Origin of the sequence: Clostridium estertheticum, assembly GCF_011065935.2 — a bacterium.
Classification (GTDB): Bacteria; Bacillota; Clostridia; order Clostridiales; family Clostridiaceae; genus Clostridium_AD; species Clostridium_AD estertheticum_A.
In genome coordinates, this window is sequence record NZ_JAAMNH020000001.1 from 4816382 (window position 1) to 4931724 (window position 115343).

Below are 115343 nucleotides of genomic sequence, written 5' to 3' on the forward strand. Positions count from 1 at the left end.
AAGGACAAAATAGCTCCTCCCAAAACGCTCTTACTTTTATCTGGAATAATTAAATCCTCATCAATTTCCATAAGAGTACCAAGTCCATCGCAAGTGTCACACTTACCAAAAGGAGAGTTAAAAGAAAACATCCTAGGTGCGAGTTCCCCAAGACTTATACCACAATCTGGGCATGCAAAATGCTCACTAAAAAGCACGTCTTCTCCATCTACAACGCTTGCTATAGCAGTTCCCTCTGCTAATTTCAAAGCACTTTCTAGGGATTCAGAAAGCCTACCACGGATTTCTTCTTTTACAGAAATTCTATCAATGACTATTTCTATACTATGCTTTTTAGTCTTTGAAAGATTTATCTCTTCTTCCATAAGCTCTACTATATTGCCATCTATTCTAGCACGAACAAAACCATTCTTTTTAATATTTTCTATTATCTTAACATGCTCACCCTTTTTCCCCCTTATTATAGGTGAAAGAATTAAAAGCTTAGTTTTCGGTGGCATCTCCATTATTCTGTCCACCATCTGATCCACCGTCTGTTGAGAAATCACCTTGCCACATTTAGGACAATGAGGCGTTCCAACTTTGGCATAAAGCAATCTCAAATAATCATAAATTTCAGTTACTGTACCTACTGTAGAACGTGGATTTCTATTAGTAGTTTTCTGATCTATTGAAATAGCAGGAGATAGCCCCTCTATGTATTCAACATCTGGCTTATCCATATTACCTAAGAACTGCCTTGCGTAAGCTGACAGTGATTCTACATACCTTCTTTGACCTTCCGCATATAATGTATCAAAGGCCAGTGAGGATTTACCAGACCCTGAAAGTCCAGTAAATACTACAAATTTATCTCTTGGTATCTCTAAATCTACATTTTTCAAATTATTAACCTTAGCACCCTTTATAAAAATCTTATCCCTCATAACTTCACTCCTCATATACTTCCCTTAAATAATTAACAGCTCGCTACGCTTTTAACTCTCAAATATTTTTAATCTGTTTCTTAAGCTTATAAATTATATCTCTAAGCTGCGCAGCTCTTTCAAATTGTAAATCCTTAGCCGCCTGCTTCATTTCACCTTCATACCTGTCCATTAGCTTTTTAGTTTCATCATAATTTGCTTCCATAGCAGCTTCAAGGGTTTCATATACCCCTTCTTCCTCTTCCACTGTAACAGCTCCCAGCACTTCTCTAATATCTTTAATAATAGTAGTTGGTGTGATACCATTCTCTTCATTATAATCCATCTGAAGTTTTCTACGTCTATTAGTTTCATCCATAGCATTTTTCATAGACTTTGTGATTCTGTCAGCGTACATTATTACTTTACTCTCTGAATTTCTTGCAGCTCTTCCTATGGTCTGAATTAAAGAGGTTTCGGACCGCAAAAATCCTTCCTTATCTGCATCGAGTATTGCCACAAGAGCTACTTCGGGAATATCTAAGCCTTCTCTTAAAAGATTAATACCTACTAGTACATCAAATGTACCAAGCCTAAGATCTTGAATAATCTTCATTCTTTCTATAGTGTCAATATCCGAATGTAAGTAGGTAATTTTCATATCCATTTCTCTGAAATACTTAGTCAAATCCTCTGACATTTTTTTTGTAAGAGTTGTAACCAAAACTCTAAATCCTTTTCTTATTGTGTCCTGAATATTAGCATATAAATCATCTATTTGCCCTTTAACAGGTCTAATAGATATTTCAGGGTCTAATAGTCCTGTAGGTCTTATCACTTGCTCTGCAGTATTCTCACTATGCTCTGCTTCATAGACATTTGGGGTTGCACTTACGAAAACTGTCTGATTCATAGTACCCTCAAACTCTTGAAAGGTTAGAGGCCTATTGTCAAAGGCTGAGGGAAGTCTAAATCCATACTCAATTAAATTAGTCTTTCTCGATTTATCTCCCCCAAACATAGCTCTAACCTGTGGCAGCGTTACATGACTTTCATCTATAAACATTAAGAAATCCTCTGGAAAATAGTGCATCAGTGTTTGAGGCGCTGTTCCTGCAGGCCTACCATCTAAAATTCTAGAATAGTTCTCTATACCACTACAATAGCCAACCTCTCTTATCATTTCAATATCAAAGTTTGTTCTTTGCTTAAGTCTTTGTGCCTCTAATAATTTATCCTGTGATATAAGTTCCTTTAATCTATGCTCTAATTCTTCTTCTATTTGTTCTATAGCAGGCTCTAATTTCTCCTTTGAAGTCGCAAAATGGGAAGCTGGAAAAATAGATACATGCTTCCGTGCTCCAATAATTTCTCCTGTTAGCGAATCAAAGGATCGAATTTTATCTATTTCATCTCCGAAAAACTCTACCCTAATTCCTTCGCTTGATGATGAAGCAGGAAATATGTCAACAGTGTCCCCTCTTACTCTAAAGGTTCCACGAATAAAATTAATGTCATTTCTCTCATACTGTATATCTACTAATTGTCTTAATACTTCATTTCTATCCTTTTCCATGCCTTCCCGAAGGGAAACTGTAAGTTTTTTATATTCTTCAGGGTTTCCAAGTCCATAAATACATGAAACTGAAGCCACCACAATAACATCATTACGCTCGAGTAGCGCTGAGGTAGCAGAATGTCTTAATTTATCAATATCATCATTTATAGATGAATCTTTTTCTATGAATGTATCCGTTTGTGCAATATAAGCCTCAGGCTGGTAATAATCATAGTAGGACACAAAATACTCCACACAGTTGTCAGGGAAAAATTCCCTAAACTCCGAGCATAGTTGTGCCGCTAAAACCTTATTATGAGCAAGCACCAATGTGGGCTTTTGAACTCTTTCAATAATATTAGCCATAGTAAAAGTCTTACCTGATCCAGTTACTCCTTTAAGGGTTTGAAATTTCTTCCCCTCTTCAATCCCTCTCGCAAGACTATCAATAGCCTGTGGTTGATCTCCAGTAGGTTTAAACTTTGAATGTAATTTAAATTCATTCATAAAAATCACCGCCTTTTTCCTATAGGTGCGATAACAACTATTAATTGCTATCATGTATCTGAACATTTGTTCGTCTATTACATTTTAACTAAAAGCTTTTGATATGTCAATATCTCCTACTACTAATTCGCTAGTAATTAATGTAAATTATAAGTATTCTTCTTTATTAATACGAATAAAGTATGAGCCATTAATCTAAGAAGAATAATTTGACATAAGAACATTCGTTTGGTAACGTTACTTATATAATTATTCAAATATTTAGGGGGCAATATTAATGAACATAGATACAAAGCATAAAAGAATCATAGAAATTGTTCAAGATAAATTAACTTGCTCAGCTCATAATTTAGACCATGTATTTAGAGTATATAATCTTTGCTTGTTACTTTCGAAACATGAGAAAGATGTTGATTTAGAAGTTCTTATTCCATCAGCATTGTTGCATGATATTGCAAGAGTCGAAGAGAGTGAAGATAAAACAGGGGAAATTGACCATGCCATTTTAGGTTGTAAAATTGCAGAGGATATTTTAAGAAAGTTGGAGTATGAAGAAGAACAAATAAAAAAGATAAAACATTGCATTATGACTCATAGATTTAGAACTGGAAATGAGCCTAATACCATAGAAGCAAAAATACTTTTCGATTCAGATAAACTTGATGTTATTGGTGCATGTGGGATTGCTCGTACTTTTATGCTATCAGGACAATTTGGACAAAGATTAACAGTAAATGAATCACTTGATAACTATTTAAATGCAAATACTGTTGAAAACGGAAGGATAAAAGACGTTTCAAAGCATACGCCTTTTATTGAATATGAAGTAAAGTTTAAAAAAATTCCTGATAAATTATATACAAAAAAAGCAAGAGAAATCGGAAAAATAAGGCTTGAATTTATGAAAGAATATTTTAATAGATTAAAGTTAGAAATACAAGGCATTGAATAAAACATGTCAATTTTTTAGTTCAACTCTTTTTTCTTAGAGGATGCTAACAAAAGTATATATTGCGTAAAATGCGTTGAACAAGCTCTAGCAATATATACTTTTCGTTATAGCATCCTCTTAGAAAAAAGCTTGTACCTTTTATTTAGACTTTTTTAATATTAAGGACTCTTTTTTTCCATTCCATTCTATTTTTACTATCATATCTCTATCAGTGGATTTAGGAAATCCTGTGGGTAGTATCAGCTTGCCCGTATGAACCATGGTATTATCCATTGAGAATTCACCCTCTTCTCCTTCATTTCTAGTATCTATTGAGTATTTTACATCCTTTACCAATTCGCCTTCTTTCCCAGTGTACTTGAGTGTATAATAGGTGTTATGTGAGTTCTCATTACCATCAATTTTATAACCTACATGCCAATTTTGACTGGTGCCTTCATAATTAATTACAACATCTTTAACACCTAATCGCAAATTATTCGCAAGTCTAGAAAGTGCATCATAACTATTTTTATCATTAGGATTATTTCCAATATATGTTAAATATTTATATATAGCTTCTCGCTTTTCAGTAACAGCCTTCCATCTACCATTCGTTGTGCTAATTTCTGTCATACAGAAGTAAAGCTCATTTATCGCGCTAGTTAATTCGTTGTGGTTTTCACTCTTACCATATGAAGTTAAATCTACTATAGATAAAGCTGTATATAAGTTAGAGGCTGCCAATCTATAATAATAATTTTTATCATCATCCTTCATTATAGTATAGTCCTGTGCAAAACAAAATTGAGCCTGGGATAAAGTGAATTTAAATAAATCATTTGCATTTTTTTCTCGCTGCTTTAAACTAAAAAAATTATAGGCCCCAAACAGCAAACTAATTATTAGGGCTATTATTAATAATTTTTGTTTTTTCATTAGAATTCCCCCTTTTAATACCTTATCGTCTTACCTTCATGAGGTACTTAAACTGCTATAATTTTATTGATTCTTTAAATATAATTCCAATATTAATATAAATAACTGCTACAATTACTTAAATAAAAAGCGTTACATTTCCAGATATTAGCATTCTATATTATAACATTAAATCCACATTATTGTATAAAATTAATGTCACCTAATATATTTCAGATATCCCTTTTTATACAGACAAAGTACACAAAAAAAACTTGCCTCAGTATAATCTGATAAGCAAGTCCTTTTGTTTTATTTTAATTAGTTCTTTTCAATTTCTTTCACAGTTTCTATCTTTTCAGTTGGATTATCCATTTCTGTTGCTTCTATATTTTCAACATCAACAACATCTTGTTCCACAATACTCTCTTCAATAATATCGTTACAAACCTCTTCCTTAGTTAGTAACATTAAACCCTTCGAAACTTTTTTATTGACTATACCCACACCTAATATTAAAAATGCAATACCACCATATATACCAATTGGTTCAAACACTCCCGGTAGCAATTGTGATGTCAATAATGCTTTTCTTACTGTAGCAATATCATACCCCTGAGTTACGGCTTGACTAACAGTACTTTTATACAAGAGAATATTATTAACTAATAATGCAACTCCAATCAGTGCCACAACTGAAGCTACAACGAACATGACAATTGAGATAGAAGATCCCTTTGATTTTTTAGATGCGTTTTTTTCTTTAATTCCCATAATAATTTGTCCCCATTTCCGCCCTTAAAGGCTATGTTATAATTTCTAATTAATACATCGCTGATATTATTTTTCAATAACATCTTCTCCCATTAGTTCATATTACTAGATAATTGTTACAGTCCGGTGTCAATATTGTTAACAAATTATAACCATTTAATCTAATCACACATAATTCTGTTCCTTATTATATGAACAGAATAAATAAAAAAATAGGAACCTAAGTCCCTATTCCTTAAACATTATTTACTTTTCAACTTAAATTTTAAACAATTAATAATTGGCACACGCTGATTAAAATATTAACATAATTACAGGTATGAAATTTCTCTGGAGTGACTTGCAATACGAAACGCAGAAGCTGTTGAAATTTATTTAGAAATTCTTCTTTTGCTTACGCAGGAGAAATTTCATACCGTGTATTTTAGCTTAAATTCTCTTACTGTATTATTCTTTTACCTATTACAAAGTTATCCGCGTAATAGCCAGTTAATTCAGATATTTTTATAACATCACCAGGTTTAGGTGAATGCATAAATTTATTATTTCCAATATATATTCCCACATGAGATACTTCAGAAGGTGCAGCTGAATTTGTGGTAAAAAAGACTAAATCCCCATTTTCAAGATTATTTATATTAACAGATGCACCTATATCTATCTGATCCATAGTCGTTCTAGGCAGATTTATACCAAAGTTTTTATAACTATACTGCACAAACCCCGAACAATCGAATCCACCACTTAAATATTGACCAGTAGTGTTGAATTTTGCTGGTGTTGCGCCACCCCATAGATAAGGTGTTCCCAAAAATGTGTTTGAATACGACACTAAATTATTTCCCGTTGTTTTTGTATCATATTGTTTTCCATTTTCAACATATTCAGCTTTGTCTGATGTAGTAGCAACTACGCTTACATAGGATTTATAAATATATCCCCATTCACCAGCATACTTTATTTTATAGAATTCACCTTCACTCCCATATATGTCCACTTTTTCTTTAGGATACTTTTTGCCCATAACAATAACATTATTAGCCAATGAAGCTGATTTTCTTACACTTAAAAAATCAGAGGCTGTAATAGTTCCAACTCCAGTAGATTTCAATGCAGGTGTTGGTACAGGCGTTGGCGCAGGCGCAGGTGCAGTAGGACTGCTTGTACCCTTTTGCCCTGTAACTTTTACATATAATGAACTTATATAACTCGTTTTACCAGAGTAAATTATTTTATAAAAACCATTTGTATCTTCAAGCATTGTCACTTTACTTCCAAGCTTAATAGCCCCCGTCACAGGATAGGTTGGACCAGCTCCAGCCCTTACATTTAGACTACTTGCTGTTATAACTCCATATTTTTCTATGTAATAGGGTTTTATGCTTGCTACAATTTTAGTAGTAGGAGTACTTTCTTCTATGTTTACATATGATGTATGTACGTATCCAGTTTCTCCACTAAAACTTATTTTATAAAAATCCCCCTCTTTTCCAAGGGTACTTATATTTGCATTCTTTGAAAGAAAACCTGTAATAGAAGAGGTCAGTGAAGGTTTTTCCCTAACACGTAATGATGCTGTATTCACTACTCCACTATCAGCGGATGCAATTTGTGAACTTGCCATCGTCAATAACATTACTATAAAAGCTATTCTTTTTTTCATTCGATTACCTTCTCTCTATACTCTAAAATTCAGTTCAAATATATACTATACCTTAACCACTACTTATAATTTTTGTTTTACATCTATATTTCGCCATAATGTGATTTATTAGATGGTCATATGTATGCATTCACCCCCTTTATTTTGATTAGTATTAAAACTCACATTCAAAAACACTAAGGGAAATATGATTAAGTAGTATTTAGTATTATAGCACTTATATGCTAAATAATTCTTGTTTTTATTAAAAAAATGTTATTATTAAAAAGAAACATAAAATATATCAATTCTATATAAATATCATAATTTAGGGGTGGTTAAAATCAACAAATTTATTAAAAGAATAAAATCAACGTTTGGCAAATTGAAGATAATGCTTAAAAATTTAAAGAAGGAAATTGCTGCCTTATATTTGGCCTCTAAAAGAGATGATGTACCTTGGTATGCTAAAGTAGTAATCCTGTTGATAGTTGGCTATGCGTTAAGCCCTATTGATTTAATACCCGACTTTATACCTGTATTGGGATATCTTGATGATATAATTATATTGCCTATTGGAATAATGTTTGCAATTAGACTAATTCCAAAGAATATTATGAATGAGTGTAGAGAACAGTCAGAAAATATTTTCAAAAACGGTAGACCGAAAAATTGGATTGCAGCAAGTATCATTATTTTGATTTGGATGATAATAGTAACTTATATTTCAATAAATTTGTTCTCAATATTTTAGTACATATTATTCATTAATAGGAGCCACTCCTACCTTAAATTTGAAATCTAAAACTTTTGACAATTCATTAATGTCACCTTTAAATGGGAAACATAGTAGTTTATTTTCATTTTCAAAAATCATAAAAAATGGCGGTTGGTTTTCAGGAATTATTATATAAACTTCACGTACAAGCGTATTTAACCATTTCCCATGTACCTTAACAGAAGGATAAAGTGGAATTCTAATAGCATAACCATCATCTGTAAGAGGGTCATTTTTACCATAGATATTATCCACATCCTTTATCCAACTTCCAACCATATTATGGATTTTTGTATTCACTTGAACTACTTTCACTACCTTATCTTGCTTTGGATCAAAAATTTCCGCATATTTAAATCCTTCAGCATAAGTTGGTATTGAATGTATTATCATAATAAATAAGAAAAGAATTATTGCCAATTTTTTAGTCATAAATATCACCTCTATATTAATCTACCCATAATGAATTGTAGTTATGTTCCAAAGATATATTTTAAAATTACATATATTACATCTATCAAGACACATAACAAATAAAAGACTTCATAGGGAGTATAAATCTCCTTGTGAAGTCTTTAATATTTAAACTTAAGCTCCTGGGTCATGTACACATATTTCTTAAATAACCATAGTAAATATTAACAACCTTTGAAATAATTTTTAAGGTTCTCTATCCTCTCATCATATTGCTCATCAGTGAAATATCCCCTTACTTTAAGGTCATTCAAAATTTCAATATATTTTTCATATGCTTCAGGATCTTCTTTTTTATCATTATTATTCTGATATAGATTAATAACCTCTTCCAGTTCAGTATTATTCAATATACCCATATCTCGAAGTTTAATTAGTTCAGAATCCTGGTTATCTTCTATTAATTCTTCCTGGCTATGCAGCAGTGGATTTATTGCTAACCTAACAGCAAAGTAAATGATAGCAAATGAAATTATTATCGATATAAAAAGTCCTCCAAATCCCATATTAACCCTCCAATTCTAATATTTTAAAATCTAACTTATAATATAAGTGTAAAACAAACTTCATGGAATTATACCATTTTTTACATAAATTTGTATATTTCATAAATAAAATCATAAGTTATTTTTAAAAATTATACATTAATATTCCATATCCAATTTAAGGTATTAATGGTATAATTAATTAAATATTCTCTATGGAACTTGTATTTTATCGCACTTTCCCAAAAGGTAGAATATATGATGCGAATAAGTAAAAATAGTGGGTTAAAGGGGGAAGTATATGTTGCTTCTAATATTTATTATTCCTTTGCTAATATGGTTTAATATATATTTATTCAAAGTTTATTACAAATTCATTTTCAATGATAAAGATGATTTCCAAAATTCTGTAAAGTATACTTTAACACCAGATATTTTTTCGTTGTTTAAAGGAGACTACTTTAAAGATAAATTTTCTGAGGCTAAGTTGAGTGGGCTAATATTTTTCTGTATCATAACCATTGTTATTGAAATTTTAATAGTAAAATATTTAATCTGATGTAGATAAGGTACTTTCTCTGCACTGATATTTCAAAATGAGCATAAGAACATAAGTAGGATTTTTTAATAGATATGAGGTTCCTGTTCAATTAGAGGTACAAGATATATATCCTAAAAACACGATAAGTACTACCTTGTAGATAACTGCGTAATAACTATAATTAAAAATTTTTCTAAAATATCTCTTAATATATTGCCTAATAATGAAAAGAGTATTTAAAATAGGTAGAGTTAATCTTAATGAAGGAGATGAAGTTGATGCGAACACATTGCTTTGCAGAAGTTAATGGAACTCGAATCTACTATGAGATGATAGGTGAAGGAGACGTGCTTGTTTTGATTCACAGTGGTTATACTGATTTAAGACTGTGGGATGACCAATTTGAGTTATTTGGAAAACATTTTAAGGTTATAAGATATGATATAAGAGGGTTTGGTAGGTCAAACAAACCAAGTAAGCCATTCTCACAATTCGAAGACCTTAAGGAGTTGCTAAATCACTTAGGGATTGATAAGGTACATTTAGTTGGAGTATCTATGGGAGGAAGCATTGCTATTGACTTCACTCTCCAATATCCAGATTCAGTAGAATGCTTAGTATTAAGTGGCTCTTCGCTAAATGGTTATTTGTATGCAAATGATGAAGCGAGTAGTCAAAGGAATTTGGCAGGAATGTCTATAGTAAAAAGAGATGAAAATTTTAATCAGTCAGTAGAGTTCATGCTTGATAATCCTATGTGGAGACAAAGTAATCTAAAGACTCGACAACGCTTAAAGAATATGTTTATGGATACATCATTAGAATGGGTATTAGATGACTTGGTACAAATAGCCAAACCTCATGCATCAGAAAGACTTTTTGAGATAAGGAAAAGAACATTACTTATAGTAGGCACAGAAGACTCATTACCTATTATAGAAATTGCGAGTGTATTGGAATCAGGTATAACTTCGGCAAAGAAAGTTACGGTAAACGGTACTGGACATTTACCTAATTTAGATAAACCTGAAGAGTTTAATAAAATTGTATTGGACTTTTTACTCAATAAAAAATAGGAAATACAGACAATAAATGTTGAAGCGAATTGTATTAAGTTACTACGTAATATTCTTAAACTTAGTCACAAGAGTATATTACTATGCCTTGCATCAAAAAAATCTTGTAGAAGATAAGTGTAGATAATTTAGGATGGTCTAAGGTGAAATCATGTAGGCTACCGCCTAAAAGATTTTTGAACGAATTTTAAAATAAATAATATTTTATTTTAATATATAGAAAGTTCGCAGCCTATCGGCTAAAAGATTTTGAGGCCGGTCTGTTTCAAAAAAACATTCAACTCACTCACATATTATGTCCCCCCAAGGTTTTACCACTCCTTCTACATAAAAAAAAAGCATAAAATTTCTCCTGCGTGACTTGCAATAAGAAGCGCAGAAACTATTGAAATTCCATTTAGAAATTCTTCTTTTGCGAATATAAAATTCTCGTGTGCTTGCCAGGAAGCATAACAATTGATAATTGTTATATCCCCCTAAGGTTTTACCTCGCAGCCTACATAAAAAAAAGCATGAAATTTCTCCGAAGTGACTTGCAATACGAGACGAAGAAACTATTGAAATTTGATTTAGAAATTCTTGTTTTGCGAATGTAAAATTCTCGTAAGCTTGCCAGGACGGCAAGCTTACGAACCTGAGGCAGGACGCCGAATGTGAGTGTTAGAGAATTTTACATAAGCAAAACATTAGAATTTCTTAATCAAATTTCTAGTTTCAAGTTCGTTTGCAAGGCACTTCGGAGAACCTCTGACACTTTTTTTATTTCTTATCTATGTCTTTCATTTTTTCTAACACATCTTTAAAGCTTTCATCATCCACCTTTACAATAGAATTATCTTTTGGTAGCTCCCTCGGTACAATTACTATTCCTAGTCTTTTGTTTCCAGCCATATTGCTATAACTCATGTCCTTTAGTTCTCCAGATGATTTTTGGATTTTTAAAGACAGTGATTTGAAGTTCCCTTTAATTAAATTCAAAATTTCTTCTTCAGCCTCAATTTTTTTATCATCAATCTGGACTATTAAATCTCCACTTTGAATTCCCATTTCAAAAGCAGGGGATCTAGGGGCTACTTCTAGTACCATAATTCCATCATCGCTACTAACAAATTTAGGTTTTAAAGTGAGCTCCATATGCTTTTCTAAACGTATCATTGCTTCATGCAATGCTGCTGCAAATATCAAAATAAAAAATTGAAAAGCTACCCCAAATACTGCTAATTGCGATATGCCTGTTAGCAGTACGCCATACCCCATTATTAGTGCTCCTGAAAAAAGGGTCTTCTTACCCTTACTTTTAGTAAAAGTAATGCTGCTATAACCAATAACCCCATAAAGAGCAATTGAAGCTATAATTGAATTCTTCAAGATTTTAAGAGCTATAGCCCCCCTTATTGCAGGCATCCACTGCGGAGTCATTAAGCTCTGTCCAGCCACTAGATCTGATGACGCGGAACTTAAAAGTATAAGTATAGCAATTGGTAATGCCCAATATCTTTTTAAGGCAAATCCACCAATAATCTTATTATCTCTATTTGTAAACACGGGAATGGCTCCTCTTGATCCATCTATCATTACTAAACTTCCCTCTATAATATGTAAAACCCCAACCAAAGTCATTAAGGTAAGAATATCTATGTTTATAAAATCTAATTTTGGCATATGTAATATAATAGCTGCATATTTAAAGATTAGGCTGGTTATACCTAAAACTGCACCTGAGTAAGAAAAACAGATAAATCTAGGCTTAAATGCCATAAAAAACAATGACAACATAAACAATAAATAAATATTTGAATTCTCATCAAAAACTAGCCCTAAAAATGTAAACATAAGGCTCGCTACTGCCCCTGCAAGAATTCCTATTACAATTTGAGATATGGTTAACTCAAAAGGTGAATCTAAATTTTCTCCCATTATCATTTTCTGCATAACAGCAATCTTCTTATTTTTATTATAAAAAATTAATCCGATCATTATTAATATAAACGCATTTGAAGGATCTACAATTGCTGACGCAACTGCTTTTAAAGTATGTATTGCAATGTCCATTGAATAAAATTCTCCTTTCAAATTGCTATGAAAAATTATATATTCCCCATATCACCTATGTGTATGCGTTAATCATCCCCTATGATGGTGAAGTCATCTATGGTTCTGAGATGTTGTTAAAAACCAAGTATCCACCAAAATTATTGGTAGATACTTGGTATGTTATTACTTAATTTTACTCTTAGCTATCTCTAATGCTTTTTTGAATTGTGGATCCAAAGTTCTATCATATACTTTCTCTTTAAGTGCTTTTGGATACACCACCTCAATTTCAGGTTTTATTCCAATATGATGTATATTTTCTCCGTTTGGAGTATAATATTTTGATATAGTTACTTTTAATGCAGTACCATCATCAAAACCATCAACACTTCTAGAAAGCATAGTTTGAACAACGCCTTTTCCAAATGTTTTTTCGCCCACTAAAGTACCAACCTTATAGTCTCTAACTGCTCCCGCAAAAATTTCTGAAGCACTTGCACTTCCTTCATCTGTTAATACAGTTAGTGGCATACCTACGGCTAGGCCGCCTACAGACTTATAATCTTTCCTTTTCTTGTTCTTATCTATTGTATAAACTATAACTTTTCCTTCAGGTACAAAATTAGAAGTTAGCTCTACACATTGATCTAAAAGACCACCTGGATTTCCTCTTATATCTAATACTAGACTTTTCATACCTTTGCCTTTTAATTCTGCTAATTTTTTATTGAAATTCTTAGCAGTATTTTCATCAAACATTGTAAGTTGAATGTAGCCAATATTTTTGTCTAACATTTCACCTTTAACTGTTATCAAATCTATTTTAGCACGTTTGACGCTAACTTCAAAAACGCCTTTATCTTTTCTATTAAGCGTTAACTTGACAGCTTCATTTTCCTTGCCTTTCATCATTGTAACAGCTTTTTCTAGTTCTTTTCCTGTGACAGCTATGTCATTAACCTTTTCAATAACATCTCCAGGAAGTATTCCTGCACTTTTAGCTGGTGATGGATCGAAAGGTGCAATTACAACTATATTGTCTTCTTTAACTCCTACTTGTAAGCCAAGTCCAGTATAAGCGCCTACTGCTGTAGCATTAAAATCTGCATACTCTTTTTTGTTCATAAAAACTGTATATGGATCCTCTAATGAATTAGTCATGCCCTTTATAGCACCCTCTACTAAAACATCATCACTGATTTTACCATCGTAGTACTCATATAATTTGTCTCTTACTAAAAATAGTTTTTGGAACTTTAATACTTGTTCATAATCTTCTCTTCCAATTATTACTTTTCCATTGGGAGTTCCTAAGGAAATTTTGTTTGAAACTACTAGGGTTATGGCGTTAGTAACCAGTACTATAACTATAATCCAAATAATTCGTTTTATTTTTTTAGGTTTGTGTGCTCCATCGTTATATTGCACAGTTTTAAACTTATTTTCATCGCCCATTTTATACACCTCTTTGTAATTCTCTATATATTATTTATGTAAATATAATAAATTTATAACACTAACAAGAAAATAAATATATTGTATTTACACAATTAAGAATTTTCTTATGGATATAATACTTCCCATGGCCCCAATAAATATTCCACCTAACATAAACTGCCATAGAGTCGTACTTAATATAAAATGAGGGTTTATTAAATTAACTCCTAATAATACATTTGTATACTTTATGAAAACGATTCTATAAGCGTAATATAGTACTCCTGTAGAAATAAGCGCTCCCGATATACCCAGTAGCATACCTTCAATAATAAATGGCCATCTTATAAACCAATCAGTTGCTCCAACAAATTTCATAATACCTATTTCTTTTTTTCTAGAATATAATGTAAGCTTAATTGTGTTTCCTATTAAGAACAGTGATACACTTATCAAAATTACAAATAGTGCCAGGCCTACAATCTTAAGTGTATTTGTTATTTTTATAATTTTGTCAACAATTTCACGAACATCCTTAATCTTCTCTATACCTTTTAATCCTTCAGCAGCCTTAACTACATTATTTACTATTTCAGGTTTTTCCACACTTACAACATATGCGTTTGGAAAAGGATTCTTTTTTTCAAAACCTTGTACTAAGGATTTACTATCTTCTCCAAATTGTTTCTTAACTTTTTCTAGTGCATCACTTTTATCTTCAAATTTAATTTCTGAAACTCCCTGCACATTGTTAAGGGCTTTTTCAATAGCTGATTTATCGCCTATTGTTAGATCATCCTTAAGATAAATTTTTACCTGCAGCTTAGAACCTAATTCTTCAACCCCTGCATTAACATTAAAAACAATTAGTAGGAATACGCCTAAAATAAATAGAGTAGCTGCCACTGTAGCAACTGAAGCCATACTAACAGTTCTATTTCTTTTTAAACTTCTCAAAGCATCTACAAAATAATATTTAATTGTACTAATCTTCATAACCGTATCTTCCCCTTTGCTCATCTCTAGCTAGAATACCTTTTTCTATAGCTATTACTCTCTTCTTCATAGAGTCTACAATATTCTTTGCATGTGTTGCCATAACTATTGTAGTACCAGCCTTATTAATATCATTTAAAATATCCATGATACCTATTGCTGTTTCAGGATCTAGATTTCCTGTTGGCTCATCTGCTATTAGCAATGTAGGATTATTTACTATAGCTCTAGCAAGAGAAACTCTTTGTTGCTCTCCACCTGAAATCTCATGAGGAAAAGCATTATGCTTTTTAGTTAATCCCACTAAATCTAAAACCAAAGGCACTCTTTTCTTAATATCCCTTGGTGAACATTCAGTAACTCTCAGTGCAAACGCCACATTTTCGTAAATATTCAAAGTATCAATTAATCTAAAATCCTGGAAAACTACTCCAATTTTCCTTCTAAAATAAGGTATCTGGTTTCTTTTTAATTTTGTTATATCAGTTTTGTCTAAAATCACACTACCAGTAGTTGGTTCTATCTCTTTTAAAAGTGTTTTAATAAAAGTAGATTTTCCTGCTCCACTTGGACCTACAAGGAATACAAATTCCCCTTTTTCAATAGTAATATCAACATTCGACAAGGCTATTACATTATTATCATAAATCTTAGTTACTTTCTTAAATTCTATCATTTTTCATTCTCCTTACCACGTTTCTGTAATTCATTTCAGTAAAATCCATAACAACATTATAGCATAAGGACTAGCCCTATAATAAATTTTATTATAAAATTTTCGTGAATATTACTCGAAATACGCTGATTTACTTTTCTAAAAATTCATAAATAATACCCATCTTTATAGTTTCCTATAAAATAAAAATTATGAGGTATTATTGCTATTAATAAATTTGAAATAATACTAAGTCAATTATTGTTGAATAAACTAACATAAATAGGGATACAAAAAATATTACACCAACTAAATTAAATTTTTCATAATACTGCATCCATTTTTCTTCATAATTTAGTGGTTCCAACATTTCGCTTTTTACAAAGCCTATACCTGAAATAGCTAGACCAAAACAAGATATTCTAATAGTTGTTCTATTTACTGAAGCGAGAACCCCTTGAAGATTTAAGGCACCTGAGGCTAACCCACTTATTACGCCAATTAAAGCTCCCAAAATTATAGGAACTAAAAATATCTTTAATGATAATATAAAACAATGTAATAAATCCTTTAAAATTTCTTTCATACTTATTCCACTCCCCATAGTTATTCTTGATGTATTATATCATAAAGCATCACAAAAAACATTATCTCGCAGAATAGTTAGAGGCCCTTATGTATTTATACATAAGGGCCTCTAAAATTATTTTAAGCTTAGGCCTTTTTTAAGTGCTTTAACTATTTCCTCTGCGGTTAATCCATAAGCTTTTAAAAGTTCATCTGGTTTACCGCTTTCACCAAAGGTATCTTTAATTCCAACTCTCATAACTGGTACTGGATGGTTTGAACAAACAACCTCTGCTACAGCAGAACCAAGTCCGCCTATAATGCTATGCTCTTCTGCAGTAACAATTAATCCGGTTTTTCTAGCTGCAGCAATAATTGCTTCTTCATCTATAGGTTTAATAGTATGTATATTTAACACTTTAACCTTTATCCCTTCCTCAGCTAAGATGTTATAAGCTTCTAGCGCAGCATCTACCATAATACCTGTAGCTATTATAGTTGCGTCCTTGCCTTCTCGAAGTGTTACAGCTTTTCCCAGTTCGAATTTGTAATCTGGTTTGTCATTTATTGTATGAACACCTGATCTTCCTAGTCTTACATAACAGGGTCCGTTATACTTTGTTATAGCTTCTATAGCTGCTTCTGTTTCAATGTTATCACTTGGGCTTATAACTACCATATTGGGAATACTTCTCATTAGCGCTATATCTTCTACAGCTTGATGAGATGCTCCATCTTCTCCTACAGTTATGCCTGCATGTGTTGCACAAATTTTAACATTTAATTTAGGATAACAAATAGAGTTTCTTATTTGTTCAAAAGCTCTTCCTGCTGCAAATATAGCAAAAGTACTTGCAAAAGGAATTTTCCCACAAGTAGCAAGTCCTGCTGCCACAGACATCATATTTCCTTCAGCAATACCCATATTTATAAATCTATCTTCCGCAACTTTTTTAAAATCTGCAGTTTTAGTGGATTTAGATAAATCTGCATCTAAAACAACTATATTTTCATTTTCTAGACCTAATTTAGCTAAGGCCTTACCATAAGCTTCTCTTGTTGCAATTTTACCCATTATACAGCGCCCCCAATCTCGTTTATTGCCATTTGGCATTGTTCTTTACTTGGAGCGGTACCATGCCAACTAGCTTCATTTTCCATGAAGGACACGCCTTTTCCCTTTATAGTTTCGCAAATTATAACTGTTGGTTTTCCTTTTGTTTTTTTAGCTTCTTCTATAGCATTTTTAATTTGGACAAAATCATGACCATCCACAGTGATAGTATTCCATCCAAAAGCTGCAAATTTAGCATCTACTGGATCAGATCCCATAACCTCAGAAACTTTGCCATCTATTTGAAGTCCATTATGGTCTACAAAAGCCGTTAGGTTATCAAGCTTATAATGTGCAGCTGACATAGTAGCTTCCCATACTTGACCCTCTGCAAGCTCTCCATCTCCAAGTAATGAATACACCCTATATCCTTTTTTATCAAGTTTTCCAGCTAGTGCCATACCTACTGCCGCTGAGATACCTTGTCCGAGTGAACCAGTAGACATATCTACTCCGGGTACAGTGTTCATATTTGGATGTCCTTGAAGCATTGACCCTAATTTTCTTAGTCCCAGAAGTTCATCCTTTTCAAAATACCCCTTTTCAGCAAGCACACTATATAATGCTGGTGCAGCGTGTCCCTTTGATAATACAAATCTATCTCTATCCGGATCATTTTTATTTTCTACGCTTACATTCATCTCATTAAAATATAATGTAGTTATAATTTCAACGCAGGATAATGATCCACCTGGGTGGCCAGAACGTGACTCTGTAATCATAGTTATTATATTTTTCCTAACTTCTCTAGCAATTGCTTTTAATCTTTCTACTGTTATTTCCATATGTATTCCTCCTAGTATTGCTTTTGGGTAAATAACATTATTAATAGTTATTTACCTTTATTCCTATTTATCTTCCACAATTATTATAACAATATTACACACTTTAACAACATATTTCTTAGAAATACTACAAATATAATAAAATCCCTATAGGATTATTAATAAATCTATAGTTTTATTAAAAAACATCGGTCCACTAATCCATAAAGTAAAATAAGGGCAATATATGCCCTTATCCATTTTATAAACCTACACTAATTAAAAGTGCAGTATCTACTTTTTTCATATCGCTATCAGTCATATGACCAATTTTTTCTTTTAATCTTTTTTTATCTAGTGTTCTTATTTGTTCTAGCAAAACTACTGAATCCTTATTTAACCCATACTCTTCTGAAGAAATTTCAACATGAGTAGGGAGTTTCGCCTTGTTTATCTGAGACGTAATAGCTGCAATAATAATAGTGGGACTGTACTTATTTCCAATATCATTTTGAATTATAATTACTGGTCTAACCCCACCTTGTTCTGAGCCTACAACCGGACTCAAATCAGCATAAAATATATCTCCTCTTTTCACTATTGTTGTCATTAGACAAATCACTCTCCGAAAGCTTAACTTCGTAATCTTTAAAATCTTTAATATCAATTTCAAAACCCATGTCAGCTATTTCTAAATTTAATTCAGCCATTTCTAAATAACCACGTTTCATTTCATCTATATAACTAAGCCTTTTCTTTTCCTCAATATATAGTATTATAGCTTCCCTAAAAAATTCACTTCTTTTTTTAGAATCTTTCTGAAGTGCCTTATTAAATTCAATATAAAGTGTTTCTGAGAGGTTTACTACTAATTTCTTTGAAGTAGACATAGAAAATTTAATACCTCCTATTTACTTTAGAGCAATATGTATAAAGTATATTATAATTCAACCTATGTCAATCTGTCAAAGAAATTATCCGTATTTTCACTCTTTTACATTGCAATTTTTACAAATAATTGGTTTATTCTACATATAATACTACACGTAATTTCTTATTTTTACGACCTTACCATCTTTTATGTAGACCCTTGGAACTCTTTTACCAATCATACAAACTATTTCATAGTTTATAGTTCCTATTAGTTCCGCTATTGTATCCGCTGTAAATTTATTATTCTTATCTTCACCCATTAGTATAACCTCATCACCAATTTTAACTCCTTCAATATCAGTAACATCAATCATACATTGATCCATGCAAATCCTACCTATTACTGGAGCAAAGCTATCTTTTATGATAACCTTTCCCTTTTGATATAGAAGTCTTGTATATCCATCAGCATAGCCAACCGGAAGTGTAGCTATAATACTTTCTCTTTGTGTTTCAAACTTTCTTCCATAACTCACGTATTCTCCAGGTGGCAGTGTTTTTATGTGCACTACATTTGTTTTTAAGGTCATTACGGGTTTTAAGTTTATACTTTCCTTATTTACCTCTCCAGAAGGATAATAGCCATATAAGATTATTCCTGGGCGTACTGCCTCATAATGTGTTTCTGGCAAGTCTATAATAGCAGCACTATTGGCCATATGCCTTATATTTATGTTCACCTTTTTTTCTTTTAATTTTTCATAAAAATCATTGTATTTTTTCACTTGATTATAAGTATATGCCTTATCTTTTTCATCCGCTGAGGAAAAGTGACAAAACATTCCCTCTATAATTATATTAGGTAGTTTGCTAATATTGTATACTTCTTCCACGCTGTCCTGGGTTGGTAGATAGCCTATCCTACCCATACCAGTATCTACAACTATATGAATTTTAGCTATTTTATTTTTCTTTTGAGCCATTTTTGATAATTCTCTTGCAAATTCATAAGAGTATACAGCTTGTTCAATATTATATTTCAATAAATTATCTATTAAATTTGGTGGTGTAAACCCTAAAATCATAATTGGGCATTCGATCCCTGAGCGCCTAAGCTCCACCGCTTCACTTATTACGGCTACTGCTAATCTATTAGCCCCATTTTGTAGGAGCACTGGAGCTACATCTATAGCTCCATGCCCATAGGCATCTGCCTTTACAACAGCTATGATATTTGTGCTTTTCGCTACCCTTCGAATTTCTCTCATATTAAAAGCTAGTTTATCTAAATCAACCTCTGCCCATACAGGCCTTAAATGTCTAAACATGACCTTCACCTCATCCGTTATTGAAATTTAATTCATTTGCTTATGTTATTAATCGCACTAGGTCATCAAAAACTCAGATGGTTCAATTTTTACATTTGGAAGAAAATTTGAATATGTTATGTTGATTTTTTCTTTACCTTGGTTATCGTAAATAACCAATTTTTGTGGTATCATGCTTTTATAATTAACATACAGCAATGCATTATTGATATTTTTATTGCTACCAGGTATAAATAGATTAATCACCACGTATTCGATATCATTAATCTTTTCAATTGAATATTTTATTTCCTCATTAGTATATAATAACCCTATGTATTCTCCAATAAAACACAGTTTAAGAACTTCATCAAAATCCTTGCTCTGTACATACTTTATTCCATTGTTTTTGTCACTAATATAAATATTATCATCGGACTTATAGATAAACACTCTGTCCTTGTTTAGCTCTAGTTTATATCCGCCTCCTCTCAAATAGGATTGCCTTGCCTTATAGTTAATAGTCTGCTTATCATTTTTTATATCCATGTTCATTTCTGTAGAATAACTCTCCATGTTTTTTAAATAACTTATAATATCATTCGCATTCTTAGGTTTTTTATTACAGGAAGTTAATAGTGTGCAACCCAACACAAGTAAAAACATTAAAAATAGTAGTAATTTTTTTTTCATTGTTATCCTCCAAGTATTTCTCTAGAGTAGATAAAATTGCTCCTATTATCTACCATAACAAATCGTTCTACTACTATTACTATTACTCATGGTTTCATACTATTCCAAAAATAATTAATGATAAAAAAATCATTATCTTCAGCTATTCACTCACCTCTTCAATTTTTTTTTCTACTTCCAATATAGCATAAGCTATGGCACAATCTTCACCATGAGATATACTAAGATGAATATTGTATTGCCCCTCTTTTTTAGCTATTAACTTTGCTTTACCTTTTAAAATTACTATTGGTTTCCCAAGGGTTGTCCTATCAATTTCAATATCTTTAAAATCAAACCCCCTAAATCCTGTACCGAGTGCTTTGGCTACCGCTTCTTTAGCAGCAAACCTTCCCGCCACATATTCCGGCCTCAAATTTCTACTTTTAAGATACTCTAATTCTATTGTTGTAAAAATTTTTTCTAAAAACCTGCTGTTGGCGACCATAGCATTTTTTATTCGTCGTATTTCAACAATATCAGTACCTACTCCAATAATCAAAACTATCACTCCCGATCTTTAATCTATGCTCCACAATTTTAATTTTTATATTTACTTAAACACAGATTTTGACATTACTATTATTTTTACTATTACTTTTACTATAAATCTTTAACATTGCTATCACATTCAATGTTACTACAATAATATATTAAAATTATGATTATTTATAGTATTATTCATAAGATATTTTATTAGTAAATAATAATATTTTTTACTTTATGTACTTCTGTTGTCAAACCGTATTCCCTTCATATAACAAAAAGAGGATAATTCTCCTCATAAAAAGAAGAAGTTTCCTCTAAAAGAGGAGAAGACTCCTCACTATGTTAGCCTAATTAAAAATATCAGCAAGTACCAATGTTTTTTAACATCTCATCAAAATCGCTAATATACTCATCAATATACTCACCCAATACGTCAATCATGTGGATAGGTGATACTGTATTTTCATGTAGCATTTTTATAAGATTTTTAACTTTATGTCTTTGAGGACTTATGTTCTCTACACAATCCCTCTCTATAAATACCACTATATCATCAATGATGTCTTGTCTTTCAATCTCAATACCATAAGATTGTACTCCAGCAGGTTCATAATCCATTGAAACAGAAACCTGACTTTTTACTAATCTATAAAAATAATTATGCTTTACATCGTCGTCTGTTACTCTTTTAGATAAATTTTCTAAAACTATCATATTAGTCCCCCCTGTGTTATGTTATTGAAAATATAGTAACATTATTTTTCAGAAAAATCTGTCATTTTATGAAATAGGCTCAAATCTATTATCTCTTAAAACTGACAACTTCAACCTTTTGCGCCCATAATTTTATTATTAACAAACTATCCACAGGTATCTCATTGTATATACACTAGCTTATTTTGTCGAAATCATAATAAATATATCTAAAAGTTTTTTTTATTTTTAATTGAATACTTCTTGAAAAACTGCAACTATTTTTAATTTGCACCTGAATATAATGAAAAATATAATTATTATGTAAATATTTATCATATTAGTCATTTATTTTGTCAACTATTTTGTTTATTTTTTAATTATATAATGCTATTTGTAAATTATTTCCTTTATTTGTTTCAACATTTTATACCTATCAACGCCAATGTACTTACATAAATCTTCCAATATCAATAATACCGCAATAACCATGGTACAATCATCCTTATAATAATCCTCTAGTGCATAACGATTTTTATACACAATGGTATTATCTTTTTTGCAACTAATAGTTTTATATAGCTCCCTTAAAGTATTATATAATATAGAGTATGAAATTAAAATAAAATCCCCTTTTGCTTTTTCACTACCATTAACAACCTCTCTAATAATTTTATTTAAAGAAGTGCTTTTGTAATATTCTAGCATTTTTAATCTATAATTATCTTGGATAAACTTCCCAACTATTTCAGCATCTATCAAAGTTATTTCACCATCTGTATTAAAAAAAATACCAGCATCTAAAAGTCCATTTTTCTCTTCACTAATTTCTGATAACATTTTCTTCATTCTATAGTTGAAGAAACTAGTAAATTCGCCTTTTGTAATGAAATATTGGAGTTCTTTAGTAGACACAACATACACTAGCTCTGAAAAATTTTTATAAGCCTTATTTAAATATCTTTTGTTATTGTAATCCATGTCACTCATAAACTTATCGCTCCCACTATAATAAATTAATTGAGATTTCTCAATTCTACCCTATTTAGTGTGGCTAATTTGCTTTAAACTATACTAAGTCACATGAAAATAAATAACTTTATAGTTGCTTCTTTATATTACTATGCCCCTTTTTAACACTCTCCACATCTTCCTCAGTCATAGGATGCAATGAAAACTTAGCTTCATTATATATCACTGTCATCTCATCTAAGTTATCAGAATTATCCACATTAATTTTAGTTACATTCTTTAGCTGCGAGGCAGTCATGTAAGGCTTATAAATCTCTGCTTCCTGAGTTATTTTCTCAAAGCCTTTGTATGTATAAAGAATTTTATCTCTATTACTTCCACCACCTTGAAAAATTTTAGAAAACAAGTTTTTAACCCAATGTTTTTTGTTCTTTTTGTTAATAATTCTTTCCTTTTCTTCTACAAATCCATTGTAAATTTTTGTTTTATTTCTAACTCTTGATAAAAATTTATATATTACATATAAAATAACCAGTAAAATTAGAATTTTTATAAATAAAATCAGCACTGGCGGTAGCTTAATTCCTTGATATTCAGTCATATTGGGTTGCTTATTTAACTTCTTGTCCATTATGGTTCCATCTGTTATGAACTTATTTTCACTCTTCATAAGAAGTTCCCTTAGTTTTTCAGAAATAAAACTTATTGGTACTCCAAAAATTTTAGTCAGCATTTCTACTATTATAACCAGAATAAAACTTGATATCTTTATAAGCATATCTAGTAACTTCATCATAATCTTATTAGCAAAATCTAAAGATAGTGTAAGTACGGATATTCCTATAATTATATTTGTAACTATAGATGTATTGCTTTTAACAGCATATACATATCTTCTCGTTTCTCTCATTAGTATAATAATCATAATTATATATAGAATATGAAACCTATACATTGCATTTACAAAGTCAGCTCCTAAGGTAAAGGAAATGAGCCAAACAAAGCCTAATGCAACAATAGACTTTCCTATATTTTGTTTATATTGTGAATGGTCTATAGGGCTATCCTCTAATGAATAAGCTATTAAAGCCATAAATAGCAAAAATATTGTATTTATAAAAACGGTTTGATCTTTGAAAAATATGAAACAAGCCAATATACTAAATCCCAAAATAGAAAGTATAAAAAGGCTCTTTTTTAACTTCATATTATTTAGATACTGTGTAAAAAAAACAATACACAAAGCTATTAAAAATAGCTTATAATCCACTGGGTTTTTAAATAACCATTTACTTAGAGTTGACCAAATTATAAAAGTAATCGTGACAAGGCTTATACTATACATACTCTTGACTTTTCTATGCCAGCTCATCACTACACCCCCCCTTTATAATCCATCTTTTCAATACCTGAAATATATGGAACAGAAGATTTTAACGAAACGTCTATGACTTTAATTAAAATTCCATGTCTTTTCAATTTAGATAAAATACCAACACTCTCTTCATCTAAATAAGACGTAATAATTACATAGGTAGAATTAGGACTAAATTCTTTTATTTTACTTCTTAAATAATCACTAAATTTAATAGTAATGCTATAACTTATCCTAGCACTAAGTTCCATTATTTTTCTAAGAGCATTAATGTCTGGAGAAACCTCAGAACTGATCTTAGTTTGAATTCCCATCAATTGACAGTTGGTCCACATCCCTGAGGCTACACCTTCTTTGATGGCAATAGATGCTAGTGACGCTGCTACTGTAATTCCATTTTCTATAATCACTGGTTGAATACTACCCCAATAAGGCTCCCCGCATTGTCCGTTTACAATAATCGTAAGTTCTCTTTCTGAAGTAAAATCATACTCTTTTACCATAAGCTTATCCATTTTCAAGCTAGATTTCCAATGAATATCCTTCATCCTATCCTCTACGTTATATTCTCTTATACCTTTAATATATAATGGATCTTGATGAATCCATCTTTTAACGTAATTATCCCCTTGTAAATTAGTATTTGCAAACTGAATATTATTAATATTAATAAGTTTAGGATAAACCAAAAACTCTAAGAAATCTTCTATTGCTACTGTTTCTGCAGAGTGCCCAAATAAATCTCCTATAGTAACGTTAATATCTCTTAAAATGTAGGTTCCCCGTACGTTACACTTCAATTTATAAATTCTTCTTTTTCTTTCATACCAGCTAATGGCGTATTTACTTAAATGCCATAAGTCAGCCCCTTCTTTAAATCTATTGCTATCTGATACAAACTCTATAGCTGCTGGCATCTTTTCACTTAGCATTAAAAATGATATAGGTAGCCTTTTATTATTTTCAATAGTTGTAGTTAAGGTGAATTCCTCCCCCGGTAAAAGTCTATCTTTATCAATATTTCTACTTATTTTGAGATTATCAAAACCTTTTTTCCGTGTAACCTCACCTATAAAAATAATAATAGCTAGTATGGTCAGAATCAAAGCAAATTGTATAAACATAGTTCGCCCCCTATAACTTTTCGAGTGGAGCTTGAATAGTACTTATTATTTCCTCTATAATCGTTTTACTTTTATTCCCAATTCCCAGATCATTCTTAAGCATTAACCTATGGCTTAAAATAGGCACTGCCAGTTCCTTTATATCCTCTGGAATTACATAGTCTCTTCCTCTTATAGCCGCTAGCGCTTGGCTTCCCTTCATCATATTTAATGTAGCTCTTGGACTACAGCCAAGCCCCACTTCTCTATGCCTTCTTGTAGCGCTCACTATTGCTATTATGTAATCTTTTATTTCTTCGCTAACATGTACCATAGTATAATTATTTTGAACATACTCTATGTCCTCCATAGTAACTACGGCCTGAAGGTCATTAAGTGGATCCGATGTCATAAATCTATTCATCATAGCCTTCTCCTCTAATGCATCTGGATACCCCAATGAAAGCTTCATAAAAAACCTATCTAATTGTGCTTCTGGTAAAGGAAAAGTTCCAAACTGTTCCACTGGATTTTGAGTAGCAATTACAAAAAAAGGCTTTTGGAGTTTTATAGTATTACCCTCCACCGTAATTTGTCTCTCTTCCATACACTCTAAAAGTGCTGACTGTGTTCTAGGTGTAGCTCTATTAATTTCATCCGCCAAAACTATTTGACTGAGTAGCGGTCCAGACCTAAACTCAAAGTCCTGATTCTTTTGGTTATAATAATATATTCCAGTTAAATCTGAAGGCAGTAAATCCGGTGTAAACTGTATCCTCTTAAACATGCAATTCATAGAGCTGGAAAGACTCTTCGCAAGCTTAGTTTTCCCAAGTCCAGGAACATCCTCAATAAGCACATGTCCTGAGCATATAAACGCAACTATAATCTTATCTATATTATCCCCTTTACCTACTATAACCTTACCCACATTCTCCTTAATTTTGCATTTAAATTCTTCAAATTTCTTTGTTTCCATTTTAAAACCCCCCATTAACTTATATATTTACATATAGTTACCTACAAATTCTTTACTGTAAATATATCACATATAGCAGTTATTTTAAATATTATTTGTTATTAATATTTCTACTTACCCCAGTTTTTAGCAGTTATAAAATAGTAGCTAAATAGTATTTATGAAATTTTGCCGAAGTGACTTGCAATATGAAGCGTCGAAACTATTGAAATTTGATTTAGAAATTCTTCTTTTGTGAATATAAAATTCTCGTGAGCCTGACAGGAAGTCAAGCTAGCGAACCCGAGCCAGGACGCCGGATGTGAGCGTCAGAGGATTTCACATTCGCAAAAGATTAGAATTTCTTAATCAAATTTCCAGTTTCAAGCTCGTTTGCAAGGCACGCAGGATAAATTCCATACTTTTTTTGATCTGCTCCTATAAAAAAACCCCTCACCGCTAGGGAGGCCACTGAAAAAAGCACTCTTTTTTCAGTAAAGTTTTTAAGCTTGAACAGAAAAAGCATGAGATATCTATATTTATGGATATTTCATGCTTTATATTTTTATAATTAAGTTAAAAAAGCCCTATTTCATGCTTTTCAACTTAATTATTCTCTTTAGATTCACTGTGAAGATTGATAACGCACCTTGCATTTGCATGCCAATTAAGCCTGACGATATTGCTACATCATAGCCATGCTGGTGCTTAAGTTCACTGTTTTTAGCCTCTATCATATAACGTTGCCTAGCACGTGTTTTAAAATATTCACTTTTTTCGAACTCTATTTGATCTTTGTGAGTATTTGACTTTATTTTAACTGAATAAGTTTTAGATTTAGCGCCTTCTTTATAGCATCCATCTTTATGAGCACAATTTTTGCACTTTTCTACATCAAAATAGTAAGTTAGCACTTGATTTTTACCAACATTCTTCTTTCCTTGTTTTGCTTTTTTAATAGCCATATGGCCTACTGGACATACAAATAAACCAGCATCTTTATTAAACTCAAATTCATCTTCTTTTCTTCGTGTTCCTTGTGAAATTATAGGATTTAGTCTTGAAATTAATGCAATTTTATTTTCTTTCGTATATTCTAGGTTTTTCTTTTCAGAATAAGCTGCATCTCCAATAACTTCATTAACAACAACACCAGCTTCACGGCTTTTTTCTATTAAGGTTATGAGTTCCTTTCCATCACTTTTTTCGCCAGTTGTAATAACAGCTGCGGTAATTATACGTTCTTCACTCATAGCAAGGTGTGATTTATATCCAAAAAAGGAACTATCCTCAGTTTTATGTCCCACTTTTGCATCCGCATCTTTTGATAGTTTTAGATTTTCTAAGTCATCATTAAAAGCTTCAGTTAAGTAGTTTAATTTAGTTTTTACAGCTGGATTTGCTACAATTTCTGGCTTCTTGTTTATGCTATCAATTAATAGTTTACAGTACTCAAGAATATCTTCAAGTACTCCCGTTGTAACTTTATTAGGTAAATCTTCTTTTATCTCAGGATTTACCCCGTATAACGTTTTTCTTAAGTTTTTTGCGCGTTCCAATAATTCTTCTCCTGCTGATTTTTGGTTATAACGTGACTTGGTATGTGTCGCATCAACTATTATTGCTTTACTTTTTAAAACTCCCTCTTTTATAGCAAGTTCTACAGTTTTATTTATTAACAAATCCAATAAATTCATGTCTTTAATGCGAAGCTTTCTAAATTTAGTTAATGTACTTGAGTTTATTAAATTTGTTTCTTCTGGGGCTAAATTTAGAAAATATTTAAAGGACATGTCATAAAGGGCTCTTTCAACAACATCTTCATCAGACAATTCATAGATTACTTTCAAAATCAAATATTTAAATAGCATTATAGGATTAAAAGCACCTCTACCCATTGATAAACTATAGTTAACCATTAATTCATCATAAACAAATGAAAAGTCAACAAGGTCATTAATTTGCTTTAAAATATTATTTTTTGGAATAATTAACGAGTATAAGTTATGATATGTATTTATTTCTATCTCCAACTGTCCTTTTAGCATAATAGTTTAGCTCCTTTTATTTTACTCTACTATACTTATTCGACATATCTTTTGAAATTCCTTTTTGCCTTTTAGTCATTTATACAAAAAAATCGCCATCTTTAATTTGATGACGATTTTTTATATAGTTTTTCAGTGGCCTCCCGCTAGGTAAGAGATTTTTAATTAAATCATATTTAAAAATGCTGGAAAAGCTACAGCAAGCCCTGTAATAATAAGTCCACATAAAAAAGATCCTATAACTGCACACATAACAGATCTTTTAAAATCCAGCTTTAAAAAAGCAGCTATTGCAGTCCCTGTCCAAACTCCTGTAGTTGGAAGAGGTATTGCAATAAATGTTATAAGCGCTATTTCTTCAAACTTTTCAAATTTGGATTTATTCTTATTTATCTTTTTGTCAATTAAATTATAAATGCCACTAAAGGTCTTATATTTCCCTAACCATTCAAAAATCTTATTGAAACATATCAATACAAAAGGAACTGGAAGCAAACTTCCAATAAAGCTTATCAAAAATACCGCTATTGGATTAATATGATAAACATTTATTCCAAGAGGTATAGCACCTTTCTGCTCAATAAGAGGCACTGCGGATAGTAATAATATTTGTAACCACTCCATAAAAGATTCTCCTTATTTATAAATTTTTTTTCTTAATGCATTTTCAAAAAAAATGACTAGTCATTATGCTAGTCTATTTTTCGATACTTAATCTATTATTCACAATACTATTATAAGTACTATAATCCAATACTTTCAAGTGATATTCTAAATAAAAGAATATTTAACTATCTATTCACAATGCTAGATATCAATTACATGGTGTTGTCTGCTCTCACCAATAAAAAACACTGCTAGTGCCCCTGGTCCACTAAATCTTCCCACTACTGGTCCAATGTAATAAATAAGTACTTCTTTAACTGTAACCTTTTCCAAAATTTCCTCTTTAAGTTTTACAGCTTCCTCATAACAATCTGCATGACAGATAGCTATGGTTTGAGTTTCAGGCTCTGTAATCTTGTCCTTTACTATTTCTGCAAGCTTTGTTATGGATTTTTTACGTCCGCGAACCTTAAGCACTGGTATTACGCGCCCGACCTGGTTAAGAGTAAGTATAGGCTTTATATGCAGAACTAGCCCTAAGGTAGCCGCTACATTAGATATCCTTCCGCCTCTTTTTAAGAAATTTAAATCTTGAACAGTAATATAGGTGTTTAAATTTTGTATAACCTTTTCTATTTCGCAAACAATTTTTTCTGCCGTGCATCCTTCATTTTTCATTTCCACAGCTTTTCTAACCATAAGACCTTGACCAAGTGATGCAGTTAACACATCAATAATATATATTATCGTACTTGGGAATTCTTCTAATATAGCAGTCTTTCCAATATTAGCGCTATTATACGTTCCACTAAGACCTGAAGAAACTCCAACATAAATTATATCCTGTCCACGTTCTGCAGCAGGTTTAAACATATTATAGAAGCTTTCAGAATTTGCTTGAGAGGTATTGGGTAATGCTCCGGCCCGAAGGTCATCAAAAAACTGTTTTTGGCTTAAACTTTGTCCTAAATCATCTAAGTACTCTTTATCATTATAACTAAATGGTAACATAGCAAATGGTATGTTATTCCCATAAATATATTCCTTTGGCAAATCACAGCAAGAATCTGTCATAATAACAAAATCTCTCATTTGTACTCCCCCTACTTTATATAATTCCGTAAATATTTTGTTAAACAATACAGTAAAAACTATAGCATAAAAAGTGTTCACTGTACAACCAAAATGTATTTACAGGTTAATTTATTATTGCTTTATAATTATTGTGTAGCTAGCGCTGATCAATTTATTCAAGTATCACAAGCTGTAGTAAGCTTTAGCTCTGATACCCTTTAGGTGGCTGGTGCCATCCACGTGGCAAGTGGCAAGTTTTACATATCCACGTGCTAAAGAGCACATAAGATTTAAATGTCTTATGTGCTCTTTACTTATTTGCTCTAATATAATCATAAAAGTGAATAGTTACGTCCACAAAAGTAAATATAAATATGTATGAAATTTCCCCGCAGTGCCTTGCAATAAGAAACGCAGAAACTATTGTATTAACGCCTTATCAATACCCTCTGACAATGCTTTAGCTAGTTTATTTTGGTAATTCTCAGTTACAAGTAACTTGTCCTCTTCCACATTAGATTGGAAACCCATTTCCACTAGAATAACAGGTACCACAGACCAATTAAAACCTGTAAGGTCATTTCTCTCCACAACGCCTCTATTTTTCATCCCAATACTGTGGATTAAATTATTAAAAACTATTTCTCCATATTTTTTGCTTGTTTTATAAATAGCATTTGTGTTTTTACTATCTGCAGGCACTAACATAGATGCTCCTTTAACAGATGAATCATTATTTGAATCCGCATGAATTCTAATAACTAAATCTGCCTTAGCCTTATTCCCAACCTGCGCTCTTGCAATATTCCCTAACATTTGTTTATTATCTGTTTTAGTCATTATTACCTTATATCCTTTTCCCTCTAGCAAACTCTTTAGTCTAACCGCTACTGCCATATTAACCACATACTCAGGAGTTTTTGTATTAATACCCTGTGCCCCACCTGGCTCCTTAATTTTCATTATATTGGAACCTGGAGCTTGCTGCTCTTTTTCAAGGCTAGTACGGCTTGCATGACCTGGGTCTATAACAATAACCATGTCAGAAGGTTTTTTCAAAGCCTTCTTATATTCTTGGGTTTTAACCTTTGGATTTGCTATAACTGATATACCAAGCTCTTTTTTAGTTATAATCTTGACTTCAGATATTGTCTTATCTTCTGACTTAACTATTTTTCCTCCTTCCTCTTTTATTAATGCTACCTTATTAGTTTTACTTATATTTTTTTCACTAATATTCATATCTCTCACATATTCTCCATTTACTTTTTTCACATAAGATGCACCATATAATACTCCACCTATAATAGGTAGACATAGAAAAATCAAAATAATCTTCTTCATTTTCGACATTTTACCACTCCTAACACTTTTCCTTGAAAAATAATAATAATCAATGCCTATTTTACTATTCCTTTATGGGAATGTATATACTTATGCCACCTTGTTAACTAAAATTTTAAAAAAATATTATGTATTAAATTCCTAACATTTCATAGTATTTTAATATACCAAAAACCCTAAACTAAAAAGGATGAATTTTAAAATAAGAGGAGGCCTTTTCATGCCACGTAATAAGGATAAGTATGTCAATGAGGATCGTGATAAAATCGAAAAAGCTAATAGAATAGAGGAACTTGAAAACCTAGTAGAAAGTCATACTAGAACAGAGCGACATCTTGAACAGCACTCTGACATTGCTTCACCTCAAAAGGTCATTGAAGCAAGAGAAAAGCAAGCTGAGAGAGAAGATAACATTGAAATATTAAAAGATAAAATTGTAAGTGGACAACAAACACACTTTAATGAGTCAGAAGGTCTAGAAAAAAACTATACCTTTGCTAACGGATACATGGATCATAACAAAGAGCATATGGATGAAGAAGCCTTAGGAAACATGAAAGAAAAGCAGCAAAACAGACGGGACAGGATGAACGGATTAACTTAAAAAAACAGGCAAAGTCCTAAGGATTTTGCCTGTTTTTTCTTTTTAATATTTTATTTTTCTTTCCTTGTTTGCGCAGGAACTATTGAAATTTGATTTAGAAGTTCTTGCTTTTCACTTCTGAGACAGGACGTCGAATAAGTGCGTTATGGGATTTTTCATGGAATAAACTTAGAGTCTGTTAACGAATTCTCTACTATCAGAACATCCTATATGCAGAACCTCTTTGGATCGATTACTTTATTTTCCCCAACGCCTCATCTATAAGCCCTAGCACATATTCTTTATCTTTTTCATTATTTTCAAAATCTAATCCTTCTACATTTATCTTTAAAATAGGTGATATATTATATTGCTCAAAATAAGCTCTATAATTAGAATTTAGCTTTTCCCAATACTCGCGTTCCACAATTTTTTCATACTCTCTACCCCTTTTATTTATCTTATCCATTGCTGCATCTACCGAGGTTTCAAGATATACAAGTAATTTTGGTGCCTTGCAATGTTCAATCATATTTTCAAATAGTTCAGCATATAAATCAAACTCTTCTATACACATCTCTCCTGCATCTTTTAGCATCTTAGCAAAAATTACATCTCCATAAATACTTCTATCCATAACTGCATCTTTTACTTTTGAGGCTTCCTTAATATGTTTAAATCTTTTATTAAGGAAAAATATTTGGAGTGAAAAGCTATATCTCTCTCTATCATAATAAAATTTTTCTAATATAGGATTATCCACCACTGGCTCTTCAAAACGTACATACCCTTTTTCTGCCATTATGTTCATAAGTGTGGTCTTCCCTACTCCAACTACTCCATCAATAACTATCATGTCCCAGTGTCCTCCTCTGTTTATCTTACTCAATGATCTCTCATAAAACCCCATAATCATATACTCCTCTTATGTCCTTCTTAGGTATAAAAAATACCCCGTTGTTACCCTACGCTATTTTAACATTCTTCCTCTTTGAATAAGCTAAAATTATACCCAAAGCAAGTGATAAAAATGCCGCCATAAGCACCCTATACTCCCCTGGCAACAAGAAAGTTATTGTATGTGCCGGTATCCAGAAAAAAGGAATGGTTTTAAACACAACAAAACTCATAAATCCATACCAATCTATTTTATTCGTTACAGCTCTAAGCTTAACTTTTTTAATTTCACTAAATTTTCCATGACCCAAATCTATATAGGTATCAGTAAGTCTATGTAGCGTCATGAAAGTAGGTCCAAAAATCAAATTCATAAAAGCGCTTGTGAAAAAGGCAAATAGTAATTTAGCTGAAAAAGTATCAGGTACACCACTAGGCAATAGGCCCTTCTTCATTGACCCAATTACTCCATTTGCAAATAAATCAAAGGCTATAACAAACCCCATACCTAAAAATCCCCAAACTATAAATTTATATATAATTCCTACAGGTTTCTTATAATTTCCAGTGACTATTCTAAGTGCTAGCAGTTCTCCCATTGTAGCTAAAATGGAAACCTTTATAAATCCCATTATGTAAGGATGTGCTTTGTTAGCTACTGTATATATTTCATTAGTTGATGGAAAAGCCAATAGAAAAATAATTATTAGTAATGCTCCAATCCATATTAAATCCTTTTTTTTCACTATAATTCCCCCTTTATATTCCCTTGTATTATATCAGAATCCCTAAGCAGTTTACACATTTTTTTAACCACATTTTGACTATTTAAAAATAAAAAAAAGCTAGTAATTGGACTTTTACTAGCTTTTAAATATTTTTTTAAAGAGGGAATTAATTTTTAGTATCAATGTTATCTTTAATTAGGGGGTAATAAGATGATCAATACTAAATGTATTAACAGTTTCTATGTTTTTATTATATACTGATTTAAATCGCTTGTCAATAATTATTATTAATTAATATCAATTATATCCAATATTTTTTTATACCGCAAATGCTTCTTCGCCATTCAAAATGAACTTATTAATAATATACGCCACTCCATCTTCCTCATTAGTTTTAGTTATAAAGTTTGCAATTTTTTTAACTTCTGGGAAGGCATTTCCCATGGCAACTCCTAGTCCAGCATATTTAATCATATGAATATCATTGCCTGCATCACCTATACATATAACCTCTTCTTGTTTAATATTAAGTTTTTTTGCAAGTGCTGCTACTCCTGCACCTTTGTTAACTGATTTATGAAGAAACTCCAAGTAGAAAGGTGCACTTCTAACTATTGTATACTTATTACTTACTTCTTCGGGAATATTTTGCATTATTTCCTCTATTAACTCTGGCTTGTCTACAAACATAACCTTTACTATAGTTGTATCTGAAGTCACATCTTCCACAGCAATTATTTCATTAGGTATACCGTTCATTTCTGCCTCACCTCTAGTGTATATAGTATCTTTAGGTGAAATTACACTAGTCTCTGTTAATGCATGTATATTAACTTTTAGCCCTTTGCTTAGTTTATATAAATATTTATAATCTTCCAGAGTTAATGTTGTTTTAGATATTATTTCCCCACCTTGAGAGCTTTGAACAAGTGCTCCATTAAAAGCTACAGCATAATCCTCCTCTGAAACTAAGTTAAGTTGTTCTAAATATTTTTTAAAACCAACTAAAGGTCTTCCTGATGCTAGTACAACTTTTACTCCATTTTCTCTGGCTTGTTGTATTGCTTCATAATTTGCTGGTGAAATTTTCTTTTCATCATTTAATAATGTACCATCCATATCTAATGCTAATAATTTATACATTCATAACCTCCACGTAACCACATTTATCAGAAATCACTCTAAAGCGATTAAATTATTTTAATTATATTTTAATAATTATATCATGGAATTTTATAAGTAATGGATTTCATAATTCATGAACTTTACGTGAATTTTTATTTTCATACTATTTTAAATATAATATAGTTTTTTAATATTAAGCATTAAATTATGAATTTCAATAGATAATTATGTTAAGCTAGAGATAAAACAATGACAAATCTACAATATTAATGTAAAATAATAACTATAATATGTAAAACTCACTAATTCTATGCAATAGGAGGATAATTATGATGCTAAAAAAAGAAAAACCATTAATCATTACTCTATCTATTATTATTTTAGCAGCATTATTATATGTAATTTTCACATTCAATAAATTAACCACCACCAATACCGCCTCAAATATTAACTCACAAAAGGGTGTATTAGAGCTTTCAAATTGGGATTTTGATAAAGATGGCTATACTTCCGTTGGAGGCCAATGGGAATTTTACTGGCAGCAATTATTGACACCAGGAGATCTTGTTACTAGCTCCACAGCTCCCTCTTATATAGAAATGCCAATGGAGTGGAATAAATATGATCAAAATTACAGCTCTAACGGCTATGCCACATATAGTTTAACAATAAAATTAAATGAGAAATATAAAGACACCCTTTTAGGTATAAGTGTTCCTTCCATGTTCTCTGCATATAAATTATGGGTGAATGGAAACCCCTTTTCCTCTAATGGAATTGTTGGTACAAGTAAATCTTCCGAACGTCCTAAAACTATGCCCTTAACCCGTTATTTTATGAATAAGAATGAGGAGGTTCATTTAGTACTTCAAGTATCAAATCATAACTTTAGAAATGGTGGCACCTGGGACAAAATTTACCTAGGCACAGAGTCTCAAATGGCCACTAAAAGAGAGGCATCCATTGCACTTGATATTTTTTACTTCGGTGTACTGCTTATAATGGGTTTATATCACTTATGGTTATATGCTTTTAGAACAGATGATTCCCCTAAACTTTATTTTGGTGCGCTGTGTATAACTTTATCTTTGAGGTCTTTAATTATTTGTAACAAATACTTTTTGACCATGTACAATAACTTAAGTTATAGTTTGGCTCTTAAACTAGAATACATAACTTTTTATGCCGGAGTTTATTTTATGCTAAGCTATATATATGAAGTTTTTAAAGATGATTCTTCAAAAATAATTAAAAAAAGCTGCAAACTTTTCTGTTTTTTCTTTATAATTATTACTATTTTTGCTTCCCCACTACTGGCGTCAAAGCTTCTTATGATATTTCAAATATCCACTTTATTAATGATTATGCATGCAGCTATTGTTATAGTAAGGTCATACCATAGCAAAAGACAAAAAAACTTAATTATTGCAATTGCTTGCATAGTACCTATTGCATTAAGTTCTGTCACCATACTACGATATCTAGGTTTAAATAATGCCAATGACTATTCACTACCAGGATTCTTTATTCTCATACTTATAAATGCTTTTATATTAGCAATGAATGAATCTAAATCCTATAGAAAAATCCACAATTTATCAAAAGAAAATGAACAGTTTCTTTTAGCAGAAAAACTTACACAAGTTACCCTTCTCCTAAATTCCACTTTAAATTTGCAAGAAGTTTTAGATAAATTACTCAAAAGTTTAAAAGAATTAGTTCCTTATGACAGTGCCTCATTTTTCATGGAAGAAAATAACCATTTTACTGTTAAAGCCGCAAACGGTTTCAAAAATATGGATATCATATACAAGATTTCTATTAATAAAGAAGAAGACAAGCTATTTAAAGAAATATATGAAACTAACACCCCCCTATTGGTTTCTAACGTTAAAGACGACCCTCGTTTTAAGCATCACATGGAGCAAACTACTCTTGAAAGCTGGATGGGAATACCAATAATATTTAAAAACAAAATTATTGGTATCTTAACATTAGATTCAACAAAAAAGAATATTTATACTCAATATTACTGTGACATAGCCTCATACTTTGCTTACCATGCAGGAATGGCTATAGAAAATGCTAAATTACATGGTAAAACTAAGGAACTAGCTAGTATGGACCCTCTAACTAACTTGTATAACAGACGTAGTTTTTTTGAGCTTGCAAATATAAGCTTTGATAAAGCCATAGCATTATCACAAACTATTTCAAGCCTTATGATGGACATTGACGATTTTAAAAAAATCAATGACAACTTAGGCCACCATACCGGCGACTTGGTATTAAAACGCCTTTCTAAACTTTGCTTAGAAACTTTAAATAAAAATCATATTTTAGCTCGTTATGGCGGTGAAGAATTTATTGTCCTTTTACCTAACACCTCCTTTGAAGAAGCTAAAATAATTGGAGAAGAATTACGAAGCGCTATAGAAAATAATCCTATAATTATCAGAAAATCAGATTTAATACCTATCACCTTAAGCATTGGAGTTGCTTCTCTTACTCCAACAATAGAAGAGTTGGAGTACTTGTTTATAGAAGCAGATAAAGCTATGTACCAGGCTAAAGCTCTTGGTAAAAATCAAGTTATATCAACAAATTTAGATACTTTGATAGCAACTTAAAATGGAGGGATATAATGAAAATTTTTCCATGTTTAAAATCCCCTTTATTCTTTATATTATTAATATTCATCATGATTTTAGGTTTTATAGGATTTAATAAAATTAATAACATTAAGACAGTAGCTAACGAAGAAAAGCAGTTAGCTACCTATCAAATTGCCAAAATAAAATCTAATTTGATAATAATTAAATCATCACCAGCATTGTCTTCAAATCCGCATGATTATATAAAAGCTCATAAAAGTGAATATGACGAAATTGTTCAAATGGGTAACCCAGTTGTAGATTACTTTGTATCAGAATTTAAAAGTGGTAATTTAGATGGTAGCACAGAATGGATAACAGCATGGATATGCAACGAGATACTTGGCGATAAAAACCCTATAAAGATTTGGTCTGAAGACCATAAAAACGGATGGGACTCAGGTAGAGACTGGTACGAGAAATATACACAAATATTATAATCGTGAAGGTTCTGCATGTAGGAGTGTGGCAGATAGTATATAATAAGTTTTACAGACTCTTAGTTTACTACATTACAAATCCACGTAAGCAGGCCAGGACATAACAATTAATAATTGTTATGTCCCCCAGAGACCTACCCAGAGGTTGCTAGCACTTCTGAGACAGGACGTGGAATAAGTGCGTTAGGGGATTTTTCATGAAATAAACTTAGAGTCTGTTAACGAATTCTCTACTATCAAAACATCGTACATGCAGAACCTTCATGGGATACTTTCTTATTAAAGACTATCTATTTTTTTATGCTGGCATCTCTTACAAACCTTAATTTTTTCACCACTACCCATAATGAGATCATATAACAATTTTATTCTTTCCGTCTTACATACTGGACAAGTTCCTCTTCCTCTTGATGGCAATTTCCACAAAGCTCTACCACGAAATTCTTTTCCCATTTTAAATCCCCCTCTTTGAATATGTTCTTTAATCACTATTAATAGTATTAATTATTGAGGGAATTTATGATTATTTTTATATTCCGTGGAATATATATTCTATATTGAGATTGTAAATATTTTCATTAAAATATTTTAATGGGGGTTAATTATTATGAAAAAGTTTTCTTTATTAATAATTTTAAGTATGTTAATACTTATTATTACTACAAGTTGTAGGTCACAAGTTTTTAATCGCAATAGAACAAATAATCAACTAATACTAGAGTATTCTATACTGAATAGGACAGAATCACATTCGATGGAATTAAAAGAACAAACTATCGTTAATGTCATCATAGAAAATACATCTGGTCGTGTAGATATTCTTGTGGCAGATGCCACTGGCCAAGAAATATACAGAGGTGATAATGCTACTTCAGGGAAGTTCTCACTTAAGATACCAAAAACAGATACATATAGGTTTTCTGTCACAGGCAAAAAAGCAAAAGGGAGTGTAAGTTTTAAAGTTGCCGATTAATAATTGTTATGTCAACTTAGTGAATACACAGATATGTCTTAGCTACTAGTAGGTATGGAATGCCCATGGAGTGACTCACAATATAAGACGCATAAACTATTGAAATTCCATTTAAAAATTCTTGTTTAGAGCTCTTTTGCAAGGCACGCAGGAGAAATTTCATACTTTCTCTATCACCCTTTTTATAGCATCTAAAGCACTCTCTATTACCTCTTCCATACTAATATGTGAAGTATCAATAACCAAATCATAGTTACTATCCTTATTTAAATCAATATTATAAATATTCTTGAATCTACTAACCTCTAATCTTCTTCTTTCAATTATACTGGCCTTGGCTTCTTCTTTCGACGCATATTTCTCTGATTTACCTCTTTCATTTTTCATAGCCCGTTCCACTGCAACATCAATGTCTACCTTTAGATATATTTTAAAGGAGTCAGGTATAAAATACCAGGCAAGTCTAGCATCAAAAATAAAATTTTCCTTATCCCTTCCAATTTCCATAGTCTTATTGTCAACTTCTTGATCTAAATTATTATCAAGCATATATTTATTGTATTCTGTTATAGACATCCCTTTTTCCACTGCTAACTTTCTTTGTAATTCACCTACACTAAAATAAGTATAATCTAAAGCCTCACTTATAGCCTTAGCAATACTGCTTTTCCCTGAATGTAAGGCTCCCGTTATAGTTATTTTCAATTTAAACTCATCTCCAATACTTTAATTCACTAAGCTAAATAACACATCAAATTATAATACCAATTATACTTCATAAATATACTTTTTGGAACTTTGTTATTTATAATCCTTTAGTTACCTATCCACAAGTGCTATCCATTCAATACCTGAAGGAGTAGCTTTACCCACGAAATTGTAACAAATAACAAAGGCCCTTCATATTGTATATAATATTGATTTTATAATTATTATCTTAACAATTAATAATTGTTTTGACCTAAAAACACTAAAAGGAGGGTTAAAATGTTTGCACACCCATATACCATGTATGATATGAATTTATTAGAAAAATCCTTAGAAGGCATTAAATTAGCTGTTCAAGGTGAAAGTGAAGATGAATTATTCTATGACTACTTAATAAGCATTGCTCCTACAGAGGATGAAAAGAAAATTATTGCCTCTATAAGAGATGACGAACGTGGACATAATAAAATGTTTAGACAAATATATAAAAGCATAACCGGTTCTTCCGTGCCACCTGGTGAAAATGTGGAATTTGTGAAACCAATTTCTTACCTTGATGGTATAAAAAAGGCTTTATTTGGAGAATTGGGTGCTGTAGAAAGATACCGTGAAATTAAAAGAGGTCTTCCACAAACAATATATAGAGATATCCTTTTCAACATTATAACTGATGAAATAAAGCATAGCGCAAAATATAATTACTTATTCACCTTAAACAGTCACAACATGCTAAGAAATATACACTATGGAGAGTTTTAGTATATCTCGCTAATACTTCTCTATAAGGCATCATAAAAAGTATAATATCCATTATAGGCTCCAAGGTGATCATTATGCACCGCCCACCTCGGAGCCTATAATTTTTGTAAGCCTTCCAGGATATTTAACATTTAATAATTGTTGTGTGTCCTTAAAAATAATAGATGTTTCTTAAATAGGGATTTTTTCTTAAATTATGGTAACAAAAGTATATATTGCGTAGAATGCATTTGAACAAGCCTTAGTAATTCAAAATTTATTTTAGAATTACTTGGCGATGTGAAAGCATTATAGCAATATATACTTTTGTTATAGCATAATTTAAGAAAAAACTTTATGGGTGTTGACAAAATTAGTCATTAAGCTTACAATCAAATTAGATATTACTTGATAATGATTATCGTTTTATACAAATTAGGCTCATAAATAACTGTGCCTGATACAAAAAGAAAGAGAAGGTGAATATGTATGATATTCAATAGCAAAAATATAAAATCTAACAACAGTGATGCGGAAACAAAATTTGTTACATATTTTGAGGATTCCAAATTAGAAGATTTAAATTTGTCATTAGACAATGAATTAATGTCTAAAATTAAATTTACATTAGATAGTGAAAACTTTAAATGTAAAAATGGAGAGCTTCAAAATATCAATTTATTTAGAAATGAAAGTCCTAAAAATATAATCCTAGTTGGTGTTGGTAAAAAAGAAGATTTTAATTTAGACAAATTAAGAAAAAGTATAGCAAAAGCAGTAAAAGAAGCCGCATCGTTTAAATCTAAATCCATTGATATAAATATAGAAAACTTAATTAGTTTAATGAACTTAGATGAGACAGCTCGAACTATTTCCGAAGCTACGATAATGGCTGGTTATAAGTTTGATAAGTATAAATCTGATAAAAAAGTTTCCACTTTAGAACAGTTTACTATAATATATACCCAGGAGGACGAATTAGAAAGTATTGATAAGGGAATTAATGAAGGTATAATACTTGGACAGGCTAACATATTAGCTAGAACCTTGGTTAATGAACCTGCTAATATATTAAGTCCTATAGCGCTAGCTAGTGAAGCAAAAAAAGCTGGTGATGAAAGTGGCTTTGAAGTAGAAATATTTGATGAACCTTCCATAAAAGAATTGAATATGCAAGCATTCCTTGAAGTAGCTAAAGGTTCTGAGAACCCACCAAGATTAATTGTAATGAGATACAATGGTAACCCTGAAAACAAAGATGAAATTGTAGGATTAGTTGGGAAAGGCCTTACTTATGACACCGGCGGATTATCTATAAAATCTACTGCTGGAATGCTTACAATGAAATCTGATATGGGTGGAGCCGCCGCTGTAATTGGCGCTATGGCTGCTATAACAAAATTAAAAGCAAAGGTAAATGTAGTGGCTGTAGTTGCTTCTTGTGAAAATATGATTAGTGGTAAAAGTTACAGACCCGGAGACATAATAGGCTCTATGGGTGGAAAAACCATAGAAGTTCTTAACACTGATGCAGAGGGAAGATTAACTCTTGTAGATGCAGTAAATTATATAATTGAAAAAGAGCATGCTACTAAGGTAGTGGACGTAGCCACATTAACTGGAGCGGTTATTTCAGCTTTAGGCACTACTGCTACAGGCGTAGTTTCTAATAACGATTTCTTCTATAATAGATTAGAGCAAGCTTCAAAAATTTGTGGTGAAAAGGTTTGGAGATTACCTGCCTTTGATGAATATAAAGAATTGTTAAAATCTGATGTAGCAGACCTTAAAAACCTAGGCGGACCAAACGCTGGAACTATAACCGCTGGATTATTCATTGGGGAATTTGTAGGGGAAAAACCTTGGCTACACCTTGATATAGCCGGAACTTCTTGGTCAGAAAAAGATAGTGATTATGACTCCAAGGGTGGAACTGGTTCCGGAGCTAGATTGCTATATCACTTAATTAAGCAACTAGAAAAATAGACAAAAATAAAACTATCAAAATACCTCAGTATTTTGATAGTTTTTTATTTGACTATAACTTATCCTGTCTTACTCCATTAAGACTTACTGACTCTTAGTTTCACTTATAGCCTTATTAAGCTTACTATTAATATCACTTATGACTTTTTTCTTTTCTTCTATCGATTTACCTTTGACTCCATCAATAGTATTTTGAATTTGTTTCATTTCTTGTTTTTGTGTTTCATTCATAAGCACAAGAGCATCTTGTATCTTTTGTTCCAAGGTCGCTAGTTGCTTATCTATATCTGCCACATTGCTATTACTAAAATCTTCAATTAAAGTTTTTATATCTGATTTTTCAGCTGTTCCCAATATTTTGCTATCTACAATTTTTAAACTAGTAAGCTTAAAAGGAAGTACGCTTTCTTTAATTTTTATTATATTATCCTCCACATAAAAAGCCTTATTATTTTGTTTTTTTAGTTGAGAAATTACCAGACTTTTAGGTAATGGTAGCTTTCCTATTTTAAAATTGTCAGCAACATATGCAATTTTTCCATTAGAAAAACTTAATTTTCCTGTAGAAGAAAGTAATAAATTAATCTTGTTAAAACTTATAGGAGCCTCAATTAAAAGCTCATCCTTTAACAATTTTATATTAACCCCCTGTAGAGTTATATTGCCTTTACTTATAGGCTTTTCAAAATATATGTTACTTAACTCATCTATTTCCTTTTGAATTAATCCAAATTCTCCACCTTTTGCCTTAATATATATAAGCTTATTTATAACCTCTGTGGAATCTGTTTTTTTAACAACTACATCACCATTATATAATATCATGTATGCAAAGACTGCCAATGCTCCTAATGTAATAATTAGTGTAAGTATTCCTCTTATTTTCTTAAATCCTTTAGTTCTAGCCATAATCTCTCCTTTTATTCTTAATGATTATAGTTTATCACATATAATCTAACATAATCCCACAAATTAGATAATTCACAAATAATTTATCCCTGTCTACCAATTTATTTGGTCATATTATCCTAATATTCAAAATTGCGGACCAAGCCTATAGTATGATATTATATACCTAATATATAACCATAGGAGGATGTCATGGAAACTAAAAAAACACTTTATGCTAATCGAAAATTGCATTACGATAATCTACTAAAAAAACAAAATGAAACTATAAGTTTTATAAGTTTATTAAGATTTTTAGTCTTTGTAAGTGGCTTAGGTTTTATCATTTTCTTTTATCTACGCCCTAATTATTATTTATGCCTTTCTGCATTAATTGCAACCCTTGTCATATTTATATTTTTGGCAATTAAACATAACAAGATAAAGCGCAACAAAATTCGTTGTTCTATTTTAAGCGAAATTAATAAAAATTGTATAAAACGTCTTAATAATAATTGGAAGGAGTTCTCTGATAGTGGAGATGATTTCTCTGATGAAGATCACAATTATTCAAAAGACTTAGATATATTTGGTGAGAGCTCCCTTTTTCAATGGATTAACGCCTGCACAACTTATCTTGGCAGAAAAAAATTGAAGGATACATTCTCTTCGCCTATATACAGTATCCAGCAAATACATAAAAGACAGGACGCAATTAAAGAGCTCTCAAACAATATTGGGTGGACACAAAGGTTTCAAGCGGAAGCAATCCTTAGTGAAAATAAAAATCATAACCCTGAGGGGCTATTTCAATGGGTACAGATAAAAAATGAGTTTTTCCTAAAATCATGGGTAATAGCTGTAATAAGGATATTGCCAATAATAACTATATCCCTTTTAGTATCCTCACTTGTTTTTTCAAATGTTTCTTATAAAATAGGACTTTTAGCCATTGTGCTTCACATAATACTGCTCTCACTTGGCTATAAATCAGCAAGTATTGATTTGGATACTGTACATCAATATAAAAATACAATTCTTATCTATAATAAACTCCTTTTGCATATAGAAAAGAAAACTTTTAGCTCAGAATATTTGATAAAATTAAAAGAAAAACTTGTAAATAGTCAAGGAATCACGGCTTCTTTTCAGATAAAAAAATTAGTAAATCTAGTAAACCTAATATCTGATAGAAAAAACATGTATTATATTCCTATAAATATCCTTACTCTGTGGGATTACCAATGTTTAATAAATCTGCAGCGCTTTAAAAGTGCTAGTGGTGCTTCACTAAAATCTTGGCTAGAGGTTATAGGTGAAATGGAAGCCTTAAATAGTTTATCAAGTATTGCCTATGAGCATAGAGATTGGACAATGCCAAAGTTTCAGGAAGACCCTCCTATTTTTAAAGCTAAAAGCCTGGGCCATCCACTACTTGGAACCAGCAGAGTATATAATGACGTTCACATAGAAAAGTCACAAAATATACTTTTAATAACTGGTTCCAATATGTCTGGGAAAAGCACACTACTTCGTACAACAGGCATTAATTTGGTTTTAGCCTATGCAGGCGCACCTGTATGTGCAGAGAATTTTTATTGCTCTATAATGGATATCTATACCTGCATGAGGACAAGTGATAATTTAGAAAAAAATATTTCTTCCTTCTATGCAGAGCTACTCAGAATAAAGAAACTTGTAACCGCTACGGAAAATAAAGCTCCACTATTTTTCTTATTAGATGAGATTTTTAAAGGAACTAACTCTATAGATAGGCATACCGGAGCTAAGGTTTTGGTAAGCAAACTGAGTACTGAGAATGCACTAGGCTTTGTATCTACTCATGATTTAGAACTAGGCGAAATAGAGAAAACCAATAGGAAAGTTAAAAATTATCACCTTAAAGAATATTATAAAGATGATAAATTATACTTTGACTATAAGCTTCGGTCTGGAGTTTCTACCACTAGAAATGCATTATACTTAATGAAAATGGCAGGACTTGAAATTCCACCTGACCTTGAAATTCCATAGTAAAATAATAATTTATAATTCGCATAAAATTATTGTGCAATGCAGATTTAATATTTTCTTTAAAAATAGGCGTTTTTTTAGAGTATACTAAAAAAAGTATACTCTAAGAAATATTGCATAAATCATTTATAAAAGTAAGGTGTAATTACCTTTTACTTAATGTGTACCTGCATTGTAACTACCCGGTTTTGTGTTAAAACTTATAGTTTTCCCATTAGATGTCGCAACAATAGTGCCTAGCTCATCTGTTCTATACACTAATATATTTTTTTTCTTCAACTTATCCATGGTTTCCTTATGTGGATGACCATAATCATTTCCTGTTTCACTAGATATAACTGCATACTTTGGATTTACCTTGGCTAAATATTCATCTGTAGTAGATGAACGACTTCCATGATGGCCCACTTTAAGTAAATCTGCCTTTACATTAAAGCCTTTTGCAAGAATCTCCCTTTCTGATACGTCTTCAGCATCTCCTGTTAAAAGGAAAGAATTGCTTCCAAATTCTAATTTTACCACTATGGAGTAATTATTTAAATCCTTATATTTACTATTGTTTGGTGCTAAAATAGTACATTTTGCACTACCTAAATTGAAGGTTTCACCTGGTTTTGGAACAGTCACCTTCATTCCCTTATTTTTTATTGCTGTGACTACATCTCCAAAAGCTTTTGTAGTAGAGGTGGCTTTAGGTAAATATATTTTGTCTATTTCAAAATCATTAATTATATAATCTAGTCCGCCAATATGATCCTCATGTGGATGAGTTCCAATAACGTAGTCTAAGCTCTTTACGCCTTGCTGTAGCAAGTAGTTCTTAACTAGCTTACCATCACCATTATTTCCTGCATCAATAAGCATAAACTTTGAACCTTGCTCTATTAAAATACTATCTGCTTGTCCTACATTAATAAAATGAACTTTTAAATTACCATTTACCGCTAAATTAGTTTTTCCCTCTGCATCTAGGGTTGTTTTGGCATTGACCTCCTCTGTTTTATTGCTTTCCTTAACGGTTTTACTATTTTCATCTGACTTTACTCCTTGCTGCGTATTGCCACTTGTTTGTTGCTTTTTACTTGCAACACTCTTAGCATTATCGCTTGCATTACTAGCACATCCAGATAAAATAAAAACAAATAAAATCAAGATTAAAAAGCTTATACATTTAATTTTAAATCTTTTCATAACAGAATACCCCCTTTTAATCTTTTTATGATATTTTCACAAATATATCAATTATGTACTACAATACAACACTTTTTTATTTTTGTGAATTTTTTTGGGTTTTTATGTAATTTATTTTTTTCTAAATTAGCAATTAACAAATAAACCATGTATATATTTTAACTAATTCCCTATGATTCAATAGTGTTTTAATTTTATTTTTGAGCAAAATAGTATTATAGTAATATAGTATTGTCGGAAAGGAGAAATGTTATGAAAATTAATTTAATATTTAAAAATTTTATTATCTTAATTTCTATAACTACTTTTTTAAGAGGCTCCTTTTTTGTAAAAAATTGTAGCAAAGACGAAGATTTTAAAAACAAGTATGGTGTTCAATTAGTTTTAGCTGAATAAAATCGAAAAAAATTAAAAAAGTTATACATGCTATTCAATGGAAAGCATGTATAACTTTTTTTAAAAAATAAATTAATATAAATATTATTTTTCACCTGTAAAGCCTTGTTTTTCAATTGCAGCCTTAACCTTTGGATAATATACATATTTATATACTCCCGCTACTGTTTCACTCCAATTTTTATCCAATTTACCCTCTGTTGCTTTTATCATATGCTCTTTAATTACTTCATCATATTCTTTAATTTTACCTAATACATCTTTATTGTATACCTCGCTATGATACACAACTTCCTTAGGAAATCTTGGTTTAACTTCTGACTCCTCAGCTGGGTGCCCAATTGCTAGTCCCACCATTGGGAATACAAATTGAGGTAAACCTAAAAGTTCTGCTACTGCTTCTGGTTCTTTCCTTATTCCACCAATTGGTACAATTCCAAGCCCCAAAGATTCTGCTGCAGCAATGGCATTACTAAGCGCCAGGCCTACATCCACAGCACCAACTAATCTCGCTTCTTCACTTTCAGTAATTACGAGCTTTTCTCCAGTAATTTCTGCAGCTAATTTAGCCCTATAAAAATCGGCGCAAAATACAAGAAAAAGTGGTGCCTTATCAACATAAACTTGGTCTCCCACAAGCTCTGAAAGTTTCTTCTTTTTAACTTCATCCTTAACACCAATTATAGTAACTTGTTGACCATTTATAGAAGAAGGGGCCGATTGACTTGCTCTTATTATTAAGTCTAAATCTTCCTCACTTATTAATTCATCTGTATAATTTCTAATTGATCTATGATTATTTAATAATTTTATTACTTCATTCATAATTTCATCTCCATTTATTTGTTATCTATTAATAATCTTTATCGTTTAATAGATTGTAATCATATGTTACATCTTAATTATTTTTTTGTCAATCTTATTGTTTATAGTTACATATTACATTTCTATGAATAAATTTAGCTATGTATATGACTGAGATGTGCATAACTGACTTTAGTAGCTAGGCTAATAAATAAAAGGATTATTGCATATCCTAATTTTGATATGTAAACAGCGAAAGGATACTCAGATGTATACTTGTATTAGTAAATAATTAGTAATCATTAGAATTTCTTAATTAAATTTCCAGTTCCAAGTTCATTTGCAAGGCACATATGCAATGTCATTTGCAAGGCACATATGCAATTGACTTTAAAAGGCTCATGGCATATAATAAATTGATTAAATGCTTAAGCTTTTTAGTATTGTGCTAAAAAGCTATTTTTATTGGAGGTGATATAAATGGATTCCGGGCCCAGTCATCATAATTATTATATAAAATTTAATATTATAGAGGAAGAATTCATTTATATTCTAGCTTTAACTTAACAATCAATCTTCCTCTAATAACAATTAGGAGGGTTGTCATGTCACATGGATTAAACGTAAAAGAACTAACCGAGTTTTTAATAAACGGAAATATAGATGAAATAAATAAACTCATTCAATTTATTCATCCTGCTGATATTTTAGTGGCTATTAGGGATTATGAGGGAAATACCATGGATTTATTCCAAAAATTATCACCTAATGTTATTGCAGATATTATTGATGATGCAGATGATGATGAGAAGTTTAACCTTTTATCCATTCATTCCGAAATAATGCAAAAGACAATCATACACGAAATGTCCTCCGATGAGTTGGTAGATCTATTAGAAGCAGTTTCAGAGGATGAAGCTAAAAGCATTATGAGAAAAATGGATAAAGAAGATGTTGATGAAGTAAAAGAGTTATTAACCTACCCTGCGGAAAGTGCAGGAGGGATTATGGCCACTGAATTTATAAGTATAAAAGAGAATATGACTATAGGTGATACCTTAGTTTACTTACAAAAGGAAGCTCCTGAGGCAGAAACTTCTTATTATATATACGTAGTAGACGAAAATGATCTTTTAAAAGGAGTTATATCCTTAAGAGACATAGTAGTAAGTAGCTTTGATGTAAAAATCTCTGATATTATGAATAGTAATGCCATGAGTATACCCGTTGATATGGATCAAGAAGAAGTTGGCCACATCTTTGAAAAATATGGATTTTTAACTATGCCCGTAGTCAATGAGACTATGAAGATTTTAGGAATAGTAACTGCTGATGATATAATGGGAATTCTTAGTGATGAGCATACTGAGGATTTATATCGTCTTGCAGGTTTACAAGAAGATGAAAAAGTTACAGGTTCTCTTAAAGACTCCGTCAGTAGTAGATTGCCCTGGTTATTTGTAAATCTAATAACCGCTATAATGGCGGCTGCCACCGTTAGTCTTTTTGAAGGCACCATTCAAAAGGTTGTAGCCTTAGCAACCTTTATGCCGATAGTTGCAGGTATGGGTGGTAATGCAGGTACCCAAACTCTAACTATTATTATTCGTAGCATTGCTCTTGGAGAAATAGACGCTAGAAATTCAAAAAAAATATTATTAAAAGAATTTGGTGTAGGATTATGTACAGGTGTTTCAGTGGGTATTGCGGTAGCTGTTTTAGGATGGTTTTGGGAAAAAAATGTAGTTTTTGGAGTAGTTATTGGTTTATCTATGGTACTAAACATGGTGGCTGCTACCATATCAGGTTTCGCTGTACCAGTTGTACTTAAAAAACTAGATATAGACCCTGCCCTTGCCTCTGCTGTATTTGTTACTACAGTAACAGACGTTCTAGGCTTCTTCTTTTTCCTAGGACTTGCCACTTTATTCTTACCTTTCTTAATATAGAACTCTATAAGGTACAAGAAAATAAAAACTACCAAAGTGCATTTTAATAATACACTTTGGTAGTTTAATTTTATTGTTGTTTTTCCCAATGGTGACCATGCTTGCCATGGTTATAATGAGGCAATACCTTTTGTATTTCTTTTTCTTGCTCTTTAGTTATAGTTTTATTATCAAGGAGTACTTTCATTGGGTTAACCTTATCGCTCTTGATTTTTTTCATATAATCTTTTCTTTCTTTTTCATTCATATCTTTCATCTTATTGTAATTTTCTTTTCTTTCAGCATCCCTTGCCATTATAGCTTCTTTAACTTTAACACTCTGCTCATTTGTTAACACTTTGCTAGCTACAAGAGTATTTAAGCCTTTTTCTAGTTTTTCAGTTCTTATCTGTGTGTGCTTAACATACATTCTTTCTTTAAGTGCATTAGATTTTTCCTGAGTTAGAACACCATCAGTTACCAGGTCATTAAATAATCCGCCTTTTGCACCTTCACATTTTCCATTTTTACATTTTTTATCTGTTTTGTTTTCTTCAGATCTTTTCTGGGATTTAGTCTTTACATACTCTAAGACCTTATCTCCTTCCTCTTTGGTAATAATACCTGATCCTACACTCTCATTAATTACAGTGTCTAGTGTGGCTTTCATCTCTGCCTGTCTTTCCTCTTTTATGTTTTCCTTATCCATAGGAACTTTAACATCCATACTTGAAGCAAGCTCCACCTTTGCACTTCCAGTATCTTTTACTGCAGCAAGGCTAAGACTTGTTCCAGAAAGTGCGAGGCCCGTGCATAACATTCCACTTAATATTTTTATTTTTAAAGATGTTTTTTTCATTTACAAGTCTCCTCATAGTGAATTTTAGTACCTACTTATTATGACTATATTAAGTCAATAATATGCATTACTAATACTTCACTGCCACCTTCTTTTTTCGAAATTTATAACAAATATTATATATTAACATAGCTATTACTCCACCGCTAAAATCAATAATTACATCAAAAATTAATGAGGTTCGACCTGGTACAAATTTTTGAATAAACTCATCTATCACAGGAAAAAGTAAAAGAAAAAATAGTACTAAAAATATTTCGCTTATCTTATATAATTTAAATTCCCTTGCCGCACTACAAAGAAATATACTAAAAATAAAGTACTGAAAAAAATGCGCATTTTTCCTTACATAGTAATTCACCTCATTAAATTTAACGCCCGGTGTATCAATTGCGGCTGCTGGGATATTCATAACTGTACTTGCTACCTTTATAACCTCTTTACTAGTTTTTTGTGATGTTTCTCCTTGCCTTGTGCCATTATAAAAAATTACGCAGAGCCAAATTACACAAAGTAAAACCTTGGCTATTGTTTTTGTTTTTAAATTTTTTCTCATAAATGTCTCCTATACTTAAGCCTTATTATTTTTTTAAAGTGTTACTAAACTTTTCACATCACCTTGGCGCTACTACCCAATGGTTTTCATATCTAAAAGATATTGAAAATAAAGCGTGTGATAAAATAATGTTAAACACAATTTCTCTTAAGCATAACACAACACAGATATTAAATATATTAAAGAATGAAGTAGTTTTCTCCTTAGCCTTGGTTTTTCTTGCCACTTGCCACGTGGATGGCACTATTTTTGTTTACAATACCACTATTATAACCTATACTTGATTTGGAAAAACTATTATATATTTGAAGGGGGTGAATTTATCAAAAGTTTAGATTTTACTTTTGATAAAATCAAAAATGCCTAATAACTCTACTTTAAAACCTGTTTATCAAAAAATAGCTATAGATATTGCTAATAGAATAGTATCTGGGGATCTTTCAATAGGTGATAAGCTACACGGGCGTTCTTCGCTTGCAAGTAAATATAATGTGTCACCAGAAACTGTAAGAAGATCTATAAGTCTTTTAAGTGACATGGATATAGTGAAAGTAACAAAAGGCAGCGGAATTGTTATAAACTCAGTAGATAATTGTTTGCAATTTATTGATAAATTTAAAGATATAGATTCTATAACTTCTATAAAAAAAAGTATTGTGGATTTGCTTGAAAAGAAAAAAGAGTTGGATAAAAATATAGAACATTCTATTGAAGAACTAGTAGATTATTCTAGCAGATTTAAAAATAGTAACCCATTCATACCTTTTGAGTTTGAAATACATTCTGAAATGAGTATAATAAATAAAACTATATCGCAAGCTAAATTTTGGCAAAATACAGGAGCAACTATAATTGGTATAAGACGAAATGATGAATTAATACTTTCGCCCGGACCAAAAACAGTATTTAAAGATAATGATATATTTGTAGTGATTTGTAGCGAAAATAGTTATTATAGAATTAAAGACTTTCTTAAAGAAAACTAAAAAATTAAATGTGCCTTACCCCTTGCTTCACAGATATATGATAATGTGATGTAAGGGCTTTTTTTTACCCAAATATGAGGCATTCACCAGACTTTTAAAAATAAATATATCACATTTTTTTTATTGAAATCTAAAATATTCAGAAAATTTTAAAATAATATTATAATATCCCTTAATAAGGGAATAATAAATTCGACATAATAATACATTCTTTACAAAGTAACAACTCAATGCTATCCTTAAGTTGTTACTTTGCAATAATTAAGGAGGCCATACTTTGATCGATTTTAAAAATGTGAACAAAAGTATAAATGGTAAAATTATATTAAAAAATATAAATATAACTATAGAAAAAGGACAATTAGTCGTTTTTATCGGACCTAGTGGTTGTGGAAAAACTACTACATTAAAAATGATTAATAAATTACTAACGCCAACTTCTGGTGAGATTTTAATTGATGGGGAAAAAATAGGAGAAAAAAACACTATAAAGCTTAGACGTAACATGGGTTATGTTATACAACAAGCAGGGCTTCTTCCTCATTTAACCATAGGTGAAAATATTGGGTTAATAGCCTCTATAGAAAAAATGCCAAAGGATAAAATTAAGGCTAAGGTCCTTGAACTATTAAATCTAGTAGGCCTGGCTCCTGATGATTATATGAATAAATACCCTAAGCAACTTAGTGGAGGCCAACAACAAAGAGTAGGTGTGGCAAGAGCTCTTGTAATGGATCCTGATGTAATATTAATGGACGAACCTTTTAGTGCACTAGACCCTATAACAAAGACTCAACTTCAAGATGAGATATTCAACATACAACAAAACTTTAAGAAAACCATAATATTCGTAACTCATGATATGGATGAGGCCCTAAAACTCGGTGATAAAATCTGTATCCTTGATGCTGGAAGCGTAGTTCAATTTGATACTCCAGAGGAAATATTAAAAAATCCTATTAATGACTTTGTACGAGACTTTGTAGGTAAAAACAGAATCTGGAATCAACCAGAACTCATTAAGGCAAAAGATATTATGATAGAAATGCCTATAAAATCAGTTGGCGAGCGAACAATTTTGCAAGCCATTGAGATAATGAAGTCTAGTCATGTAGATAGTTTACTTGTGGTAGATAAAGCTAACACTTTATGTGGGCTTGTAACCTTAAAACAAATTAGATCAAATCCAGATAAAACTAAAAAACTTAAAGATATAATGGAGAAAGATCTTTTAACGGTAAATAACGAAGATTCTATAATTGATATATTAGAAATGATAAAGAGTGAAAATATAAGCTTTGTACCTGTAATAGATGAAAACTTAAAACTGTCAGGCTTAATTACAAAGAGCAGCCTTTTATCTATCTTAAGTAACCAGTTTATAGATGAGGAGGTAGATGATAATGAATAATGTAACATCTTTTATAAAATTCGTAATAGAGAGAAAATCTGAAATTTCTGGTTTACTAATGCAACATATTCAATTAACTGTATTTTCAATATTGCTTGCAGTGGTAATTGCTATACCCCTTGGAATACTTATAGTTAGATATAGAAAACTTGCAGGTCCTGTCATTGGATTTACAAATATAGTTCAATCTATACCAAGTTTAGCATTGCTAGGATTCTTAATACCTTTACTTGGTATTGGAAGTAAACCAGCAATTATTATGGTAGTTATGTACTCTCTTCTACCTATTGTAAAAAGCACATATACAGGACTCACTAACATAGATCCTTCACTTATTGAAGCAGCTAAGGGTATGGGACTTACTGAAACACAGGTACTTCTCAAAGTTAGGTTCCCACTAGCTATGCCTATAATAATGTCAGGTGTTAGAATATCTTCAGTTACAGCAGTAGGACTTATGACCATAGCCGCTTTCATAGGCGCTGGTGGACTGGGATATTTAGTATTTTCTGGTGTTTCAACTGTTAATAATAATATGATTTTAGCTGGAGCTATTCCTGCTTGTTTCCTTGCTATTTTTCTAGACATAATTATAGGTAGGGTAGAAAACATAGTAGTTCCTATAGGAATAAGAACAACTCCTGTTAAACCAAGAAAAGCTAATTCTATTTTTAACAACAAAAAATTTAAACTTGGAGCCTTGATACTCGCTCTTTTACTAGTTATATCCTCAGTAGCTTTCAGTTTTATTAAATCTAAAAATACTATTGTGGTAGGCTCTAAAAACTTTAATGAACAATTATTACTTGGAGATATGGTAGCCTCCTTAATAGAAAGTAAAACAAAAATTAAAGTTGTAAGAAAATTAAATTTAGGAGGAACCGCTGTTGTATTTAATGCTATGAAATCAAAAAATGTAGATATATATACAGAATATACTGGAACAGGCCTTGTAGATATACTAAAAAAACCTACTATGACGGATCCAGCTAAAGTTTATAATGTTATGAAAGAGGATTTTCCTAAAAATTATAATCTAGAAGTAATGAACCCCTTAGGATTTAACAACACTTATGTAGTAGCAGTAAAATCAGATTTCGCTAAAAAAAATAATTTAAATACTATTTCTGATTTAGCAAAAATAAGTCCTACTTTAAATGCTGGATTTACTATGGAGTTTGCAAATAGACCAGATGGTTATCTTGGACTTCAAAAAAAATATAATCTAAATTTTAAAAATTCAAAAGGTATAGATGGTGGACTTAGATATACAGCCCTTGAAAAAGGTGAAACACAGGTTTTAGATGCATTTGCCACAGATGGGTTACTTAAAAAATTCGATCTTAAGCTTTTAAAAGATGATAAGAATTTTTTCCCACCTTACTATGCAGTTCCTGTAATAAGAGCGGATACATTAAAGAAATATCCTGAGTTAAAAGGAATATTACTACTTTTAGAGAATAAAATTAGCGATAAAACTATGAGGGATCTCAATTATAGAGTAGATAGTGGAGAACAATCTAGAAAAGTTGCAGAAGACTTTTTAAGATCTATAAAATTGATTAAATAAATTAAAGAGAGCTTGATATACTGGCAAATTAGTATATCACGCTCTTTTTAAACCGCTTAGAGGACTTTAGGGTGCCTCACTGGAAATTTACTCTTTATTCATGTAAACATGTATTCTTTACAAAGTAACAACTTGATGATATCCTTAAGTTGTTACTTTTAATAATTAAGGAGGCTATATTTTGATTGAGTTTAAAAACGTAAACAAAAGCATAAATGGAAAAGTTATATTAAAGGATATAAATATCACTATAGAAAAAGGACAATTAGTTGTTTTTATCGGACCTAGTGGTTGTGGAAAAACTACAACGCTAAAAATGATAAACAAACTGCTAACTCCAACCTCTGGTGAAGTTTTAATTGATGGGGATAATATAAACACCAAAAATACTATAAAGCTTAGACGTAACATGGGTTACGTTATACAGCAAGCAGGTCTTCTACCTCATTTGACTATAGGTGAGAACATTGCTTTAATAGCATCTATAGAAAAAATGCCAAAGGAGAAAATAAAGGAGAAAGTCCTTGAACTATTAAATTTAGTGGGACTTGCCCCTGAGGAATATTTAAATAAATACCCTAAGCAGCTTAGTGGTGGACAACAACAAAGAGTGGGAGTGGCAAGGGCCCTTGTAATGGATCCCGATGTAATATTAATGGACGAGCCCTTCAGTGCACTAGACCCAATAACAAAAACTCAGCTTCAAGATGAAATATTTAATATACAACAAAACTTCAAGAAAACCATAATATTCGTAACTCATGATATGGATGAGGCCTTAAAACTAGGTGATAAAATTTGTATCCTAGAGGCTGGATCTGTAGTTCAATTTGATACTCCAGAGGAACTATTGAAAAATCCTATTAATGACTTCGTACGAGACTTTGTAGGTAAAAACAGAATATGGAATCAGCCTGAACTAATAAAAGCAAAAGATATTATGATAGAGCATCCTATAAAATCAGTTGGAGAGCGAACAATACTCCAAGCAATTGAAATAATGGTGTCGAGTCATGTAGATAGTTTACTGGTAGTAGATAAAACTAACCTTTTATGTGGACTTGTTACCTTAAAACAAATTAGGAAAAATCCAGCTAAAACTAAAAAGCTTAAAGATATAATGATAAAAGAAATCCTAACAGTAAATGTTGAAGATTCTATAATTGATATATTAGAACTCATAAAGAAAGAAGAAATAAGCTTTGTTCCTGTAATAGATGATAACTTAAAGCTGTCAGGCCTTATAACCAAAAGTAGTCTTTTATCTATATTAAGTAATCAATTTATAGATGATGAGGAGGTCGACGATAATGAATAACATAACATCTTTTATAAAATTCGTAATAGAAAGAAAAGCTGAAATATCGAATTTACTTATGCAACATATTCAGCTAACTGTATTTTCAATTTTACTTGCAGTTGTAATAGCCATACCCCTGTCAATACTTATTGTTAGATATAGAAAACTTGCAGCTCCGGTAATTGGTTTTACAAATATAGTACAATCTATACCAAGTTTAGCACTACTAGGATTTTTAATACCCGTAGTTGGTATAGGCAGTAAACCCGCAATTATTATGGTAGTTATGTATTCTCTTCTACCTATTGTAAAAAATACATATACAGGACTAACCAATATAAGTCCATCACTTATTGAGGCTTCTGATGGTATGGGACTTACCCAAACACAGGTACTTCTCAAAGTTAGGTTTCCACTTGCTATGCCTATTATAATGTCTGGTGTTAGAGTATCCTCAGTTACAGCAGTAGGCCTTATGACTATAGCCGCTTTTATAGGCGCTGGTGGACTGGGATATTTAGTATTTTCTGGTGTTTCAACTGTTAATAATAATATGATTCTAGCTGGAGCTATTCCTGCTTGTATACTTGCAGTTGTTCTAGATTTCATTTTGGGCAGGGTAGAAAACATAGTAGTTCCTGAGGGCATAAGAACTTCTAATAATAAACCAAGCAAAATTATTAAATTATTTAAAAACAAAAAAGTTAAAATTGGTTCCCTAATATTAGCTCTTATACTTATTGTAGGATCAGTAGCTGCAAGTTTAAATAAAAGTAAAAATACAATAGTAGTAGGATCTAAAAATTATAATGAACAAATAATACTTGGAAACATGGTAGCCTCTTTAATAGAACATAAAACAAAATATAAAGTTGAAAGAAAATTTAATTTAGGAGGAACTGCTGTAATATTTAATGCTATGAAATCAAAAAATTTAGATTGTTATGTAGAATATACTGGAACAGGTCTCATAACTATACTAAAAAAAACTTCTATGAGCGATCCAGCAAAAGTTTATGATCTAGTAAAAAAGGATTTCTCAAAAAATTATGGTATAGAGTTAATGAAACCCATTGGATTTAATAACGCTTATATAATAGCAATAAACAAAGAGCTTGCTAAAAAGAATAATATAAAGACTGTATCTGATTTAGTAAAATTAGCTCCTACATTAAATGCAGGATTTACTATGGAATTTACAAATAGACCAGATGGTTATCCTGGGCTTCAAAAAAAATATAATATAAACTTTAAAAGTGTAAAAGGTATAGATGGCGGACTTAGATATACTGCACTTGATAAAAATGAAACACAGGTTCTAGATGCAAACTCTACGGATGGATTATTACAGAAATTCGATCTTGCACTATTAAAAGATGATAAGAATTTCTTCCCACCTTACAATCCAGTTCCTGTAGTTAGAGCAGATTCGCTTAAAAAATTCCCTGAATTAAAGGGTGTATTAGAACTTTTAGAGGGAAAAGTTACAGATCAAGAAATGCAAAAGCTTAATTTAAAAGCAGATAATGGAGAGGATCCTAAGACTGTTGCAGAGGACTTCTTAAGGTCAAAAAAATTAATAGATTAAGTTAAAAAAGGGAGATACGTTTTAATAACATATCTCCCTTTGGGAATGTAGCTAGATTCCCCATTCTTTTTTTATACTCATTTTAATAAATCAAATGCAAGTTAGTTCCTTGCTAAAAATAGGGTTAATTAACCCTGTAAACAATCATTTATAATTTCACCATTTTTATCAACTGACGTATTTTTAAATAATCTTTCTTCTAATTTAAATATATATATTTTGCTATCATCTATAACGTAAAATTTATTTATTTCTTTTAAATCTTCACTATTTCTATATAAAATCGGCTTGCATATATCATCAGAAATTCGTACTAAATCTTCCATAGTCACTACCTTCATTATACTTTCACATGAAAATACCACATCACTTTCAATTGCAACCATTCTGCTCCCATGCTGTTTGAATATTTGTTTTATTTTTTTGTTAAAGGGATTGTTTACAATTAATCCTGATGTAAACAAAAACATAAAAACTAAAGCACTCACACAAATCCCAATAGCAGTACAAGTTATAGCCACCATTTTTTGATTAATAGGTACTGGTGTTTTCTTTATCTCCTCAATTGCAGCTTGTTTTTGGGTGGCTAAATTACCTTTAATTTCAAAAAATTTTGTATTCAAAGGAATTTCCATTGAAGGAGACAAATTCTCCTTAATTACTCCTTTATCCGTTTTCGCCTCTAAATTAACATTTAAAAGAATAGTCAATTTTGTATTAAAATTAACACTTGATGTTTTAATTATTTTTTGAACAATATCGTTATACTCCTTAATCTTTATAGGTACATCTTTCTGCACTGAAAATATTTTATCATTAACATTGAATTCAGTTTTTGCCTGAAGTATCTTTTCCTTCTTCCAAACAGTTTTCTTTTCCTTTTCGCTTCCCATCATTCCTTCTATTACTGCAATAATCTCATAATCACCCTTTATATCAGCTGGTCTTTCACCACTAAACTCATATTTAAAGGATGCATTTATATAATCTATATAATCAGTTATATATGTATTACCCTCCCCTAGGCTATTTTTTGCGTATATTTCATTAGGAAGTAACAAAACTTCATAATTGATATTTCCGGTATTTTTATAAGAGTATAAGGAGACTTTCTCCTCAGTAAATTTATGGCTACTTACTATTCTATACAAAAAAACTGACATTCCAATTAGTATAATAACAGTTAATATTATAATACTTAACCTTAGATATGTATTCATAGCATATAGTCTTTTTTTTCTTTTATTTTTAGACCTCATTTTTACCCACCCCTAATATATATTAATAATATATATTATAACTTATAAGTTATTTATTTCCAATATAAATATTATAAGCAGAGCTAGAAGCCCTGCTTAATTATATTATTAGTTTTGTTGCTTAAAGTTTGCTGTAAAGTTGAAAATTAAAGTTTTCTTTTCAGTTGACAATGGAGCATCTTCATCAAAATGTATAATAATATACTTATCCGTTGAACCATCTCCATCTAAGTCCACTGCGCCCTTTTCAGGAGTATTTAAACAGAAATTACCCTTACCATTAGGTTCCAGCTTTACATCGCTTAATGAGTTTATCTTTGTATTAAAATCATTTGCAATATTTTCAAGTTTTCCACTAAATTTTTCAATTCCATCATCAATTACATTATCTCCATTTGTATCTATGGTAAGTCCAGCATCATAAGTTAAATAGGGTAACAGTTCCTTATCTCCATTAAAATCAACTTGAATATCATCAAGTTTTACCGGAATAGTTCCTGAGTTAATACCCTTTACTTTAAAAGCAGCCCAAGCTCCTGGATATAAATTGGTTAGTGATACCTGCACAGCGTGTGCTTTCTCATCGACTATTTCTACACTTGGGGTTACATATTCAGACCCTTTAGCTGCAGGATATGTTTCATCCTCAACAAAATTAACATTAAATTCACCAGTTGCAACTGTACCATTAATTACTAAATTATCATCCCATTTTGCATATCCGGTACCCATTAACATTAAAGATGTCACTAAAGCTATGGATATAAATCTTATTTTTTTCATTTCCTAGCACCTCCTTTACTAATTTCTAAAAAACAGGGTTAAGTAACCCTGTTTTTTAACTTAAATTTAATCTTATTATTTAGTAAAGCCAATATTGTGCTGTTTAAAGTTTATTGTCATTTTAAGTGTAGCTGTTGCTTTTTCGCAATCTGTAATTTCTGGTGCAAGCCAGAAATTAATACAGTTACTATCCTTAACAGCAGCATAGCCTTCTAACCCTTTGTAATGTGCAGCAACTTGTGCTCTACATTCATCTGGCATGTCAAAAGTTGCATAGTCGCCAGGCTCTAATTGTAGATTTATTCCTTTCAAATACGCATTAAGAGTAGTTTCTAAGGTATTTAGCTTGCAATAGAACCATCTAGCCTCTGTAGTATTAGCTATTTCCTTACCATCTTTGTCATATAACTTCTTCTCATTATTATCTTTATCAAAAATCTTTATTGCCCCATATACGTCTAACTTAGCATCTAATTGTCCATCTCCGGTGATTTCAACATTAACATAATCAAATACTGCAGGAATTGTACCTTTATTATCAATTTTTGCTTCATAAAGAGCTAATGCACCTGGATACATGTTACTAAAGTTTATAGTTAGCTCTTTTTCAGTCTTCCCTTTAATTTCTGGCACTACGTAAGTATTTGTGTCTGGTGAGCAGACACCATTTACATAATAATATGTCTTTGTAGTAGGATAAGCCCCACTGTTATCAAATTGCACCTTAAGTTCTCCAGTTGATACTGTACTATTAACTGTTAATGCGTCAGTCCATGATGCATAACCAGCTCCTACTAGCATTGTAGTAACCATTGCAGCTGCTATTATAACTCTTGCTTTTTTCATAATTATTACCCCTCTCTTTTATGGAATTTATAATATAACAACAGTTGATATTAAAAGCAGGGTTATGTAGCCTTGCTTTTAATACTGAACTATATATATTTATTTTACATTATGTTGTTTCCAGTTTATTTGAATACCAAAGTCCATTGTTTTCTTTTGTAGATCCTGATATTCTCCTTTTGTTCCTAATGGAAGTTGAACATAAAAATTGTGTTTAAGGCCCTCACCACCAACACTATTCCCCAATGTTAGATATTGACCGGGTTCTAATCTAACATCTTTTAACATAGTATTTATAGTTGCTCCAAGATTTGTTAATTTACAGTGATCCCATGATAGATCTTTTACCAAACCATCGTTTTTATCATATATAGCGGCAACTAAAAATTCTACATCTAATGCATCTCTTAACGCATCTGGAGTTTTAAGATCATTATTAAATGTTACTACTGCATTGTCAAAAACTACAGGTATAGATCCTATATTATTCATTCTTGACCTTATACCCACTGCTGTACCAGGATACATATTTTCAACAGTAACTTCCATATTCTTATCTTCAATCTTTGCTAATGTTGGCTTGAAATACTTTGAATCTCCCTCGAACACCATTACTTCGCATTTAGACTTATCATATTGTACGTTTAATGACCCAGTAGTTACTGTACTTGTAACTTTTAATGCATCAGTCCATGATGCATAACCTGCTCCCACTAGCATTGTAGTAACCATTGCAGCTGCTATTATAACTCTTGTCTTTTTCATAATTATTACCCCTCTCTTTTGGGAATTTGTATTTTAATAAAAATCACCCGAACACATTAAAGGATTTCTATTTCTTAATTCCTAATATGTTAATTATAACTAATTAATTTTCTATTTTCTCACCTCAAAGGTTTACTTTTAATTGCTACTTTAGTATTACATACCCCTTTCTTGCATCACATTAAGTAGCTCCTGTTAGTTTAAAACATAAAAAAACAGGGCATCTCACCCTGTACTAAGCATTTAGAATTCCACCTTTTCCTTTGGTACACTATTTTTACTTTTAAATATTAATGTAGGCCACCCTATTTTAGGTATTACATAAATAACTTTTCCCTTTACATCTCCCGTTGGAACCAAATCTGAATCCGGACCTGAATTATTATCTCCTTTAGTTTTATATTTCAATTGTTTTTCCTCTTCTTTTATCTCTATAATTCTATGAAAAATATAAATACTATCTCTTTTAAACTGGATAACATCTCCCATTTTCACTTCGTTACCATCCATTTTTTTCACTAGCACCATATCTCCTGGTTGTATCATTGGCTTCATGCTCCCCGTTACTATAACCGATGGTTGTATTGGGAAAACTCCAACTACAAACCAAACCATAGCTATGGAGATAACACTTGTTAAAATCCATCCTAATGGGTTTTCCTTTTCTACATTTTTAATTTTGGGAGACTTTGACTGCCCTAAATATATATATTGAATAATCATTAAACTAAATACTGGACATAAAATTCCAATTAAAGCTGTTGTAATCCATCTTAGATCTGGCAAAATAGGGCAAATCCAAACCACTCCATTTAATATTCCTAGATAAATAATTGAAAGGGTTGGACCTCCAATAAAAACTAAATATGTTACTAATATGTTTTTTAACAATTCCGGAAGAAATATTTCTCCAATATATTGAAGAATTTCTATACTTTCTTTCAAACTACCTATTCTATTTAATGATAAATTTAAAAGTGTCATTAATATAGCTATTATTCCCATGGTTAAAATAGGATGTTTATTCGCTAGGTTATTAACTAAATATGCCCTTATTAATTCCCTTGCAATTAAAGCTGAGCCTAATACTATTACATTTTTCACTATTCCCAGGGGTGAGAAATCGTAAGGACTCTTACCAAAATGTTCTATTAATCCACCTAAAAAGGTGAATAATATATAAAAAACGGCTAAATAGCCTACCCACCACTTTAAATCATTTTGAAACCTTATTCTCCCCTTTGCTCTAACTCGTGGAAAAAGCCAAACTATAAATATCACTCCACCCCATATTAATGGCTTAATTATATAAGCAAAATAAGTACTGCTATTAATCTTAATAAAAGGCAGGTTTTCTAACAAATAAACACTTAACATTACGCAAAGCAGTAAAAGACACCTAGATTCTGATGTCCTTATTACTTTAGTTTTACAACTTTTCATCGCTTTTTCCCCCATTTTAACAGGTTCGTATTTTTACTTACTCCTACTACCTTCAAAACTTACTGATTCATATCATTGACACCCTTCTAAAATGTTTAAATTAATAATTACAATTTACATCGCTACTTTAGTATTAACCATAAATACTACCTGTGAACGGTGGTTTAGATTCAACTTATACAAAATATTACTAACATGTTTTTTAACAGTATGCTCTGATATAAATAGGGCACATGCTATTTCCCCATTGCTTAAACCTTTTCCAACTTCCTTTAGTACATCATTTTCTCTGTCTGTTAATTGATAAATTAAACTATTATTTAATACATCTTTCTGTTTTAAAATTTCAGGATCATAATATTTTTTTCCTCTACTGATTAACCTAATGGCATATAAAATATCTTCAGCAAAAGCTTCTTTTAGTATGTAACCATCTACGTCCATCTTCTCTGCCCTCTTAAAATCCTCCTGCGGAATAAATGAAGTTAATACTACAAATTTTGTTTTTAGATTCATTTTTTTACCCCTTAACACAATTTCTAGCCCATCCTCTGAGCCTAGTCTTAGGTCAACTATTGCTATTTCTATCTCCTCCTTTATTAGGATGAGCATTGCTTCTTCAATATTTGAAGCCTCTTTTATTTCATCAATACTTTTTTCATTAGTTAATATAGATATAATACCCTTTCTTACCAATGGATGGTCATCAACAATAACTAATTTCACACAACTTCCCCCTGTTCTTTATTTATTAATATAAAGTTTGGTAGCATTACCTTGATAGATGTGCCTATTTTAAATTTACTATCAATATTTATTTCCCCATTAAGATATTTAACTAAATTTAGCATATTTTTAATTCCTAGCCCAATTTCTTTATTATCTATTTTATTTTTCAAGTCAAACCCTATCCCATTATCTATTATCATTAGCTCTGTATACTGATCCTTTATATTGAGAGTTATTTCTACTTCATCACATTTTCCATGGTGAAGTGCATTACCAGTTCCTTCACATATAATTCTATATAATGCCTTTTTTAAATCACAGTTCATTAAATCTTGATTTCCACTTATATTAAAAGATATAATAGCATTATTTAGTTTTGATATATCATTTATATAATTTGTAATATCCTGTTGAAATGTATTACCTCCACCTTTTCTTGAGCTTAGCCCATATATAGTTTCTCTCAGTTCCTTCATTGCCTTATTTAGGGAATCATTTATTATGTTTAGTTGAATTTCCAATTTTTCTTCAGTAATAAGATTTAATTTTCCCTTCAACGTATGAGTTGCACAAGAAATACTAAATAGCCTTTGAGAAACACTATCATGAATTTCATTTGCAATACGATTTTGCTCTTCAGCTATTAATAGGTGGTTATTTATTTCTTCTAAATGTAATTTTTCAAAAACCATAGCACTTAATTCAGACAAAAACCTTAATTGGTCTATATTATCTTTATAAATCACTCTGTCTTCGTTATCATTTATTTCAATCCCTAGCACCCCATATTGCTTATGCGAATACTTGACAATAACTGCAGCAAATTTAAAATTGTTTATATAAAAGTTAATTGCTTTATTAGTATTACTTAAATTACCCCATTGTTTCTTTATTTCTTTTAGTAAATCGTCTTTATAGCTTTCAGTTAATTCGCCGTTAACATCTACTTCTAATTCTTCTTTATTAGATAGTGTGCAGAAAAATGTTAAGTTAGACTTCGTAATTTCCTTAGTATAATAGGTAATTATTTTTATCAATTTGCTTTTATCACTTTGGTTTATAAAAGAGTGCATCGCTTGATACAATGACATAATATGTTCAATTGATTCTTTTGTTCTTTCATTTGAGACTATTAAGCCATCATTAAGAAGATTCAATTTTTTACTTTCCTTGTTTAATTTTTTTGTTAATGTTGACAATAACTGTGCTAGCACAGTTATTAAAATTAAACTGAGTATAAGATTTGAATTATTAATAACCATCTCAAAAATACTTTTTTCTTCCTTGTTAAATATTGCAAATGATATGGCTGTAGAGAATATTAAATAACTTAATATGTTAGCCGTGCAATAGTATATATTTAAAAAATATATACTTATTAAAACAGTATTTAAAGAATACCAAATATATGGGCTCTTTAATCCACCCGTAGGTATCAAAATCATTATATTCCCTATAATTTCAATAATAATCAACATTTTAATCACATTTTTCATGTTTTGATTGTTTACATAAAGATGGTTTAAAATAATTGCTGAAATTGATAAACATACCACTACTATTAACTTATGTTCTAATGCTACTTGAAAATCACTAGCTAAATAAAATAAGGAAGTTAAAACCAGAGAAAAATACCTATATAAATAAATAATCTTCAACTCACCATTTAAAGTTTTTATTGTAAATTTTTTATCTAAGCCCTTATTAATCAAAACCATCGCCCCCACAAGCTAATTATATATTTAGATTATAAAACTTCTATTGTTTATTATTTCCATTTAATCTATATATATACACATTAAAAATTCTGCAAAAAAAACAACCTACATTATTAAATATCTTGTAGATTGGGTGGGTTGCACCATAGACTCAGTATGCTCTAGGTGCCCAAATATGGAGCATACTTCATTGTCCCCCTATTTATTTTTTTATTATATAATTGATAATATCAGTATATCATTTACATATTGTGGTGTAAATGGTTTTTAATTCATTTTTTTATTTATATTTATATAGAAATCAAATGTTTCATCTTATCTAAAAGAGTGGGTCCTTAGGCACAGGCTTTATGTCTTCGTATATATATTTATGAAGCTGGTCTACAGTAGCCTTCATATCCGCAACCAAATACCATATACTATCCATCATTTCACCTTTGCAATAGCCATCTAATGGAAATCTCTCTTGATCTATGGTGGTTATTTTAGACGTAAGGACTTTTGTACCAAGTTTTATTATGTCCATACTCTTCAGACTTGTTTCAGTGTAAGGTAGAAGCTTAGAAACAACAGATGGGAATTCTGTTATCCCTAAGGACTGAATTCTTGTAAGCATTGCGGATAAAACCGTCCTTTGCCTTTCAGTTCTTACAAAATCACCACCGGCAGTATAACGTATTCGTGAATACGCCACAGCTTGAAGTCCGTTTAAAGTCTGTGGTCCAGGTTTTGAAACCTGTGCAATTGATTTTTTCTCAATATTAGCAACCTCAGTCATATTTCCATTTATTAAACTAACTTCATCTGGTCTAACATCTATAGTTACCCCGCCCATTGCATCTATTATCTTTTCTAAATTAAAAAAATCAACAGTGACATAAGCTTTAATGTCTAAATTGAAATTCTCATTAAGAGTTCTAATAGCAAGTTGTGGTCCCCCGTAAGCATAAGCATGATTAATCTTTGTGTCTCCATGATTCACTATTTCTACATAGGTATCTCTCATAATGGAGGATATTTTTATTTTCTTGTGCCCTACGTCTATAGAGAGTATCATTATTGCATCTGAACGACTTGCTTCATCGGCAGCTCTTCTATCTACACCGAAGAAGGCAATATTTATTATTTCAATGCTCACTTCTTCTTTTATAGGAATTTCTTCTTTTAAAGATACTTCATTTATTGAGGTGGCTTCCTTTTTTAAAAGTACTTGGGGCTTAATACCTAGCTCCTCATCGGTTTGTATTATTTTAGTAGTATTTATTTGGCTAAGTTTATAGAAGGTGTAACTAAATGTTACGCTAACTGCTATTAATATAATAATAAATACACCTAAAATGAGCTTTATCCATGGTTTTAATTTCTTCGGCTTTTTACTTTCCATAATAAGTAGTATAAGTATTGCTAAAATTAATCCATTTTTTTTTACATCGTATCCCATTTTCATCACCCCCATTTTTAGTTTATGTCCTGCTTTCTTTCCCTATGCGATATTTAAGTAATTCCATTTTAAAATCAATAAATACCGCTATGATCCATAGCGGTATTTATTGATTTACCTATTTGTTTTTCTAATAAATATTTACTTGATTAGGATTATCATCATTATTCCGTTTTTTTCTTCTGCCCTTACTTTTGGGTTTGCTAATCTTTTCTTTTTCATAAGAATAATATTCATATCCATAGCCTCTAAATGACCTCTTATCTACTTTATTTAACACGGCTCCAATTATTGTAGCATTGATGTCTGATAATAATTGTTTTGATTTTTTACAAATTTCTATTTTTGATTCCTCAGAACTTATTACTAATATTACTCCAATTTTCTCAGTAGCTAAGGTAAGCGCATCTGTAAATGCAATTATTGGCGGAGTATCCAGTACTACATAATCATACACTTTTTCCATATCCTTAATAAAGTGCTTCATTTTTTGAGATGATAGTAACTCAGATGGATTATAATTAGCTTTTCCAGCAGTTAATAAATCAAATTTATCGCCAATACTTATTAAAATTTCCTCCACTTCCCCCCCCTGCAAAACTATATCCACTAAACCTGCTTCATTGTTAGTAACATTAAAGTGTCTATGTAAGCAAGGTTTCCTGAGATCACAGTCAATAAGTAAAATCCTTTTTCCCGTCTGTGCTATGGCAAAAGCAATATTTGTGGAAACTGAAGTCTTACCCTCTTTAGGAACTGAGCTACAAACCATTAAGGTCTTTACATCTCTGTTTTCCATAGAAAATAATAAATTAGTTCTCATGGTTTTAAATGCTTCTGTAACTGGAGATTTAGGATCTTTTTCTACAATAAGGTTCACCATTTTATTTTGTCTTGGAATTAATCCTATTAAAGGTAATTGTAAATATCGTTCTACGTCATCCTCGTTCTTAATTGTGTTATTTAGATATTCAGTCAAGAAAACTAGACCAAGTGATCCAATTAATCCTAGCATAAAACCCAAAGAAATATTCAATGTCTTATTAGGTGCTATAGGTGATTCAGGAGTTATAGCCTTGTCCATTATTTTTACACTTCCTGATGGTAAAAGTTTTTGAGATTCTTCAACAAAAGCCTGTGATAAAGCATTAGCTACTTCTGAGGCTATTTCTGGAGTTTTGCCTTTATAAGCTATATCTATTATTTGGGTACCCTCTTTAGGTGTAATCTCTACATTTAGCATAAATTCTTTAGAAAGTGTACCTAAATTTAATCTTACAACGGCATTTTCAGCTACTGCCCTTGATTTTCCAATTTGAACATAGGTTTTTATTAAATTCTGATACATCAATACTTCACCTTCAGTAATCTTATCTGTACTATCCTTTCCAACAATGACAGTACATTTAGCCTGATATACAGGTTTTAGTACATAAAAACTTAAAATACCAGTAGCAAGCATTGAACTAATTGTTATTAATAATATAAGAATAATCTTTTTTCTGATTATATTAAAAAGCTCTTTAAGTTCTACGTTATTTTCTTTTATCATAATATTCCTCCATTTAATTGTTAGTATCCATTGGGATTATTAACTTGAAAGCGCCAAGCATCACGGCACATATCTTCAATGCCTTTTTCAGGAACCCAATTTAATACTTCCCTTGCGTTAGTTGGATCAGCATAGCATTTATCTAGAATTTTCATTTCACCACCCCATTCATGTATCTGAAGCTTTATTTACTATACTTCTTCTATATAAATCAAAAAATATCTAGTCGTATATGTCTTATTAATCATTATATTAAGCAACTGCTGCAATATATCTATTGTGTTTGATTCATTTTTTCCAATTGTTGGGATGTCAACATTTTTGTTAAAATATCTCCCAATATAGTTGAGGAAGTTCCCTTAGTATATGAGAAAAACACCACATCCACATTAACCTCTTTAAATTCCATTTCAGCATTATTATATAGATTTGAGTTTTTCCAATCATCTCCTGCAAATATTACATCAAACTTCAACGTCTTCCAAGCTTTTAATTTATCCCTTGAAGTTAGTGGTATTACTTGATCAACATATATAATAGCTTTAACAATGGCCATTCGCTCCTCCAAAGGTATAATCGGTATTTTATGCTTATAACCTTGTACAACCTCATCTGTGTTTACCCCAACTATCAAATACTCACATTGTTCCTTAGCCTTTTTTAGTATATTCAAATGTCCTATATGAAACAAATCAAAGACGCCCGCTATAAAGCCTATTTTATACTTTTTCATAAAATTGACCTCCTAAATTTCTATTAAAGAAAAAATGATTGAAATTATAGATATCCTTTTGGGGCGAGCATTCCATCTACTGTAAGTAAAATACTCCGCTTGATATCTTTAAATATTACAGTTCTGCAAAACACTAAATAATAGAACATGTTTGATACTACAAAACACACAATCGCTTTAACTATTATTCCTACCCAGCCACTTAACGGAATGAAACTCAACGCTAAATAAGTAAACCAATAATTCAAAGATGTAATCAATAGATACCCGAAGTATTTCAGGAAATATTCTTTAGAAGATTTTTTAAACTTTTCCTTATAAATAAAGTATGGATCGATGATACCCATAGCGCAAAATCTAGCTATTGATGTTGCTATAAATACACCAAACAATCCAAATTTGTAGCCTAATAATATCGACAAAACGATATTAATTACAGTCGCAATTATGGGAGCAATTTTAGCTTGAACAAATAACCCCATTGTTGTTCGGTATGTAAATGGTACAAATTGTACCCCATTCACAAAAAAATGTAATGCCAAAGAAAAAATTACCAATTGAGATACTAAATATTCTTTGCCAATCCATAATTTAATAAACTCATTTAAAAACAATAACAATGCAATTGAACAAAAGCCATAAATCCATTCGGCTAAAAACAAGAATTTATTGAAAACAGCTTCTTGCTTTTCTTTTTCTGCACTTGCGTTTAAGTTTCCTAAACTGGCGGTGAATGCACCCATAATTTGATATATAATTGTTTGAATTGCTTCAATAATAAGAATATAATTAGATGCCACTCCAACTGCGTCAATACCTATTATAATAGAAATTATTATATTGTCAGTTCCATTAAGTATTATAGAACCAAATTTGTATACAAATAGTGCCTTCACATTAGTAAAAATCGTTTTATTTTCATAATGTTCTAATACTTTTGCATCCTTATCTAATAAATACGAATATAATTTATTTGATTTTCTCGACACTAAATAGTTGTTTAAAAACGTACATAAAATCATTATTATCAAAAATCCAATATAATTATGAGTTGAATATAGGAATACAATTTGTCCTATTACCTGGATGAAATGAAAAAATCTTTCATATACAATAACTATATAGTTTTTTTGGTATGCAGTTATAATGGATTTTTTATATGAAAAAAAGTATGATATTACAGTATTAGCCAAAAATAAGCAATATACTATTCTCAAATCTTCTTTAACTTGTGATTCACCCTTAATCATATAACTCAAAAATGGAATAACAAAAACACCAACAATAGCTATAATTATACCAATACTTCTATATGCCTTTTTATATAATTGCATCAATGATTTTATCTTCTCAGTATCATTATTAACTATTGGTTTATACATACTGAAAATTATAGCATCACCTATTCCCAATTCTGCAAAAGAAAGTATTGTTAATATGTTAGTAAATAGACCATTTACACCTAAATAACTTTTGCCTAATATTTGAATAAAAACTGTTCTCGCTAAAAAATCAAATAATATGCTTACAAATTGGAGCGTTGTACTAAATAGCATGTTACGAACAACATTCTCTGTTCTTGAATTGCTCATCTATTTCCTCTTTCAAATTAGTTGATATCAAAAATCAATCATATAATAAATTTAATACCTTTTAGCATTTATTCTTCTCGCTCTCCTTTATGATATTTCCGAGATCCTCTGATGTAACAAATTCTACATCCGGCCATTTTTTTAATATTTCCACAAGTAATCGTTGCAGCAATTGCAAATTTGTATCACGGTTTGATTCATCAATATATCCCACATAATTTAATCTATGAGAGCTTATTGTTGCTGGCTTTTTCCATTTGAATGAATTACTTATTTGCGCCAAGCATAAATCAACTTCATTAGTTCTATTTCCTAATGATGGCTCAAAGTAACAATTCCTAACTAAATATAATTGCTTATAGTTATTCTTTTCACCTATCATGTGTTTCTGCTTGTCAAAACAAGAATATCCTTGAACTGTCGGAACCAATTGATAACGAGCACCTTGAATATAATCTATCTTATGTTCTTTGAGTACCCTTTCAAGCGAACTATTCCACACATAGCAAGAAGCAACAAAGGACTTTGATTCATATCCAAAGATGTCGCGGAATAAGGATACTGCATCAGATACGATGGTTTCCAACTGTTCATCATATTCAACTCCATAATAATTAAAAGCGTCCATATAAGCGAATAAATTGTTATCTGAAAACGAGTTTCCACCGCTAATCATATTATGTTTAAACGCTAAATGTAGGTTTTTATCACCGTTCCGTAGGTCATGAATCCACTTAGTAATATTCATATGTTCTCTGCAATGAAGTTGAGGAAAAAAAACTTTATTTTCCATTCCATTTTTCCATAATTCAAAGCAATCTGCATGTTTTTCATATTTCTTTAGCGTTTCTGTAAACGGTTCAAAATAGTAATTCTCAAATTTTGATTCTCTAATTCTGTCGAAGTCAGGATTAGCTACCGCACAATTTGCTGTAATAACCGGAGGTTTTCCATTTTTATCTTTGAATCCAGATAGAACACCGAAAAGCAGTTCTAAATCATCTTCACTTGCTAATGCATCGTATCTTGTAAATGGATCTTTATCTATATTGTCCCCAGCTTCAATTAGCGCCTTATATGCTTTTGGAGTTGCAGTACGTATGCTACCCCAATCATCTGACTCAATAACAATATATTTTTTATCAGTTGACCATCCTTTAGAATTGTACCAATTTAACATGGCATATCGCCTGGCTTTTTTTAACGTCAAAATTAATTTTCTATTTATAATACTCATATAAATATCACCACCTATAGCTTATAAACATCTACTGGCTTAACACGCTTTTCTTCCGGAGGAAGATCCATATAATCACCGTAAATCTGCGTTAAGTAATCTGTATATTGTTTAGGTGCAAAAAACTCTTCACCCTCAAATTTTACTAAAATGGGGCTTCCGTAGACTCGCCTGTCTATTATTTGCTTTTTATATCCATATTTACTTACAGTACTACAAACTCGATTTGTTTCACAGTTTGAATATTTTGTCATAATCTCCTCACGTTTGTTCTGTAAGCATCTAAGAGGTATTACTTTCAAGAAAAAGCTTATTATTATCTTAATATGCTTTTTATAATTCAAAAGACCGTTTCGATAAACAGCATATAGTTTTAAACTTATCAATTTATCAATCCTTTTTAATTGTTTTTCGTGTTTCAAAGCGAGTTCATCATCGTCAGGAACATTATCTAGAGGGAAAATATCAATATAAGTATTTTTATTAAACTTCAAATGTTCTGTTGAATTGATTTTTACATATGTGCCTTTAATACATACCCTTGATAATGCAGGTGAGAAATCGATATCAGTATGGTAGTTCTGCAAAAATAATCCATTTTCTAATTTTGTTTTATAAATTTGAACAAACTTATCATATTCATCTCTCATCATCGCAATATCCATGTCATCATCCCATGGAATAAACCCACCATGACGAATTGCACCAAGCAAGGTTCCTCCTATCAAATAATATATAATGTTATTTTTACGGCAAAAACTATCAACCTCCATAAATGCATTCAATTGTAATTCTTGAAGTTCTTTTAAAGTAAGTTTTTGTATAATGTTCACCACCTAAATATATTATTGAATTTCAACCGTTTTATTAACATAGGATTTGACATCACTCATAATTTTAAGTGCCGATACTTTCTCTGAGTTTGATTCCATTATATATTTCTTGAAAACTAAATATAGCCAGAGGATATAAAAGAACTCATCAAAGTACAGCATGTCTAGCGCCATCCAAGGCAAAAATAACCCAATTAACATAACAAATTGGTATATACGATTTCCAAATGATAATTTATTTTTAATGCATATGCTATTCCACAGTTTCTTTATCCAAATGACAATTATACCCGAACCAACAATACCAATTTGGTATAGCATTTCAATTACAATATTATGTGTATCATTTAGAAATACTGATAGACGTATATTAGTTAACCCAATTCCAAATAGCAAAACCCAAATATCGTTGAAAATATAACTCAAGTAAGAGACCCATAAATCAGATCTTCCAGTAGTAAACGACGATGTTGTATTATCTGTCATATTAAAACGAACCAGATAGTAGTTAATTTGCTCTATAAAAACATTAGATAAAAATAAAAACAGTAACCCGGCAAATATACCCATCATTATAACGAACTTACTTGAAAATCTACCTTTGCCTATTAAAAATCCACATACCCAAACAATAATAATCAAAATTAAACAAATTATAAACATTTTTGATACAGACATCATTCCATAGTATATTAAAGCAAATACGCCAAGTATCTCTGCTACACCTTCAAGTTTGCTTTTACATTTTGATATCATTACAAGTAGACCGGAAATTGCTGCTAAGAAATGTACAGAATAAAAATTAGAATCTCCGTAAAAACCACTGAGCCTCGATAAACCAATGGCTCTCCACTCATAGACATCAATAAAAGAACGCATATTAGGATAATTCATTAGAATTTGTGATGTTGCACTTGCTGATATAGCTCCAACTGCAAAATAAACAATACAAGTCGGGAAATATATTTTGTCTACATAGACCCTTAAATATAGTGGAGTAAATAACATCATAAATAAAAACTGAAGATATTCTCCTGAAATGCTATAACCTAGACATAATTTAGTTGCCAAAGTTATGAATGTCAGCAAAAGAACAAGGATAATGTTATTAGTATCGATTATCCTTTTTTTATTTCCATTCTTAAGCATGAATACAAGGAATACTAGTGGAACAAAAAGTGTAAACATTGTAAATGAATCTGCGGATATCTTTAAGATAGGAGACCACGGCAAATAGAAAAGCATAATGGGAAGAAATAGTCTGCTTGGACTAAATAGTAAAATCAACGCAAAGCCAACAAGCGCTAAAATAGTAATAGCATTTATATCGTATGCATGACTAAATGATAGAATAGCAACATCTATTAAAGCCAATGCAAGTACTCTATTTTCCTTCTTGTCCTTCTGACTATTCATTGATAGCACCCTCCTCTAACATATTTTGAAACTGCATTAAAGAAGTTTTATTATTATACTTTTGCTTTAATAAATAACTCCTAACTTCATCAATTTTATATCTATTACATAAAATATACTGTAATGATTTCTCTATTCCCTCTACAGAGTTACCACAAACCCAACCAGCCTTAGCCTCAATTACCATCTCTTGTGTAGAAGTGGTCTCAGTTGCAAGTATTGGTAATCCCAAACATTTAGCTTCATCAAACACCATAGGTGCAGCTTCATGGAAAGAAGGTAATAAAAATAAATCTGCATTTTTCATGTACCTATAAGGGTTACCTTGATTACCATACATAATAATATTCTTTTCTAATTTTTTCGCTTTGATTATAGCTTTAACTTCAGATTCTAATGAACCTGTACCAACTATGTGCCAAAGTATGTTTCTCTTAGTTTCAAGTAGTTTTTCAATAACATTTATAGTTCTTATAATTCCCTTTTCTTCACTTATTCGTGATACAGTAACAATATTAAAATTACTTTTCTCATATATTATAGAATTTTCATTTGATTTACCTATTATTTTCTCATAATTATTACAGTTTAATACTGTAATAACGCTATTTTTAAGTTTTGGATTTGCAGATATAAATTTATCCTTGCATCTTTCAGACACTGTTGCTATAGTATCAAACTCCCCGTATAATAAACGATTTAGAGAATTATTCATGCCATAGCTCAAAAAGTCACAATGCACAAAGGTTATTTTCCTCTTAGCAGTAACCCTGTCTATTACAAAATTGTTGCAGCCACCATAAAATGTATTTTCATTGGGATCGTGCATAAAGGAAATAGCCACATCATAACCCTTCATTCTTCTTTGTGTATATAAAATAAGCTTTACTGGAAACACTCTATTAATGATTTTTGTATATATAACTGCTAACCCTCTAAATAAATAAAAACCCATACCAAGTTTTTTTGAATCTATTTGAGAAATGCCAAGTATTTTCACTAATTTATTACCCTCAATCACTTTTACTGAGGGCGGTATATCAGTCATATGTTTACCTGAGATACTAAACAAAAACAAATCTATATCAAATAATTTTTCTTTATCTAGTTCATATAATAAATTAACGAGGGCCCTCTGTATTCCACCTGTATCAAGATTATTGTTTACAATTAACAGCTTCTGTTTTCCATTCATAATAGCTCAACCCTTTCTTAAAAGCCTTCATTCCAGCATATTGCAACTTATAAGTCTCAATTTTCCCTAAATCTGTTCTATTAGCAAATTTCAATATAAAATACCATACCAATAAATGCTTTAATATTGGAAATGCTGTTTGAAGCCATGCACCATTATCATAAAAGTACTTTTCGTTAAAGCCTTCAAACCAAGTCGACGCACCATGATTTACAGACGCAATAGTGAATGGGTGAGAATATACTTTCAAATTCTTTTTTAATGCATCTCTTAAGAATAGATTATCTTCTCCTGCACAATACCTGCAACCCCCACCAAATAACTGTGAAAAATTCAAATTATATTTTAATATTGCTTCTTTTTTTATAACAAAGCTAAAGGTTCCATATCTCATAAAATTCCATAGCCTCACTTTAGTTATTTTATTTATATTGGGTGTACCTCGATTTGAATTTGTAAGACAATGAAAAATTATCATATCTGCATCTGGTAATCTACGGAATGCTTCAGCTACACCTTCTTCGTAACCGTCCATATAAATCATATCATCGTCGCTGAACATCAAAATATCTGCCGAACTATATAAAAGCCCTATATTTCTATTTTTACCAACACCTCTAGATCGGGTTGTAATCATTTTTACATTATAGTTATTGATATTTTCTTCATTATATTCATGACGGTCAGCTTGATTGGAAAAAATAGCATCTGTCTGAATATTCATTTCTTTATATTTTGACAAATCCGTTTGATGCATAGTAGCACATAAAACTTCAACTTTCATTTCGCACCCCTAATGAATTAATGTTTTTTTATTTAAATATTGTTATATTTGGTATTTTTTTCTTTTTCCCAAGACCTTTTATTTTCAATAGAAACCAATATAATTTCTTAGCTAAATCTTTAAGTGTAAACAGTATTGGTAATCTAGAAATCATAATGCAAGGGTAAGAAATTTTATCTGGACAAAATTTGTTTTTATAATCTCTTTCACCATACATATCAAAGTATTTATATCCTTTTTCTCTAAAATACTTTATTGCATACCAAATCATATATTCATTAGGTCTGTACGACTGAAACTCTCTGAAGCTTGCCCCTCCCCAAAAATAAAATCTTTGATTTAGTCCAACAAAAATTGATGTAGCTATACCTTTCCCTTCCGGATTTCTGACTCTTAAACATAATAATTGATTGTTGTTTAAACTATTAAATAAATCCAAGACTTTTGAAACACGGTAAGTAGGTACTAAATTTTGCTTTGCAAAAACCTCTTCTAGTTGTTCGTAATATTCTATTGCAAATTCTTCATCAGCTTCTGCTATTTCAATAATTGCTCCTCTTCTTTCAAATTGTCTTATAAGTCTCCCACAAGTGTCTTTAAAAACTTTCAAAAGCTCCTCATCCGTTTTATCAATATTTAGTTCTATAGATTTGCTGATAGTATAATGATATTTTGTATTTTTCAGTTGATTTTGTTCTATAAATCTATCTACAATTTGTATGTATAAGCACTTAAAATTTCTAAATAAAAATTTTGATACTGGTTCAATTAAATCTACTTTGTCGTAGCCATCCAATACATCGAAACCCATATAGCCAGTTGTCCAACCATCGAAAGGGCTACCAAATATTCTAATACCAAATCTTGAAAATAATAAACCTGTAAAGTAACCTACAAAATTTGAATTTTTAGTTATTCTAATAATTACTGGCTTTGCCTTTTGATTAATTTTAATGAAATCTAACCATTCCATAGTTGTAAATAAAACTTTATTTTCAAACCCATAATATTCTTCTATATTAACATCATCAATATCTATCACTTCAAATGAATACATTTCTTTATACCCTCCAAAATATTTTCCTTATGATTCTTTCTCCAAACCATATTATATCTAACCAGAGATTTTTAATATTTCCGATATATAAATCTTTTTCTCTACTATTATTAATATAATCTAGCAACTCACTTGCTGGCACAAACCACCCATCTTTACTAGATATAATGTCAATACAATTTTTAAACTCTTCATTGAGCGCTCCACCTTCCATTACAAACCCAAAAGCAAAATGAGTATAGACAATAGCACAACCATTTTGTTTCTCCAATTTATTAATATTTCTTTTGGATAGCAATTTTGTAATTGCTTTGCAATCAAACCCATCAGATGAGCTAAACCAATAGTTAGAATATGCTTCTTTAGATTTTTCTCTATAGGGCATTAATTTATCATAGCCAATAGTATTTAACTTTGAAAACACCCTATTTCTAGTATATTTTACATTTTGCTTTGCAAAATCCCCCCAAAAATATCTACTTTCTTTCTCATCACCTAAGGATTTTACTTGTTTCTGTATTGCAATTTTTTTTACCAGATTATATATGAAGTTAAAAGGGAAAGCAAACCTTTTACTATTCCAGTATAAATTGTCACTATTAAATGCGTGATTAATATGAAGCTTAGGATAATATCCTACAGTATCTTTAATTTTATCTAGTGCATACAGTACTTCAGCCCGAATGAAATTTCCAGAACCTGCACCATGAAATCCAATTTCGAAACCTTTGTTTGCTATATCTACTATAAAATCCTTGTAATCCTTGTCGGATAATGACTCACCACCAAATTCATCTCTTGAAGGTAATGACCATACAGTTTTCGATGTTAGTAATCCTGACTTATATAAATAATCATATACAGGTTTGACGTTGTAAACAGTAGCTTTATCCGTATCATCAATTATTGTAAATGCAAATTTTTTATTGTTTGGCCATTTTATCAATATATCACCCCTTTTATAAATATTATTCTTACATATATAAATCACTATTTTTGTTGCCTATTTAAAAACAATTTTATACAGTCAATTGGACTATTTAAAAATGACAATAAACTATAACTAATAAAATGAAAATGCCGTTTTCTTCGTATTTCAACAAAAGCTAAAACCGCGTAATGTCGCATAATAATGTATCGTTTTTCAGAACCAGTGAGGTTATTAAAAAACGACTTTTTATATTTAAATAATTCATTCTCACCCTTTATCATACTTTCACCGCTAGACAGTCCATCAGATTCAAAATGAATATAAGCTTTTAAATCACAGGCCGCTAAATAACTGAATTTACCTCCACCTGAAATTGCTCTTTGCATTAAGTAAAACTCATCACTTATATTTATTGGAGCAAAGCAGCCAACTTTTAAAAGGTATTCTCTTTTAAACATCAAAGAATCAGTACCAGTCATATGGTACATTAAATGATACTTTAACAAATCATTAGAATCATAACTTTTTATATAGCACCTACGTCTATATTCTAACAATTTATCATTTTCCCTATATAGCATTAAATCAGTTATGCAATAGTCCGACTTTTGTTCTAGCATATGCTTTACTTGATTTTCAATTTTATTGGGTAAATAAATATCATCATCATCAAGAAATGTTACATAATCACCCCTTGCATTTCTAATGCCAATATTTCTAGTTTCTCCAGAGCCCTTATTAAAATCATTTTTAATATATTTTATACTTTTGTTATATCCCGAAGAATCAACTATGCTTTTCGCCAAATCATTTTCAACTTCATTTGCATTATCATCTACAACAATTATTTCAACATTAGTATATGTCTGATGGTAAAGTGAATCTATTGCATTTTTCAGAGAATGTGAACGTTTATATGTCGCAATAATTACGCTTACTAAAGGATTTTTATCCATATCATTTCCTCACTTTTAAATTGTTAGGACTTTGATCTTTTTATTTACAAAAAATACAGAATTAGCTTCATGAGCAAATCTATCTCTACTGGATTTTTAAGAGAAGTTTGTCTACCTAAATTATCTCGCCCCATGTCCTGTAACTACCACTACTACAGTTTTTAATATTATATTTAGGTCCTTTGCAAAATTTTTCTCTTCAATATATTTCAAATCCCAATATAGCTTCTCTTTAGGAGTTATTTCATATCCTCCGTTAACCTGAGCAAGGCCTGTAAGACCAGGTTTAACTTTCAATCTATTTGTGAAGCCGGGAATAGTCTTTTCAAATTCATAAGTAAATACTGCTCTTTCTGGCCTAGGACCTACTATAGTCATATCCCCTTTTAATATATTATAAAGTTGAGGTAATTCATCTATTCTTGTCTTTCTTATAAACTTACCTATATTAGTTACTCTCTCATCATTTTTATCTGCCCATCGCGGTCCATTTTTTTCAGCATCACAGCTCATAGATCTTATCTTATATATAATGAAGGACTTTTCATCTTTTCCTAATCTTTCTTGTGAATATATAGGATTCCCCTTTGATTCTAAAAGGACAAAAACGCAAGTAATTACTGTAATAGGTATGGCAATTATAGATGCAATAATACATAAAATAATATCTGTAAATCTTTTAAAGAATTCATAGATTTCTTTGCTACTTCTGTAAACACTAGCAATCTCAACTTGTGTAACCATTAAACTTTCTTCTAATTCTTGCATTTATATTCCCCCCTTGTTTTCTTATAATATGCATAAATATTTTTATACTGAATCTCTATCTTCTATCTTATTCCCTCCCCCCCACCATTTATAACCAACTTTATAGCTTTCATTTATAAAAAAATAAAGACATAGGATTCGCTACCGCTAGAGCGAATCCTATCCCTTTTATCTAGATTTTTAACCTTGTAATTAGGCTGTAATTTTTCTCTAATTTTAAAAAACATTATACTAATAATAGAAATTAATTATTATCTAATATGCCACTTGCCACATGGATGGCACTTTTCTTATATTATTGTGCGACAAGAAGTCGCTAATTAGTAGTGTTTCGTGAGAAACTGCGTTAGTTACTAAACGCATCCCCACTCGAAACTGCACTCCGAGTAATTGGTTTGTAGGTTGCATGAGAGTTAAGTACCTAAAGTCATTGCTTTACGCAGAAGCAATGCTGGGTTAGGGAAAAAATGGAAAGTATAAACGAAAGTTAAACCTTTGTAATCTTCGTCAAAGAAGATAAGCGTACTGCGATGTAATAAGCTTAATATGGATAGGAAAGATTGAATAACAATCCAATCATGAGGTAACCCATATATCCATCGGAGTAGAGAGGGATGCTTCCCCATTTGAATCTACTAATAGTGGAACTTGATAAGCCCTTTGTGTTCCTCGATAGAGGTAGGGTAATCGAAAGAAAGCTACAATGCCAAAGGATAAGGGATTGTGGAGAAAGCGAATGCCAGTAGGACGAAAGTTCAGGGAAAAAAAATAACCCGCTGGATAGGGTTTTATAACTCACTCGAAAGAGGGCAAGCTGCAGTTATTTATAGAAACATCTTTAGCTTTTACTGCAACACCAATACCAAATCCCGCCCACTGTCCAGTACAAAAATTATCTTTAAAGCTGCAATTTTCGATCTTTATCCTAATGCATGGGGCATTTATTTCTATGAAATCACCCTTCGTATTTTGGAATTTGCAATTTGATATTATGCAATCGTAGGAAGGGTTTTTATTAAATAGAATACCATACCCAGGATTATTTTCGAATTCAGAGTGGTCTACAGTTAATTTATGAACCGTATCCGCTACTTGAATTGCTTGCACTGCATTTATAAATTTACATCTTGATATTTCTATATTATCTCCACTTGGTTTTATACCAAGCTTTGAGTCTATGGTAAGTCCTTGAATCTTTTGCTCTCCCATAGCATTAAATATTTTATTTGAGGGATATCCGTTAACCTGTTTTATTGTGGTTTTATTAAAACCATCACCAATAATATTTATGCCCCTTGGCACAGTAATAGTTGTTTTATTTCCTATTAGCATTGTGCCTTTGGGAATATAAATTGTACCTTTTTTTATTGAGCTAATTGCCTTTTGAAGCGCTTTATCATCAAAATGTTTTCCATCAAGCACTGCACCGTAACTTTTCACATTAACTACCTTGCCTTTAGTGTACTGGGCTACAAAGCTAAATCTATTATTGACGTATGAACTGGCATACATTAGTAAAAATATCAACATTAATAAAAGAATTGTACACAGTGAAATAGTTTTATTAAATTTAATTTTCTTCATTTTTCACCTACGAGCTTCCTTTTACAGTAGAACCATTACTTTATATTAAAGGCTAAATTATATTTCTCTATATCTAAATTTTCATGAATTTTCTAGCAAAAATACAATCTTGATTTTCAACTGCTTTAATATTTATAAAATCCTCTTCTGCTAAAATCTTAGGATATTCCGGACCACTATTCCAGTCGATATACCGAAGGGGGATATGATTATCATCATATCCCCCATTATAGTTATATATTTTATCACTATATTTAGAATTCATTATTATAGTTTGAAAAAACACTTCATCTCCACAGAAAGATTTTTCAAAGGCAGCACTATACCAAGAATTCTCTTGTAAATACTTGAGAATGTAATTACATAACTCTCCACCTAAACAAAACCAATTAGCCCCTTTATACAAGCTGGGCAATGATTTATAGCCAGGATTTATTTTAGGTGATCCTACATGTCTTTGTATTTTAAACTTTATAGACTCTAAAACACTTTTATATCTTTTTAAATATAAATTACTGTGTTCAAATTTAATATTGTTTTCAAGCTCGTTGGCGTCTGTTTTTTTTTGTATTCCTATAAATTCTTTTCCCTTATGTTTAATCAGAAATTCACTAATCTCATCTGAATTTTTTAGTGGCAAACAATCTCCAGACAATAAGCATACATAATCATAAGTTTTTTTGGCTACTTCTTTTAAAACCAGAAGTGTTGCTTGTATTTGAGAGAAGCTAACCCAAGTGATATCTATTCTCTCCTCCATAAAATGAACCTTATCAGTATACTCATAAAAATCCTCAATATTTGCTTTTTTATCTACATGTATACCTTGCCATAAAATTTCAATGGTAGTTCTTAAAATGTTTGTGTTTTTATGACAAATTATACAATAAGCAATATCCATTTTAATTTACCACCACCTTCTCATTTTATAATTTACTTTTTTCTACACTTTTATATAATTCACTAAAGTTCTCATTATCTTTTAAGCTCTGAAGATATTCCATAAAAGGAACTTTGAGTTTATCTCTTTTTAGTGCAAACTCCACTGTGGCCTCAAGAAATCCTAATTTATCGCCTACGTCATATCTTCTTCCTTCGAATACATATGCATACATATCTTGCTGTGATATTAAGGTCTTTAGAGCATCCGTTAGCTGAATTTCTCCGCCTTTTCCAGGCTCAGTTTTATCTAATATATCAAATATCTCTGGAGTTATTATGTATCTACCAAGTATAGCAACATTTGAAGGTGCTGTATCTACTGACGGTTTTTCAACCAGGTTATTAACCTTGTATACTCTATCGCTAATTTGAACTCCATCAACTATGCCATATTTATCTACATTTTCTTTTTTAACCTCTTGAACCCCTAAAATTGATGTCTGCTTTTCATCAAAACAATCCATAAGCTGTTTTAAGCAAGGGACTTTAGCATCAACTATATCATCACCTAGCATAACCGCAAAAGGTTCATTACCAACGAAGGCTCTTGCACAATTTATAGCATGGCCAAGTCCTTTTGGTTCCTTTTGTCTTATAAAATATATATTTACCATGTTTGATATATCTCTAACCTGTTCAAGTAAGCCATCTTTATGTTTATTTTCTAGTTCTAGCTCAAGCTCTATAGATTTGTCAAAATGATCTTCAATAGACTTTTTATTTCTTCCTGTAATAATCAATATTTCTTCTATGCCTGAAGCCACAGCTTCCTCTATAATATATTGCATAGTTGGCTTATCAACTATAGGTAACATTTCTTTAGGTAGTGCCTTTGTAGCAGGTAAAAATCTGGTTCCAAGTCCTGCTGCTGGTATAATAGCTTTTTTAACTCTCATATAAACATCTCCTTAAAATCATTATTTTTCATACCCATTAGGATTATTTTTATGCCATTCCCAGGCTGTTCCTATTATATTTTCAAGGGAATTATATTTAGGACTTCAACCCAATTCCGCTCTCGCCTTATCACTAGAAGCTATAAGTACTGCTGGGTCTCCTGCACGCCTTGGTGTAATTTGCGACTTTATATCACGGCCTGTAACTTTTCTTGCAACCTCTATAACCTCCTTAGTGCTCCTCTATGTCCCTTTTGAAGATTATCTAAAATTACAACTTCTTCGCCACGCTCTATTAGCTCTGCTACCATATGACTTCCGATAAAACCAGCTCCACCACAAACTAAAATAGCCAATATTCCCAACCCCTTTCAAATTAAGTTCAAAGTTATTGTTCTTACCTTTCTAAGGTTAATACCTTCTAAGGTTAATTATAATACACTATTGCTTGATTTTAAAAGCCTAAATATTTACTGGAGGGTTTCTTCCCAATAATTTTATTTGTTACCATTATGCACCCAATGTTAAGTGTAAGTGTTATTGATAACTGAGTTAGCTGATAAAGTGGTAATAGGTTATGAATGAATGGTATCTTCTCCATTACCTGATTAATAATCAGTAGCCAGAAACAATGCACATAGAAGATTTAGTAAGAGTAATTACCAATTTTCACTATACTATTTTGCTTTGTTTTAAGATGATAATCCTTTAGCACAAATTAAAGCCTTACCTACAGCTTTCTCTTTTTCTCTAATTGGATAGCCCAGTTGTGATTATTTTTTGAGCAATTTCAATATGCGCTTTTTCATAAATCTAAGTACTCTCACTCCAAAAATAATCTTTCTCTCAATCCAAGTTGGAGGGCTCATGTACTTTTTAATTATATAATTAAAATCCCTGTTATGTAAATCCTCAAAAAACCTTTGTCTTTTTTTCGGCTCTTTTACAGAGCTTATTATAGAAGGATTGCCCGCAATCGCAACTTCTAAATCACATTCATGATGTTCAATATTATTTTTGCAAGCATCAATCATAGATTTTCCTTTAGCAGTATTGATTAATAATAGTGAAGTTCCATCATCATCATAAAGCTCTGGGTATTTACTTGCTACTCCCCAAAAGTCTCCTAGAGTTATATCGCTTATACGAGGAAGCTTTGCATAGGAGCATTTATAGCAAGAGGGTCTTAAATAATAGTTTCTTAGAAATCCCTTCATATATGCATCATTTATAAAGGTTTTACTATATTCACTACCGTTTTCAAATTGTATAGCTACGGAGTAACTCTTCCAGCCATTCTTCTTGTTTCTAAAAGTTATCCCGCTTATATTTGAATTATATTCTTGTTCCAGATTTTTTTTATATTTTTGGAATACTATAGGTGATGGTACCCCATAACAAACTATATCACAAGTATATAACTCTGCATATTCTTTTTGCAGAAAATTATATAGACCTGCTATTTGGCAGGGTGTTCCTGTATATAACACTTTTTTACCCTTGTCTAAGTATTTTTTCGCACTGTTATACGTAGTGTTAATGTCACTCTGAACGTATTTTGAACCCCTAAGTTCACTTAAATCTTCTATTTCACGAACCTCAGTATGCATTACATTGCGCTTCTTATCATATGCTGCGCCAAATACTACTCCATCATTATCTAATATCCACTCTGCTATACTTGTAAATACACCTCCGGATGAAGAGTTTTCTCGCGTAGCTTTATCCACATTCCAGGCTGCTATGCAAGTGGGACGAGAGCTGGAACTGCTGTTTTTATAAATATTGAGTTCAGGGCATACACTCTCACATAAACCACAGCCTACGCAACTGGCCACTTCAACTTTCGGATACCAAAATCCTTCCCCATCTATTTTCATTTCAATACAATTTCTGGGGCATATATTATAGCAGGCCTTGCAGCCTGAGCAATCTTTTTTATCCATTATTTTAATCATTGAGCTTGTTTCCTCCTCTTTATTTTATTAAATATGGTGGAAAATATATCCTTCTCATAGGCGTTAAGACCCATAAACCACATTAATAGGGAATAAGCAAATATATACACCATCATTTTTACGAATAATATTAAAATGCTTGTTGTGCCTATAAAATTCTGCCTTTTTCTGCTTAAAAATAACAGGTAATCCAATTAAATTTAAATGCTGTCCATATTGAATCTTATTAAATCACATAAACACTTTAAAGTAATTACTTTTAAATTTAAGCATTTTTTCTCTTACCCTTATAGTTTTCTTTGAACCACTGGTATGCCATCTTAACTCCGTCCTCTAGTTCCACCTTATACTTCCATCGGGTCTCTTTGAGCTTGCTTACATCGAGTAACTTCCTCATAGTGCCATCTGGCTTATCACTATTAAATTTTAATTCACCCTTAAAGCCAACAACGCGCTGCACCATCTCTGCTAATTCTCCTATAGTAAGTTCCTTGCCAGTTCCAACGTTCACATGCTCTTCACCATCATAATTTTCTAAAAGAAACACACAAGCATCCGCCATATCATCTACATATAAAAACTCTCGAAGTGGCTTTCCAGTTCCCCAAATTTCAACTACAGATTCATTATTAACCTCAGCCTCATGAAATTTTCTAATAAGCGCAGGCATAACGTGGGAATTATTCAAATCATAATTATCATTAGGACCATAAAGATTAGTTGGCATACAGAAACTCAATATGATATTTTTCTACACTCGTTTCGTCCTAATATGTATCACCTTATGATAATTGCATGCAATTAACTTTATATGGTTAAAATAATCGCTAAATAAGACATTGTTTTTACTATATGGTTGAGTATATCATAATACGACAAAATGTGTGTTAATTTTTTATTAAAATTGGGTTATTTCTGAGTATATTCCTTTTTTTACGACATATATCTTCTTCATTTTTCCATTTTTGTTGTTTTTCACGATATATAATTTAATATCATTAAATATTTTTCGATAAAATTGGATAAATTGTTCACCATCACATTAGTACAATGGCGTGTCCTCTGCTCTAATTTACACATATCACTGTAATTTTTAGTATAATAATTGATGCTAGCGTACTCATAAGGTTCTTTATAACACCACGCAAAAAAAAATCAGAAGGGTTGCTTCTGATTTCATATTTTCTAATTTAAGTAGTCTATGGATGTTCTGCATGTAGGTGATCTCATAGTAAATCATTCTACCAAAATCTCTTATCCGTTAGGCTAGGGAGCTTATGTGTTTCGAGCTCTTATTGCAAGGAACTTCGGAGTCTTTTAATATTTCTTTTGTTTTGGTTTTTCTTTACCTTCTCTTTCAAACGCTAACTGTGCATTAATTTCTCCACCTAGTAATATTATAATGGAAGTAATATAAAGCCATAGCATAAGCACTATCACTCCTCCTATACCGCCATATACACTAGAATAGTTATTGAAATTATTCACATAATATGCAAAGCCTAAAGAAGATAGCAACCAACCTAAGGTACTAAAGGTAGCTCCAGGCATTACTTCTATCCAGGTAAGTTTTCTGCAAGGAGTAAAATGATACAATGATGCAAATATAAATACCATTCCAGTTAGAGTTACTAAGTATCTTATGATATCCCAATTTAATATAAACTTACTAGATACATGGAATCTGCTTACAATCATTCCACCTATCATTTGTCCAAATACTACTAAGGCTACCGCAGCTATAATAACCATTGCAAGTCCTAGCATAAATAATATGGATATAACTTGAATTTTCCAATAAGCCCTTGTTTCTTCCTCATCATAGGCTTTATTTAATCCCTTTATTATAGCTGTGAACCCGCTAGACCCAGTCCAAATTAAACCTATTATACTTAGTGATACTAAATTACCACTTGTTTTATCAAATACATCTATAACTGTAGTGTAGATTAAATCAAAAGTGCTCTTTGGCATTATTTTGCTTAGGTATACTAACACATCATTACTCTTTAGATTACTATAGCCTAGCATGCTAAGTAGCAGTAATAAAAAAGGAAAAAAAGATAACAATAAATAATAAGTAACCTGAGCTGCCAAGGCAGTAATATCATCATCAATAACCCTTGATACAAGTTTTTTTAAATCATTGAACATGCAGTCACCACCTTTTCAGTAGATAATTCACAGGGACGGTTGAAGTGAAATAATAATCTGTCTATTTTAATAGTATATCTTATTCTGTATTTTTATACCAATAAGTTATTTTGCCCATAATTGCCTTTGTATAAACTTTTCTATCCCTACAATTATATATGGTAATAATGTTGATGGTAGTATACCATTGAAAATACAGGGTTAATTAACTTTATATATCGTAAATATTGTATTGTCTCATTGAAAATCCACCTAACAATTTATATGTAATTTTCTAAATATTTGAAATATATATTAATATTTTGTATAATAGTATATTATGAGCCATATTTCATTGATTGGATAGGAGGAAATAGAACTATGTTAAGGTGTCCTAACTGTAATAATAAAATACCATTTTGGAAAACATTGAAATTGAATATAACAAATTTTAGTGGAATTACATGCTCAACATGTAAAAAAATACTTTTTATAGATAATAAAAAAAACAGTTCTTGGATAGGAGGAATCGGAGGTGGGGTCGGGGCATTAGTTTTAATTAATTTAGTTAAATCTAATTTTCGTTTAAATGCTGTAATTATAACGATATTATGGTTTTTAAGTATAGTTTTTGTATCTAATTTGTTTACAAAATTTAAGATTAAAGATAAATAATAGTACTATTAAATTGATATAAGTATGTTAATTTTAATATTAATTGAAATTTTATTGAAAAGACTAAATTTGTATTGGTATTAAAGGAATTGCCTTTATGTAGAATAATTTATAATAGAAGAGATTGGATAGACTTATTGTAGATTTCAATATATTAGTTTATTAAATAATGCATTCTTGTAAATATTATCAGTAAAGAGTTTAGAATTAATAAGGGGGTCAATAACATGAAATTAGCGCTAGCACAATTAGATATTGCTTGGGAAGATAAATCTACGAATAAAGAAACTGCATTAGGATTCATAAAACAGGCAGCTACTGAAAAGGCGGATATGATACTTTTCCCTGAAATGGCTTTAACAGGCTTTTCAATGAATACTTCATTAATAGGAGAAACTAATAATGAAACCACAGAATTTTTTAAAGAGTTGAGTTCTAAATTTAATATTTCCATAGGCTTTGGATATGTAGAAGGCACCTCTAATAGTAAAAATAAATACTCTGTAGTTTCTCCCTCTGGAGTTGAGCTTGTAAATTATACTAAAATTCATCCTTTTTCCTTTGGAGAGGAAACTGAATTTTACCAAAGTGGAAGCAAAATAGAGTTTTTTAAAGCTTTCGATTTTACTATTGCCCCTTTCATCTGCTACGATTTACGCTTTCCAGAGATATTTCAGATAGCTTCCAAAACCGCCACTTTAATTACAGTAGCAGCTAACTGGCCAATAGAGCGCCGTGAACACTGGATTACCTTACTAAAAGCAAGAGCCATAGAAAATCAATGTTATATAGCAGGTATAAATCGAGTTGGGGAAGGAAATGGATTAAGCTACAGTGGCGAATCTATGATTATAGACCCACTAGGAAATATAATAAGTAGCTTATATATGGAAGATGGTCTAATTATAGCTGATATCTGCAAGGAAAATGTTACTCAGATTAGAGAAACCTTTAGGCTTAAAAAGGATAGAAAAGAAGAGCTGTATTTTAATTTATATAATCAGCTTTAATTTCAACCCTTGCTTCCAATTTTTTTCAGCCGGTTCGATATAGAAGGTAATAAAATTAGAACCAAGATAAGGAGCGTTATCTTATGAAAAATATAGAAATTAGTAGACCTAAATTTGAAGATATTGAATTGATAAATGAGTTTTTCCAGATTGTACTTAGAGATACCTTTGAAAGAAATGGAATCTCAGATTTAGTAGATATAATAGTAGAAGAAATTGAAGATAAAAGAAAATGTTTGAATCAGGATATAGAAAGCCATGGTAAGAATAGATATTTTCTGATAGCTAAAGAATATGATAAAATAGTCGGGTCAATTGAATATGGACCATCAAATGAATTAATCATTTCATGTACTAATGGAAAATTTAAAGAGCTAGTGGAAATAGGCACAGTATTTGTACATCCAGACTACCAAAATAAAGGCATTGGTAGTAGGATGCTAAATCTAATATTTTCACATTTAGAAAAGAATAGGATAAGTGAATTTTGTCTTGATAGTGGATACAAAAGCGCACAGAAAACATGGATCAAAAAATTCGGAAGTCCGGAGTATAATTTGAAGGATTATTGGGGAGAAGATGATAACCATATGGTGTGGAGGGTGAGTGTAGAAGATGTACTAGAGCAAACTAAATAAAAAATAAAAGGCCTGCAACTTTTATAAAAAAGTTAACAGGCTATATTTTCCATGTTTCTAGCACTGAAACTCCCACACCTAAAGGAATGGGGTTCTTGCGTACTAAATAACTTCTATATTAACTCGAAAGTTAATATCACTGATTATTTTCCCCAAGAATTTCACTATCAAGCATCACAATTGACACATTAACGATAGTATATGGCTCGTGTTTATATATGAATTTGATTAAAACTTAAAGTGTTTTATAATATTATTACAGGTAACATATTCCAGTAGTATTCATCAATTTTGATTTTTATAAATCAGTGGGATTTTTTTCAATAAATTAAGAATTTTAGATTATTTTAATAGAGAAAAGTTAATATTATAATATATTTTTAGATAATATATTTTCAGATAATTAAAAATTTATCCACAATTTGAGCAAAGTTATCCACATAAAGAGGATAACTTTGTTTAAATATACATTCAACATGGCAAATGGTTCCAATATGTCCAATTCTCATCAAATTTATTCTAATTAACAGAATAGTTATACACAGGCAAGAAATAAGTCTAAATATAAATTCTACTGTGAAAGTTCCTTTTTCATCATGAAGATAACACGTTCATTATGAGCTTTTTCATTCTGCTCCATATGTAATTTTTGTACTTCTGCCATAGTTTCAACTTTACTTGTCAAATTCTTTAGTAACATAGTATTTTTATCTAATTTATTCTCTAAAGTTCCTAATTTACTATTTAATCTATTCTCTAAAGCTCCTAATTTACTGTCCAAGATTCCACTAAACATTTTCATGGTTTCTTCGTCCATACTATTACCACCTTCTATTATATCTTGTGTATTCTTTAATGTAATATTATCTTTATTACACCCTCGAAAAGCAATAATTCCAGAGATTAAATTATGGAAATTACAGTACCTTATAAATATATGTAAAAAATATAACCAATTGAACTATCAGTATTAAGGGTATTCCTATAACAAACTTTTTATGCTTAGTTTTATGTCTAAATAATCGCATACCCATAAATATTCCCAAAGCTCCAAATGCAAAAGCTATAGTGAAAAGCGTACTTTCTGGTGTTCTCCAGCTCTTTTTTTGTGATTTCTTCTTATCCGAATACATCACAAAAATACCGTATAAGTTAATGGCTAAAATATAATATAGCAAAAATTTCATGTTCTTTCCTCCAATTTAATTCTAGTGATTTAAGTATATATTAAATGCTTGTCTTAAACAATAATTACCCCCTAAAGCACTAACATCGCGCAAACACGCAGCCTATGGGCTAAAAGATTTTGGGCGCTATTATCATTTTGAATTCTTCGTTTGCCTTTTAGCTTACAAGTAAACTTAGGAAAACTATTAGTAACTTTTCTATTTTGCTACATAGCTAAGGCACAGCCTATCGGCTAAAAAACCTTGGGCATTGATTATTAAAATTAGGTTTATAAATTTCTTTTCCCTTTTGGCCTTCTTCTGGGATTCATTTTTAACTCCAAATACATAATAGTATGAAATTTCTCCGAAGTGACTTGCAATAAGAAGCGAAGAAACATTGAAATTGCATTTAGAAATTCTTCTTTTGCGAAAATAAAATTCTCGTAAGCCTGCCAGGACGGCAGGCTAGCGAACCCGAGCCAGGATGGCGAGTGTGAGTGGTAGAGAATTTTATTTTCGCAAAAGATTAGAATTTCTTAATGCAATTTCACGTTTCAAGTACTTATTGCAAGGCACGTAGGAGAACGGCTATACCCTTACGTATACTCGAGCTTGACCTTGCTCCCGCCCTGTCCCTGCTCTGCTGGCGTTACTATTAGTTTTATAGGAACCCTATTTTTAAGCTCCTCCACGTGACTTATTATTCCCACTGAAAGCGTACTTGAATGGAGCTTCTCAAGTGAATTCATTACTATTTCTAATAAATCCGTGTCTAAAGTTCCAAAGCCTTCATCTAGGAAGAAGAACTCTAGTGGAGCACTACCTTTTAGTTGAATTTGCGAGGATAGTGCCAGTGCAAGACATAATGAGGTTAAGAAGGTTTCTCCACCAGATAAGGTGTTGGTTTCACGTCTTGTTCCTCCATTGAAATCATCCCTCATTATAAAGGCTCCGTCAGAGTCAAGCTCTAAGGCGTAACGTCCCCTTGTTATTTCCTTTAAGCGTTTTGATGCTTCCAATGATATATATTTCAGCTGCTTCATTGCTACATATTCCACAAATTTATTCCCTTGAATTAAGGTGTCAAGTTCCCTTAAAAGTCCCAACATATGCTCTACTTCGCTGCGTTTTATTATAAGTGCTGCGAACTCTTTTAGTTTTCGCTCCATTTCCTCTAGTGCACGATTTTCAGCACCTACAGCTTTGTTTTTTTCTTCTAAAACATTTTGTAATACTTGTCTTTTTTCTTTTAACCCTTCCCAAAAATCAGGTTCTATTTCTTTTCCTCGAAGAAGAGTTTCTACTCTTTGCAGATTATCTAGTATTCTACGAAGTACTTCTTCGTACTGTTTTATTTCACTATCTAAAAGCGATAATGCTTCTCTTGTAATTAAATAGTGAATAGCTATTTCACTATTATCAAAGAAATTTTCTTCTAAAGCTATTTTTAATTTTTCTTCTGCTGTAGCGAGTAATTTTAAAAGCATTTTGCTTTCTTTTTCTTCACCTGTTTTCTGAGTTTCCACATTTTGCTTTTCTATATTTTCTCTTTCTAAAATTTCTTTTAAATTTGCCTCTTTAGAAGTTATGTTTTTTATTTCATTTCTTACCTTTTCTATTTCTATTTTAGGGGTCAAGTCCTTTGATGGCTTGAATCCACAAAGCTCAACAATTTGAATAGTCAACCGTTCTATTTCTGCCCTTTTTTCCTTGCCACTGGTTTCTATTTCTGTTTTTGAGGTAGAAAGTTCCTTTAAGATTTTATCCACTTCATCTCTTTGCTTTTCAAGTATTACTAACTCTGATCTGTATTTCCTTGCTGTGGCAGTTAGTTTTATTATTTCATTGTCTGTGGCTTTAAGCTGCTTTATTTTTTCACTTATGGATGGAGGTGTCATACTATCGCTTTGCTTTTGCTTAAGGGTGTCCTCTTTCTCAGGTGAGCACTCTTGCTTACGTAAGTACTCTTCTTTCTGCAAATCTTCTTTTAAAAGTAGGTACTTATCCTGAAGTAATTGTACTCTTTCTGTGGCAATAGATAAGTCTGCATTTATTGCTATTAATGCTTCCTTTTCCTTTTTTAAACCTTCTGAAAGCCTCGCTTCCTCCAAATCCACTTTGCTTTTTTCATCTTGAAGCACAACTAATGCTAAGTCAAGTTCAGTTTTCTGCTTATTGTAGGTTTCTGTGTTTTCTCTAAACTGAAGTAATCCCTTTTCACTTATGTTCTTTTGCTCTTGTAGCTCCTTCATATCTAAATCTCTAAGTTTTTCAGAAACTTCTGAAAGGCTTTTATTTATATGATCTGCATCTCTTAAAAGCTCTGCAGCCCTAATCTGCTCCTTTTGAAGTTCTTTAGATAGTTTTTCTAAGTTTAGCTCCTGTGATTGTTTTAAATTTTTCAATCCTTCTAAGTCCGTGTTTACTATTATTTCGGCTATTTGTGGATGATGCTCCGATCCACATACTGGGCATAGGTCTCCTGGTTTTAAATTAGATGCTAAAACTGCGGCCATGCCACCTAGTTCTATGTTTTTTATATCAGTATCTATAGTTTTAAGCTGAGCTTTATTCTTTTCTATAGTTTCTGACCTGTTTTTTAAGTCTAAGTTAACTTTTTCACTTTCTATGTTAATAATTGTATATTTTTTTTGTAGTTCTTCCACTATCTTTTGGTTTTCTACAGCTTTTTCTAGTGTATCTCGGAGTGTGCTAAAAGCGTTCTGTTTATCTAACAACAAATTATTATCTCCCGGGAAATTATTCGCTAGAATTTCATTTTTTTCTCGCAAAACCACTAAATTATTCCCACTACTTTTCTGAAGTAGTAATGCTTCACTATGGCGTGCACCCGTTATTTGTATGGCCTTTTGTGAGGTTTGTCCTTTATTTTTAAGCGCCTCTACATTTTTCACCATAGCTAAAAGTTCTAATTCAATATTGTAAGTATTTTGCAGTTTTTCCCTATATTCTGGCAGTATTTCTATTTGATTTAGACTTTCTTCTGTAACTTTTAATTTATTGTCTGTGTCTGCTTTATTAGTTTCTAACAGATTACAATTTAAAGTGTTTTTATTTATATTTATCATAAGTTCACTATGCTTATTTAAAAGAATAGCTTTTTCATTAGCTAGAATGTTTATTTTTTCTTCAATAATTGTAGCTTGCTTAAGGCCCACTTCCTTTTCAATTAAGGTAGGAAGTTTATTATTCTTATTATTTAAGGCCCCCTCATAAGAGGTTTTTGTTATGTTTAGCCTTTCACATATTGATAAATAGACATTGTTTAGCTTTTGTAGGGTGGTTTTATTTATAGCTAGTGATTCTTTAGTTTCAACTACATTATCAATAAAGGGTTTTACATTTAGTGCTGCGCTGCCTTTAGTAAATTGGTCACTTTTGCTTTTTATTTCACCCTCCTGAAGCCTTAACTCAGTTGCCTTTTTTACATACTGGCTTTTTTCTTCTTGTAAATCCCAAAGTATTTTACATTCTTCATATTGTTTATCTATTGTACTTTTCTCGGATCGTAGGTCCTTTTCTTCTTTTTTTAAGTCGGCTAGTGATGCTTCGAGCTTCTTATGTGCCTCTTCCCCAACATTTTCATAGCCCTTCATTTCACCTTCTAACTCATTTTTAGTTTTTATGTTTTCATTTCTAATTGTTCTTATTTTTTCATAAAGCTTTGTGCCGTATTTTTCTAAAGCAAATATTCGCTCTAGCATATTTCTTCTATCTTTTCCTGAAAGCTTTAAAAATTCATTGAATTTACCTTGAGGAAGCACTACTGACCGCGTAAAATCCTCAACCTTTAGTCCTATAATGTCTATAATGTTTTCCTCTACGTCCTTTGGCCCTTCTGCTAACACTTTATTTTCCGCAGAATTTTCCTTGTTTATTTCTATAAGTCTTGCATAGGCAGTTTTGAAGTTTCCTGTTTTTAATCTCTTTATACATCTTTCTGCTCTATATAGCTTTCGAGTTTTTCCTACCCCTATTTCAAAGTCGTAGCTTATTTCTACCACATTGGTTTCTGTGTTTACAAACTCCTTGGTTTCTCTTGATACTTTCCCATAAAGAGCTATTGTTATGCCATCTAAAATGGTAGATTTACCACTAGCTGTGGGACCGAATATACCAAAAAGTCCTTTTTCAGTAAGCTTTGAAAATTCTATAGTTTGCTCTTCTACAAAGGAATTGAGGCCCTTTATTTTAAGATTAACTGGTTTCATTTTCTGCTTCCTCCTCTATTGCTATACTTAAGAATAATTCCATTAATTCTTTTGAAGGCTCTAGTCCTGCTTTTTCCTTTATAAAATATTCTTTAAATAATTCTTCCATGGATTTTTCTCGTAGGCTTTCCTCTAAATCTTCTTCTCGCTCTTGTCCTTCTAGTATTGGTTGTATGGAAACTATGTCGCGGCGATTTTTTTTCATTTCCTTTATGTGCTCTGTGCTAATTATTTCCTTGGTCTTTATTTCAAGGTATACCCAAATGCTTCGTTCGCCTTCTGTTTTACATTTTTCTAAGGCCTCTTCCACACTATCACATTTCCATACTTCTATAGGCTTATAGTTTCTGAACATTAACTGTGATATTTCAGCTTCTACCCCAGCTTTAACCTCTACAAGGTAAGCTCCCTTGCTATAGTTTATTTCACTTTTGCTATATTGAATGGGAGACCCAGAGTATCTTATCTTTCCGGATGTTCCTGGAACCTTTTGTGGTCTATGAAGATGTCCAAGGGCTGAGTACTGAGCACGTATCGGAAATTTCAATGGGGAAACTGAAAGACTTCCCCCCAGTTGTATACTTCTCTCTGATCCACTTTCCTCTCCTCCCATAACATAGAGGTGAGATACTGCTAGATTTATGGTATCCTCTCTATATTTAGTGGATAGAGTTTCAAATAGCTGTCCTATCCTGTCAGAATAGCTTTTTTGCCTATCTTCATCAGTTAGACCTATTGAAAGCACTTCATTAAGCCTTTTTTCACTTGGATAGGGCAGTGTTATAACAACTGCCTTCTCCCCCCTTATACTAAGTTCTAAATAGCCCTCACCACTTTCTATTATTTCGAAATCACATTTGTTCCCAGAATTAACTTCTCCAAAATCACCTTGCCTTGCTATGCTCTTTGGTTCTCCGAGTAGTATTGCTCCATGCTTATAAGCAAGGGGGCTAGCTGCTACTAGCCTCTCTGGATTATCATGATTGCCTGCCACTACAAGCACCGCAGTTTTACCACTACTTGTGATTCTCTTAATGGTGCTATAAAACATGGCCTCCGCCTTTGCTGGAGGATTTCCATTGTCATAGATATCTCCAGCTATAAGTACTAAATCTATATTATTGTTTCCCACTATTTCTATAAATTCTTCTAGAAATTCTTCCTGTTCCTCTAGCCTACTATATTGCTCTAAGGTCTTTCCTAGATGCCAATCAGAGGTATGAAGTATTCTCATTTTATTCTCCCCTTTCTTAAGAACTCTATTTAACTTCTACGGCTTCATCTATACTAAATAAGTATAGATAGCTTTCTTTAACTGTTTTTCCAAGAGTAGCCTTAAGTGCCCTTGCATAATAATCCAGCTGAGACCTATATTTCTCTACTAAATCACTGGCATCACCATTTTTTACTGAGTCCGTTTTGTAATCTACTAGAATTATTTCTCCATCTTCCTCAAAATAACAATCTATTATCCCTTGAAGCATTATTTTTTCTTCTCCGTAAATATCTCGGTTCAGATTTTTATAAATATCCGTTGAGTTAATTTCCATATGGAAAGGAACTTCTCTTTTTAATAGATCCAGCTTATAGGCTTTTACCATGCGAGCTCCAAGCTCCGTATTAAATAACTTTACTAGTTTTTGTGCCCGTACAGCTTTGGCCTCTTCCTTTGACATTAAGAGTTTTTCAACGTAAATTTGGATTTGCTCCTCTATTTCACTTAATGTTGATACTTTATTTAAATCTAATCTTTGCACTACTGCGTGCATAGCGGTTCCTTTTTCTGCTGGTGTTAAGCCTTTTATTTCCTCTAAAAATCTGGGCTTACTTATAAGTTTTGGTACATACATGTTATCTGAGGTACCTTCTGTAAGCTCTATATTGAATTTCCTTTTTAGCTCAGTTACTGTAAGTACCGTAGGCATTTTTGTGGACATTTCATATTTATAAACGAATCCTAGCCTTTTCTCTATCTCCGTAAGATTTTTCTCATCTGTGATTTTTTCCTGGAGCCTTGTTAACTTTTCCTGCGTACTCACAGGGGTTTCTTCCTGAACCTCCTGAGTTTTAACTATGTCCTCTCTATTCCAAAACCTAACTTGCCAGCTAGATGGATGCTCTAATAGGTTTACGTTATCGTCATCTATTCCAATTAGCTCTCTTAGCATCTTTCCATCTGGGTGTCTGATTACTGAAGGTACTATCCAATCTAAATAGCTTTTAGCTTTTAGAATTTCGTATTCTCCAAGTTTTTCAGTGTTTTCTTCTAAACTAAAGCTCATTCTTCCTATATTTTTTACTATATTTTTCATTGACCCAGTTATAATAAGCTTTTCCTTTGCTCTTGTAAATGCTACGTATAGCACTCTCATTTCCTCTGAAAGGCTTTCTATTTTTATTTTCTTTCTTAGTGCTTGTTTTAAAACTGTAGGATAAGAAATTCTTCTTATTGGGTCCACAAAATCTGGACCGTAGCCTAAATCATGATGAAATAATATGCTCTTATTTATGTCCATTAGGTTAAAGTTTTTTCCTGTGCCACTTAGAAATACTACAGGGAATTCTAACCCTTTGCTTTTATGAATACTCATTATTCTAACTACATTTTCATTTTCCCCTAGGGTTTTAGCACTGCCCATGTCTCCACTGCTTATTTTTAGCTTGTTTATAAAGTTTATAAAATTAAATAATCCCTTATAGCTAGTTTCTTCATATTGCCTAGCCCTTTGGAAAAGCACTCTTAAATTTGCCTGCCTTTGGATTCCGACCGGCATGGCTCCTACATAACCGTAATAACCAGTGTCTGTGTATAGATACCAAATGAATTCATCAATGGGCATATACTTGCAGATTTCTCTAAAGTGGTTTAGTTTTATTAGGAATTTAGTGAGCTTTTGGGTTATGGAGGTATTTTCAAGTATTGGTGCTATTTCAGGCATTATTGGCTCATTATGAATGGTTGGTGCAATGTCAGGCATTGGTACTTTATTGATAATTGGTACCTCATCGATTATTGATTCATTGTCAATAACTGATGCATTGTCCGTGGACTCTGTTGCCTCGCATTTTTTTGAATTAGCAGTAAGCTCTATTTCTTTAACCTCTAAAAAGTTCACCATTGCCTCGTAAAAGGAGATTTCTCTTTGACCTATTCTTATGTCTACTAGCTCCTCGGATGTAAATCCTCCTATGGGAGAACGCAGAACTGAAAGCATAGGTATGTCCTGCCTTGGGTTATCTATAATTTGAAGGAGACTCATGATTATTTGAATTTCTATGGTGTTAAAATATCCTGTACCTGTATCTGCATAAACCGGTATACCTTCAAGCTTTAACTCTTCTAAAAATGAAGGCGCCCAATTTGAGGTGGCACGAAGTAATATTACAATATCCTTATAGTCCACATTTCTATAAGCCTTAATGCTTTTATCATAAATTTTAAAAGCCTTAGAACCATTATGTAGCATTAATTCTTTTATTCTTTTTGCCACAATTCTAGCTTCTAACTGAATATTTGTAGGGGTTTCTTCCTCAGGGTTTTTGTTTTCATCCTCGCCCTCTGATGCATTTTCCTCTTCAGTGTCTGCAGTTTCTTCCGTGATATCAATAACATCCTTTTCAATAAGATGCAGCTCCACTGGACCGCCTATTACTCCGGGCTCTTTAAGCTCTTCAAAAAAGGCTCCTAAATTTAGTGCTTCTTCATCTGTGTAGTCAAGATCTCCAATGTTTTTGCACATTATTCCTTTGAAAATATAGTTTACAGCATTTATAACCGGTTCTCTGCTTCTAAAATTTTTGTATAGAGTTATTTTTCTGGTTTTTGCTCCATCTTCCTTGGAATAAGAACTATATTTACCTAAAAACAGCTCTGGTCTTGCCTGCCTAAATCTATATATGCTCTGTTTAACGTCTCCTACCATAAATACATTTGGAGCCCCTATTTTCTCTCTTGAAATTATGTTTAGTAAGGTTTCCTGAACCATGTTGCTATCTTGATATTCATCTATCAAAATTTCTTCATATTTATTTCTTAGTTGTACTGCTACAGGTGAAGGTTGTGGTTTTCCCTGATCATCTAGTACTATTTCTCCCTGGTCGTTTTTTTCCATTAATATATGAAGGCAATAATGCTCAAAGTCGTTGAAATCTATAATGGATCGTTCTTTTTTCTTTTGTGTGTATTTTTCCTGCAAATCTATAACTAGCTGTGATAGAGCCATCATTTGCGGGTATAGTTTTTTTATATCCTGAAGTGCTGTTTCTGAATTTGCGCCCATTACCTGCTGACTTAGCTCTTGCAATTGTTTTTTTACCTTATTTCTTATATCCTGTACTGATTTTTGTTTTTCCTTGTCCTTGCAAGCCTTTATGCTGGGAAGTTTTTGAAAGCTCAAGGTTTCTATAGTTGCCGCCAAATTTCCAAAAGAATTTTTAGATGCAGATAAAAGGTCAGAAATAATCTCCAAATCAGCTTTGAAAACATCATTATACAAGGCTATAGCTTCATTTCCATCTATGATTTTCAATGCTTTTATCATTACTTTTTCAATGCCTTGTAGCTCTATTTTAATATCCTCTATTAAAACTACTGCCCAAGGTGTATCGCTAAGGCTGTAACCTTCTTTAATGTTAAAATCCTCTGCTGCATTTAGTAGCCACTTTGTTGGATCTGTAGAACTCATGGCAAAATTATAAAGGCTAAGAACTATGGTTTGAAGGCCTAGGTCTTCTTTATTATTGCTGTAGGATTCTACTAGCTTGAGGAAACTAGAAGTTTCTGCCAGTCTTTCAAAGCTAGGAGATTCCTCTGGGTCTTTCTCTAGTTCTTGATTATTCTCTTGTTCTACGTTATTCTCTTGTTCTACGTTGTTCTCGCCTTCTGCTATGGATACGTATCTTTCTTCGAAAAGCTCTTCTAGGGCTTCCTGTTTTAAAAGCACTGCTTCTGTTGTATCAGCTATTCTAAAATTAGGGTCTAAATCTACTATATGAAAATTGCTTCTTATAACCTCAAGACAAAAAGAGTGAATAGTTGTAATGCTGGATTTATTTAATAGTGTAAGCTGCCTTTGCAGTAACTTACTTTGTGGATTTTTATGAAGCTCTTTTGAGATTGCTTGCGCTATTCTCTCCCGCATTTCTGATGCAGCTGCATTGGTGAAGGTAACTACTAAGAGCTTGTCTATATCTGTAGGCCTGTCTTCATCTGTTACTATTTTTATTATTCTCTCCACCAGTACTGCAGTTTTTCCGGAACCCGCAGCTGCCGCTACTAGAATATTGCAGTCCCGAGTTAATATAGCTTTTTGTTGATCCTGTGTCCATGATACCTTTTTTTCCACTTGCACAATTTCACTTGTATCCTTGTCCATTACTCTTCCCCTCCCATCTCTTGGGCATTTGCATTATCTAACTGCGCCTGGCCTTGTGATTCCTTTTCAGATTCAGGATTTATCTCTCCATTAGATATATCTGATTCATTACTTAAGAGTTCCCAGATTTCCTGGTCCTTCTTATCTTTTATTATCTTATAGGTATTTTCCTTTAATGTAGGGTCAAATTGACAAATAGATGAGTATTCACAATAAGCACATGGCGTCATATCCTTTTTCTTGTAGGGCTTTATATCTATTTCCCCACTTAGCATTTCCTCGCAGGTGCATATTAAGTTTTCCTTTACATGTTTTAGCAGCATATCAAATTGCTCTTTAGTTGCTACCGATGACCTTGAGCCTAATTCTCCATCTTTCTTAATAGAGGCTGGAACTACTAGAGATGCGCCTTGAATATTTCTATCCATTTCCCTAATTATTTTAGTATCTGCTAACAGTAGGCCCTTCATTTTTAAAGCCTTCATTATGGCTTTTTCTAGTTCCTCTTCATCTAAATTATTTTTAGCTTTTATAACTGGGTCATCTATTTTAAAATACAGTATACCTGCTGGGAAAATTGCTTCCTGTGAAAGCGCTGTTTCATTGGTAAGCATGGCATCTAAATAGGTCAATAGTTGTATTTGAAGTCCATAATACACATCGGATAGTTTAAAATCCTTATTGCCGGATTTATAATCTATTATTCTGTAGAATTCTTCTCCTTCATTTATTAACTTATCTACCCTATCTATTCTACCCACTAAATTTACGGTTTCCCCTGTGGATAGTTCGACTTCAATCGGTGGATAATCTCCCTCATTAAAGCCAAAGGATACTTCATAACCAAAAGGTTCAAAGCCACTATTTTTCATTTGCTCAACTATGACAAATATGGTTCGCTTTAAAACTCTTTTCAATCTCTCCGTAAAGTACTTATACCTTGGGGTACTGTTTAATATATAGCCACTAGAACCTTGATCTGCTTCTGTTTCTACAATGGTTGCTATATTTTTCTCGCACCATCCACGGTCAAGATCCGCCCATTTTATTTCACTTTTATCCACAAGCTTTGAAAAATTATCAAGCACACTGTGCATAAAACTACCTAAGTCCGGGGAAGAAAAGGTAAAAGTTTTTCTTTCCTTTGCTTTTAATCCATATTGCACAAAATAAGCAAATGGACACTCTTCATATTTTTCTATTCTAGATACGCTAAAATAGTTTTTATCACCATAAAGTAATTTAACTTTTTCTTTTTCCAGCATTTTTACTTCATTCTTATAATCAAAGCCCTGGAACATGCTGTCGCTCTTTTCTTTCCACTGAGCTTGTTTCTGGTACCACTTATAAACTTTAACCCAAAGAGGAGATATATACCCTTCCTCTAAATATTTTCTAAGCGCAAAGATTAAGCCATTAAAAGTTGGAATTTTAGCACATACCTCTGAAAGTTCATGAGCCTCTTGCATATCCTGAGCTCCCTGAACATCTTGTGATTCCTGCATCTCATGAAGGTCGTCCATATATTCTGTTATACTGCTTTGTTCTACAAGCCCTTTAAATAAGGCTTTAAATCTAGATATTATAATAGAAGGTCTTAGAGTTTTCCCTTCATAATCTCCTATTGGATAACTTATATTTAAATATTTGCTTGGGATAGTTATGGTAGCATAGATTAAATACTGCTCATTGAACACCTCTGTTTTGGTGTCACTGGCCATTTCTACTCCCTTTTCTTTTAAAATTAATCTGTCCCTGTCTGTGAATATCCCGTCTTCCTTATTGCCCTTTGGGAACACTCCATCGTTTACCCCTATAATATATAAGGCACTTATGTCGTGACTTTTTATACGATCTAAGCTAGTGATGGAAACTCCATCTAGTGCTGGTGGAATAAGTCCCATTTGGTGTTTGCTAAATCCCATGGATAGGATTTTTACAAACTCCTCAAGGGATAAGGTTTCTGTGCCTAGCACTTCTACCATCTGATCTAATAGTTCCATAACTAGGTTCCATATTTTGCCGTACTCTGTCACCTGCTCTTGGGCACCATCATTTTTGAAATTCTCTATCCACTGCTCTAGAGTTTTATATACCTTTATGCACTCTAAAAATTCAAATAGGGCGGTACAAATTTTTACGGTGGTGTTTTTACCTTTTAATTTTTCATTTAATTCTAGTAGCGGCTTTATGAAAGTGTCTCTTGTATCATTTAGAATTTTAATGATAGCTTCTATTTTTTCAGCTTCCTTTTCGACCTGGGTTGTTGGGTTTTGATGATCTTCTGGTTGCTTGTTTTCATCAGTTGCTTTATTTTCTTCAGATTGCTGATTTTTCACAGGTTGTCCATTTTCCTTAGATTGCTGATTTCCCTCAGCTTCACCATTTTCTATTCTCTTTTGCAGCTCCCTTTCTGCTGCTTTTTTTTCATAATAGTCTCTAAAATAATATTCTATTTTTTCTTGCCACAGCTCAGGTTCTGTCCATTTTTTTTTGCCCTTTATACCTGTTTCTATTACGAAGTTTTCTAGTATATCTATACACTCTGTCTCTATATCTAAGAGGCCTGTTTTAAGATACCTAAACACTGATTCATAACTAAAGTTCTTAGTAAAAATCTCAACGGTGGAGGTTATTAGCACAATTAAGGGATTACTTGTTATATCTTTTTTCTTATCTATAAATAAGGGAATATTGTATTCTGTAAATATTGCTTTAATTAACTTTTCATAGGCTGGTAAATCTCTGGTTACTACTGCTATTTTATTAAATCTTATGTTTTCATCTCGGCAAAGCCTTAAGATGTCCTTTGCCACATGCTCTATTTCGGAATATGCATTTAGCCCTTTAAACACCTTTATATTTTCACACTTTTCAGTGGAAGGAGTGTATGGGAATGCAAAATAATTCTTTTCAAGAAAAGAAAGCTCTGCATTATCTTTAAATTTATGATCTTTATTGGTTTGTAGCTCTATAGGTGCATCGATGCTAGTGCCAGTTTCCTCAGCTATTTCTAAAAGCTTATTTTCTGTAGATTTTATAGAATAAAAAGCATCGGATTCCTCCATACCTTTAGAATGCACCGAGCTTTTTAGAGGCAGGGTTATATTTACCCTTTTAGCCTTTTTATATAGCTTTTCTATTATTCCATATTGTTGGGGTGTAAAGCCCGTAAACTCATCTAGCCAAAACTCCGAACCATCAAAAATATTACATTCATCAAGGGCACTATATAATCGGGTCAAATCGTCATCTGGGTCCACGTAGTTCAGGTTTAAAATATTATCAAATTCTCCATATATAAGGGATAAATCAGTTATTTTATCTATTAGCAAGGGGGTTTCCCCTAATTTCTCTTTTACCACATTTAAATCTTCCACAGAAATTCCATATTTTTTAAACTCTGTAATGGCACCAGCTACATTATCTACAAAGCCCTTTTGCCTAGACGCCGCACTAAACACCTTAAAGCCATCTTGTTTCTTTTGCATTATGCTGTGAATAAGCATTGCTTTTCCTGAGGCATCTAAAGGCATGTGAGTTATACCTCCAACTTCACTAAAGACTTTGTACGCTAACCTATTAAAACTAAGCACTTGGACGTTTTTTATTCCTGTGGATCCAACTACTTTTATAAGATTTTTTTCAGCTTGAAAGGAGAATTGTTCTGGTACTAAAAGTACTAGGGGTTTTTCACACTCTTCCACTTGCCTTTGCTTTATATCCGCGAGGCAGAACGTACTTTTCCCTTTGCCAGCTCCTCCGTAAATAAATCTTAAACTCACAAAAACACATCCCTTCTTTTTTAGGCCTTAGGCACATGAAAATAAGTACCAAACATACTGACTTGTTATTTATTTTAACGCGCCTCTATATATTATATCATGTATAATTTTACCATAATAAGTGTATTTTCTCTAGCGGTTATCATTATATTATAACATGTGAAGTATACTTAATAATATTGAAATGGCTTTATATTAGACTGTATTTATATGATTTTCTAACTAAAATATATACATTTACTATAATTTGGATAAATATTGTATAATTAGTTAAGCAACAATTCTTATATGTAGTTAATTAAAAAGAGGGGGAATTGTTTTGAAAAAACATCTTGTCAGTTACCTGAATTTTATTATAGGAATTATAAATGCTATTACTTCAATAGTTTGGTTTAGTTCTAATAGAATAGGATTTGGAGTTACTTATCTATTTTTAGCTATAACATTTATTACATTGGGTGTGTATTATAGAAAAAAGAAAAAGTAAATTATGTTACGGTTTGTCATAAAAATGAGGGTATAAATTATATTGATGTTACAAAAGCAATATGTGAATTATTAATTCACATATTTAAAAAATAATATCCAATTTTTTCTATATAAAATAATAAATATGTGTGCTATAATTTTTGTATTATGTTATCTAACGAGACAAGCATTAGGAGGATTATAATGTATAATTTAAAGAATTTTTCTGAAATAGAAGTAAGCAAACTGTTAGACGAAATATTACAAAGATATGATACTATTTGTAAATGTGAAAAGTGTAAATTGGATATTAAGGCTTTAGCATTGAACGCCTTGTCCACAAAATATATTGTTTCTGAGCAAGGTGAAATATATACTAAAGCATTAAATGAAGTTGATAAACAAGAACAAATTAATGTTGTCATGGCTATTACAAAAGCTATAGACATAGTATCTGCTAATCCAAAGCACTAGATAGGTTTGGAGGTTGGCTAGGTAAACCTTTATATGAAATTAAATTTAAGTTTTCATAAACAGTTCGATCTAAAAAATACCCCATAGAATAGACAATTATGGCCTACTCTATGGGGTATTTTTATTTTGTGCTTTGAAGTTTTTCTATAATTATCTCTTTCATTTCTTCTAATTTCTTTTCTGATATTTCTAAAGTTTTACCCTTAGAATACATGTATATTTTAATTTTCGGTTCTGTACCTGAAGGTCTTACAGCATACCAACTCTCATCATCGAAATAGAATTTAAGTACATTAGATACTGGAATTCCACTAGATTCTTCTGTGCCGTTGATTATGTCATAAGATTTTTCTATTTCGTAGTCTATATATTTAACCAGCTTTGCGTCGCCTAAAGTCTTTGGATTGTCTTTTCTATATTCTACCATCATTCTAGAAATTCTCTTTTGACCTTCTATACCTTCTAAAACTAAAGATATTAGGTTTTCTCTATAATACCCAAATTCCGCGTATATCTCATTCAGTATATCTATTAGAGTTTTCCCTTGAGATTTATAGTAGGCTGCTGCTTCACATAAAAGCATGGAGGATATTACTCCATCTTTGTCGCGAACGAAAGTACCGGCAACATATCCTATGCTCTCTTCATATCCAAAGATAAATTCATTGCTATTGTCCCTCTTAAAATCAGGAATTTTACCACAAATATTTTTGAAGCCTGTTAGTACTTCGAAGGTTTCTACACCGTATTTATTAGCTATAGCCTTACCTAAATCCCCTGTTACTATGGATTTTACTATGGCTGCATTCTTTGGAAGTGTGCCTTTTTCCTTCATTCCTTCTACTACATATTTTATGAGTATTGCTCCTGTTTGATTACCATTGAAGGCAACATATTCACCATTTTTATCTCTAACCATTATGGCAAGTCTATCACAATCTGGGTCCGTAGCTATTAATAATTCTGCCCCTTCTTTTTTCCCAAGAGCCTGGGCATACTTAAAGGCTTTTACATCTTCTGGATTTGGGTACCCAACTGTTGTAAAATCTGGATCTGGATTTTCTTGCTCTGGCACTACTATTATATTTGTAAAGCCTCTTTCCTTAAGGACGCGCCTTACAGGTACATTTCCTGTTCCGTTTAGAGGAGTGTATACAATTTTTATATCCTTATCTATGTCTTCTCTTATAGCTAGACCTTTTACTTTTTCAAAGTACTCATCATCCATAGCTTTTCCAAGCATCACTATTAAACCTTTTCCCTTGGCTTCATCCATATCCATGACTTTTATAGAACTAAAGTCCGAAATACTCTGGATTTTTTCTGTTATATCTTCTGCTATAGATGATAAAATTTGCGCACCATCTTCCCAATATACTTTGTATCCGTTGTATTCGCGAGGATTATGACTAGCAGTTACTACTATTCCTGAGGCAGTATGTAATGTTCTTACCGCATAAGATAATTCTGGAGTAGGCCTTAGCTGCTCAAATAAATAAGCCTTTATTCCATTTGCCGCTAAAACTTGCGCTGCTGTAGCTGCAAATTTCTCAGAAAAATGTCTACAGTCGTATGCTATAGCTACGCCTCTATCCATATATTCTTTGCCATAACCTTTAATATACTCTGCAAGTCCTTGAGTTGCTCTTGAAATAATGTATATGTTCATTCTGTTAAGTCCCGCACCTAATTTCCCTCTTAGCCCTGCAGTTCCAAACTCTAAATCCATGTAAAACCTATCTTGAATTTCTTTAGGATCTTCTGCTATTGATTTTAAATCTTCTCGAGTCTTCTCATCAAAGTATTCATTATTTAACCATTCTTCATATTTTTTCATATAAGTCATTTCAACTCACACCTCTCCAAATAATTACTATTATTATATAACATTATACATTATTTTCTGTATTTTTTAAACAATACTTTTTTTGGGTACTTTCGTGAGGAAGTGTGGGGACGGTTAACAATTAATAATATTAATTGTTAACCGTCCCCAGGTTTTTGGGTTAAAAGATTCTATAGATTTGAGTGGTACAAAAACAAATTATTATAGCAATGCATGTGGGCATTAATATAGATAATAATGTCCATCTAAGACTGCCTGTTTCTTTTTTGATAGTCCATACTGTTGTAGCACAAGGGAAATGCAGTAGTGAAAATAACATTGTGTTTATTAGGGTCAAGTAAGTCCAGCCATTATTGAGTAGAATTTCTCGAAGCTGACTTATGCTTTCAAATTGAAGCATAGATCCTTTAGATAGATATGCCATTAAAAGAATAGGAAGTACAATTTCATTTGCTGGAAATCCTAAAATAAAGGCTATTAAGATAAAACCGTCGAGTCCTATAAGCTGCGCAAAGGGATTTAGAAAATTTGCCGCATGGGCTAGTATGCTTATATCTCCTATTATTATATTTCCAAGAATGTAGGTTATGGCACCAGCGGGCACTGCTACAGTTATGGCTCTACCGAGCACAAACATTGTTCTATCGATTATAGAGGTATATAATACTCTGCCTAGTTGAGGTTTTCTATAGGGTGGTAGCTCTAGGGTAAAGCTTGAGGGCATGCCTTTTAATATTGTTTTTGATAGTGTATAGGAGGATAGCAGTGTGATTCCTATGCCTATAAGTACTAAAACTACTACCATTAGTGCAGCTATAATAGAGCTACTAGCTGAGGAAAATTTCACTCCTACAAACACCATGGATAGAGCTATCAAAGTTGGGAATCTTCCATTACAGGGTACAAAGTTATTGGTTACAATGGCTATAAGTCTTTCTCTTGGTGATTCAATTATCCTGCAGGCTATTACACCGGCAGCATTGCAACCAAAGCCCATACACATGGTTAGCGCTTGTTTTCCATGGCAGCAAGCTTTTTTAAACACATGGTCTAAATTGAAGCATATTCTTGGAAGATACCCACCATCCTCTAGGAGTGTAAATATAGGAAAGAATATTGCCATAGGTGGTAGCATTACAGCGACTACCCAGGCAAAGGTTCTATATACTCCTAGTACTAAAAGATTGTTTAGCCAAAGTGGCATTTGTATATAGATAAAGAATAGAGCAAGCTTTGCTTCTATCCAAAATAAGAATTTTGCTATAAGTTGTGAAGGGTAATTTGCGCCCTGAATTGTAAGCCAAAACACCACTGCGAGTAGTAGTATCATTATGGGGATACCGGTTTTTTTAGAGGTGACTATGTCATCAATCTTTTTTTGAGATAACAATCTTTCAGTGTCTTTTGTAACGGTTTTTCTAGTTATCTCCTCAGCTGTTTTATAAATAGTAGATACAATAGTGTCTCTTATGTTTTCATTGTTCTTAGCTCTAAATAGTTTGATTTCTTCTAGAACTTTCTTTATACTTATGTCTTCCTTTAAGTTCAATTATTACACCCTCCTATTAATTGCTTTTTAAGGCATCTTTAAAGATAACTAGTGTGTATGCTAGTCTATTTTTTTAAGATGCCTAGGTCATAATCTAAATATTTACTTATAGAATTTAAGAGGGATTCATCTCCATCTAAAAGTCTTAGGGCAAGCCATTTCGTGTTAATTTTATCCATAAAAATCGAACTGAGCATTGGGGTGAGACGCTTTAGCTCCTCTTCAATAATCTTAGAATATTGAATTTGTACTGAACATGTATGAATTTTATTAGTGCATAAATCATATATGTTATCTTTCAAAATATTCATTCCTATATTACTTCTAGCAGTAGTTGGCACCACCGGAATACCTAATTCATTTGATAGTGCCCCCATATCTATTCTTATGTTTTTACTTTTAGCCTCATCCATGAGATTTACGCAAGCTACCACCTTATCCGTAATTTCCATTACCTGCAAAAGCAAGTTTAAATTTCTCTCAATACAGGTAGCATCAAGCACCACCACTGTTACATCTGGCTTTCCGAAACATATAAAGTCTCTAGCTACTATTTCTTCTACAGAACTTGCAAGAAGAGAATAAGTGCCTGGTAAATCCACAATAATAAAGTTTGTGTCTCTATGACCATATTTTCCTTGAGAGTTTACTACTGTTTTGCCTGGCCAATTTCCTGTATGCTGATGAAGTCCCGTTAATGCATTGAACACTGTGCTTTTTCCTGTATTAGGATTTCCTGCAAGTGCAATTACATAATCCTCTTCCTTAAATTTTTCTACATTAAAAAGGTCCTTTAACCCTTGCTTTGTGCTGGAACTGTGAGTTAGGCCCATATTCCTTCTCCTTTCTATTGCTTTTTTAGTTGATATTTATTGTCATGCCAGAGTTACATCTATATGTGTTTTACCATAATACTCTTTGCTTCTTCCTCTCTTAGTGCAATACAAGTGTCTCGTATAAGATAGGCAGTAGGATCTCCAAAGGGACTCTGTCTAAGAACATGGATAATAGTATTTGGTACTATTCCTAAATCCAGCATTCGTTGTCTTGACAAGCCTTTTGAACGTAATTCTACCACTTGAGCCTTTTTCCCCACAGCAATTTCTGTTAGTTTCACTGTTGTATTTTCCATTTTTTCACCTACTTTACTAAGCTTAGGTATCTAGGCACATGACAATAATTAACTTGCCAAAGAAAGCAGTATATTTATTCCAATGTACCATTGCTTTATATTATGAATTTAAAGTTAAAATCGTCACTAAAATTAAAAAAAGTATAAGCTACATAAAATTAATTTTACGTAATTTATACTTTTCTTTATATACCAAAACATAGAGCTTATATTACCTACTTAAGTTATATGCGAAATCTATATCTCTTTTATTCTTGGGCGTCATATACAATCTTAGACACTTGTGCAATAGTCTCATTTGCCTCGGTTAGGTTCTTGGTAAAAATCACAAGAATGTATGGATTGTCCTTACTTACAATGGCAATATCGTTTACACACTCGCCATAGTCACCTATTTTATGAGCTACAATGCCCTTAGGAATATACTTATCTATCCTATCATGATACTCTGTTTTTTTCATAGTTTCAATCATATCACTGTAGTATTTATTATTATCAAGGTTTAAATATAATTTTTCTAGGATTTTAAAAGAATCCTTTGGTGTAGTATTATTTCCACTATGAACTGTAGGATGAGCTACGATTTTTTCAATATAATCATATTTATTTTCATTGCCTACTCTTCTTAAAATCATATTTATAGCTATATTGTCCGAATAAATTATTGAATAGTCACTTAAGGTCTTTATTGCGATCGGTTTACTTAAATCCGTTCCTTGAAGTATTCCTGCACCCTCTTCATAATCGCCTTCTTTAAATACTAATTTTTCGTTTATATCAATCTTTTGTTCCTGAATCATATCATACATAAGCATGTTTATAGGTACTTTTATTGTGCTAGCCGCTACAAACTGTTTGTCCTGATTTATTTCAATAAATTTATTAGAATTTATATCATAGTAAACCAATCCAACTTTGTTTATATTGTTGCCTAAAAATGTTCTAATACCTTTTTCTAAGTTATCTAACTGAGCTTGTTTCACAGCATTTCTTTCTACCTTGCTTAGCTTGTACTCTAATGACTGTTTATACACTAGATCCTCATAATCCGTTTTAGATATGGATTTAGATATTCCATAATTATTACTTTTATTATAATTGGAAATATAATTAAACGTAGCAATACTTTCGCTGGCTACTATCGGCTGTTTGCTTACACTAAATGTTGCAAAGAATGCCATTATTAATGTTAATGAAATGACAATTTGCTTATCTACCATCTACCCATCCCCCCCCCTTATACATCTATATTAGGTGTATCTATTATAGATATTATCCCCTTTGAAATACTCTTACTATAAAAATATATTTTTTATGTGTCATTTTGATGACAATTATGCTAACAATTTATTAATTTATTTACTACTTTACATTATACCTTAATTTTCATCAAAACTTTATGTTTTTTTATTTTAAAAGGAAATACTAGGGACGGTTAACAATAATTTGTATCTTTTAAAAATAGTTTATAAATATAATATTATAATTACTATTCTAATCTTCATAAAATCTTCATGCCAGGCGCTTATAATTTAAATTAATATTATTAAAAAGAAGGTGTAGTATGAGTAATAAAAAACAAAAAATCAAAGTCTACAACATGACCTGTACCTCCTGTGAAACTAGAATTGAAAAGGCCTTGTTGAATATACCTGGAGTTACAAAGGTATTAGCTGATTACAAAAGCGAAAGTGCATTTTTAGAATATGATGATGAAATTTGCAATATAGCACAAATTAAAGAAAAAATCTCAAAACTCGGCTATAGTACAGAGAATTCTGGTAATTTTAAAATTATTGGCCTACTAGTTATAGTCGTTGCAATTTTTCTTTTAAGCAAGGCTGGAAATAGCTTTGACATGGATTCTAAGTTGAAAAATGCTTCCTATTTAGTTTTATTTGTAGTGGGTATTTTTACTTCCCTGCACTGCGTGGGTATGTGCGGTGGCATAATGTTATCTCAAAGTATTTCAATAGGAAATAAGAATAAATTTGAGGCCCTAAAACCTGCTATATTTTATAATCTTGGCAGAGTGATATCCTACACTATTCTTGGTGGAATTGTTGGAGCTCTAGGCTCTGTTTTTTCTCTTACTTTACCTTTTAAGGCCGGTCTTCAAGTTTTGGCTGGACTTTTTATGATTGTTATGGGATTAAATATGGCTGGCTACAGTCTTTTTAGAAAATTCAACATAAGATTGCCTTGGTCTGCCTGTAATATTAAAAAAAGCGGCAAAACTCCTTTTGTTGTAGGCATTTTGAATGGTCTTATGCCTTGTGGACCTCTCCAGACTATGCAACTATATGCTCTTGGAACAGGTAGTGCTCTAATCGGTGCCACTTCAATGTTTGTATTTTCTCTTGGAACAGTGCCTCTAATGCTTGGCTTTGGAGCTCTTTCTGGTCTTTTAAGTAAGGATCACACTAAGCAGCTTGTAAAGTTCGGAGGAATTCTTATAGTTGTTCTTGGACTTATTATGGGTAATAGAGGGCTCGCACTTGCTGGTATTAATGTGTCACCTATGGCTTTTGTAAATAGTACCGCAGCTAAGCAGACTGCTTCTCCTGCAAATGGTTCAAAAGCTACTATTGAAAATGGAGTTCAAGTAATAAGAATGACTGCTAATGCTAATGGCTACACTCCTAATGTATTTTATGTACAAAAGAATGTACCTGTTAAGTGGATAATAAATGGAGAGGTACTCACCTCTTGTAATAACTCCATTGTTGTGCCTTCTTTAAGTGAAGAAAAAAAATTAGAATCTGGTGAAAATATCATAAATTTCACACCAGGAGATAAAGATATAAACTTTAGCTGTTGGATGGGTATGATAAGTGGTGTAATTAAGGTAGTAGATGATGTTAAGGCTATTGATACTTCTACAGCCACAGGTACTGTTCCACCAGTAGCAGCTGGTGGAAGTTGTTGTTCTCCTGGTGCTACTGGTGCTGATGCCGGCGGCGCTGCTGCTACTCCACCTAGCACTGCTAGTATATATGGCAGCGATATAGCCAAAACTCCCATTGACCTTTTAACTAAAAAGGCTAACATAAGTAATAATACCCAAAGCTTAACTATAAGTGGAATTGGTTACGAACTTTCCCCGCTTATATCTTCAGTACAAAGTGGTCTTAAAGCTAATTTATCCTTTGACTTAACAAAGTTTGATAATGCTATGGGAACCTATTCAATAATTGGCTCTGATGATAAAACAATTTCATCCTTCCAAGGCAAAAAAGGCATTGTAAAAGTAGCCTTGACCTTTGATAAACCTGGTGTTTATGCAATAGTTAAAGATAACACTACACTGGGCTTAATTGACGTATCTAAGGATATTAAACCTATAGTTCTTGAAGAGTTAAGGGATAAGTATTTAAAATAACTAAGAAGAACACGGTGGGTACGGTTAACAACTATCTAAATAATTAACTTAAGAATACGAATGTGAATATCATCTCGATGCATAGGCAATAATTTAAGAAGTATAAAAAACTCTATAATGTTAAAATTTATGGGTACTGCCTTATGGATAACCATGCACATTTATTGGTTGATGCTAATGGTGCAGATATATCAAAAGTTATGCACGGAATAAATTTTTCTTATGCAATGTACTTTAATAAAAAAAATAAAAAGGTACAAGTTTTTCTTAAAAAACTTGTACCTTTTAAGGGATAGGCTATAACTTATTATTAACCGCCCTCCACCATTTATCCCATTTCAACTGTTTATCTAATTGTTAACCGTCCCCACTTGTCAATCCAAAGCACTAAACCCTATTAAAATAAACAGTAACCGCGCTCCCCTTCCCTTCTTCGCTTTTCACTTCTATGTTTGCCTTGTGAAGGGTTAATATATTCTTTACTATGGTGAGGCCTATTCCTGTGCCTACTGTTTCATGTCTACTTTTGTCTCCTCTATATAACCTTTCGAATATATAAGGTAAGTCTTCCTTACTAATTCCTATACCTGTATCTTCTATTTTTAATATTACTTTTTCATCTGCTTCCTTTAACGTGATATTAATTTCACCATTCTCTTTAGTAAACTTAACTGCATTTGAAAGTATATTAATAATTACCTGTTTTATTTTATCCGTTTCACCTAAAATATTAAATTGTTTGCTGGTATTACATTCTAATGTCATTTGAAGTTTCTTATTTTCTGATACTAGTTCAAATTCCTTTACAACAGAGGATAAAATATCTTTCAAAGAAATTTTTTCTACATCCAAGCTTATTTCTTCACCTTCAATTTCCTTTAGTCCATTTAAATTGTCTATTAGCTTTCCAAACCTGATAACTTCTTCATTAAGGTAAGCTAATCTCTCATTGTCTACTGGAAAAATACCGTCTATCATTGCTTCAAAATTATTTTGAAGAATATTAAGAGGCGTTCTAATTTCATGTGATATATCTGATATCAATCTTTTTCTAAGCAAATCCTGATGTTGAAGCTTTTCTCCAAGTGTATTTATACTATTTCTTAAATCTTCAAGTTCTAGAATATTGCTCTTATCCTCTGATCTTTCATCATAATTTCCATTTGAAAGGTGAACTGATATCTTTGAAACTTGCCTAAGAGGAGTAGAAAATTGCTTTGAGATAAATAGACTAATTAATATTGTTATTAAAATCGATAGTACTACACTTAAAATAATGCTCTTATTTATCGAACCTTTGAAATCTACATCTTCTTTGGATAACAGTACTGGCGCATATTGTCCTACTTCTATATAGCCTACAATTTTACCCCCAGATTTTATATCGAAGGTGCTTGTAGTATAAACTCCTCCATTTTTAACTTGCATAGTGGCATCCATGTTGTTAATAATTTCATTAGGATTCATTCCCCAAAGAACTTTGTTATTTTCATCCTTAAGCGTAAGGCAATAGCTACTCATATACGCTTCATGTGAAATTTCTATTCCAGAAGTTTCCGACCACTTTCCATTTTTCTTATATACATCTTCTAAATATGTAACTATTCTGGTATTCCTCTTATTCTGTATTTCCACTAAGTACTTGTTAAAGGTTGTTGATATAGTTATATTTACCAAGAGCGTGGATATGAAAAGTGCTAATATAGCAGTACATACTAAAATAATACTTAATCTTTTTCTTATGCTTTGCATAAATTAATCACCACCAAATTTATAACCAATTCTAGTTACGGTTACTATATATTTAGGATTCCTGCTATCCTCTTCTATCTTTTTACGTATATTTTTAATATGTACATCGATTGTTCTATCAAACCCTTGAAAATCTATTCCCATAATTCTTTCAATGAGCTGCTCCCTAGTAAATACTTTGCCCCCATTAGATGAGAGAATGTTTACTATGTCAAATTCATTTGGCGTAAGA

At 31.6% G+C, this 115343-nt stretch carries 100 protein-coding genes, 5 pseudogenes and 1 riboswitch (2 of these 106 running past the window's edge); of the genes and pseudogenes, 25 read left to right on the forward strand and 80 right to left on the reverse strand.

The window, feature by feature from the left end; translation table 11 throughout:
* On the reverse strand, positions 1 to 926 hold the start of the coding sequence (gene uvrA, locus G9F72_RS22865; protein ID WP_164959563.1) for an excinuclease ABC subunit UvrA. It extends 1897 nt beyond the left edge of the window; only the first 926 of its 2823 coding nucleotides appear in the window; it begins with the start codon at positions 924 to 926; its stop codon lies beyond the left edge, outside the window.
* 58 nt (positions 927 to 984) lie between these two features.
* Entirely contained in the window at positions 985 to 3036 is a 2052-nt protein-coding gene (gene uvrB, locus G9F72_RS22870) for an excinuclease ABC subunit UvrB (protein ID WP_411955942.1), read from the reverse strand.
* Between the two features lie 211 nt (positions 3037 to 3247).
* Between uvrB and G9F72_RS22875 the strand changes: the two genes are divergently transcribed.
* Entirely contained in the window at positions 3248 to 3922 is a 675-nt protein-coding gene (locus G9F72_RS22875; protein ID WP_164959561.1) for an HD domain-containing protein, read from the forward strand.
* A 138-nt stretch (positions 3923 to 4060) separates the two neighbouring features.
* Here G9F72_RS22875 and G9F72_RS22880 read toward each other — a convergent pair whose 3' ends face one another.
* The 3 genes from G9F72_RS22880 to G9F72_RS22890 form a co-directional block, all read right to left on the reverse strand.
* The gene (locus tag G9F72_RS22880) at positions 4061 to 4840 is read right to left on the reverse strand and encodes a hypothetical protein (RefSeq protein WP_164959560.1); all 780 of its coding nucleotides are present in this window, start codon (positions 4838 to 4840) and stop codon (positions 4061 to 4063) included.
* Between the two features lie 300 nt (positions 4841 to 5140).
* Positions 5141 to 5593: a hypothetical protein gene (locus tag G9F72_RS22885; protein ID WP_224676223.1), complete on the reverse strand. Its 453-nt coding sequence runs from the start codon at positions 5591 to 5593 to the stop codon at positions 5141 to 5143.
* A 439-nt stretch (positions 5594 to 6032) separates the two neighbouring features.
* Entirely contained in the window at positions 6033 to 7256 is a 1224-nt protein-coding gene (locus tag G9F72_RS22890) for an SH3 domain-containing protein (protein WP_164959559.1), read from the reverse strand.
* Positions 7257 to 7629: 373 nt separating this feature from the next.
* Between G9F72_RS22890 and G9F72_RS22895 the strand changes: the two genes are divergently transcribed.
* Positions 7630 to 7989: a YkvA family protein gene (locus G9F72_RS22895; protein ID WP_164959558.1), complete on the forward strand. Its 360-nt coding sequence runs from the start codon at positions 7630 to 7632 to the stop codon at positions 7987 to 7989.
* A 6-nt stretch (positions 7990 to 7995) separates the two neighbouring features.
* Here the strand turns inward: G9F72_RS22895 and G9F72_RS22900 are convergent, their stop codons facing one another.
* The gene (locus tag G9F72_RS22900) at positions 7996 to 8445 is read right to left on the reverse strand and encodes a hypothetical protein (protein WP_164959557.1); all 450 of its coding nucleotides are present in this window, start codon (positions 8443 to 8445) and stop codon (positions 7996 to 7998) included.
* 206 nt (positions 8446 to 8651) lie between these two features.
* Positions 8652 to 8993, reverse strand: a complete 342-nt coding sequence (locus tag G9F72_RS22905; protein WP_164959556.1) for a hypothetical protein — start codon at positions 8991 to 8993, stop codon at positions 8652 to 8654.
* 280 nt (positions 8994 to 9273) lie between these two features.
* Here G9F72_RS22905 and G9F72_RS22910 point away from each other — a divergent pair, with 280 nt between their 5' ends.
* Positions 9274 to 9531, forward strand: a complete 258-nt coding sequence (locus G9F72_RS22910; RefSeq protein ID WP_224676224.1) for a hypothetical protein — start codon at positions 9274 to 9276, stop codon at positions 9529 to 9531.
* Positions 9532 to 9773: 242 nt separating this feature from the next.
* Positions 9774 to 10589, forward strand: coding sequence for an alpha/beta fold hydrolase (locus G9F72_RS22915; protein WP_164959555.1), 816 nt, complete (start codon positions 9774 to 9776; stop codon positions 10587 to 10589).
* Positions 10590 to 11348: 759 nt separating this feature from the next.
* Here G9F72_RS22915 and G9F72_RS22920 read toward each other — a convergent pair.
* From G9F72_RS22920 to G9F72_RS23025, 22 genes are all read right to left on the reverse strand, one after another.
* Complete coding sequence (locus tag G9F72_RS22920) at positions 11349 to 12641, reverse strand: PDZ domain-containing protein (protein WP_164959554.1); 1293 nt, start codon at positions 12639 to 12641, stop codon at positions 11349 to 11351.
* Positions 12642 to 12806: 165 nt separating this feature from the next.
* Positions 12807 to 14078 (reverse strand): S41 family peptidase, encoded by a 1272-nt coding sequence (locus G9F72_RS22925; protein ID WP_164959553.1) that lies wholly within the window; start codon positions 14076 to 14078, stop codon positions 12807 to 12809.
* Between the two features lie 87 nt (positions 14079 to 14165).
* On the reverse strand, positions 14166 to 15056 hold the full coding sequence (gene ftsX, locus G9F72_RS22930) for a permease-like cell division protein FtsX (protein WP_164959552.1): 891 nt from the start codon (positions 15054 to 15056) through the stop codon (positions 14166 to 14168).
* Positions 15046 to 15732 (reverse strand): cell division ATP-binding protein FtsE, encoded by a 687-nt coding sequence (gene ftsE / locus G9F72_RS22935; RefSeq protein ID WP_164959551.1) that lies wholly within the window; start codon positions 15730 to 15732, stop codon positions 15046 to 15048. Before ftsE ends, ftsX begins: the two co-directional genes overlap by 11 nt.
* 208 nt (positions 15733 to 15940) lie before the next feature.
* Positions 15941 to 16297 (reverse strand): hypothetical protein, encoded by a 357-nt coding sequence (locus G9F72_RS22940; RefSeq protein WP_164959550.1) that lies wholly within the window; start codon positions 16295 to 16297, stop codon positions 15941 to 15943.
* 117 nt (positions 16298 to 16414) lie between these two features.
* The gene (locus G9F72_RS22945) at positions 16415 to 17353 is read right to left on the reverse strand and encodes a transketolase family protein (protein WP_187356113.1); all 939 of its coding nucleotides are present in this window, start codon (positions 17351 to 17353) and stop codon (positions 16415 to 16417) included.
* Complete coding sequence (locus G9F72_RS22950; protein ID WP_164959549.1) at positions 17353 to 18177, reverse strand: transketolase; 825 nt, start codon at positions 18175 to 18177, stop codon at positions 17353 to 17355. The genes G9F72_RS22945 and G9F72_RS22950 overlap by 1 nt, the downstream gene beginning before the upstream one ends.
* Positions 18178 to 18418: 241 nt before the next feature.
* A complete protein-coding gene (locus tag G9F72_RS22955; protein WP_164959548.1) occupies positions 18419 to 18766 on the reverse strand; it encodes a type II toxin-antitoxin system PemK/MazF family toxin in 348 nt (115 codons plus the stop codon).
* Positions 18726 to 19046 (reverse strand): CopG family transcriptional regulator, encoded by a 321-nt coding sequence (locus G9F72_RS22960; protein WP_164959547.1) that lies wholly within the window; start codon positions 19044 to 19046, stop codon positions 18726 to 18728. The genes G9F72_RS22955 and G9F72_RS22960 overlap by 41 nt, the downstream gene beginning before the upstream one ends.
* A 150-nt stretch (positions 19047 to 19196) precedes the next feature.
* Positions 19197 to 20357 carry an alanine racemase gene (alr, locus tag G9F72_RS22965; RefSeq protein WP_164959546.1) on the reverse strand — a complete coding sequence of 387 codons (1161 nt, stop codon included), beginning with the start codon at positions 20355 to 20357 and terminating at the stop codon, positions 19197 to 19199.
* Between the two features lie 57 nt (positions 20358 to 20414).
* A complete protein-coding gene (locus G9F72_RS22970) occupies positions 20415 to 21029 on the reverse strand; it encodes a germination lipoprotein GerS-related protein (RefSeq protein ID WP_164959545.1) in 615 nt (204 codons plus the stop codon).
* A gap of 142 nt (positions 21030 to 21171) precedes the next feature.
* Complete coding sequence (acpS, locus tag G9F72_RS22975; protein ID WP_164959544.1) at positions 21172 to 21570, reverse strand: holo-ACP synthase; 399 nt, start codon at positions 21568 to 21570, stop codon at positions 21172 to 21174.
* Between the two features lie 347 nt (positions 21571 to 21917).
* A complete protein-coding gene (locus G9F72_RS22980; RefSeq protein ID WP_187356112.1) occupies positions 21918 to 22271 on the reverse strand; it encodes a DUF6514 family protein in 354 nt (117 codons plus the stop codon).
* 369 nt (positions 22272 to 22640) lie between these two features.
* A complete protein-coding gene (locus G9F72_RS22985) occupies positions 22641 to 23240 on the reverse strand; it encodes a hypothetical protein (RefSeq protein ID WP_164959543.1) in 600 nt (199 codons plus the stop codon).
* Positions 23241 to 23349: 109 nt separating this feature from the next.
* Positions 23350 to 24594, reverse strand: a complete 1245-nt coding sequence (locus G9F72_RS22990) for a hypothetical protein (RefSeq protein ID WP_164959542.1) — start codon at positions 24592 to 24594, stop codon at positions 23350 to 23352.
* A gap of 2 nt (positions 24595 to 24596) precedes the next feature.
* The gene (locus G9F72_RS22995) at positions 24597 to 25721 is read right to left on the reverse strand and encodes a DUF58 domain-containing protein (RefSeq protein ID WP_164959541.1); all 1125 of its coding nucleotides are present in this window, start codon (positions 25719 to 25721) and stop codon (positions 24597 to 24599) included.
* A 10-nt stretch (positions 25722 to 25731) separates the two neighbouring features.
* Positions 25732 to 26679, reverse strand: a complete 948-nt coding sequence (locus tag G9F72_RS23000) for an AAA family ATPase (RefSeq protein ID WP_164959540.1) — start codon at positions 26677 to 26679, stop codon at positions 25732 to 25734.
* Between the two features lie 566 nt (positions 26680 to 27245).
* A complete protein-coding gene (locus G9F72_RS23005) occupies positions 27246 to 28706 on the reverse strand; it encodes an IS1182 family transposase (protein WP_164960224.1) in 1461 nt (486 codons plus the stop codon).
* A 165-nt stretch (positions 28707 to 28871) separates the two neighbouring features.
* Entirely contained in the window at positions 28872 to 29330 is a 459-nt protein-coding gene (locus G9F72_RS23010) for a COG2426 family protein (RefSeq protein ID WP_164958162.1), read from the reverse strand.
* Between the two features lie 183 nt (positions 29331 to 29513).
* Positions 29514 to 30404 carry a DegV family protein gene (locus tag G9F72_RS23015; protein ID WP_164958161.1) on the reverse strand — a complete coding sequence of 297 codons (891 nt, stop codon included), beginning with the start codon at positions 30402 to 30404 and terminating at the stop codon, positions 29514 to 29516.
* Positions 30405 to 30569: 165 nt separating this feature from the next.
* The gene (locus G9F72_RS23020) at positions 30570 to 30722 is read right to left on the reverse strand and encodes a hypothetical protein (RefSeq protein WP_224676225.1); all 153 of its coding nucleotides are present in this window, start codon (positions 30720 to 30722) and stop codon (positions 30570 to 30572) included.
* A gap of 84 nt (positions 30723 to 30806) precedes the next feature.
* Positions 30807 to 31739, reverse strand: a complete 933-nt coding sequence (locus G9F72_RS23025) for an N-acetylmuramoyl-L-alanine amidase (RefSeq protein WP_224676226.1) — start codon at positions 31737 to 31739, stop codon at positions 30807 to 30809.
* Between the two features lie 211 nt (positions 31740 to 31950).
* On the opposite strand from G9F72_RS23025, the gene G9F72_RS23030 reads away from it, so the two are divergent.
* A complete protein-coding gene (locus G9F72_RS23030; protein ID WP_164958160.1) occupies positions 31951 to 32334 on the forward strand; it encodes a hypothetical protein in 384 nt (127 codons plus the stop codon).
* A 232-nt stretch (positions 32335 to 32566) separates the two neighbouring features.
* On the opposite strand, the gene G9F72_RS23035 is transcribed toward G9F72_RS23030, so the two are convergent.
* The 3 genes from G9F72_RS23035 to yidA all read right to left on the reverse strand — a co-directional run bounded on the left by G9F72_RS23035 (position 32567) and on the right by yidA (position 35081).
* Entirely contained in the window at positions 32567 to 33223 is a 657-nt protein-coding gene (locus G9F72_RS23035; RefSeq protein WP_164958159.1) for a deoxynucleoside kinase, read from the reverse strand.
* Between the two features lie 55 nt (positions 33224 to 33278).
* Positions 33279 to 33956 (reverse strand): hypothetical protein, encoded by a 678-nt coding sequence (locus G9F72_RS23040; protein ID WP_164958158.1) that lies wholly within the window; start codon positions 33954 to 33956, stop codon positions 33279 to 33281.
* A 300-nt stretch (positions 33957 to 34256) separates the two neighbouring features.
* Positions 34257 to 35081 carry a sugar-phosphatase gene (gene yidA, locus G9F72_RS23045; RefSeq protein WP_164958157.1) on the reverse strand — a complete coding sequence of 275 codons (825 nt, stop codon included), beginning with the start codon at positions 35079 to 35081 and terminating at the stop codon, positions 34257 to 34259.
* Between the two features lie 311 nt (positions 35082 to 35392).
* Here yidA and G9F72_RS23050 point away from each other — a divergent pair, with 311 nt between their 5' ends.
* Together G9F72_RS23050 and G9F72_RS23055 are read left to right on the forward strand one after the other, a co-directional pair.
* A complete protein-coding gene (locus G9F72_RS23050) occupies positions 35393 to 37693 on the forward strand; it encodes a diguanylate cyclase (RefSeq protein WP_164958156.1) in 2301 nt (766 codons plus the stop codon).
* Positions 37694 to 37707: 14 nt separating this feature from the next.
* Positions 37708 to 38157, forward strand: coding sequence for a hypothetical protein (locus G9F72_RS23055; RefSeq protein WP_164958155.1), 450 nt, complete (start codon positions 37708 to 37710; stop codon positions 38155 to 38157).
* A 279-nt stretch (positions 38158 to 38436) separates the two neighbouring features.
* Here the strand turns inward: G9F72_RS23055 and G9F72_RS23060 are convergent, their stop codons facing one another.
* Complete coding sequence (locus tag G9F72_RS23060; protein ID WP_164958154.1) at positions 38437 to 38610, reverse strand: hypothetical protein; 174 nt, start codon at positions 38608 to 38610, stop codon at positions 38437 to 38439.
* A 154-nt stretch (positions 38611 to 38764) separates the two neighbouring features.
* On the opposite strand from G9F72_RS23060, the gene G9F72_RS23065 reads away from it, so the two are divergent.
* Complete coding sequence (locus G9F72_RS23065; protein ID WP_164958153.1) at positions 38765 to 39130, forward strand: hypothetical protein; 366 nt, start codon at positions 38765 to 38767, stop codon at positions 39128 to 39130.
* Between the two features lie 159 nt (positions 39131 to 39289).
* Here the strand turns inward: G9F72_RS23065 and cmk are convergent, their stop codons facing one another.
* Positions 39290 to 39835 carry a (d)CMP kinase gene (gene cmk / locus G9F72_RS23070; protein WP_164958152.1) on the reverse strand — a complete coding sequence of 182 codons (546 nt, stop codon included), beginning with the start codon at positions 39833 to 39835 and terminating at the stop codon, positions 39290 to 39292.
* Positions 39836 to 40117: 282 nt separating this feature from the next.
* Here cmk and G9F72_RS23075 point away from each other — a divergent pair, with 282 nt between their 5' ends.
* Both G9F72_RS23075 and G9F72_RS23080 read left to right on the forward strand, forming a co-directional pair.
* Positions 40118 to 40597, forward strand: coding sequence for a ferritin family protein (locus tag G9F72_RS23075; protein ID WP_164958151.1), 480 nt, complete (start codon positions 40118 to 40120; stop codon positions 40595 to 40597).
* A gap of 471 nt (positions 40598 to 41068) precedes the next feature.
* A complete protein-coding gene (locus G9F72_RS23080) occupies positions 41069 to 42562 on the forward strand; it encodes a leucyl aminopeptidase (RefSeq protein WP_411955971.1) in 1494 nt (497 codons plus the stop codon).
* Positions 42563 to 42646: 84 nt separating this feature from the next.
* Here G9F72_RS23080 and G9F72_RS23085 read toward each other — a convergent pair whose 3' ends face one another.
* Positions 42647 to 43471, reverse strand: a complete 825-nt coding sequence (locus G9F72_RS23085) for a hypothetical protein (protein ID WP_164958149.1) — start codon at positions 43469 to 43471, stop codon at positions 42647 to 42649.
* A gap of 192 nt (positions 43472 to 43663) precedes the next feature.
* Here G9F72_RS23085 and G9F72_RS23090 point away from each other — a divergent pair, with 192 nt between their 5' ends.
* The gene (locus tag G9F72_RS23090; RefSeq protein WP_164958148.1) at positions 43664 to 45484 is read left to right on the forward strand and encodes a MutS-related protein; all 1821 of its coding nucleotides are present in this window, start codon (positions 43664 to 43666) and stop codon (positions 45482 to 45484) included.
* A 156-nt stretch (positions 45485 to 45640) separates the two neighbouring features.
* On the opposite strand, the gene G9F72_RS23095 is transcribed toward G9F72_RS23090, so the two are convergent.
* The gene (locus tag G9F72_RS23095; protein ID WP_164958147.1) at positions 45641 to 46675 is read right to left on the reverse strand and encodes a ComEC/Rec2 family competence protein; all 1035 of its coding nucleotides are present in this window, start codon (positions 46673 to 46675) and stop codon (positions 45641 to 45643) included.
* 252 nt (positions 46676 to 46927) lie between these two features.
* Between G9F72_RS23095 and G9F72_RS23100 the strand changes: the two genes are divergently transcribed.
* Positions 46928 to 47071 carry a hypothetical protein gene (locus G9F72_RS23100; protein ID WP_164958146.1) on the forward strand — a complete coding sequence of 48 codons (144 nt, stop codon included), beginning with the start codon at positions 46928 to 46930 and terminating at the stop codon, positions 47069 to 47071.
* A gap of 84 nt (positions 47072 to 47155) precedes the next feature.
* Here G9F72_RS23100 and G9F72_RS23105 read toward each other — a convergent pair whose 3' ends face one another.
* Entirely contained in the window at positions 47156 to 47896 is a 741-nt protein-coding gene (locus G9F72_RS23105; protein WP_164958145.1) for an NADPH-dependent oxidoreductase, read from the reverse strand.
* Positions 47897 to 48480: 584 nt separating this feature from the next.
* Here G9F72_RS23105 and mgtE point away from each other — a divergent pair.
* Positions 48481 to 49824 carry a magnesium transporter gene (gene mgtE, locus G9F72_RS23110; protein WP_164958144.1) on the forward strand — a complete coding sequence of 448 codons (1344 nt, stop codon included), beginning with the start codon at positions 48481 to 48483 and terminating at the stop codon, positions 49822 to 49824.
* Positions 49825 to 49894: 70 nt separating this feature from the next.
* Here the strand turns inward: mgtE and G9F72_RS23115 are convergent, their stop codons facing one another.
* Positions 49895 to 50662, reverse strand: coding sequence for a hypothetical protein (locus tag G9F72_RS23115; protein ID WP_164958143.1), 768 nt, complete (start codon positions 50660 to 50662; stop codon positions 49895 to 49897).
* Positions 50663 to 50732: 70 nt separating this feature from the next.
* Positions 50733 to 51218: a VanZ family protein gene (locus G9F72_RS23120; RefSeq protein WP_164958142.1), complete on the reverse strand. Its 486-nt coding sequence runs from the start codon at positions 51216 to 51218 to the stop codon at positions 50733 to 50735.
* Between the two features lie 359 nt (positions 51219 to 51577).
* On the opposite strand from G9F72_RS23120, the gene G9F72_RS23125 reads away from it, so the two are divergent.
* The 5 genes from G9F72_RS23125 to G9F72_RS23145 all read left to right on the forward strand — a co-directional run bounded on the left by G9F72_RS23125 (position 51578) and on the right by G9F72_RS23145 (position 58073).
* Complete coding sequence (locus G9F72_RS23125) at positions 51578 to 52204, forward strand: TrkA C-terminal domain-containing protein (protein WP_164958173.1); 627 nt, start codon at positions 51578 to 51580, stop codon at positions 52202 to 52204.
* Between the two features lie 277 nt (positions 52205 to 52481).
* Positions 52482 to 53615 carry an ABC transporter ATP-binding protein gene (locus G9F72_RS23130; RefSeq protein WP_164958141.1) on the forward strand — a complete coding sequence of 378 codons (1134 nt, stop codon included), beginning with the start codon at positions 52482 to 52484 and terminating at the stop codon, positions 53613 to 53615.
* On the forward strand, positions 53608 to 55185 hold the full coding sequence (locus tag G9F72_RS23135) for a glycine betaine ABC transporter substrate-binding protein (RefSeq protein WP_164958140.1): 1578 nt from the start codon (positions 53608 to 53610) through the stop codon (positions 55183 to 55185). Before G9F72_RS23130 ends, G9F72_RS23135 begins: the two co-directional genes overlap by 8 nt.
* 181 nt (positions 55186 to 55366) lie before the next feature.
* Positions 55367 to 56503, forward strand: coding sequence for an ABC transporter ATP-binding protein (locus G9F72_RS23140; protein WP_164958139.1), 1137 nt, complete (start codon positions 55367 to 55369; stop codon positions 56501 to 56503).
* Entirely contained in the window at positions 56496 to 58073 is a 1578-nt protein-coding gene (locus tag G9F72_RS23145; protein ID WP_164958138.1) for a glycine betaine ABC transporter substrate-binding protein, read from the forward strand. The genes G9F72_RS23140 and G9F72_RS23145 overlap by 8 nt, the downstream gene beginning before the upstream one ends.
* A 128-nt stretch (positions 58074 to 58201) precedes the next feature.
* Here the strand turns inward: G9F72_RS23145 and G9F72_RS23150 are convergent, their stop codons facing one another.
* The 29 genes and pseudogenes from G9F72_RS23150 to G9F72_RS23290 form a co-directional block, all read right to left on the reverse strand.
* A complete protein-coding gene (locus G9F72_RS23150; RefSeq protein WP_164958137.1) occupies positions 58202 to 59332 on the reverse strand; it encodes a DUF5305 family protein in 1131 nt (376 codons plus the stop codon).
* A gap of 108 nt (positions 59333 to 59440) precedes the next feature.
* Complete coding sequence (locus G9F72_RS23155; protein WP_164958136.1) at positions 59441 to 60115, reverse strand: hypothetical protein; 675 nt, start codon at positions 60113 to 60115, stop codon at positions 59441 to 59443.
* Positions 60116 to 60190: 75 nt separating this feature from the next.
* Entirely contained in the window at positions 60191 to 60961 is a 771-nt protein-coding gene (locus G9F72_RS23160) for a hypothetical protein (RefSeq protein ID WP_164958135.1), read from the reverse strand.
* 99 nt (positions 60962 to 61060) lie between these two features.
* Positions 61061 to 61726, reverse strand: a complete 666-nt coding sequence (locus G9F72_RS23165) for a hypothetical protein (protein WP_164958134.1) — start codon at positions 61724 to 61726, stop codon at positions 61061 to 61063.
* A 243-nt stretch (positions 61727 to 61969) separates the two neighbouring features.
* Complete coding sequence (locus tag G9F72_RS23170) at positions 61970 to 63169, reverse strand: signal peptidase I (protein ID WP_164958133.1); 1200 nt, start codon at positions 63167 to 63169, stop codon at positions 61970 to 61972.
* Between the two features lie 114 nt (positions 63170 to 63283).
* A complete protein-coding gene (locus G9F72_RS23175) occupies positions 63284 to 63895 on the reverse strand; it encodes a LuxR C-terminal-related transcriptional regulator (RefSeq protein WP_164958132.1) in 612 nt (203 codons plus the stop codon).
* Positions 63892 to 65610: a sensor histidine kinase gene (locus tag G9F72_RS23180; RefSeq protein ID WP_164958131.1), complete on the reverse strand. Its 1719-nt coding sequence runs from the start codon at positions 65608 to 65610 to the stop codon at positions 63892 to 63894. The genes G9F72_RS23175 and G9F72_RS23180 overlap by 4 nt, the downstream gene beginning before the upstream one ends.
* Before the next feature lie 129 nt (positions 65611 to 65739).
* A riboswitch (cyclic di-GMP riboswitch) is annotated at positions 65740 to 65823 on the reverse strand.
* Between the two features lie 112 nt (positions 65824 to 65935).
* Entirely contained in the window at positions 65936 to 67000 is a 1065-nt protein-coding gene (locus G9F72_RS23185; RefSeq protein WP_164958172.1) for an LCP family protein, read from the reverse strand.
* Positions 67001 to 67187: 187 nt separating this feature from the next.
* Positions 67188 to 68609 carry a polysaccharide biosynthesis tyrosine autokinase gene (locus G9F72_RS23190; RefSeq protein ID WP_164958130.1) on the reverse strand — a complete coding sequence of 474 codons (1422 nt, stop codon included), beginning with the start codon at positions 68607 to 68609 and terminating at the stop codon, positions 67188 to 67190.
* Positions 68610 to 68629: 20 nt separating this feature from the next.
* A complete protein-coding gene (locus tag G9F72_RS23195) occupies positions 68630 to 68764 on the reverse strand; it encodes a hypothetical protein (protein ID WP_411955943.1) in 135 nt (44 codons plus the stop codon).
* A gap of 119 nt (positions 68765 to 68883) precedes the next feature.
* Positions 68884 to 69342 (reverse strand): adenylyltransferase/cytidyltransferase family protein, encoded by a 459-nt coding sequence (locus G9F72_RS23200; RefSeq protein ID WP_164958128.1) that lies wholly within the window; start codon positions 69340 to 69342, stop codon positions 68884 to 68886.
* A 44-nt stretch (positions 69343 to 69386) separates the two neighbouring features.
* Positions 69387 to 70934, reverse strand: a complete 1548-nt coding sequence (locus G9F72_RS23205) for a lipopolysaccharide biosynthesis protein (RefSeq protein WP_164958126.1) — start codon at positions 70932 to 70934, stop codon at positions 69387 to 69389.
* Positions 70935 to 70995: 61 nt separating this feature from the next.
* The gene (locus tag G9F72_RS23210; protein WP_164958125.1) at positions 70996 to 72171 is read right to left on the reverse strand and encodes a hypothetical protein; all 1176 of its coding nucleotides are present in this window, start codon (positions 72169 to 72171) and stop codon (positions 70996 to 70998) included.
* Between the two features lie 14 nt (positions 72172 to 72185).
* Positions 72186 to 73007, reverse strand: coding sequence for a phosphorylcholine transferase LicD (locus G9F72_RS23215; RefSeq protein WP_224676228.1), 822 nt, complete (start codon positions 73005 to 73007; stop codon positions 72186 to 72188).
* A 9-nt stretch (positions 73008 to 73016) separates the two neighbouring features.
* Positions 73017 to 74420 (reverse strand): hypothetical protein, encoded by a 1404-nt coding sequence (locus G9F72_RS23220; RefSeq protein WP_164958122.1) that lies wholly within the window; start codon positions 74418 to 74420, stop codon positions 73017 to 73019.
* Entirely contained in the window at positions 74413 to 75615 is a 1203-nt protein-coding gene (locus G9F72_RS23225; RefSeq protein WP_164958120.1) for a glycosyltransferase, read from the reverse strand. The genes G9F72_RS23220 and G9F72_RS23225 overlap by 8 nt, the downstream gene beginning before the upstream one ends.
* Positions 75578 to 76399: a glycosyltransferase family A protein gene (locus tag G9F72_RS23230; RefSeq protein ID WP_164958118.1), complete on the reverse strand. Its 822-nt coding sequence runs from the start codon at positions 76397 to 76399 to the stop codon at positions 75578 to 75580. Before G9F72_RS23230 ends, G9F72_RS23225 begins: the two co-directional genes overlap by 38 nt.
* Positions 76400 to 76427: 28 nt before the next feature.
* Positions 76428 to 77456 carry a GNAT family N-acetyltransferase gene (locus G9F72_RS23235; protein ID WP_164958116.1) on the reverse strand — a complete coding sequence of 343 codons (1029 nt, stop codon included), beginning with the start codon at positions 77454 to 77456 and terminating at the stop codon, positions 76428 to 76430.
* Positions 77457 to 77460: 4 nt separating this feature from the next.
* The gene (locus G9F72_RS23240; RefSeq protein WP_164958115.1) at positions 77461 to 78402 is read right to left on the reverse strand and encodes a hypothetical protein; all 942 of its coding nucleotides are present in this window, start codon (positions 78400 to 78402) and stop codon (positions 77461 to 77463) included.
* Between the two features lie 44 nt (positions 78403 to 78446).
* Complete coding sequence (locus tag G9F72_RS23245) at positions 78447 to 79343, reverse strand: glycosyltransferase family 2 protein (protein WP_164958113.1); 897 nt, start codon at positions 79341 to 79343, stop codon at positions 78447 to 78449.
* 120 nt (positions 79344 to 79463) lie between these two features.
* Positions 79464 to 80111 (reverse strand): sugar transferase, encoded by a 648-nt coding sequence (locus G9F72_RS23250; RefSeq protein ID WP_164958112.1) that lies wholly within the window; start codon positions 80109 to 80111, stop codon positions 79464 to 79466.
* Between the two features lie 795 nt (positions 80112 to 80906).
* On the reverse strand, positions 80907 to 81695 hold the full coding sequence (locus tag G9F72_RS23255; RefSeq protein WP_164958110.1) for a glycosyl hydrolase family 28-related protein: 789 nt from the start codon (positions 81693 to 81695) through the stop codon (positions 80907 to 80909).
* Positions 81696 to 81768: 73 nt separating this feature from the next.
* Positions 81769 to 82596, reverse strand: coding sequence for a beta-1,6-N-acetylglucosaminyltransferase (locus tag G9F72_RS23260; protein WP_164958108.1), 828 nt, complete (start codon positions 82594 to 82596; stop codon positions 81769 to 81771).
* A 25-nt stretch (positions 82597 to 82621) separates the two neighbouring features.
* Positions 82622 to 83533 carry a UTP--glucose-1-phosphate uridylyltransferase GalU gene (galU, locus tag G9F72_RS23265; RefSeq protein ID WP_164958107.1) on the reverse strand — a complete coding sequence of 304 codons (912 nt, stop codon included), beginning with the start codon at positions 83531 to 83533 and terminating at the stop codon, positions 82622 to 82624.
* A gap of 21 nt (positions 83534 to 83554) precedes the next feature.
* Positions 83555 to 83773: pseudogene (locus tag G9F72_RS23270) on the reverse strand (UDP-glucose 4-epimerase GalE); the annotation flags it as partial.
* Positions 83767 to 83889 (reverse strand): annotated as a pseudogene (locus tag G9F72_RS23275) (NAD-dependent epimerase/dehydratase family protein); the annotation flags it as partial. The pseudogenes G9F72_RS23270 and G9F72_RS23275, both read right to left, overlap by 7 nt.
* A 417-nt stretch (positions 83890 to 84306) precedes the next feature.
* Positions 84307 to 85491 (reverse strand): Coenzyme F420 hydrogenase/dehydrogenase, beta subunit C-terminal domain, encoded by a 1185-nt coding sequence (locus tag G9F72_RS23280; protein WP_164958103.1) that lies wholly within the window; start codon positions 85489 to 85491, stop codon positions 84307 to 84309.
* A gap of 265 nt (positions 85492 to 85756) precedes the next feature.
* Positions 85757 to 86218: pseudogene (locus G9F72_RS23285) on the reverse strand (NAD-dependent epimerase/dehydratase family protein); the annotation flags it as partial.
* Between the two features lie 590 nt (positions 86219 to 86808).
* Positions 86809 to 87645, reverse strand: coding sequence for a YihY/virulence factor BrkB family protein (locus tag G9F72_RS23290; protein ID WP_164958100.1), 837 nt, complete (start codon positions 87643 to 87645; stop codon positions 86809 to 86811).
* Positions 87646 to 88005: 360 nt separating this feature from the next.
* Here G9F72_RS23290 and G9F72_RS23295 point away from each other — a divergent pair, with 360 nt between their 5' ends.
* From G9F72_RS23295 to G9F72_RS23305, 3 genes are all read left to right on the forward strand, one after another.
* Positions 88006 to 88299, forward strand: a complete 294-nt coding sequence (locus G9F72_RS23295) for a hypothetical protein (protein ID WP_164958098.1) — start codon at positions 88006 to 88008, stop codon at positions 88297 to 88299.
* 227 nt (positions 88300 to 88526) lie between these two features.
* A complete protein-coding gene (locus tag G9F72_RS23300; RefSeq protein ID WP_164958096.1) occupies positions 88527 to 89309 on the forward strand; it encodes a nitrilase-related carbon-nitrogen hydrolase in 783 nt (260 codons plus the stop codon).
* A gap of 83 nt (positions 89310 to 89392) precedes the next feature.
* Positions 89393 to 89947 carry a GNAT family N-acetyltransferase gene (locus tag G9F72_RS23305; RefSeq protein ID WP_164958094.1) on the forward strand — a complete coding sequence of 185 codons (555 nt, stop codon included), beginning with the start codon at positions 89393 to 89395 and terminating at the stop codon, positions 89945 to 89947.
* A 571-nt stretch (positions 89948 to 90518) separates the two neighbouring features.
* Here the strand turns inward: G9F72_RS23305 and G9F72_RS23310 are convergent.
* The 6 genes from G9F72_RS23310 to G9F72_RS23335 form a co-directional block, all read right to left on the reverse strand.
* Positions 90519 to 90764: a hypothetical protein gene (locus G9F72_RS23310; protein ID WP_164958092.1), complete on the reverse strand. Its 246-nt coding sequence runs from the start codon at positions 90762 to 90764 to the stop codon at positions 90519 to 90521.
* 100 nt (positions 90765 to 90864) lie between these two features.
* On the reverse strand, positions 90865 to 91134 hold the full coding sequence (locus G9F72_RS23315) for a DUF1294 domain-containing protein (protein ID WP_164958090.1): 270 nt from the start codon (positions 91132 to 91134) through the stop codon (positions 90865 to 90867).
* A 578-nt stretch (positions 91135 to 91712) separates the two neighbouring features.
* Positions 91713 to 95348 (reverse strand): SbcC/MukB-like Walker B domain-containing protein, encoded by a 3636-nt coding sequence (locus G9F72_RS23320; RefSeq protein ID WP_164958088.1) that lies wholly within the window; start codon positions 95346 to 95348, stop codon positions 91713 to 91715.
* Entirely contained in the window at positions 95335 to 96582 is a 1248-nt protein-coding gene (locus G9F72_RS23325) for an exonuclease SbcCD subunit D (protein WP_164958087.1), read from the reverse strand. The genes G9F72_RS23320 and G9F72_RS23325 overlap by 14 nt, the downstream gene beginning before the upstream one ends.
* A 25-nt stretch (positions 96583 to 96607) precedes the next feature.
* On the reverse strand, positions 96608 to 100723 hold the full coding sequence (locus G9F72_RS23330; protein ID WP_164958085.1) for a UvrD-helicase domain-containing protein: 4116 nt from the start codon (positions 100721 to 100723) through the stop codon (positions 96608 to 96610).
* Positions 100723 to 104508 carry a PD-(D/E)XK nuclease family protein gene (locus G9F72_RS23335; protein ID WP_164958084.1) on the reverse strand — a complete coding sequence of 1262 codons (3786 nt, stop codon included), beginning with the start codon at positions 104506 to 104508 and terminating at the stop codon, positions 100723 to 100725. The genes G9F72_RS23330 and G9F72_RS23335 overlap by 1 nt, the downstream gene beginning before the upstream one ends.
* Positions 104509 to 104827: 319 nt before the next feature.
* Between G9F72_RS23335 and G9F72_RS23340 the strand changes: the two genes are divergently transcribed.
* Complete coding sequence (locus tag G9F72_RS23340; protein WP_164958082.1) at positions 104828 to 104995, forward strand: hypothetical protein; 168 nt, start codon at positions 104828 to 104830, stop codon at positions 104993 to 104995.
* A gap of 185 nt (positions 104996 to 105180) precedes the next feature.
* On the forward strand, positions 105181 to 105450 hold the full coding sequence (locus tag G9F72_RS23345; protein WP_164958080.1) for a late competence development ComFB family protein: 270 nt from the start codon (positions 105181 to 105183) through the stop codon (positions 105448 to 105450).
* A 121-nt stretch (positions 105451 to 105571) separates the two neighbouring features.
* Here G9F72_RS23345 and G9F72_RS23350 read toward each other — a convergent pair whose 3' ends face one another.
* From G9F72_RS23350 to G9F72_RS23365, 4 genes and pseudogenes are all read right to left on the reverse strand, one after another.
* Positions 105572 to 107296 carry a phospho-sugar mutase gene (locus G9F72_RS23350; RefSeq protein ID WP_164958079.1) on the reverse strand — a complete coding sequence of 575 codons (1725 nt, stop codon included), beginning with the start codon at positions 107294 to 107296 and terminating at the stop codon, positions 105572 to 105574.
* A gap of 160 nt (positions 107297 to 107456) precedes the next feature.
* Positions 107457 to 109678 (reverse strand): annotated as a pseudogene (gene feoB, locus G9F72_RS23355) (ferrous iron transport protein B).
* A gap of 59 nt (positions 109679 to 109737) precedes the next feature.
* The gene (locus tag G9F72_RS23360) at positions 109738 to 109977 is read right to left on the reverse strand and encodes a ferrous iron transport protein A (protein ID WP_164958075.1); all 240 of its coding nucleotides are present in this window, start codon (positions 109975 to 109977) and stop codon (positions 109738 to 109740) included.
* Positions 109978 to 110225: 248 nt separating this feature from the next.
* A complete protein-coding gene (locus tag G9F72_RS23365) occupies positions 110226 to 111197 on the reverse strand; it encodes a serine hydrolase (RefSeq protein WP_164958074.1) in 972 nt (323 codons plus the stop codon).
* Between the two features lie 344 nt (positions 111198 to 111541).
* Here G9F72_RS23365 and G9F72_RS23370 point away from each other — a divergent pair, with 344 nt between their 5' ends.
* Positions 111542 to 113359 carry a sulfite exporter TauE/SafE family protein gene (locus G9F72_RS23370; protein WP_164958073.1) on the forward strand — a complete coding sequence of 606 codons (1818 nt, stop codon included), beginning with the start codon at positions 111542 to 111544 and terminating at the stop codon, positions 113357 to 113359.
* Between the two features lie 107 nt (positions 113360 to 113466).
* A pseudogene (locus tag G9F72_RS23375) lies at positions 113467 to 113655 on the forward strand (transposase); the annotation flags it as partial.
* Positions 113656 to 113746: 91 nt separating this feature from the next.
* Here the strand turns inward: G9F72_RS23375 and G9F72_RS23380 are convergent.
* Both G9F72_RS23380 and G9F72_RS23385 read right to left on the reverse strand, forming a co-directional pair.
* A complete protein-coding gene (locus G9F72_RS23380) occupies positions 113747 to 115111 on the reverse strand; it encodes a sensor histidine kinase (protein ID WP_164958072.1) in 1365 nt (454 codons plus the stop codon).
* A 3-nt stretch (positions 115112 to 115114) separates the two neighbouring features.
* Positions 115115 to 115343 carry the 3' end of a response regulator transcription factor gene (locus G9F72_RS23385; protein ID WP_164958071.1) on the reverse strand. The gene runs 452 nt beyond the window's last position, so 229 of the gene's 681 nt are visible here — the last part of the coding sequence; its start codon lies beyond the right edge, outside the window; its stop codon occupies positions 115115 to 115117.

Bases quoted from the DNA above. Each gene is read 5' to 3' on its own strand.
- G9F72_RS23200 (WP_164958128.1), bottom strand. From the start codon at position 69,342: ATGAAAAAGTATAAAATAGGCTTTATAGCGGGCGTCTTTGATTTGTTT.
- G9F72_RS23225 (WP_164958120.1), bottom strand. From the start codon at position 75,615: ATGAATGGAAAACAGAAGCTGTTAATTGTAAACAATAATCTTGATACA.
- G9F72_RS23345 (WP_164958080.1), top strand. From the start codon at position 105,181: ATGTATAATTTAAAGAATTTTTCTGAAATAGAAGTAAGCAAACTGTTA.
- G9F72_RS22905 (WP_164959556.1), bottom strand. From the start codon at position 8,993: ATGGGATTTGGAGGACTTTTTATATCGATAATAATTTCATTTGCTATC.
- G9F72_RS22875 (WP_164959561.1), top strand. From the start codon at position 3,248: ATGAACATAGATACAAAGCATAAAAGAATCATAGAAATTGTTCAAGAT.
- G9F72_RS22960 (WP_164959547.1), bottom strand. From the start codon at position 19,046: ATGTCTACTTCAAAGAAATTAGTAGTAAACCTCTCAGAAACACTTTAT.
- G9F72_RS23310 (WP_164958092.1), bottom strand. From the start codon at position 90,764: ATGGACGAAGAAACCATGAAAATGTTTAGTGGAATCTTGGACAGTAAA.
- G9F72_RS22880 (WP_164959560.1), bottom strand. From the start codon at position 4,840: ATGAAAAAACAAAAATTATTAATAATAGCCCTAATAATTAGTTTGCTG.
- G9F72_RS23005 (WP_164960224.1), bottom strand. From the start codon at position 28,706: ATGCTAAAAGGACAGTTGGAGATAGAAATAAATACATATCATAACTTA.
- G9F72_RS23105 (WP_164958145.1), bottom strand. From the start codon at position 47,896: ATGAATGAAGTAATAAAATTATTAAATAATCATAGATCAATTAGAAAT.
- G9F72_RS23000 (WP_164959540.1), bottom strand. From the start codon at position 26,679: ATGGAAACAAAGAAATTTGAAGAATTTAAATGCAAAATTAAGGAGAAT.
- G9F72_RS23245 (WP_164958113.1), bottom strand. From the start codon at position 79,343: ATGGATAAAAATCCTTTAGTAAGCGTAATTATTGCGACATATAAACGT.
- G9F72_RS23155 (WP_164958136.1), bottom strand. From the start codon at position 60,115: ATGAAAAAAATAAGATTTATATCCATAGCTTTAGTGACATCTTTAATG.
- G9F72_RS22980 (WP_187356112.1), bottom strand. From the start codon at position 22,271: ATGATAGTTTTAGAAAATTTATCTAAAAGAGTAACAGACGACGATGTA.
- G9F72_RS23325 (WP_164958087.1), bottom strand. From the start codon at position 96,582: ATGAGAATACTTCATACCTCTGATTGGCATCTAGGAAAGACCTTAGAG.
- G9F72_RS23290 (WP_164958100.1), bottom strand. From the start codon at position 87,645: ATGTTCAATGATTTAAAAAAACTTGTATCAAGGGTTATTGATGATGAT.
- G9F72_RS23195 (WP_411955943.1), bottom strand. From the start codon at position 68,764: ATGAAAATTCTAGATAAATGCTATGCTGATCCAACTAACGCAAGGGAA.
- G9F72_RS22995 (WP_164959541.1), bottom strand. From the start codon at position 25,721: ATGTTTATACAATTTGCTTTGATTCTGACCATACTAGCTATTATTATT.
- G9F72_RS22945 (WP_187356113.1), bottom strand. From the start codon at position 17,353: ATGGGTAAAATTGCAACAAGAGAAGCTTATGGTAAGGCCTTAGCTAAA.
- G9F72_RS23330 (WP_164958085.1), bottom strand. From the start codon at position 100,723: ATGGACAAGGATACAAGTGAAATTGTGCAAGTGGAAAAAAAGGTATCA.
- G9F72_RS23365 (WP_164958074.1), bottom strand. From the start codon at position 111,197: ATGGTAGATAAGCAAATTGTCATTTCATTAACATTAATAATGGCATTC.
- G9F72_RS22955 (WP_164959548.1), bottom strand. From the start codon at position 18,766: ATGACAACAATAGTGAAAAGAGGAGATATATTTTATGCTGATTTGAGT.
- G9F72_RS23075 (WP_164958151.1), top strand. From the start codon at position 40,118: ATGTTTGCACACCCATATACCATGTATGATATGAATTTATTAGAAAAA.
- G9F72_RS23260 (WP_164958108.1), bottom strand. From the start codon at position 82,596: ATGGATATTGCTTATTGTATAATTTGTCATAAAAACACAAACATTTTA.
- G9F72_RS23035 (WP_164958159.1), bottom strand. From the start codon at position 33,223: ATGGGGTTTTATGAGAGATCATTGAGTAAGATAAACAGAGGAGGACAC.
- G9F72_RS22940 (WP_164959550.1), bottom strand. From the start codon at position 16,297: ATGAAAGAAATTTTAAAGGATTTATTACATTGTTTTATATTATCATTA.
- mgtE (WP_164958144.1), top strand. From the start codon at position 48,481: ATGTCACATGGATTAAACGTAAAAGAACTAACCGAGTTTTTAATAAAC.
- G9F72_RS22890 (WP_164959559.1), bottom strand. From the start codon at position 7,256: ATGAAAAAAAGAATAGCTTTTATAGTAATGTTATTGACGATGGCAAGT.
- G9F72_RS23255 (WP_164958110.1), bottom strand. From the start codon at position 81,695: ATGAAGAAAATTAAATTTAATAAAACTATTTCACTGTGTACAATTCTT.
- G9F72_RS22895 (WP_164959558.1), top strand. From the start codon at position 7,630: ATGCTTAAAAATTTAAAGAAGGAAATTGCTGCCTTATATTTGGCCTCT.
- G9F72_RS22885 (WP_224676223.1), bottom strand. From the start codon at position 5,593: ATGGGAATTAAAGAAAAAAACGCATCTAAAAAATCAAAGGGATCTTCT.
- G9F72_RS23350 (WP_164958079.1), bottom strand. From the start codon at position 107,296: ATGACTTATATGAAAAAATATGAAGAATGGTTAAATAATGAATACTTT.
- G9F72_RS23295 (WP_164958098.1), top strand. From the start codon at position 88,006: ATGTTAAGGTGTCCTAACTGTAATAATAAAATACCATTTTGGAAAACA.
- uvrB (WP_411955942.1), bottom strand. From the start codon at position 3,036: ATGTTCAGATACATGATAGCAATTAATAGTTGTTATCGCACCTATAGG.
- G9F72_RS23010 (WP_164958162.1), bottom strand. From the start codon at position 29,330: ATGGAGTGGTTACAAATATTATTACTATCCGCAGTGCCTCTTATTGAG.
- G9F72_RS22985 (WP_164959543.1), bottom strand. From the start codon at position 23,240: ATGAGTGACATGGATTACAATAACAAAAGATATTTAAATAAGGCTTAT.
- G9F72_RS23100 (WP_164958146.1), top strand. From the start codon at position 46,928: ATGAAAATTAATTTAATATTTAAAAATTTTATTATCTTAATTTCTATA.
- G9F72_RS23015 (WP_164958161.1), bottom strand. From the start codon at position 30,404: ATGAGAGATTTTGTTATTATGACAGATTCTTGCTGTGATTTGCCAAAG.
- G9F72_RS22970 (WP_164959545.1), bottom strand. From the start codon at position 21,029: ATGAAAAAAAAATTACTACTATTTTTAATGTTTTTACTTGTGTTGGGT.
- G9F72_RS22990 (WP_164959542.1), bottom strand. From the start codon at position 24,594: ATGAGCTGGCATAGAAAAGTCAAGAGTATGTATAGTATAAGCCTTGTC.
- G9F72_RS23230 (WP_164958118.1), bottom strand. From the start codon at position 76,399: ATGAAAGTTGAAGTTTTATGTGCTACTATGCATCAAACGGATTTGTCA.
- galU (WP_164958107.1), bottom strand. From the start codon at position 83,533: ATGAGAGTTAAAAAAGCTATTATACCAGCAGCAGGACTTGGAACCAGA.
- G9F72_RS23360 (WP_164958075.1), bottom strand. From the start codon at position 109,977: ATGGAAAATACAACAGTGAAACTAACAGAAATTGCTGTGGGGAAAAAG.
- ftsE (WP_164959551.1), bottom strand. From the start codon at position 15,732: ATGATAGAATTTAAGAAAGTAACTAAGATTTATGATAATAATGTAATA.
- G9F72_RS23150 (WP_164958137.1), bottom strand. From the start codon at position 59,332: ATGAGGTCTAAAAATAAAAGAAAAAAAAGACTATATGCTATGAATACA.
- G9F72_RS23250 (WP_164958112.1), bottom strand. From the start codon at position 80,111: ATGCAAGAATTAGAAGAAAGTTTAATGGTTACACAAGTTGAGATTGCT.
- G9F72_RS23280 (WP_164958103.1), bottom strand. From the start codon at position 85,491: ATGATTAAAATAATGGATAAAAAAGATTGCTCAGGCTGCAAGGCCTGC.
- G9F72_RS23135 (WP_164958140.1), top strand. From the start codon at position 53,608: ATGAATAATGTAACATCTTTTATAAAATTCGTAATAGAGAGAAAATCT.
- G9F72_RS23055 (WP_164958155.1), top strand. From the start codon at position 37,708: ATGAAAATTTTTCCATGTTTAAAATCCCCTTTATTCTTTATATTATTA.
- G9F72_RS23085 (WP_164958149.1), bottom strand. From the start codon at position 43,471: ATGGCTAGAACTAAAGGATTTAAGAAAATAAGAGGAATACTTACACTA.
- G9F72_RS22900 (WP_164959557.1), bottom strand. From the start codon at position 8,445: ATGACTAAAAAATTGGCAATAATTCTTTTCTTATTTATTATGATAATA.
- G9F72_RS23065 (WP_164958153.1), top strand. From the start codon at position 38,765: ATGAAAAAGTTTTCTTTATTAATAATTTTAAGTATGTTAATACTTATT.
- G9F72_RS23210 (WP_164958125.1), bottom strand. From the start codon at position 72,171: ATGAGTATTATAAATAGAAAATTAATTTTGACGTTAAAAAAAGCCAGG.
- G9F72_RS23185 (WP_164958172.1), bottom strand. From the start codon at position 67,000: ATGGAAAGTAAAAAGCCGAAGAAATTAAAACCATGGATAAAGCTCATT.
- G9F72_RS23170 (WP_164958133.1), bottom strand. From the start codon at position 63,169: ATGAAAAGTTGTAAAACTAAAGTAATAAGGACATCAGAATCTAGGTGT.
- G9F72_RS23050 (WP_164958156.1), top strand. From the start codon at position 35,393: ATGATGCTAAAAAAAGAAAAACCATTAATCATTACTCTATCTATTATT.
- G9F72_RS22910 (WP_224676224.1), top strand. From the start codon at position 9,274: ATGTTGCTTCTAATATTTATTATTCCTTTGCTAATATGGTTTAATATA.
- G9F72_RS23370 (WP_164958073.1), top strand. From the start codon at position 111,542: ATGAGTAATAAAAAACAAAAAATCAAAGTCTACAACATGACCTGTACC.
- G9F72_RS23315 (WP_164958090.1), bottom strand. From the start codon at position 91,134: ATGAAATTTTTGCTATATTATATTTTAGCCATTAACTTATACGGTATT.
- G9F72_RS23115 (WP_164958143.1), bottom strand. From the start codon at position 50,662: ATGAAAAAAACATCTTTAAAAATAAAAATATTAAGTGGAATGTTATGC.
- G9F72_RS23300 (WP_164958096.1), top strand. From the start codon at position 88,527: ATGAAATTAGCGCTAGCACAATTAGATATTGCTTGGGAAGATAAATCT.
- alr (WP_164959546.1), bottom strand. From the start codon at position 20,357: ATGTTTAGACATTTAAGGCCTGTATGGGCAGAGGTTGATTTAGATAAA.
- G9F72_RS22920 (WP_164959554.1), bottom strand. From the start codon at position 12,641: ATGGACATTGCAATACATACTTTAAAAGCAGTTGCGTCAGCAATTGTA.
- G9F72_RS23125 (WP_164958173.1), top strand. From the start codon at position 51,578: ATGCCTAATAACTCTACTTTAAAACCTGTTTATCAAAAAATAGCTATA.
- G9F72_RS22925 (WP_164959553.1), bottom strand. From the start codon at position 14,078: ATGGGCGATGAAAATAAGTTTAAAACTGTGCAATATAACGATGGAGCA.
- G9F72_RS23145 (WP_164958138.1), top strand. From the start codon at position 56,496: ATGAATAACATAACATCTTTTATAAAATTCGTAATAGAAAGAAAAGCT.
- G9F72_RS23120 (WP_164958142.1), bottom strand. From the start codon at position 51,218: ATGAGAAAAAATTTAAAAACAAAAACAATAGCCAAGGTTTTACTTTGT.
- G9F72_RS23320 (WP_164958088.1), bottom strand. From the start codon at position 95,348: ATGAAACCAGTTAATCTTAAAATAAAGGGCCTCAATTCCTTTGTAGAA.
- G9F72_RS23160 (WP_164958135.1), bottom strand. From the start codon at position 60,961: ATGAAAAAAGCAAGAGTTATAATAGCAGCTGCAATGGTTACTACAATG.
- yidA (WP_164958157.1), bottom strand. From the start codon at position 35,081: ATGTATAAATTATTAGCATTAGATATGGATGGTACATTATTAAATGAT.
- G9F72_RS23060 (WP_164958154.1), bottom strand. From the start codon at position 38,610: ATGGGAAAAGAATTTCGTGGTAGAGCTTTGTGGAAATTGCCATCAAGA.
- G9F72_RS23095 (WP_164958147.1), bottom strand. From the start codon at position 46,675: ATGAAAAGATTTAAAATTAAATGTATAAGCTTTTTAATCTTGATTTTA.
- G9F72_RS23020 (WP_224676225.1), bottom strand. From the start codon at position 30,722: ATGATTATATTAGAGCAAATAAGTAAAGAGCACATAAGACATTTAAAT.
- G9F72_RS23030 (WP_164958160.1), top strand. From the start codon at position 31,951: ATGCCACGTAATAAGGATAAGTATGTCAATGAGGATCGTGATAAAATC.
- G9F72_RS23165 (WP_164958134.1), bottom strand. From the start codon at position 61,726: ATGAAAAAGACAAGAGTTATAATAGCAGCTGCAATGGTTACTACAATG.
- G9F72_RS22915 (WP_164959555.1), top strand. From the start codon at position 9,774: ATGAAGGAGATGAAGTTGATGCGAACACATTGCTTTGCAGAAGTTAAT.
- G9F72_RS23220 (WP_164958122.1), bottom strand. From the start codon at position 74,420: ATGAATAGTCAGAAGGACAAGAAGGAAAATAGAGTACTTGCATTGGCT.
- G9F72_RS23380 (WP_164958072.1), bottom strand. From the start codon at position 115,111: ATGCAAAGCATAAGAAAAAGATTAAGTATTATTTTAGTATGTACTGCT.
- ftsX (WP_164959552.1), bottom strand. From the start codon at position 15,056: ATGAAGATTAGTACAATTAAATATTATTTTGTAGATGCTTTGAGAAGT.
- G9F72_RS23305 (WP_164958094.1), top strand. From the start codon at position 89,393: ATGAAAAATATAGAAATTAGTAGACCTAAATTTGAAGATATTGAATTG.
- G9F72_RS23090 (WP_164958148.1), top strand. From the start codon at position 43,664: ATGGAAACTAAAAAAACACTTTATGCTAATCGAAAATTGCATTACGAT.
- G9F72_RS23235 (WP_164958116.1), bottom strand. From the start codon at position 77,456: ATGTATTCATTTGAAGTGATAGATATTGATGATGTTAATATAGAAGAA.
- G9F72_RS23205 (WP_164958126.1), bottom strand. From the start codon at position 70,934: ATGAGCAATTCAAGAACAGAGAATGTTGTTCGTAACATGCTATTTAGT.
- G9F72_RS23190 (WP_164958130.1), bottom strand. From the start codon at position 68,609: ATGATAAAAGAAAATAACGTAGAACTTAAAGAGCTTTTTAATATAATC.
- G9F72_RS22950 (WP_164959549.1), bottom strand. From the start codon at position 18,177: ATGGAAATAACAGTAGAAAGATTAAAAGCAATTGCTAGAGAAGTTAGG.
- G9F72_RS23025 (WP_224676226.1), bottom strand. From the start codon at position 31,739: ATGTCGAAAATGAAGAAGATTATTTTGATTTTTCTATGTCTACCTATT.